At 65.8% G+C, this 111025-nt stretch carries 114 protein-coding genes and 1 tRNA gene (2 of these 115 cut by a window edge); 46 read left to right on the top strand and 69 right to left on the bottom strand.

Features of this window, described 5'->3' with window-relative positions; genetic code table 11:
- The 3 genes in view from BZF59_RS15865 to rsmD are tightly spaced (at most 39 nt apart) and all read left to right on the top strand, a layout consistent with a single transcriptional unit that may run on beyond the window.
- Positions 1 to 18, top strand: the 3' end of a protein-coding gene (locus BZF59_RS15865) for an aromatic ring-hydroxylating oxygenase subunit alpha (protein WP_245806184.1). The gene continues 1122 nt to the left of window position 1, outside the view; the window shows 18 of its 1140 coding nt (coding positions 1123–1140); its start codon lies beyond the left edge, outside the window; the stop codon is at positions 16 to 18.
- A 39-nt stretch (positions 19 to 57) separates the two neighbouring features.
- Entirely contained in the window at positions 58 to 1173 is a 1116-nt protein-coding gene (locus tag BZF59_RS15860; protein ID WP_245806183.1) for a pseudouridine synthase, read from the top strand.
- Positions 1170 to 1751, top strand: coding sequence for a 16S rRNA (guanine(966)-N(2))-methyltransferase RsmD (gene rsmD / locus BZF59_RS15855; protein WP_086609171.1), 582 nt, complete (start codon positions 1170 to 1172; stop codon positions 1749 to 1751). The genes BZF59_RS15860 and rsmD overlap by 4 nt, the downstream gene beginning before the upstream one ends.
- Here the strand turns inward: rsmD and BZF59_RS15850 are convergent.
- Positions 1748 to 2065, bottom strand: coding sequence for a hypothetical protein (locus tag BZF59_RS15850; RefSeq protein WP_143738200.1), 318 nt, complete (start codon positions 2063 to 2065; stop codon positions 1748 to 1750). The two genes, rsmD and BZF59_RS15850, sit on opposite strands and share 4 nt — an antisense overlap.
- Before the next feature lie 337 nt (positions 2066 to 2402).
- On the opposite strand from BZF59_RS15850, the gene BZF59_RS15845 reads away from it, so the two are divergent.
- Together BZF59_RS15845 and BZF59_RS15840 are read left to right on the top strand one after the other, a co-directional pair.
- Positions 2403 to 4706 carry an ATP-dependent helicase gene (locus BZF59_RS15845; RefSeq protein WP_086609169.1) on the top strand — a complete coding sequence of 768 codons (2304 nt, stop codon included), beginning with the start codon at positions 2403 to 2405 and terminating at the stop codon, positions 4704 to 4706.
- A 78-nt stretch (positions 4707 to 4784) separates the two neighbouring features.
- Complete coding sequence (locus tag BZF59_RS15840) at positions 4785 to 5696, top strand: hypothetical protein (RefSeq protein ID WP_086609168.1); 912 nt, start codon at positions 4785 to 4787, stop codon at positions 5694 to 5696.
- 3 nt (positions 5697 to 5699) lie between these two features.
- Here BZF59_RS15840 and BZF59_RS15835 read toward each other — a convergent pair whose 3' ends face one another.
- On the bottom strand, positions 5700 to 7142 hold the full coding sequence (locus tag BZF59_RS15835; protein WP_086609167.1) for a DEAD/DEAH box helicase: 1443 nt from the start codon (positions 7140 to 7142) through the stop codon (positions 5700 to 5702).
- Between the two features lie 162 nt (positions 7143 to 7304).
- Complete coding sequence (locus tag BZF59_RS15830; protein ID WP_086609166.1) at positions 7305 to 7883, bottom strand: hypothetical protein; 579 nt, start codon at positions 7881 to 7883, stop codon at positions 7305 to 7307.
- Between the two features lie 175 nt (positions 7884 to 8058).
- On the opposite strand from BZF59_RS15830, the gene BZF59_RS15825 reads away from it, so the two are divergent.
- Both BZF59_RS15825 and BZF59_RS15820 read left to right on the top strand, forming a co-directional pair.
- Positions 8059 to 9579 carry an FAD-binding oxidoreductase gene (locus tag BZF59_RS15825; RefSeq protein WP_086609266.1) on the top strand — a complete coding sequence of 507 codons (1521 nt, stop codon included), beginning with the start codon at positions 8059 to 8061 and terminating at the stop codon, positions 9577 to 9579.
- A gap of 72 nt (positions 9580 to 9651) precedes the next feature.
- Positions 9652 to 10446, top strand: a complete 795-nt coding sequence (locus BZF59_RS15820; protein WP_086609165.1) for a SapC family protein — start codon at positions 9652 to 9654, stop codon at positions 10444 to 10446.
- Between the two features lie 101 nt (positions 10447 to 10547).
- Here BZF59_RS15820 and BZF59_RS15815 read toward each other — a convergent pair whose 3' ends face one another.
- Positions 10548 to 11537, bottom strand: a complete 990-nt coding sequence (locus BZF59_RS15815) for an N-formylglutamate amidohydrolase (RefSeq protein WP_169712079.1) — start codon at positions 11535 to 11537, stop codon at positions 10548 to 10550.
- A 129-nt stretch (positions 11538 to 11666) separates the two neighbouring features.
- Between BZF59_RS15815 and cpdR the strand changes: the two genes are divergently transcribed.
- From cpdR to BZF59_RS15790, 5 genes are all read left to right on the top strand, one after another.
- Complete coding sequence (gene cpdR / locus BZF59_RS15810; RefSeq protein ID WP_086609164.1) at positions 11667 to 12056, top strand: cell cycle two-component system response regulator CpdR; 390 nt, start codon at positions 11667 to 11669, stop codon at positions 12054 to 12056.
- 81 nt (positions 12057 to 12137) lie between these two features.
- A tRNA-Val gene (locus tag BZF59_RS15805) sits at positions 12138 to 12212 on the top strand.
- Positions 12213 to 12426: 214 nt separating this feature from the next.
- The gene (locus BZF59_RS15800; protein ID WP_086609163.1) at positions 12427 to 13650 is read left to right on the top strand and encodes an NADP-dependent isocitrate dehydrogenase; all 1224 of its coding nucleotides are present in this window, start codon (positions 12427 to 12429) and stop codon (positions 13648 to 13650) included.
- Between the two features lie 143 nt (positions 13651 to 13793).
- Entirely contained in the window at positions 13794 to 15434 is a 1641-nt protein-coding gene (locus BZF59_RS15795) for a bifunctional GNAT family N-acetyltransferase/carbon-nitrogen hydrolase family protein (protein WP_086609162.1), read from the top strand.
- 31 nt (positions 15435 to 15465) lie between these two features.
- The gene (locus BZF59_RS15790; RefSeq protein WP_086609161.1) at positions 15466 to 17247 is read left to right on the top strand and encodes a cation:proton antiporter domain-containing protein; all 1782 of its coding nucleotides are present in this window, start codon (positions 15466 to 15468) and stop codon (positions 17245 to 17247) included.
- Here BZF59_RS15790 and BZF59_RS15785 read toward each other — a convergent pair whose 3' ends face one another.
- The 9 genes from BZF59_RS15785 to smpB form a co-directional block, all read right to left on the bottom strand.
- Positions 17248 to 17802: a hypothetical protein gene (locus BZF59_RS15785; RefSeq protein WP_143738199.1), complete on the bottom strand. Its 555-nt coding sequence runs from the start codon at positions 17800 to 17802 to the stop codon at positions 17248 to 17250.
- Positions 17777 to 18367, bottom strand: a complete 591-nt coding sequence (locus BZF59_RS15780; RefSeq protein ID WP_143738198.1) for a hypothetical protein — start codon at positions 18365 to 18367, stop codon at positions 17777 to 17779. Before BZF59_RS15780 ends, BZF59_RS15785 begins: the two co-directional genes overlap by 26 nt.
- 100 nt (positions 18368 to 18467) lie before the next feature.
- The gene (alaS, locus tag BZF59_RS15775; protein WP_086609158.1) at positions 18468 to 21119 is read right to left on the bottom strand and encodes an alanine--tRNA ligase; all 2652 of its coding nucleotides are present in this window, start codon (positions 21117 to 21119) and stop codon (positions 18468 to 18470) included.
- 287 nt (positions 21120 to 21406) lie between these two features.
- Entirely contained in the window at positions 21407 to 22474 is a 1068-nt protein-coding gene (recA, locus tag BZF59_RS15770; RefSeq protein ID WP_086609157.1) for a recombinase RecA, read from the bottom strand.
- A 131-nt stretch (positions 22475 to 22605) separates the two neighbouring features.
- Positions 22606 to 24240 (bottom strand): DUF4139 domain-containing protein, encoded by a 1635-nt coding sequence (locus tag BZF59_RS15765; RefSeq protein WP_086609156.1) that lies wholly within the window; start codon positions 24238 to 24240, stop codon positions 22606 to 22608.
- A gap of 11 nt (positions 24241 to 24251) precedes the next feature.
- Positions 24252 to 25757, bottom strand: coding sequence for a DUF4139 domain-containing protein (locus BZF59_RS15760; protein ID WP_245806182.1), 1506 nt, complete (start codon positions 25755 to 25757; stop codon positions 24252 to 24254).
- Positions 25758 to 25846: 89 nt separating this feature from the next.
- Positions 25847 to 28261, bottom strand: a complete 2415-nt coding sequence (locus tag BZF59_RS15755; protein ID WP_169712087.1) for a PAS domain-containing sensor histidine kinase — start codon at positions 28259 to 28261, stop codon at positions 25847 to 25849.
- A gap of 174 nt (positions 28262 to 28435) precedes the next feature.
- A complete protein-coding gene (locus BZF59_RS15750) occupies positions 28436 to 29044 on the bottom strand; it encodes a DUF2062 domain-containing protein (protein ID WP_342744129.1) in 609 nt (202 codons plus the stop codon).
- Positions 29045 to 29193: 149 nt separating this feature from the next.
- Positions 29194 to 29676, bottom strand: coding sequence for an SsrA-binding protein SmpB (gene smpB / locus BZF59_RS15745; protein WP_086609155.1), 483 nt, complete (start codon positions 29674 to 29676; stop codon positions 29194 to 29196).
- Between the two features lie 120 nt (positions 29677 to 29796).
- On the opposite strand from smpB, the gene BZF59_RS15740 reads away from it, so the two are divergent.
- Positions 29797 to 30861 (top strand): succinylglutamate desuccinylase/aspartoacylase family protein, encoded by a 1065-nt coding sequence (locus BZF59_RS15740; RefSeq protein ID WP_086609154.1) that lies wholly within the window; start codon positions 29797 to 29799, stop codon positions 30859 to 30861.
- Here the strand turns inward: BZF59_RS15740 and dapA are convergent.
- A complete protein-coding gene (gene dapA / locus BZF59_RS15735; protein ID WP_086609153.1) occupies positions 30858 to 31745 on the bottom strand; it encodes a 4-hydroxy-tetrahydrodipicolinate synthase in 888 nt (295 codons plus the stop codon). The genes BZF59_RS15740 and dapA overlap by 4 nt on opposite strands.
- 106 nt (positions 31746 to 31851) lie before the next feature.
- On the opposite strand from dapA, the gene BZF59_RS15730 reads away from it, so the two are divergent.
- Together BZF59_RS15730 and greB are read left to right on the top strand one after the other, a co-directional pair.
- Entirely contained in the window at positions 31852 to 33807 is a 1956-nt protein-coding gene (locus BZF59_RS15730; RefSeq protein ID WP_245806181.1) for a lytic transglycosylase domain-containing protein, read from the top strand.
- A 14-nt stretch (positions 33808 to 33821) separates the two neighbouring features.
- Positions 33822 to 34301: a transcription elongation factor GreB gene (gene greB, locus BZF59_RS15725; RefSeq protein ID WP_086609152.1), complete on the top strand. Its 480-nt coding sequence runs from the start codon at positions 33822 to 33824 to the stop codon at positions 34299 to 34301.
- Here the strand turns inward: greB and BZF59_RS15720 are convergent.
- Entirely contained in the window at positions 34292 to 34843 is a 552-nt protein-coding gene (locus BZF59_RS15720; protein ID WP_086609151.1) for an RNA 2'-phosphotransferase, read from the bottom strand. The two genes, greB and BZF59_RS15720, sit on opposite strands and share 10 nt — an antisense overlap.
- 48 nt (positions 34844 to 34891) lie before the next feature.
- Here BZF59_RS15720 and BZF59_RS15715 point away from each other — a divergent pair, with 48 nt between their 5' ends.
- The 10 genes from BZF59_RS15715 (at position 34892) to BZF59_RS15670 (ending at position 42422) form a co-directional block, all read left to right on the top strand.
- Positions 34892 to 35359, top strand: coding sequence for a hypothetical protein (locus tag BZF59_RS15715; protein ID WP_086609150.1), 468 nt, complete (start codon positions 34892 to 34894; stop codon positions 35357 to 35359).
- A gap of 126 nt (positions 35360 to 35485) precedes the next feature.
- Positions 35486 to 36733 (top strand): dual-specificity RNA methyltransferase RlmN, encoded by a 1248-nt coding sequence (gene rlmN, locus BZF59_RS15710; protein WP_086609149.1) that lies wholly within the window; start codon positions 35486 to 35488, stop codon positions 36731 to 36733.
- Between the two features lie 202 nt (positions 36734 to 36935).
- Positions 36936 to 37766 (top strand): acyl-CoA thioester hydrolase/BAAT C-terminal domain-containing protein, encoded by an 831-nt coding sequence (locus tag BZF59_RS15705; RefSeq protein WP_245806180.1) that lies wholly within the window; start codon positions 36936 to 36938, stop codon positions 37764 to 37766.
- Between the two features lie 14 nt (positions 37767 to 37780).
- Positions 37781 to 38371, top strand: a complete 591-nt coding sequence (locus BZF59_RS15700; protein ID WP_086609147.1) for a class I SAM-dependent methyltransferase — start codon at positions 37781 to 37783, stop codon at positions 38369 to 38371.
- The gene (locus BZF59_RS15695; protein WP_086609146.1) at positions 38368 to 39009 is read left to right on the top strand and encodes an MOSC domain-containing protein; all 642 of its coding nucleotides are present in this window, start codon (positions 38368 to 38370) and stop codon (positions 39007 to 39009) included. The genes BZF59_RS15700 and BZF59_RS15695 overlap by 4 nt, the downstream gene beginning before the upstream one ends.
- Before the next feature lie 142 nt (positions 39010 to 39151).
- Positions 39152 to 39607: a glycine zipper 2TM domain-containing protein gene (locus BZF59_RS15690; protein WP_143738197.1), complete on the top strand. Its 456-nt coding sequence runs from the start codon at positions 39152 to 39154 to the stop codon at positions 39605 to 39607.
- Between the two features lie 97 nt (positions 39608 to 39704).
- Positions 39705 to 40076 (top strand): glycine zipper 2TM domain-containing protein, encoded by a 372-nt coding sequence (locus BZF59_RS15685; protein WP_086609145.1) that lies wholly within the window; start codon positions 39705 to 39707, stop codon positions 40074 to 40076.
- Positions 40077 to 40151: 75 nt separating this feature from the next.
- Entirely contained in the window at positions 40152 to 40952 is an 801-nt protein-coding gene (locus BZF59_RS15680; protein WP_086609144.1) for an SDR family oxidoreductase, read from the top strand.
- The gene (locus BZF59_RS15675; RefSeq protein ID WP_086609143.1) at positions 40949 to 41680 is read left to right on the top strand and encodes a cytochrome b/b6 domain-containing protein; all 732 of its coding nucleotides are present in this window, start codon (positions 40949 to 40951) and stop codon (positions 41678 to 41680) included. The genes BZF59_RS15680 and BZF59_RS15675 overlap by 4 nt, the downstream gene beginning before the upstream one ends.
- Positions 41673 to 42422, top strand: coding sequence for a molybdopterin-dependent oxidoreductase (locus BZF59_RS15670; protein WP_086609142.1), 750 nt, complete (start codon positions 41673 to 41675; stop codon positions 42420 to 42422). Before BZF59_RS15675 ends, BZF59_RS15670 begins: the two co-directional genes overlap by 8 nt.
- Here the strand turns inward: BZF59_RS15670 and BZF59_RS15665 are convergent.
- A complete protein-coding gene (locus tag BZF59_RS15665) occupies positions 42419 to 42859 on the bottom strand; it encodes a DUF1801 domain-containing protein (RefSeq protein WP_086609141.1) in 441 nt (146 codons plus the stop codon). The genes BZF59_RS15670 and BZF59_RS15665 overlap by 4 nt on opposite strands.
- 91 nt (positions 42860 to 42950) lie before the next feature.
- Here BZF59_RS15665 and BZF59_RS15660 point away from each other — a divergent pair, with 91 nt between their 5' ends.
- A complete protein-coding gene (locus BZF59_RS15660) occupies positions 42951 to 44177 on the top strand; it encodes an SAM-dependent methyltransferase (protein WP_086609140.1) in 1227 nt (408 codons plus the stop codon).
- Here BZF59_RS15660 and BZF59_RS15655 read toward each other — a convergent pair.
- Positions 44174 to 45535, bottom strand: a complete 1362-nt coding sequence (locus BZF59_RS15655; RefSeq protein WP_158094342.1) for an acyltransferase family protein — start codon at positions 45533 to 45535, stop codon at positions 44174 to 44176. The two genes, BZF59_RS15660 and BZF59_RS15655, sit on opposite strands and share 4 nt — an antisense overlap.
- A 176-nt stretch (positions 45536 to 45711) precedes the next feature.
- Between BZF59_RS15655 and BZF59_RS15650 the strand changes: the two genes are divergently transcribed.
- A complete protein-coding gene (locus BZF59_RS15650) occupies positions 45712 to 46932 on the top strand; it encodes an argininosuccinate synthase (protein ID WP_086609138.1) in 1221 nt (406 codons plus the stop codon).
- Positions 46933 to 47943: 1011 nt separating this feature from the next.
- Positions 47944 to 48501, top strand: a complete 558-nt coding sequence (locus BZF59_RS15645) for a septal ring lytic transglycosylase RlpA family protein (RefSeq protein ID WP_245806179.1) — start codon at positions 47944 to 47946, stop codon at positions 48499 to 48501.
- 10 nt (positions 48502 to 48511) lie between these two features.
- Here the strand turns inward: BZF59_RS15645 and BZF59_RS15640 are convergent, their stop codons facing one another.
- The gene (locus tag BZF59_RS15640) at positions 48512 to 48892 is read right to left on the bottom strand and encodes a hypothetical protein (RefSeq protein WP_143738196.1); all 381 of its coding nucleotides are present in this window, start codon (positions 48890 to 48892) and stop codon (positions 48512 to 48514) included.
- A gap of 169 nt (positions 48893 to 49061) precedes the next feature.
- Between BZF59_RS15640 and BZF59_RS15635 the strand changes: the two genes are divergently transcribed.
- Complete coding sequence (locus BZF59_RS15635; RefSeq protein WP_086609135.1) at positions 49062 to 50444, top strand: sodium:solute symporter family transporter; 1383 nt, start codon at positions 49062 to 49064, stop codon at positions 50442 to 50444.
- Between the two features lie 73 nt (positions 50445 to 50517).
- Here BZF59_RS15635 and BZF59_RS16280 read toward each other — a convergent pair whose 3' ends face one another.
- The 6 genes from BZF59_RS16280 to BZF59_RS15615 form a co-directional block, all read right to left on the bottom strand.
- Positions 50518 to 50676, bottom strand: a complete 159-nt coding sequence (locus tag BZF59_RS16280) for a hypothetical protein (RefSeq protein WP_158094341.1) — start codon at positions 50674 to 50676, stop codon at positions 50518 to 50520.
- A 209-nt stretch (positions 50677 to 50885) separates the two neighbouring features.
- Positions 50886 to 52715 (bottom strand): RNA-directed DNA polymerase, encoded by a 1830-nt coding sequence (locus tag BZF59_RS16125; protein WP_143738195.1) that lies wholly within the window; start codon positions 52713 to 52715, stop codon positions 50886 to 50888.
- Positions 52716 to 52827: 112 nt separating this feature from the next.
- Positions 52828 to 55737, bottom strand: a complete 2910-nt coding sequence (uvrA, locus tag BZF59_RS15630; RefSeq protein ID WP_086609134.1) for an excinuclease ABC subunit UvrA — start codon at positions 55735 to 55737, stop codon at positions 52828 to 52830.
- Positions 55738 to 56206: 469 nt separating this feature from the next.
- Positions 56207 to 56971 (bottom strand): ABC transporter ATP-binding protein, encoded by a 765-nt coding sequence (locus BZF59_RS15625; protein ID WP_086609133.1) that lies wholly within the window; start codon positions 56969 to 56971, stop codon positions 56207 to 56209.
- Positions 56968 to 57966, bottom strand: coding sequence for a FecCD family ABC transporter permease (locus tag BZF59_RS15620; protein WP_086609132.1), 999 nt, complete (start codon positions 57964 to 57966; stop codon positions 56968 to 56970). Before BZF59_RS15620 ends, BZF59_RS15625 begins: the two co-directional genes overlap by 4 nt.
- Positions 57963 to 58817 carry an ABC transporter substrate-binding protein gene (locus BZF59_RS15615; RefSeq protein WP_086609131.1) on the bottom strand — a complete coding sequence of 285 codons (855 nt, stop codon included), beginning with the start codon at positions 58815 to 58817 and terminating at the stop codon, positions 57963 to 57965. Before BZF59_RS15615 ends, BZF59_RS15620 begins: the two co-directional genes overlap by 4 nt.
- A gap of 135 nt (positions 58818 to 58952) precedes the next feature.
- Here BZF59_RS15615 and BZF59_RS15610 point away from each other — a divergent pair, with 135 nt between their 5' ends.
- The 13 genes from BZF59_RS15610 (at position 58953) to BZF59_RS15550 (ending at position 74129) form a co-directional block, all read left to right on the top strand.
- Complete coding sequence (locus BZF59_RS15610; protein WP_245806178.1) at positions 58953 to 60158, top strand: cell wall hydrolase; 1206 nt, start codon at positions 58953 to 58955, stop codon at positions 60156 to 60158.
- A 133-nt stretch (positions 60159 to 60291) separates the two neighbouring features.
- Positions 60292 to 60633, top strand: coding sequence for a hypothetical protein (locus tag BZF59_RS15605; protein ID WP_086609130.1), 342 nt, complete (start codon positions 60292 to 60294; stop codon positions 60631 to 60633).
- 278 nt (positions 60634 to 60911) lie between these two features.
- Positions 60912 to 61874, top strand: coding sequence for a malate dehydrogenase (gene mdh, locus BZF59_RS15600; protein WP_086609129.1), 963 nt, complete (start codon positions 60912 to 60914; stop codon positions 61872 to 61874).
- An 83-nt stretch (positions 61875 to 61957) separates the two neighbouring features.
- A complete protein-coding gene (locus tag BZF59_RS15595; RefSeq protein WP_143738194.1) occupies positions 61958 to 62371 on the top strand; it encodes a hypothetical protein in 414 nt (137 codons plus the stop codon).
- Positions 62371 to 63261: a succinate--CoA ligase subunit alpha gene (gene sucD / locus BZF59_RS15590; RefSeq protein ID WP_086609127.1), complete on the top strand. Its 891-nt coding sequence runs from the start codon at positions 62371 to 62373 to the stop codon at positions 63259 to 63261. The genes BZF59_RS15595 and sucD overlap by 1 nt, the downstream gene beginning before the upstream one ends.
- Positions 63262 to 63333: 72 nt before the next feature.
- Positions 63334 to 66129, top strand: a complete 2796-nt coding sequence (locus BZF59_RS15585) for a 2-oxoglutarate dehydrogenase E1 component (RefSeq protein ID WP_086609126.1) — start codon at positions 63334 to 63336, stop codon at positions 66127 to 66129.
- A 53-nt stretch (positions 66130 to 66182) separates the two neighbouring features.
- Entirely contained in the window at positions 66183 to 67418 is a 1236-nt protein-coding gene (gene odhB, locus BZF59_RS15580; RefSeq protein WP_086609125.1) for a 2-oxoglutarate dehydrogenase complex dihydrolipoyllysine-residue succinyltransferase, read from the top strand.
- Positions 67419 to 67552: 134 nt separating this feature from the next.
- The gene (gene lpdA / locus BZF59_RS15575) at positions 67553 to 68953 is read left to right on the top strand and encodes a dihydrolipoyl dehydrogenase (RefSeq protein WP_086609124.1); all 1401 of its coding nucleotides are present in this window, start codon (positions 67553 to 67555) and stop codon (positions 68951 to 68953) included.
- A gap of 10 nt (positions 68954 to 68963) precedes the next feature.
- Positions 68964 to 69776 (top strand): hypothetical protein, encoded by an 813-nt coding sequence (locus tag BZF59_RS15570; protein ID WP_086609123.1) that lies wholly within the window; start codon positions 68964 to 68966, stop codon positions 69774 to 69776.
- A gap of 44 nt (positions 69777 to 69820) precedes the next feature.
- Positions 69821 to 71314 carry a DUF4403 family protein gene (locus tag BZF59_RS15565; protein ID WP_086609122.1) on the top strand — a complete coding sequence of 498 codons (1494 nt, stop codon included), beginning with the start codon at positions 69821 to 69823 and terminating at the stop codon, positions 71312 to 71314.
- Positions 71315 to 71394: 80 nt separating this feature from the next.
- Entirely contained in the window at positions 71395 to 72753 is a 1359-nt protein-coding gene (locus tag BZF59_RS15560) for an amidase family protein (protein WP_086609121.1), read from the top strand.
- 24 nt (positions 72754 to 72777) lie between these two features.
- Positions 72778 to 73488: a PepSY domain-containing protein gene (locus BZF59_RS15555; protein WP_169712078.1), complete on the top strand. Its 711-nt coding sequence runs from the start codon at positions 72778 to 72780 to the stop codon at positions 73486 to 73488.
- Entirely contained in the window at positions 73485 to 74129 is a 645-nt protein-coding gene (locus BZF59_RS15550) for a trimeric intracellular cation channel family protein (protein WP_086609119.1), read from the top strand. Before BZF59_RS15555 ends, BZF59_RS15550 begins: the two co-directional genes overlap by 4 nt.
- A 21-nt stretch (positions 74130 to 74150) precedes the next feature.
- Here the strand turns inward: BZF59_RS15550 and BZF59_RS15545 are convergent, their stop codons facing one another.
- From BZF59_RS15545 to BZF59_RS16275, 36 genes are all read right to left on the bottom strand, one after another.
- Positions 74151 to 75041 carry a hypothetical protein gene (locus tag BZF59_RS15545; RefSeq protein WP_143738193.1) on the bottom strand — a complete coding sequence of 297 codons (891 nt, stop codon included), beginning with the start codon at positions 75039 to 75041 and terminating at the stop codon, positions 74151 to 74153.
- Positions 75042 to 75240: 199 nt separating this feature from the next.
- Positions 75241 to 75792, bottom strand: a complete 552-nt coding sequence (locus tag BZF59_RS15540) for a hypothetical protein (protein ID WP_245806177.1) — start codon at positions 75790 to 75792, stop codon at positions 75241 to 75243.
- Between the two features lie 143 nt (positions 75793 to 75935).
- Entirely contained in the window at positions 75936 to 77378 is a 1443-nt protein-coding gene (locus BZF59_RS15535; RefSeq protein WP_086609117.1) for a serine hydrolase domain-containing protein, read from the bottom strand.
- A gap of 91 nt (positions 77379 to 77469) precedes the next feature.
- Positions 77470 to 77889: a 50S ribosomal protein L17 gene (rplQ, locus tag BZF59_RS15530; protein WP_086609116.1), complete on the bottom strand. Its 420-nt coding sequence runs from the start codon at positions 77887 to 77889 to the stop codon at positions 77470 to 77472.
- An 81-nt stretch (positions 77890 to 77970) separates the two neighbouring features.
- On the bottom strand, positions 77971 to 79026 hold the full coding sequence (locus tag BZF59_RS15525) for a DNA-directed RNA polymerase subunit alpha (RefSeq protein ID WP_017666384.1): 1056 nt from the start codon (positions 79024 to 79026) through the stop codon (positions 77971 to 77973).
- A 122-nt stretch (positions 79027 to 79148) separates the two neighbouring features.
- The gene (gene rpsK, locus BZF59_RS15520; protein WP_017666383.1) at positions 79149 to 79538 is read right to left on the bottom strand and encodes a 30S ribosomal protein S11; all 390 of its coding nucleotides are present in this window, start codon (positions 79536 to 79538) and stop codon (positions 79149 to 79151) included.
- Between the two features lie 61 nt (positions 79539 to 79599).
- Positions 79600 to 79968: a 30S ribosomal protein S13 gene (gene rpsM / locus BZF59_RS15515; RefSeq protein ID WP_086609115.1), complete on the bottom strand. Its 369-nt coding sequence runs from the start codon at positions 79966 to 79968 to the stop codon at positions 79600 to 79602.
- 307 nt (positions 79969 to 80275) lie between these two features.
- On the bottom strand, positions 80276 to 81085 hold the full coding sequence (locus tag BZF59_RS15510; RefSeq protein ID WP_211277412.1) for an SRPBCC family protein: 810 nt from the start codon (positions 81083 to 81085) through the stop codon (positions 80276 to 80278).
- A gap of 86 nt (positions 81086 to 81171) precedes the next feature.
- Positions 81172 to 81819: an adenylate kinase gene (locus tag BZF59_RS15505; protein ID WP_086609114.1), complete on the bottom strand. Its 648-nt coding sequence runs from the start codon at positions 81817 to 81819 to the stop codon at positions 81172 to 81174.
- A gap of 103 nt (positions 81820 to 81922) precedes the next feature.
- The gene (gene secY, locus BZF59_RS15500) at positions 81923 to 83290 is read right to left on the bottom strand and encodes a preprotein translocase subunit SecY (protein ID WP_086609113.1); all 1368 of its coding nucleotides are present in this window, start codon (positions 83288 to 83290) and stop codon (positions 81923 to 81925) included.
- 197 nt (positions 83291 to 83487) lie between these two features.
- Positions 83488 to 84012: a 50S ribosomal protein L15 gene (gene rplO / locus BZF59_RS15495; protein WP_086609112.1), complete on the bottom strand. Its 525-nt coding sequence runs from the start codon at positions 84010 to 84012 to the stop codon at positions 83488 to 83490.
- Between the two features lie 75 nt (positions 84013 to 84087).
- Positions 84088 to 84264, bottom strand: coding sequence for a 50S ribosomal protein L30 (gene rpmD, locus BZF59_RS15490; protein WP_086609111.1), 177 nt, complete (start codon positions 84262 to 84264; stop codon positions 84088 to 84090).
- A 6-nt stretch (positions 84265 to 84270) separates the two neighbouring features.
- Positions 84271 to 85002: a 30S ribosomal protein S5 gene (rpsE, locus tag BZF59_RS15485; protein WP_086609110.1), complete on the bottom strand. Its 732-nt coding sequence runs from the start codon at positions 85000 to 85002 to the stop codon at positions 84271 to 84273.
- A gap of 2 nt (positions 85003 to 85004) precedes the next feature.
- On the bottom strand, positions 85005 to 85349 hold the full coding sequence (gene rplR, locus BZF59_RS15480; RefSeq protein WP_086609109.1) for a 50S ribosomal protein L18: 345 nt from the start codon (positions 85347 to 85349) through the stop codon (positions 85005 to 85007).
- A 1-nt stretch (position 85350) separates the two neighbouring features.
- On the bottom strand, positions 85351 to 85884 hold the full coding sequence (gene rplF / locus BZF59_RS15475; protein ID WP_086609108.1) for a 50S ribosomal protein L6: 534 nt from the start codon (positions 85882 to 85884) through the stop codon (positions 85351 to 85353).
- On the bottom strand, positions 85884 to 86279 hold the full coding sequence (gene rpsH, locus BZF59_RS15470; RefSeq protein WP_086609107.1) for a 30S ribosomal protein S8: 396 nt from the start codon (positions 86277 to 86279) through the stop codon (positions 85884 to 85886). Before rpsH ends, rplF begins: the two co-directional genes overlap by 1 nt.
- Positions 86280 to 86289: 10 nt before the next feature.
- Positions 86290 to 86595, bottom strand: coding sequence for a 30S ribosomal protein S14 (rpsN, locus tag BZF59_RS15465; protein WP_086609106.1), 306 nt, complete (start codon positions 86593 to 86595; stop codon positions 86290 to 86292).
- A gap of 42 nt (positions 86596 to 86637) precedes the next feature.
- On the bottom strand, positions 86638 to 87219 hold the full coding sequence (gene rplE / locus BZF59_RS15460; RefSeq protein WP_086609105.1) for a 50S ribosomal protein L5: 582 nt from the start codon (positions 87217 to 87219) through the stop codon (positions 86638 to 86640).
- The gene (gene rplX / locus BZF59_RS15455; protein WP_086609104.1) at positions 87212 to 87532 is read right to left on the bottom strand and encodes a 50S ribosomal protein L24; all 321 of its coding nucleotides are present in this window, start codon (positions 87530 to 87532) and stop codon (positions 87212 to 87214) included. Before rplX ends, rplE begins: the two co-directional genes overlap by 8 nt.
- Entirely contained in the window at positions 87532 to 87900 is a 369-nt protein-coding gene (gene rplN, locus BZF59_RS15450) for a 50S ribosomal protein L14 (RefSeq protein WP_068352902.1), read from the bottom strand. The genes rplX and rplN overlap by 1 nt, the downstream gene beginning before the upstream one ends.
- Before the next feature lie 78 nt (positions 87901 to 87978).
- Positions 87979 to 88269: a 30S ribosomal protein S17 gene (rpsQ, locus tag BZF59_RS15445; RefSeq protein ID WP_086609103.1), complete on the bottom strand. Its 291-nt coding sequence runs from the start codon at positions 88267 to 88269 to the stop codon at positions 87979 to 87981.
- A gap of 11 nt (positions 88270 to 88280) precedes the next feature.
- Complete coding sequence (gene rpmC, locus BZF59_RS15440) at positions 88281 to 88493, bottom strand: 50S ribosomal protein L29 (RefSeq protein WP_086609102.1); 213 nt, start codon at positions 88491 to 88493, stop codon at positions 88281 to 88283.
- Positions 88493 to 88927 carry a 50S ribosomal protein L16 gene (rplP, locus tag BZF59_RS15435; protein WP_086609101.1) on the bottom strand — a complete coding sequence of 145 codons (435 nt, stop codon included), beginning with the start codon at positions 88925 to 88927 and terminating at the stop codon, positions 88493 to 88495. Before rplP ends, rpmC begins: the two co-directional genes overlap by 1 nt.
- Before the next feature lie 11 nt (positions 88928 to 88938).
- Positions 88939 to 89634 (bottom strand): 30S ribosomal protein S3, encoded by a 696-nt coding sequence (gene rpsC, locus BZF59_RS15430; protein WP_086609100.1) that lies wholly within the window; start codon positions 89632 to 89634, stop codon positions 88939 to 88941.
- A 1-nt stretch (position 89635) separates the two neighbouring features.
- Positions 89636 to 90013, bottom strand: coding sequence for a 50S ribosomal protein L22 (gene rplV / locus BZF59_RS15425; protein ID WP_072675056.1), 378 nt, complete (start codon positions 90011 to 90013; stop codon positions 89636 to 89638).
- Entirely contained in the window at positions 90013 to 90288 is a 276-nt protein-coding gene (gene rpsS / locus BZF59_RS15420) for a 30S ribosomal protein S19 (RefSeq protein WP_086609099.1), read from the bottom strand. The genes rplV and rpsS overlap by 1 nt, the downstream gene beginning before the upstream one ends.
- Positions 90289 to 90294: 6 nt before the next feature.
- On the bottom strand, positions 90295 to 91131 hold the full coding sequence (rplB, locus tag BZF59_RS15415; protein ID WP_086609098.1) for a 50S ribosomal protein L2: 837 nt from the start codon (positions 91129 to 91131) through the stop codon (positions 90295 to 90297).
- 23 nt (positions 91132 to 91154) lie between these two features.
- A complete protein-coding gene (locus BZF59_RS15410) occupies positions 91155 to 91463 on the bottom strand; it encodes a 50S ribosomal protein L23 (RefSeq protein ID WP_086609097.1) in 309 nt (102 codons plus the stop codon).
- The gene (gene rplD, locus BZF59_RS15405) at positions 91456 to 92082 is read right to left on the bottom strand and encodes a 50S ribosomal protein L4 (protein WP_086609096.1); all 627 of its coding nucleotides are present in this window, start codon (positions 92080 to 92082) and stop codon (positions 91456 to 91458) included. Before rplD ends, BZF59_RS15410 begins: the two co-directional genes overlap by 8 nt.
- Positions 92083 to 92085: 3 nt before the next feature.
- The gene (rplC, locus tag BZF59_RS15400; RefSeq protein WP_086609095.1) at positions 92086 to 92880 is read right to left on the bottom strand and encodes a 50S ribosomal protein L3; all 795 of its coding nucleotides are present in this window, start codon (positions 92878 to 92880) and stop codon (positions 92086 to 92088) included.
- Between the two features lie 273 nt (positions 92881 to 93153).
- Positions 93154 to 93465: a 30S ribosomal protein S10 gene (rpsJ, locus tag BZF59_RS15395; protein WP_017665146.1), complete on the bottom strand. Its 312-nt coding sequence runs from the start codon at positions 93463 to 93465 to the stop codon at positions 93154 to 93156.
- Positions 93466 to 93794: 329 nt separating this feature from the next.
- Positions 93795 to 94985, bottom strand: coding sequence for an elongation factor Tu (tuf, locus tag BZF59_RS15390; protein ID WP_086609094.1), 1191 nt, complete (start codon positions 94983 to 94985; stop codon positions 93795 to 93797).
- Between the two features lie 94 nt (positions 94986 to 95079).
- Entirely contained in the window at positions 95080 to 97212 is a 2133-nt protein-coding gene (fusA, locus tag BZF59_RS15385; protein WP_086609093.1) for an elongation factor G, read from the bottom strand.
- A 112-nt stretch (positions 97213 to 97324) separates the two neighbouring features.
- Positions 97325 to 97795 (bottom strand): 30S ribosomal protein S7, encoded by a 471-nt coding sequence (gene rpsG / locus BZF59_RS15380; protein ID WP_086609092.1) that lies wholly within the window; start codon positions 97793 to 97795, stop codon positions 97325 to 97327.
- Positions 97796 to 97906: 111 nt separating this feature from the next.
- Positions 97907 to 98278: a 30S ribosomal protein S12 gene (gene rpsL, locus BZF59_RS15375; RefSeq protein WP_006831873.1), complete on the bottom strand. Its 372-nt coding sequence runs from the start codon at positions 98276 to 98278 to the stop codon at positions 97907 to 97909.
- A gap of 402 nt (positions 98279 to 98680) precedes the next feature.
- On the bottom strand, positions 98681 to 99022 hold the full coding sequence (locus tag BZF59_RS16275; RefSeq protein WP_158094340.1) for a helix-turn-helix domain-containing protein: 342 nt from the start codon (positions 99020 to 99022) through the stop codon (positions 98681 to 98683).
- A 372-nt stretch (positions 99023 to 99394) separates the two neighbouring features.
- Here BZF59_RS16275 and BZF59_RS15365 point away from each other — a divergent pair, with 372 nt between their 5' ends.
- Together BZF59_RS15365 and BZF59_RS15360 are read left to right on the top strand one after the other, a co-directional pair.
- Positions 99395 to 100126, top strand: coding sequence for a helix-turn-helix transcriptional regulator (locus tag BZF59_RS15365; protein ID WP_086609090.1), 732 nt, complete (start codon positions 99395 to 99397; stop codon positions 100124 to 100126).
- Between the two features lie 686 nt (positions 100127 to 100812).
- Positions 100813 to 101271: a hypothetical protein gene (locus BZF59_RS15360; RefSeq protein ID WP_143738191.1), complete on the top strand. Its 459-nt coding sequence runs from the start codon at positions 100813 to 100815 to the stop codon at positions 101269 to 101271.
- Here the strand turns inward: BZF59_RS15360 and BZF59_RS15355 are convergent.
- The 5 genes from BZF59_RS15355 to apaG form a co-directional block, all read right to left on the bottom strand.
- Positions 101268 to 102023 (bottom strand): ankyrin repeat domain-containing protein, encoded by a 756-nt coding sequence (locus BZF59_RS15355; RefSeq protein ID WP_086609088.1) that lies wholly within the window; start codon positions 102021 to 102023, stop codon positions 101268 to 101270. The two genes, BZF59_RS15360 and BZF59_RS15355, sit on opposite strands and share 4 nt — an antisense overlap.
- Positions 102020 to 103309: a Tle-like phospholipase domain-containing protein gene (locus BZF59_RS15350; protein WP_086609087.1), complete on the bottom strand. Its 1290-nt coding sequence runs from the start codon at positions 103307 to 103309 to the stop codon at positions 102020 to 102022. Before BZF59_RS15350 ends, BZF59_RS15355 begins: the two co-directional genes overlap by 4 nt.
- Positions 103306 to 103632 carry a hypothetical protein gene (locus tag BZF59_RS15345; protein ID WP_086609086.1) on the bottom strand — a complete coding sequence of 109 codons (327 nt, stop codon included), beginning with the start codon at positions 103630 to 103632 and terminating at the stop codon, positions 103306 to 103308. Before BZF59_RS15345 ends, BZF59_RS15350 begins: the two co-directional genes overlap by 4 nt.
- A 113-nt stretch (positions 103633 to 103745) precedes the next feature.
- On the bottom strand, positions 103746 to 104540 hold the full coding sequence (locus BZF59_RS15340; RefSeq protein WP_086609085.1) for a LysR family transcriptional regulator: 795 nt from the start codon (positions 104538 to 104540) through the stop codon (positions 103746 to 103748).
- 68 nt (positions 104541 to 104608) lie between these two features.
- The gene (gene apaG / locus BZF59_RS15335; protein ID WP_086609084.1) at positions 104609 to 105022 is read right to left on the bottom strand and encodes a Co2+/Mg2+ efflux protein ApaG; all 414 of its coding nucleotides are present in this window, start codon (positions 105020 to 105022) and stop codon (positions 104609 to 104611) included.
- Between the two features lie 136 nt (positions 105023 to 105158).
- Between apaG and BZF59_RS15330 the strand changes: the two genes are divergently transcribed.
- Entirely contained in the window at positions 105159 to 105869 is a 711-nt protein-coding gene (locus tag BZF59_RS15330; protein WP_086609083.1) for a M15 family metallopeptidase, read from the top strand.
- 31 nt (positions 105870 to 105900) lie between these two features.
- Here BZF59_RS15330 and BZF59_RS15325 read toward each other — a convergent pair whose 3' ends face one another.
- On the bottom strand, positions 105901 to 107226 hold the full coding sequence (locus tag BZF59_RS15325) for a hypothetical protein (RefSeq protein WP_143738190.1): 1326 nt from the start codon (positions 107224 to 107226) through the stop codon (positions 105901 to 105903).
- 38 nt (positions 107227 to 107264) lie between these two features.
- Between BZF59_RS15325 and BZF59_RS15320 the strand changes: the two genes are divergently transcribed.
- The gene (locus BZF59_RS15320; protein ID WP_086609081.1) at positions 107265 to 107654 is read left to right on the top strand and encodes an Imm50 family immunity protein; all 390 of its coding nucleotides are present in this window, start codon (positions 107265 to 107267) and stop codon (positions 107652 to 107654) included.
- Between the two features lie 213 nt (positions 107655 to 107867).
- Here BZF59_RS15320 and BZF59_RS15315 read toward each other — a convergent pair whose 3' ends face one another.
- The 3 genes from BZF59_RS15315 to BZF59_RS15305 all read right to left on the bottom strand — a co-directional run.
- Positions 107868 to 109883 carry an alpha/beta hydrolase family protein gene (locus BZF59_RS15315; RefSeq protein ID WP_086609080.1) on the bottom strand — a complete coding sequence of 672 codons (2016 nt, stop codon included), beginning with the start codon at positions 109881 to 109883 and terminating at the stop codon, positions 107868 to 107870.
- Positions 109884 to 109972: 89 nt separating this feature from the next.
- Entirely contained in the window at positions 109973 to 110602 is a 630-nt protein-coding gene (locus tag BZF59_RS15310; RefSeq protein ID WP_086609079.1) for a 2-hydroxychromene-2-carboxylate isomerase, read from the bottom strand.
- Positions 110603 to 110614: 12 nt separating this feature from the next.
- On the bottom strand, positions 110615 to 111025 hold the final stretch of the coding sequence (locus BZF59_RS15305) for a trans-sulfuration enzyme family protein (protein ID WP_086609078.1). It continues 807 nt past the right edge of the window; the window shows 411 of its 1218 coding nt (coding positions 808–1218); its start codon lies beyond the right edge, outside the window — the gene reads right to left on this strand; its stop codon occupies positions 110615 to 110617.

Below are 111025 nucleotides of genomic sequence, written 5' to 3'. Positions count from 1 at the left end.
TTACGAGCGGCGAACTGAAGGTCGCATTCGGTCGCGAAATGCATTAGGCGCGCGCCCATGCCCACCCAGCCCCCCCGTTCCGAAAACCGCCCCGAAGGCGACCGCATCGCCAAATTGCTCGCCCGTGCCGGGATCGCCAGCCGCCGCGAGATCGAGCGCATGATCGCCGAAGGGCGCGTGGCGCTCGATGGCAAGGTGCTCGATACCCCGGCCACGATCCTCACCAGCCTCAAGGGCGTGACGGTCGACGGCAAGCCGGTCGGCGCGGCGGAGGCCACGCGGCTCTTCGCCTTTCACAAGCCCAGCGGCCTCATCACCGCCGAGCGGGATCCGGCGGGACGGCCGACGATCTACACCGCCCTGCGCAACGCCCTGCCCAAGGATGCGGGCCGGGTGATGCCGGTCGGGCGGCTCGATCTCAACACCGAGGGCCTGCTGCTGCTCACCAATGATGGCGGGTTGAAGCGCACGCTGGAACTGCCCGCGACCAACATCCCCCGCACTTACCGCGCGCGAGCGTTCGGCGCGGTCAGCCAGGAACAGCTCGAGGCGCTGATCGAAGGCGTCGAGATCGACGGGATACGCTACGGGCCGATCGACGCAAACCTCGAACGCTCCTCGGGCCGCAACCTGTGGATCGAGATGACCATCACCGAAGGCAAGAATCGCGAAGTGCGCAATGTCCTCGAACATCTGGGATTGCAGGTGAACCGGCTGATCCGGGTTGGCTACGGCCCGTTCCACATCGGCGATCTGCCGCGCGGGCAGGCGGTCGAACTGACGGGCAAGCCGGTCGCGCATTTCCTGTCGGAGATGACGGGTCAGCCGATCCCGCGCGGCGGTGTGAAGAAAGCGGACAGGATCGCGATTGCCGCCTCGGTCAAAACGCCGCCCCCTGCCCGTCACCCCGAACGCAAGGACGCCCCGGCGCGTGCGGCCCCGCGCAAGACCGCAGGCACCGCCCCCTTCGCGCGCAAGGATGACGATGGCGCGAGAGGTGCTCGCGGCAAGGGCAAGCCCGCTACGTCTGCTCCGCGCAAAGGCGCCGAGACCCTGACCAACGCACCGCGCCGAGGCCCGGCCGCTCCCGGCGCGCCGCGATCAGGCGCTGGTGCACGCAAGCGACCGGCACCCACCCGCGGCAACACGCCGCCGCGCGGGCCGCGAAAGTGAGAATCATTGCGGGGGAATGGCGCGGGCGCAAGCTGGCCGCACCCAAGGGCGAAGGCACCCGCCCCACCGCCGACCGTGCGCGCGAGACGCTGTTTGCGATGCTTACAAGCAGGCTCGGCGATTTCGAGGGATTGCAGGTCGCCGACCTGTTTGCGGGCTCGGGCGCGCTCGGGCTCGAGGCACTGTCACGCGGGGCAGCGCAGTGCTTGTTCGTCGAGCAGGACCGCGCGGCGGTGGACGTGATCCGCGCCAATATCGCCACGCTCGGCGCGCAGGCCTGCACTCGGGTCGAGGCCGGATCGGTGATGCAATTGCGCGCAGCGACCAAGCCGCTCGACCTGATCCTTGCCGATCCGCCCTATCAGTCGGGTGCGGGCGATGTGGCGCTCGACCGGCTGCTGCGGCTCGGCTGGATCGGGCCGGAGACCTGGATCGCGCTCGAGACGGGCTTCAGGGAAGATGTCGCGGTGAAAGGCCTGATGCTCGATGCGACACGCCGGGTCGGCAAGGGCAAGCTCAGCCTGTTGCGGCTGGCGCTGCCCGATGCCGACCCGGCGCCGGAGACCAGCGCGGCCTAGACCTGCGAGGGCGCCTTCATCGATTCGATCTGCGCCCAGGCCGAGGCCTGCTGCTCTTCGGGAAGTTCGCTAAGGCGCACCTTGTCCGGATCGGACAGCCTCCAGAACAGCTCCTTGCGCTCGTCCGAAAGCGACCAGAAATAGTCCTGCGTGGCAGGCGGCCAGGCCTTCACCGCTTCCTGCTTTTCCGCCGGCAGGCTGGCAAGCCGCGGGTCCTGATCCGCCGTTTCGGTGGGCTGAGCGTCAGCCGGCATTTCGGTCGCGGGGGCCTCGACCGGGGGCATGGATTCGGTCTCCTCTTGCGCAACGGCCATCGCAGGGGACAGCGCCAGGGCCAAGGCGCTGCCAGCGAGAGCGAAAGTATTCAGGGACTTGTGCATGGGTATCTCCGTTAGTGACTATACCAGACACGACGAACGCCAACGCAGTGTCCGGCCGCGCAATCCCCTGCTGACCGGATGCCCCCACTATGGCCCGCCGCCCGGCGTCGGCAAGCCTGCGCCCGACCGGACATCCCGCCACCGGCTCCACCGGGCGGCAAATGTGGCGGAAAGACGGCAGACCGATGGCGCGAAGTGTTGCCGTCCCCGCCCAAGCCCGCCGCACGGCTTGCCCTGCGGCCCATTGTTCCCTACCTGTTCGCATGAGATCATGAGCCAGAACTTGCCCTCCCCCGCCGCACCGCCGGCGATTCCCGCCTATGCCGCGCGGCTCAACCCGCCGCAGCGCGCTGCCGTGTTGGCCACGGAAGGCCCGGTGCTGATGCTCGCGGGCGCGGGCACGGGCAAGACCGCCGCGCTGACCTCGCGCCTTGCGCACCTCGTCGCCACCGGCCGCGCCTATCCCTCCCAGATCCTGTGCGTCACCTTCACCAATAAGGCCGCGCGCGAGATGCGCGAGCGGGTCGGCCATCACCTCGGCCCCGCTGCGGAGGGGCTGCCGTGGCTCGGCACCTTCCACTCGATCTGCGCCAAGATGCTGCGCCGCCATGCCGAGCTGGTCGGGCTGCAGCACAATTTCACGATCATCGACACCGACGATCAGCTGCGTGTCCTCAAGGCGCTGATCGCCGAGGCCGAGCTCGACGAGAAACGCTGGCCCGCGCGCCAGCTGGCGGGCCTGATCGACCGCTGGAAGAACCGCGGCCTCAACCCCGCCGATCTCGATGCGACCGAGAACGAGGCCTATGCCAACGGCAAGGGCACCGCGCTCTATGCCCGCTATCAGGAGCGGCTAAAGCAGTTGAACGCCTGCGATTTCGGCGACCTGATGCTGCACATGCTGAACATCCTGCGCGGCCATCCCGATATCCTCGCCGATTACCAGCGCCGCTTCCGCTACATCATGGTGGACGAATATCAGGACACCAACGCGGTGCAGTACCTGTGGCTGCGACTGCTGGCGCAGGGGCACAAGAACATCTGCGTGGTGGGGGACGACGACCAGTCGATTTATTCCTGGCGCGGGGCCGAGGTCGCCAACATCCTGCGGTTCGAGAAGGATTTTCCGGGCACCGAGGTGATCCGGCTGGAGCAGAACTACCGCTCCACTCCGCACATCCTTGGCGCAGCATCGGGCCTGATCCGCGCCAATTCGCAGCGCCACGACAAGACCTTGTGGACCGAGGTGAACGGCGGCGACAAGGTCAAGGTGATCGGCGTGTGGGACGCGCCGGAGGAAGCGCGCCGCGTGGGCGAGGCGATCGAGCGGCTGGAGCGCGAGGGCGCTTCGCTCGGCCAGGTCGCGATTCTGGTGCGCGCGCAGTATCAGACCCGCGAGTTCGAAGACCGCTTCATCCAGATCGGCATCAATTACCGCATCATCGGCGGCTTCCGCTTCTACGAGCGTGCGGAGATCCGCGATGCGCTCGCCTATCTGCGCCTGATCGCGCAGCCGCAGGATGATCTCGCCTTCGAGCGCATCCATAACCAGCCCAAGCGCGGGCTCGGTGCCAAGGCGCTGGAGGCGATGCACTCCCATGCGCGCCGTACCGGCCTGCCGCTGGCGGCGGCCGCGCTGCAGCTTGCCGACAGCGACGAATTGCCCAAGCGCGCGGCGACCACCATCGGCGGATTGCTGCGACAGTTCCTCCACTGGCGCGAACAGAGCGAAACGCTCACCCCCTCCGACCTGCTGCGGCTGGTGCTTGAGGAGAGCGGCTACAACGCGATGCTCGCTGCCGACCGCTCGCCCGAAAGCGCAGGCCGCGCGGAGAACCTCTCCGAACTCGCCCGCGCGATGGAGGAATACACCACGCTCGGCGATTTCCTCGAACACGTCAGCCTCGTGATGGACAACGACCGGTCCGACAGCGAGGAGACGGTCACGATCATGACGATCCACGCCGCCAAGGGGTTGGAATTCGACAATGTCTTCTGCGTCGGCTGGGAGGAAGGCGTCTTCCCCTCACAACGCGCGATCGACGAGGGCGGGCTCGCCAGCCTCGAGGAAGAACGCCGCCTCGCCTATGTCGCGATCACCCGCGCGCGGCGGCACTGCACCATCCTCCACGCCGCCAACCGGCGCATCTATGGCCAGTGGGTCAGCAGCATCCCCTCACGCTTCATCGAGGATCTGCCCGAGGAGCATATCGAGCAGGAAACCACGCTGACCGGCGGCGCCTCGCTGTGGCGGGCGAACTGGAGCGAGCAGGAAGACCCCTTCGCCCATGTCGCGCAAGCCCGTCCCGACCGCGCTCAGGCGCGCGGCCCGGGCTGGCAGCGCGCGCTGGCGTCCGGCTACGACACCACGCCCGCCCGCGTGCGCGAAAACACGCGCTCCGCCGCAAGCTTCGCTGCGCCCGCGCGCTCCGACATCGCGATCGGCGCAATGGTCACCCACGCCAAATTCGGCACGGGCTGCGTTATCGATCAGGAGGGCAACAAGCTCACCATCATGTTCGAGGACGCAGGCGAGAAGCGGGTGCTCGACAGCTTTGTGACCGTGGTTGGTTAGGTCGCTGAAATCCATTCATCTTCCATCCGGAACAGCTATGATAGCGCACCGCTGAGCATCACTGTTGGAGCAGATCGGATGAAGACCCTGATTGCCGCAGCGGCCGCGCTTCTCGCCGCCCCGCTTTCTGCCAATGAGCTAGTGCTCCCAGCCTTTTGCACCGCGCCGGACGGCTGGGCCGAGGTCGTAGATCGCGATCCCGACTACGTCGTCTTCGGCGAACTGCACGGCACCAACGAAGCGCCAGCGTTTGTCGAAAACCTGATCTGCGCCGAGGCTGAGCTTGGCCATCGTGTGCTCCTCGCGGTCGAGCACTCGTCATGGCAGAACGCGGCTTGGCAAGAAGCATGGGCGCTGCCCCATGACGCGTTCCGACGGGCGCTGCCCGATCTTGGATGGCGCAACCGCGAGGACGGAGTCGCAAGCGAAGCCATGTGGCGGCTGGTGCTCGCCGCACATGCGCTGAAAGACTCCGGCGCGAAGATTGATATCGTCGCATTCAACGGCGCGAGAGACGAAGCGCAACAGACACGTTTCCGCGAACTTCCAGGCCAGGGTCCGCACGAGGCGGCGCAAGCCGAGAACATTGCCGAAGCGGCGGGGCGCAAACCCTATGACCGCGTGATCGTGCTGGTCGGCAACCTTCACGCCGAGATCGCGCCGCTCAGCATGGGCGGGCCGGAGTTCGAACCCATGGCGGTTCGCCTGCGCCGTTATGGCTCGGTGGTCAGTCTCGGGATGCGACATGCCGGGGGCGAATCGTGGACCTGTCAGCTTCCGCCGGAGACGAAGCTCGCTCCTGGCCAGCGTGTCACCGACGACATGATCGAATGTGCGGCCCACCGGGGAGGCGCAGAAGGGGCAAGCGATAGAGGCCCCCACATTGCAGTCGGCAACCTGTCCGATCCGCAAGTGGCACGCCGTTTCGACGGCATCTTCTGGGTCGGTCCGATTACAGCCTCACCCCCGGCATTTCCATCCGGGGAGTGACGATCACCCGAAGCCCACATCCAGAAAGCTCGGGCGCGGGCCATTCCATTCGCCGGCGGGCACGGGTTCTTCGTCCTCGTTGTGGCGGCGGCGCGGATTGCGTTCGTCGCTGGCGGTGACACGGTCGGTGCGCGGGGCGGCCTTTTCGCGGCGGGGGCGTTCTTCACGTGAGGCACGCTCTTCGCGCGGAGCACGTTCTTCACGCGGCGCACGCTCTTCGCGGGCGCGGCGGGGCTTGCGCTCGGGGCGCTCTTCACGCTCTTCCTCTTGCGGGGCTTCGGCCTTGGATGCCTCGGCCTTGGCCAGCACTTCGGACAGATCGACGCGCACGTCTTCCTTGCCGAACACCTTGATCGCGCTGCCGGTGAGCTTTTCGACATTGCTGATGGCTTCGGCGTCTTCTTCGGACACGAAGGTGAAGGCCCGGCCCTTGGCCCCTGCGCGGCCGGTGCGACCGATGCGGTGGACGTAGTCATCCGGGTGCCAAGGCGTATCGTAGTTGAAGACGTGGCTGACGCCCTTGATGTCCAGCCCGCGCGCCGCGACGTCCGAAGCGACGAGGATGTTGACCTCACCCGCCTTGAAGCGTTCGAGCTCCTTGATCCGGCTCGACTGGTCCATGTCGCCGTGGATCTCGCTTGAGCGGAAGCCGAAGCGCGCCAGGCTCTGATTGAGTTCGCGCACCGTCGTCTTGCGGTTGGCGAAAATGATCGCGGTTTCCACCAGATCGTTCTCGAGGAACCAGCGCAGCGTGTCCTTCTTCGAACGCGACTTCACCGGCACCTTGAAGGCGGTGATGTCGGCATTGGTCGAGGCCGCGCGGCTGACTTCGATCCGCTTGGGATTGTTGAGGAACTTCTTCGCCAGCTTCTCGATCGGCGGGGGCATGGTGGCCGAGAACAGCATGGTCTGGCGGGTATCGGGGAGCTTGGAGCAGATGAATTCGATATCGGGGATAAACCCCATGTCGAGCATCCGGTCAGCCTCGTCGATCACCAGCAATTCGCAGCCGTTGAGCATGATCTTGCCGCGTTCGAACAGGTCCATGAGGCGGCCCGGTGTGGCGATCAGCACGTCGACCCCGTCGGACAGCGCCTTCAACTGGTCGCCCATCTGCACGCCGCCGATCAGCAGCGCCATCTTGAGATCGTGGTTCTTGCCGTATTTCTCGAAATTTTCGGCGACCTGTGCAGCGAGTTCGCGCGTCGGCTCAAGGATCAGCGAGCGCGGCATTAGCGCGCGGCGGCGGCCGGCAGCCATCACGTCGATCATCGGGAGCACGAAGCTCGCGGTCTTGCCCGTCCCGGTCTGCGCAATGCCGATGAGGTCCTTCATCATCAGCACGGTCGGGATCGCCTGCGCCTGAATGGCGGTCGGCGTGGTGTAGCCCGCGTCTTCGACGGCTTTGAGCAATTCGGGCGAAAGGCCGAGATCGGCGAAAGTCATGCGGTGTGTGGTTTCCGAGAATTGCGGGCAGGGTTGCTGCCGGGATTGCTGGCCTGCACCGCTGGTGGCGGACGCGCCCGGTGGGCACGTGTTCAGACTGGCGCGCCTTTCCCGCAAATGGCCGCAAAAGTCAAGGAATCGCGCGGGGTCGGCGCGCCCCCGTCAGTCGGTCACTTCGACCAGCTGGCGCATCACCTCGACCTCGCAGCGCGCACCGGTGCGTGACTGGAGCCTGTCACGATCGACGCACAGGCGCCCGTCTTTGTTCCGCTCGACATAGAAGCCCGAGTAGAAGTCGCGGGCGCGGCATGATTTTTCGAGATTGACCGAGATCATCCGGCGATCGCGCAGGAACAGCACGAGGCGATTGCCGCTGCCGGTCTGAACCCCAGCGATACTGTCGAGCGCGACGCATTTTTCCTTGCCGCGCTCTTCGAAGCGGGGGGAAACCGCACGCTGGGGGAGGCTGGCGAGAGGCGTGCCGCGCGAGGACGGCGCGGTGGGGGTGATGCGCACCACCACGCGCTGTTCGATCCGGACCTGCCGCGCGGTGGACGACTGATGCATGGCAGAGAGCGGGTTCACCAGCGGCGGGGCGTCATCCTCCGCAGCATGTGCGGCATCGCATTGCGGGGCCGAAGGAGCGGCCAGCGCGCCTGCTTCTCCCGGCACGTCCACGCCCTGGGCCATCCATGGCACCATCAGCGCCACGGGCGCGGCAAGGGCAAGCAGGCTGTTCATCGCGGGATCAGTCTCTCCTTGCGGCGTGCGAAGAAGGCGAAGGGGCATGACGGCACGAGCAAGCGCGTCATCCCCTGCCGGATTAGCACCGCGATTTGAACCCTGCCTTAATTCTCCGTCACATGACCAGAAAAGCATTGGCACATTCCCCGGCGACTGTGGCATGAAGGCCACAATGAATCGCCCCACCCCGCCCCCCGCTCTTCCTGCGTCGTCTGGTTCGCAGGCTTCCGAAGCCTTCCTTGCTGCGGCGGCAGCGCTGCTCGGTGAGCGCGGGCTGACGACCGATCCCGAGCGGATGGACACCTGGCTGACCGACTGGCGCGGACGCTACACCGGACGCGCGCTCGCGCTCGCCGCTCCGGCCTCCACCGCCGAGGTCGCCGCGCTGGTGCGCCTGTGCGCGGCGCATGGCGTGCCAATCGTGCCGCAGGGCGGCAACAGCGGCATGGCTGGGGGCGCGACCCCAGACGAAAGCGGCACCGCCATGATCTTGTCGCTAAGGCGCATGAATGCGATCCGCGCGGTCGATCCCGCCGCCGGGCAAGCGGTGTGCGAGGCAGGCGTGGTGCTCCAGACCCTGCACGACGCGGCCGAGGCAGCGCAGATGCGCTTTCCGCTGACATTGGGCGGCAAGGGCTCGGCGACCATCGGCGGGCTGATCGCCACCAATGCCGGCGGCACGCAGGTGCTGCGCCACGGGACGATGCGCGCGCAGGTGCTGGGGCTGGAGGCGGTGCTGGCTTCGGGGGAGGTGCTCGATCTGATGACCCCGCTCAAGAAGGACAATCGCGGCTTCGACCTGAAGCAGTTGCTGATCGGTTCGGAGGGCACGCTGGGCATCGTCACCGCCGCCTGCCTGCGGCTGCTCCCCGCTACCCGCGCCCGGGCGACGGCGTGGGTCGGACTGGGAGGGATAATCGAAGCGCGCACTCTGCTGCGGCAGATGGAACGCGCGATGGGCGATGCGCTGGAAGGCTTCGAGGTGGTGCCCGCGCATTGCCTCGAATCGGTGCTCGCGCATCAGCCCACCGCGCGCGCGCCGCTGGCCGAGGCGCATGCCTGGAACGCGCTGATCGAATGCGTCTCGCCCGCACATGACAGCCATGCGCTGCGCGAGAGCCTTGAGACGGCACTGGCCGCCGCGCTGGAAGACGGCCTCATCGCCGATGCCGCGATCGCCGCCAACGACACCCAGGCCGAGGCGTTCTGGGGGCTGCGCGACGGGATCTCCGCCGCCGAGCGCGCGCTTGGCCCAGCGATGCAGCACGATATCTCGGTGCCGGTGGGGGCCATGCCGGAATTCATCCTCGCCGCCACCCCGGCGATCGAAACCGCGCATCCCGGCACTAGCGTCGTCGCCTTCGGTCATCTCGGCGACGGCAACGTCCACTTCCACGTCCTCGCCCCCCAAGGTGCGGTGCGCGGGGTATGGGAAGAGGCTGAGGGCAAGGCGGTCAGCGCCGAGGTCTATGATCTGGTCACGCAGTGGGGCGGATCAATCAGCGCCGAACACGGGATCGGCCAGATGAAGGTGGATGAGCTCGCTCGGCTGCACGATCCGGTCGCGCTGGCGGTGATGCGCAGCGTCAAGCAGGCGCTCGACCCGGCAGGGCTGCTCAATCCGGGGAAACTCCTGCCCGCCGCGTCGCACCTTGCCCCCTCGCAGCTTGCGCGCGCAGACGCAAAAGCCTAAGGGGCGCGCTTTCGGCGGGGCGATGATCCGCTGAGGGGATCAACCACCGCTTTATTACCGGAGACCGATGTCATGGCCAGCGCGCCGCAACCGCAACTTCCGCTGTTCTACAAGGACCTTCTGCCGCTCAACAGCCGTGACCACGCCAAGTGGAAAGCCGCGACGCTGGAAAGCGCGGCCTACCTTGCCACCACCCACGCGATCCCGGTGACGTCGGACGAATTCGTCGATGCCCAGCGCCACTTCCCGATCGTGTTCACCGCCGGGGAAAGCCCGCTGCCGATCGCGCTGTTCGGCCTCAACGAAGGCGTGAACACCTATGTCGGCGATGACATGAAGATCAACGAGGCGATCTACCTGCCCGCCTACGCGCGGCGCTATCCCTTCATCCTCGCCAAGCTGCAGCAGGGCGTTGACGACATGTCGCTGTGCTTCGATCCGAGCGCGAACCTGCTGGGTGCCTTCGACGAGGGCCTCGCGCTGTTCGACGATGCCGGTCAGCCGACCGAATATGTGCAAGGCGTGCTCGATTTCTGCCGCCGCTTCGAGGAAGCCGGTCAGCGCACCAAGCTGTTCATGGACGAGCTGATCAAGCTCGACATCCTGATCGACGGCGAGATCGCGATCACCCGCAACGACATGCCCGACACGCCCTTCGTCTATCGCGGCTTCCGCATGGTTGACGAGAACAAGCTGCGCGAGCTTCCGGCCGACACGCTGGAAGGTCTCGTGAAGAACGGGATCCTCGCTCTGATCTATGCGCACCTCTATTCGCTCAACATGATGCGCAACCTGTTCGAGCGCCAGCTGGCGCAGGGCAAGGTGCCGACGCCGGGTCAGGCCGCGCCCGCTCCGGCGCTGAACTGATCGCTATGGCAGTAAGGGCCTGTGGGCTCTTACGGCGCAGTCTATTCGACGGGCAGGCAGGCCGCAGGGCCGCCTGCCCGTTTCGATTCGAAAGGTCGGGGCTATTCAGCAGCCTGCCGCTGGCTCTCCGCCCCGCCCAGCAGCGCGGTTTCCGCACCGAGCTCGCGCACGAGCGTCGCCAGCAGAGCGGCGATGGCAGGCAGGCCCGGCCCCGGCTGAGCGAACTGCCGGTCGAGATAGGCCGTGCGGCACACCTCGATCTGCATCGCATGGCGGCCCGCTTGCGGCGCGCCGTGGCGATCGAGTACATAGCCGCCCGAATAGGGCCGGTTATGCGCCGCCGCCGCGCCGCGCGCCTCGAGATGTGCGAGCGCCCGGCCCATCAGCCGGTTGTCGCACGCCGCCCCGAAGCGGTCGCCCAGCACGAAGACCGGCGCGCGCGCCTCACCCTCGGCGGCGCGCAGCGGGGGCATGGAATGCAGGTCGATCAGCAGCGCTGCGCCCCATTGCGCGCGAATCCGCTCCAGCGCCTCGGCCAGCACGGTGTGATAGGCGCGGTGAATGCCCTCGATCCGCGCGGCGAGTTCGTCTGCGGGCAAGCGCCCGCGCCAGATCTCGCCCGATCCCGGCAGGCGGCGCGGCACCAGCCCCAGCCCGCTGCGCGCGCGCGCATTGCTGCGCTGGCCGGGGGCGGGCGCTTCGATGTCGGCTGGCCGTCCGCCTTCGATCATGTCCCAGTCGATATCGTCTTCGGCGCGGTTGAGGTCGAGCAGCGCGCGCGGGGCATGGGCCACCAGCAGCGCCGCCCCTGTCTCGCGCGCGATCGCGACGCCCAGCCGGTCGACCAGGCGATCCTCCAGCCGCAATTGCGCCAGCGCCGCATCGCGCATCCGTGCGGTCACCTGCGGCGGGTAAGCGCGGCCTGCATGGGGCACCGCGATCAGCACCGGTAGCGCGAGCCGCGGCGGAGTGGTCAGCGTGAAGGCCGGCGCACCTTCCGCCCCCTCACCCAGCCCCGGCACCACCCCGCCGCTCACCGAAGCGCGCAAGCGCGGCGGAAGGTCGGACGGAGGGCGCGAGAGAGGAGCCATTCTGCCATCCTTGCTGAAGGCTTTGCGCGCGCGAGTCAAAGCCTCATCGCAGCCGCAATCCGCACCACGCCGGAGGCATTCGGGCGCAAGCACAAAGATTTCTTAAGCCGCGCCTGCTACAGCCGCGCGATGACCGTGACCCGTACCCCCCGCATTCTGCTTGCCGAAGATGAAGAGGCGATGCGCACCTATCTCGAACGCGCGCTGACCAACGCTGGCTATTTCGTCAGCGCGGTGGACCGCGGCACGGATGCGGTGCCGTTGCTTGAGACGGGCGACTACGATCTGCTGCTCTCGGACATCGTCATGCCTGAGATGGACGGGATCGAGCTGGCCCAGCGCTGCGCCGAAATTTCCCCGCGCACCAAGGTGATGTTCATCACCGGCTTTGCCGCCGTGTCCTTGCGCGCCAGCCGTGAACAGCCGGCCGCCAAGGTGCTGTCAAAGCCCTTCCACCTGCGCGATCTGGTGCTGGAGGTGGAGCGCGTATTCGAAGAGGCCGACGCGGTCCGGCGATAGATTTTTCCGAATCGCTTGCACCTTGCAGGGTGCTGCGATAAAGGGCCGCTCCGCCCCGCAATGGGGCCGGTCCGATGGTGCGGGCGTATAGCTCAGTGGTAGAGCACTATGTTGACATCGTAGGGGTCGCAAGTTCAATCCTTGCTACGCCCACCACCGGACAAAAACGAAACAGCCCGCCCCTTCCGGCGGGCTTTTTTGTGCCTCCGGCCAAGCGCATTCCTATGCAAGGGCTGATGCGTTTCATTCGCACCCCCTGCCCTTGCAAGCCCGCCCTCCTCTGCTAAAGCCCGCGCGGGATCTTACACAGCTTCCTGTCGATCACACCTAGCCCCGCACCAGACGGGGCAAGAAGGATAGGGCAACACACATGGACAAAATCAAAGTCACCAATCCCGTCGTCGAGCTCGACGGCGACGAGATGACCCGCATCATCTGGCAGTGGATCCGCGAAAGGCTGATCCTGCCCTACCTTGACATTGACCTGAAGTATTACGACCTCTCGATCGAGAACCGCGATGCGACCGACGATCAGGTGACGGTCGATTCCGCCAATGCGATCAAGCAGTATGGCGTGGGCGTGAAGTGCGCCACCATCACCCCCGACGAACAGCGCGTCGAGGAATTCAGCCTCAAGAAGATGTGGAAGAGCCCCAACGGCACGATCCGCAACATCCTTGGCGGTGTGGTGTTCCGCGAGCCGATCGTGATCGACAACGTGCCGCGGCTGGTGCCGGGCTGGACCGACCCCATTGTGGTCGGCCGCCATGCCTTCGGTGACCAGTATCGCGCCACCGACACCCTCATCCCCGGCCCCGGCAAGCTGCGGCTGGTGTTCGACGGTGAGGACGGCACCAAGATCGATCTCGACGTGTTCGACTTCCCCAGCCCCGGCGTCGCGATGGCGATGTACAACCTCGACGATTCGATCCGCGATTTCGCCCGCGCCAGTTTCAACTACGGTTTGAACCTCGGCTGGCCGGTGTACCTCTCCACCAAGAACACGATCATGAAGGCCTATGACGGGCGCTTCAAGGATCTGTTCCAGGAGGTCTTCGACACCGAAGGCTTCGCCGAGAAGTTCAAGGAAAAGGGCATGGTCTACGAACACCGCCTGATCGACGACATGGTCGCCTCCGCGCTCAAGTGGTCGGGCAAGTTCGTATGGGCATGCAAGAACTACGATGGCGACGTGCAGTCGGACACCGTGGCGCAGGGCTTCGGCTCGCTCGGCCTGATGACCTCGGTCCTGCTCTCGCCCGACGGCAAGACTGTCGAGGCCGAGGCCGCGCACGGCACCGTCACCCGCCACTACCGCCAGCACCAGCAGGGCAAGGCGACCTCGACCAACCCGATCGCCTCGATCTTCGCCTGGACCCGCGGCCTGATGTATCGCGGCAAGTTCGACAACACGCCCGATGTGGTGAAGTTCGCCGAAACGCTCGAGCGGGTCTGCGTGCAGACGGTCGAAAAGGGCTACATGACCAAGGATCTCGCGCTGCTGATCGGCCCGGGTCAGGCATGGCAGACCACCGAGCAGTTCTTCGAGACGATCGTCCAGAACCTCGAAACGGAAATGGCCAGCTGGGCCTGATGCCTCGCCTGCGGGCCTGAACGCATTACCGGAGGGCGGGCTGTCTTCGGGCAGCCCGCCCTCCTCGCTTTCGGGCACGGCTGCGGGAACAACTGACAGACCAATCCGCTTCGTCAACCAGAACAGCAAAGGGACACATCCGCATGGCCAGCAGACCGAAAGCGCGCCTCGAAATCCGTCAGGCGAAGCTCAAGGACGTGCGCGCCATCGGCGATCTGGTGCGCCGCGCCTATGACGATCTGCCCGCCTATACGCAGGGCGAAATCCGCGGCCAGATCAACAACTACCCCGAAGGCTGCTTCGTGGCGCTCTTCGATGGCGAGGTGGTCGGCTACTGCGCTTCGATGCGGCTCGACGAGCGCGTCGCGCTGTCGGACCACACCTGGGACGAGGTCACCGGCAACGGCTTCGGCAGCCGCCACGATCCGACCGGGGACTGGCTCTATGGCTACGAATTGTGCGTCGATCCGGCGGTGCGCGGCACCCGGCTGGGCCGCCGTCTCTATGAAGAACGCCGCGCGCTGGCCGAGCGGCTTGATCTCACTGGGATCGTCTTCGGCGGCCGGATGCCCGGCTACGCCCGCGCCAAGCGCCGCAAGTCCAATCGCGCCGAAACCCCGGAGCAATATCTCGAACTGGTGAGCGAGAACCGCATCCACGATCCCGTGCTGCGCTTCCAGCTTGCCAATGGTTTCGAGCCTGCCGGAATCCTCCCCAAATACCTGCCCGAGGACAAGGCCAGCCGCGGCAATGCCGTGCGGATGATCTGGCGCAACCCCTATGTCGACAGCGATGCGCCGCCCAAGCACCGCCTGCCGCGCGATGTCGAAAGCGTGCGGATCGCCACCTGCCAGCTGCAGGCGCGCGCGGTGAAGGACTTCGACGAGTTCATGAAGCAGGTCGAATATTTCGTCGACGTCGCCTCGGATTACGAGGCGGACTTCATCGTCTTCCCGGAAATGTTCACGGTGATGCTGCTCTCGGCCGAACCGAGCGAGCTGACCCCGCTGGAAGCCATCGAGCGACTGAGCGACTACACCCCGCGCATCCGCCAGCGCCTCTCGGAAATGGCGCTCGCCTACAACATCAACATCATCGGCGGATCGCACCCGACCCGGATGCCCGATGGCGACATCCACAATGTCGCCTATGTCTGCCTGCGCGACGGATCGATCCACGCGCAGGAGAAAATCCACCCGACCCCGAACGAGGCCTATTGGTGGAACATCAAGGGCGGCGATTCGATCGACGCGATCCCCACCGACTGCGGCCCGATTGGCGTGCTGATCTGCTACGACAGCGAATTCCCCGAACTCGCCCGCCGGCTTGTGGACGAAGGCGCGCGGATCATCTTCGTGCCGTTCTGCACCGACAGCCGCCAGGGCTATATGCGGGTGCGCTATTGCTCGCAGGCGCGCGCGATCGAGAACCAGTGCTTCGTCGTGATGAGCGGCAATGTCGGCAACCTGCCCAATGTCGCCAACATGGACATCCAATACGCGCAGTCCTGCATCCTCACCCCCTGCGACTTCCCCTTCGCGCGTGACGGGATCGCGGCCGAGGCTTCGGAGAATGTCGAGACGCTGACGATCAGCGACGTGAACCTCGCCGACCTGCAGTGGGCGCGCGCCGAGGGCACGGTGATGAACCTCGCCGACCGGCGTTTCGATCTTTACCGGATCGAGTGGGACAAGCGGGTCGGCAACATCAAGGACCCGCTCGGCGAGCAGCACGTCACCGGGCAGAAGCGCCCAATCGGCCCACACGGCGCAGGCGGCGGATGACAGCGCAGCCTGCGCGCGCTAGGCGGTTGGCGTGGCTGGCGAACTGACCCTCTCCCCGTTCCTGTCCGACGCGCTGGTGATCCTCGGCGCGGCGGGGATCGTGATTCCGGTCTTCGCGCGCTTCCGCATCACCCCGATCATCGGCTTCATCGTGATCGGCGTGCTGGTCGGCCCCTATGGGCTCGGGTCTCTGGTCGAACGAATACCCTGGCTCTTTTACGTCACCATCAGCAGGCCGGAATCGCTGACGCCTTTCGCCGATTTCGGCATCGTGCTGCTGCTGTTCGCGATCGGACTGGAGCTGAGCTTCAACCGCCTGTGGCAGATGCGCAAGCTGGTGTTCGGCCTCGGCGCGCTGGAACTGCTGATCATCGGCAGCTCGCTGGCCGCGCTGTTTGGCCTCACCGGAATGCTCGGCTGGACCGCGGCGCTGGCCCTGGGGTTCGCGCTCGCCTTCTCCTCGACTGCCATCGTCCTGCCAATCAGCGGCACCCGCACGCCGGTGGGCCGCGCGGCGCTGTCGATGCTGTTGTTCGAGGACATCATGATCGTCCCGATCATCTTCATCCTCGGTGCGCTTGCTCCGAATGTGCAGGGCGAAGGCTGGGAGGGGCTCATCACCACACTGTGGCAGGGCGGCTTGGTGATCGCGATCCTGCTGGTGGTGGGCCGGCTTGCCCTCCCCCGCCTCTTCGCGCAGGCCGCGCGCACCAAGAGCCCCGAGCTGTTCCTCGCCGCCTCGCTGCTGGTGGTGATCGGCGCGAGCCTTGCCACAGCACTGGTCGGCCTCTCACCCATCGTCGGCGCGCTGATCGCCGGGCTCCTGATTGCCGAGACCGAATATCACACCGAGGTCGAGCTGATCATGGAGCCGTTCAAGGGTCTCGCCCTCGGCGTGTTCCTGATCACCGTGGGCATGAGCATCGACCTGATGGCGATCGGCGCGGAAATCGGCGCCATCGCACTGGCGGTTGTTGGCGTGCTGGTGTTCAAGGCGCTGGTCACCGGCGTGCTGCTGCGCCTGATGGGCGCGCGGCGCGGCACCGCGGCCGAGACCGGCGTGCTGATGGCGAGTCCTTCCGAAACCACGCTGATCGTGCTCGCGGCGGCTACCAGCGCTCTGGTCATTGATCAGGAATCCGCGCGCTTCTGGCAGACCGTCACGGCCATCGGCCTTACCGTCACCCCGGTGCTGGCCAAGCTCGGCCAGGTGCTGGCGCGGCAAGTCGATGGCGTGGCCGAGAACACCGTGATCGGCAACAGCGACGAACCGCGCACCATCATCGTCGGCGGCGGCCGCGTCGGCCGGCTGATTGCCGACATGATGCAGGCCCACGGCAAGCCCTATGTCATGATCGACACCAACCCCGATCTGATCGCCAGCGCCCGGCGCCACGGCTACCGCGCGACCTTCGGCGATGCCGCGCGCGGCGATGCGCTGACCAAGCTGGGGGTCGAGACCGCGCCTGCGGTGGTGCTGACGATGGACGAGCCCGTGCTCGCCCAGCGCCTCGTTGCCAAGCTGCGTCAGACCTATCCTGATCTGCTGATCGTCGCCCGCGCGCGCGACACCGATCACGCCGCCGCGATGTACCGCGCAGGCGCCAGCCATGCGGTGCCCGAAACACTGGAAAGCTCGCTCCAGCTGTCTGAGGCGGTGCTGGTCGATATCGGCGTTGCGATGGGCCCTGTGATCGCCTCGATCCATGCCAAACGCGACGAATTCCGCGAACAGCTGGAGCGTGACGGGGGGCTCAGCGAGAAGCCGAAGCTCAAGACCGCCAGTCTGCAGGAACGCGGGGCCGAGGCCTGATCATTCGGGCCAAGGCCTCCGCGTCAATTGCACGCGCAGTCCGGAATCGCCTTCAAGGGTCCGGGTCTCTCCCTCCGCGATCTCTACGGGCACACTGAGCCAGGCAATCGCGCTGCGCACTTCGCCGCACTGCGGCAGGCGATGTTCCCAATAGGTCCGCAGCCAGAAGCTATAACTGTCGGTCGTGTCGAAGGACTTCAGCGTCAGCACCAGCGCGCTGTTGCGCGAAACCTTGCGGCGTTCCTCGTAACTGCAGGCCGGGTTGATGTCCTGCAAATCGGTCTCGAAGCGGGCGCCCTCATACTCCGAAAGGTAGAGGTCGCCCGCCCACAGCAGCCGATCCCCGCCCGTCACCTTCACTTCGAAGCGGAAGTTCTGCAACGGCGTGTCGCGGCGCGGTGTCTTGGTGAACCAGTGGGTGTTTTCCATCTCGCGCGGCTTGTCATGCTCGCGCGGCGGTGTCCCTTGTGCCAGCGCAGCCGCAGGTGCGAGCACCAGCAGGGCTGCGGCGATGATGCCAGGCCACCGCTCAAGGTAGGCGCACAAGTTCGACACGAAGCCCCCTTTCGCCCTCGATTACATAGGTCTGCTTCTCGGCCAGCTCGACTTCGACCCGCACCCCGGTCCCCCGCATACCATCGTCCGAGCAAGCCTCTGCCGGCGCAGTCCAGTTGGCCTCGACTTTATAGCGGTAGGGCCCTTCCCGGTTGCCCGGAGCAACCGACAGGTCGATCGTGTGGCGCCTGACTGCGAAGCGATCGTTCTTCAGCGGGCAATTGGCATCCATATCCTGCACATAAGTGCGCACGTTCGCCCGGCCATAGTGTGTCATCGCAAGATCGCCCGCCCACAGCTCGCGCTCACCTGCCAGCACCCGCGCACGCAGCCGATAGGGCGCGACCGGCTTCGGCGTGTCTTCGGCAGCGTCCACGCCATCAATCGTGGCGATCACCGTCGCGGGAGACGGCAATGCCTCATCACCTCGCAAACCTGTCCGGTGGGAAGTGGTCATGACGGGAACCGGAGCCGGCGGCATGTCTTGCGCGCAGCCCGGTTTCGCCAGAGCGACGCACGGCATGGCGCAGCACACAAACAGCCACGGCGGCACGAGCTTTGTCATCAACATCCATCCTGACGGCAGGAGCGCCTGTCTCCTGCGACCAGAATGGCGCAACTACGTTACGAAACGCTGAAGTTCAAAGGCTTGGCTCGGCAAGGCCTCAGCCCAGCACCGCCTTTGCCGCCGCCAGCGCTTCGGCCGCCTTGCTGCCGTCCGGCCCGCCGCCCTGCGCCATATCGGGCCGTCCGCCACCGCCCTTGCCGCCGAGCGCTTCCACGCCCGCGCGCACGAGGTCGACCGCGCTGAAGCGTGCGGTCAGATCATCGGTCACGGCGGCGGCGATGCTCGCCTTGCCGTCGTTGACCGCGATGATGGTCGCAACGCCCGAACCCATGCGCTGCTTGGCCGCGTCGAGCAGCGGGCGCAGTTCCTTGGGATCGAGCCCTTCGAGCACCTGACCGGAGAAGGTCACGCCCCCGATGGTCTCGTCAGCCGTGGCCGCCCCGCCGGAACCGCCGCCACCCAGCGCGAGAGCTTTCTTCGCCTCGGCGAGTTCCTTCTCGAGCCGCTTGCGCTCGTCGAGCAGCGCGGCGAGACGCGCGGGGACTTCCTCGGGTGTCGCGCGGATCACGATGGCAGCGGACTTCAATGCTTCCTCGCGCCCGACCAGCCATTGCCGCGCACCCTCACCCGTCATCGCCTCGATGCGGCGCACCCCCGATGAAACTGCGCTTTCCGAAACGATGCGGAAGATACCAATGTCGCCCGTGGCGCGCACATGGGTGCCGCCGCACAGTTCGACCGAGTAGTTGCGCCCTTCCCGCCCAGCGCGGCCCATCGCGAGCACGCGCACTTCGTCGCCATATTTCTCGCCGAACAGCGCCAAAGCGCCTGCCGCAACAGCGTCGTCGGGGGTCATCAGCCGGGTCGAGACGGTCTCATTGGCGCGGATTTCGGCGTTCACCTCGGCCTCGATCGCGGCAATGTCTTCGGGCGTGAGCGCCACCGGGTGCGAGAAATCGAAGCGCAGCCGGTCTTCCGCGACCAGCGAGCCCTTCTGCGTCACGTGCCCGCCAAGCCGGTTGCGCAGCGCAGCATGGACAAGGTGGGTCGCCGAGTGATTGGCGCGGATCGCGTCGCGGCGCGCGGCATCGACCTTGAGTTCGACCGTGTCGCCGACTGCCACCTCGCCCGCTTCGACCTGCACCTGATGCGCGTGAAGGCGGCCCAATGGCTTGGAGGTGTCGGTGACGTTCGCCTTGAAGCCGGCGGCATTCGTCATCGTCCCGGCATCGCCGCTCTGACCGCCGCTTTCGCCGTAGAAGGGCGTCTGGTTGGTCAGGATCACCACTGTTTCGCCAGCGGCTGCGCGCTGTACCTCGGCCCCGCCCTTGACGATTCCGACCACCCGGCCCTCACCACTGGTCGAGGCATAGCCGGTGAATTCGGTCGCGCCCTCGCGCTCGGCGATGTCGAACCAGACCTCGCCCGAAGCCGCCTCGCCCGAGCCCTTCCACGCGGCGCGCGCGGCGGCCTTCTGGCGGGCCATTGCGGCATCGAAGCCGCCCTTGTCGACCCCGATCCCCCGCGCGCGCAGCGCGTCTTCGGTGAGATCATAGGGAAAGCCGTAGGTGTCGTAGAGGCGGAAGGCGACCTCGCCGTCGAGCTCGCTGCCTTCGGCGAGATCGCCGGTGGCCTCGTCGAGCAGCTTCAACCCCTTGTCGAGCGTGCGGCGGAACTGGGTTTCCTCGCGCTCGAGCACTTCGGCAATCAGCGCCTGACCGCGCTGGAGCTCGGGATAGGCGGCGCCCATTTCGGTGACGAGCGCGGGGACGAGCCGGTGCATCAGCGGATCGGCTGCGCCCAGCAGGTGCGCGTGGCGCATCGCGCGGCGCATGATCCGGCGCAGCACGTAGCCACGGCCCTCGTTGGAGGGCAGCACGCCATCCGCCATCAGGAAGCTGGTCGAGCGCAGGTGATCGGCGATGACCCGGTGCGAGGCGGCGTGCTCGCCCTTGGCGGCGACGCCGGTGAGGCTCTCGCTCGCCGCGATCAGCGCCTTGAAGGTGTCGGTGTCGTAATTGTCGTGGACGCCCTGCAACACGGCGGCGATGCGCTCGATCCCCATGCCGGTGTCGATCGAGGGCTTCGGCAAGTCGCGGCGGGTGCCGTCGGCCTGCTGTTCATACTGCATGAACACCAGATTCCAGATCTCGACAAAACGGTCACCGTCCTCGTCGGGGCTGCCTGGAGGGCCGCCGAAGATGTGGTCGCCGTGATCGTAGAAGATTTCCGAACACGGGCCGCATGGGCCGGTGTCGCCCATCGACCAGAAGTTGTCGCTGGTGGGGATGCGGATGATGCGTTCATCCGGCAGGCCAGCGATCTTCTTCCAGAGGTCGAAGGCTTCATCGTCGGTGTGGTAGACGGTGACGGTGAGCTTGTCCTTCGGCAGGCCCCACTCCTTGGTCAGCAGGGTCCAGGCGTGGGTGATCGCCTCTTCCTTGAAATAGTCGCCGAAGGAGAAATTCCCCAGCATTTCAAAGAAGGTGTGATGCCGCGCGGTATAGCCGACGTTGTCGAGATCATTGTGCTTGCCCCCGGCGCGGACGCATTTCTGCGACGATGCGGCGCGCGGAGACGGCGGGGTCTCGAGCCCGGTGAAGACGTTCTTGAACGGGACCATCCCGGCGTTGACGAACATCAGCGTCGGATCGTTGTAGGGAACGAGCGGCGCACTCGGCGTCGCGGCGTGGCCGGCCTTGCTGAAATAGTCGAGGAAGGAGCGGCGGATTTCGTTGGTCGACGTCATGGCCGTGCAGTTAGGCAAAGCGTAGGCATTTCGCAATGGAGCGTGCGAATTCGGTGGCTGCGGGGCCGCAATCACCGACCGACGACATGCGAACGACCTGCCAACGACACGGCAACGGCACGCCAACGGCAGGCGCGATCATCGCCCCGCCCGGAAACGCGAAAGGCCGGCCTGCGCCTTGGGGAAGAGCGCAAGCCGGCGTTCCGGGTGTCCGGGCACTGTTGGGACCGGGCCAAGAGCGGGACACTCCGGCCGTGGTCATTGGGACATTGGTGCCCGCTTGAGGATCAGTCTTCCGAGTCCGCGTCCGGCCCGGTCATCATCTCCTCGGCGACCTTGTCGGTGCGGCTGCGGATCGCAGCCTCCAACCGGTCGCAAACTTCAGGGTTTTCCTTGAGGTAGGTCTTGGCGTTCTCGCGCCCCTGCCCGATGCGGATCGAATCGTAGGAGAACCAGCTCCCCGACTTTTCCACCAGCCCGGCCTTGACCCCGAGATCGATGATCTCGCCGATCTTGGAGATGCCTTCGCCATACATGATGTCGAATTCGACCTGCTTGAAGGGCGGCGCGACCTTGTTCTTGACCACCTTAACGCGGGTCGCGTTGCCGGTGATCTCGTCACGGTCCTTGATCTGGCCGGTGCGGCGGATGTCGAGACGTACCGAGGCATAGAACTTGAGCGCATTGCCGCCGGTGGTGGTTTCCGGGTTCCCGTACATCACGCCGATCTTCATGCGCAGCTGGTTGATAAAGATCACCATGCAGCGCGAACGGCTGATCGAGCCGGTCAGCTTGCGCAAGGATTGGCTCATCAAACGGGCCTGAAGGCCGACGTGCGAATCGCCCATCTCGCCTTCGATTTCCGCGCGCGGCACCAGCGCCGCGACCGAATCGACCACCAGCACATCGATCGCGTTGGAGCGCACCAGCGTATCGACGATTTCCAGCGCCTGCTCCCCGGTGTCGGGCTGCGAGACGATCAGCTCGTCGATATCCACGCCCAGCTTCTTGGCATAGACCGGATCAAGCGCGTGCTCCGCGTCGACGAAAGCGGCGGTGCCGCCCATCTTCTGCGCTTCGGCAATCACGTGCAGCGCCAGCGTGGTCTTGCCCGAGCTTTCCGGACCATAGACCTCAATCACCCGGCCACGCGGCAGGCCGCCGATACCGAGCGCGATGTCGAGCCCCAGCGACCCGGTTGAAATCGCTTCGACCTGCATCGCTTCCTTCGAGCCCAGCTTCATCGCCGAACCCTTGCCAAATGCACGATCAATCTGCGCGAGCGCGGCTTCGAGAGCCTTCTGACGGTCCACGGCTTTCTTGTCCTCTTCCACCAATTTCAATTGGGTAGCCATCGCACGCGCTCCTTCGATTGCCTAGGGGCATTACGGAGTTTTCCGCCGCCCATGACAGCCATGTATCGCGTTTGTTCTCATGGAACAAGTAGGGAACGAAAATTTTTTCCGAGCGGGCCCTGACCGGCTTCCTACTCGCTGTCCGCGTCGCGCGCCTTCCATTCGAAGTTGCTGGTGGTGTTGGCCGGAACCGTGACCTCGACCGTTTGCCAGCCGTTCTTCACGTCCACCTTCTGGCGCGGGAAGCGGATGTCGTATTCGCCTGCCCAGCCCAGTTGCAGGCGCACGCGCACCGGGTGCGGGTTGGCATTGGTCAGCACCGCGCGCATCGGCGCCCATTTGGAGAGGCTCGAGGCGCGTCCATCGCGGGTGTAATTGCCGCACATCGCGAAGACCTGCGCGCTTGTCCCCAGCGTCAGTTCGACATCCTGCCCGCGCGCGTAATCGCGCAAGGTGGTCTGCGCCGCGACCTGAGGCCCGCGCTGGGTCGGTTCGTAGACCGTCATCGCCCCTTGCGGGAGCGCGATGCCGAGGCCTTTCTTGTCGTCGTTATTCGTCACCAGCAGCAGGCCGGCGGGATCGGGCTCGTCGAGATCGGGCTCGATTAGATCTCCAGGATTGCATCGCGCCTGATAGAGATAGCGCGCCTTGACCGCCTGCTTGTTGAGAAAGGCGACCTGCTTCATCCCCTTCGCCGAAACGTCCACCCGGTCCGGCACGCGGAATAGCTTGAGATCGCCGAGATCTTCCTCTTCCGCGGTGATGACCGAAACCGCCGAAGGGGCATCCTGCAAGGAGCGCTCTACGCGCGACGCGGTGACGACAATATAGCGATCCTGTGACTCCATCATCGGGGCGGGCGCATAGGCCATCGGCGGGGGTGGTGGTGGCGGGGGCGGACCGGGCAGGTCAGACGTGGTGGTGCCCAGCGGGTAGCAGGTGAGATAGAGCCCCTCACCCACCGGCGGATCGGCGAGGTTCTCGTAATCGCTGTCGACATTCAGCCGCCCGGCGATGATCTGGAGGCGGGCATTATCGAAGCTCTGGCCATTGTCGTTGACCAGCGTGAGCCAGCTCAGCAGGCCCAGCTCGAATTCCTCGCCCGTGCCCTTCTCGGTCAGATTGGCGACGTAATTCGCCTGCCAGTCGAAGCCCCAGGCAAGATAGGTCAGCGTCACCTCGTAGGTGCCGCCTTGCGCCGAGCGGGTGTCGACCGAGAACACCGGCTGCGCGGAGAGGCCCGTGGGCACGCGGTTGAAGCCGAGCGTTTCGGGGAGCCCCGAACATTGCACCGCCTCGAACCCCTGCGCGGTCTGGAGCACCAGACCCCCATCGGCCCGCGTGCGCACCACCGCGCTTTCGCTCGCCTGCGCGCCGGTCGCGGGGTTCATCCGCGTGATCGTCACCCGGTTGCCGAGCGTCCCGTCGACCAGCGCGGCGGGCGAGAGCAATTGTGCGTTGCGGTTCTTCTCGATCGTTCCGCCGGGAAGACCCGTGACGATCGCCGAGATGCCGATCATGCCCTCGGCCACGCCTTCGAAGCGGATCGTCGATTCCCCCGGCGGCAAGGTCACGCGGCGGGTCTCGGAGATCATCGCGAGTCCTTGCGGATAGTCGCGCTCGAGCGCCTCGTCCGGGTCGCGGTCGGGGTTGCGATAGATCGTGACGGCGAGGTCAGTCGGTGCCGAAGCGTCCACCACCTCGCGCGCCAGAGCCGGAGCGGCCAACACCGCCGCGCCCGTCAGCCAGATTGCGGCCAGCCGCATCGCCGCCGCCCCTAGTAGCGGGTTTCGTAGGTGACGCGGATCACGCGCTCGCCCTCGGCCGGGATAGCGACCTTGTAGAGGCGTTGATCGTAGTTCAGCTGCTCACCCTTGATGTCTTCCGAGGTGATGCGGAAGTCGTCTGCCCACCAGCTGCGGTTGAGGCCGGTCTGGGTCAGCTGCACCTCCACCGGCTGCGCCTTGGCGTTGGTGAGGGTGTAGCGCATCACGGTGCGGTAATAGGTCTTGGGCCGCTCGATCGTGATGGTGCGCGACTGTTCGCCATCGGTGACGCGGTAGCGCGCGGTCTTCTCCCATTCCTCCGAGGTGATGGTCTCGCGCTTTTCGACCTCGGCCTTGACCGTGATGTCGAAGGCATCGCCCGTCACCAGCGACAGCTCGCTGCCCATCGGGGTGTGGCCGATCTGGTTTTCGCCGATGAATTGCGGGGTGCCCTGGCTGTCACGCTGGTAGAAGCGGACCGTGCCCGCCGGGAGCGCATCGCCGAGGCCCTGATTCTTCGAGGAGGAGAAAGCGATGCGGCTCTGCACATTCTGCGGCTGCTCGTCGTTCTGCTGCCAGTAGACGCTGCGCGAATAGATCTTGGTTGCGGGCACGGCCTGCACGTCGAGGAAGCTCACCTGCTTGGTCTGAGCGTTGGCGACCGTGGTGCGGCCGCTGATCGGGTAGAGGTAGAAATCGCCCAGCCGCTCACGCGCGGCAGCTTCGGTTCCGGCGCGGGTCATGCCGCGCTGGCCAAACCCGCGCGGGCCGCCGCCGGCATTGGGATTGCCCGCGACCAGCACCGTATCGGCATTGTGAAAGGTGGTGCCGGTGGAGTTAGTGAGCGTCACCCAGCCCTGCATGTCGATGGTGCCGCCCGCCTCGTTGTAGAGCGCGACATAGTCCGCGCTCCAGCCGAGGCCATTGGTGAGATAGCGCAGGTTGACCGGGCGGGTGCCCGCACGGGTGCTGTCGAGATTGACCGAGAGCGTCGGGCGCGCGCGCAGATTCGGCGGCACGCGGTCGAAGATCACCCGCACCGGCAGGCCATCGTCGCGCAGCACTTCGATCCGGTCGCCGATCTGGAGCACCGTGCCACCCACCACCGAAAGCACCTTGGCCCGCTCGCGCGTTTCGATCCCGGTGGCGGGGTTGGTGCGCAGCAGAGTGACGGTCTGGCCGACCGCCTTTTCCATCAGCTTGGTGGGGGTCAGCAGGTCGTAGTCGAAATTCTGCTCGATGATGGTGGTGTCGGCAGCGGCGAAGCTAAGGGTTTCGGCCTGAATCTGGGCCGAGACATCGGGGAATTCCACCCGGCTCTTGCCCTGCGCAATCGCCAGCTGGCGCGCGTCCTGCACCAGCGCGAGATTATTGTTGTAGATGGTGAGCGCGACATCGCCCTGCGCGGTAGCGTCGGGATCAGGCACGCTCTGGGCCAAGGCCCCGGCTGCGAGGCCCATCGCCGCCAATGCTGCCCCCGATACCGCACCCATGGCGGTGATTGCGCGACGCCCCATATGCCTGTCCTCTCCCATCCGGTTGGAGGCAAGATGAACGATAGCCAGCGTTTATCCAAGGTGAACGGAGCGGTTTTCCCGCCTCGCGATCAGCTGCCCGCCCCGGCCCCCTGTTCGCTGCGGGCCTCGCGCAGCACCGCGCCGACCTTGTCGCCGATCGAAGCGACGCTGAAGGGCTTGGCGATGAAGTGCATGTCGGGGATGTCGATGTCGCGGCGCAGCTGTTCCTCGGCATAGCCCGACATGAACAGCACCGGCATGGTCGGCAGGCGATTGCGGATTTCGCGCACCATCGCGGGGCCGTCCATCCCCGGCATCACCACATCGGACACGACGATGTCGAACTCCCCGCCCTCGACGATCGCGGCAAGGCCCTCCTCGCCATTGGCGCAGCCGGTGACGGTGTAGCCTGCCCGTGCCAGCGCACGTTCGGCGACGATGCGGACCATGTCCTCGTCCTCCACCAGCAGCACCTTGCCCCCCGCCGACCAGTCGGACGAGACCAGCTCCTGCACCGGGCGCTTTCTGGGCATCTCGCCGCGATGGACCGGGAAATAGACCGTGAACCGCGCGCCCGTGACCCGCCCGGCCTTGTCGGCGATATTGTCAGCAAAGATGAACCCGCCCGATTGCTTGACGATCCCGTAGGCGGTCGACAGGCCGAGGCCGGTGCCCTTGCCCTGTTCCTTGGTGGTGAAGAACGGCTCGAACAGCTTTGGCAGCACGTGCGGCGGAATACCGCCGCCGGTGTCCTGCACGATCAGCACGGTGTAGTCCGCTGGCGGAAGCACTTCCGAGCCGAGCTGGATCACCTGCTTGGCCTGAAGCGTGCGGGTGTAGAGCGAAATCCGCCCCTGCCCGTTCCCGCGCGAATTGATCGCGTCGCGGGCATTCACGGCGAGATTCATGATCACCTGTTCCAACTGCTGCGGATCGGCGCGCACCGGGCCGAGGTTGCGATCATGCTGGACGTAATAGGTGATCTTCTCACCCAGCAGCCGCTTGATCAGCGGGCTGACCTCGCTGACGACGTCGGGCAGCTGGATGATCTCGGGCCGCAGCGTCTGCTGGCGCGAGAAGGCGAGCAGCTGGCGCGTCAGGGCGGCGGCGCGGTTGGAATTGGCGCGGATCTGCTGGATGTCGTCATAGTCGCTGTCGCCCGGAATATGGCGCAGCAGCATCAGGTCGCAGGTGCCGATGATCGCGGTCAGCACGTTGTTGAAATCATGCGCGACCCCGCCGGCCAGCTGGCCCACCGCCTGCATCTTGGTCGCCTGCGCGACCTGACGGCGCAGCTGGTTTTCCTGACTGGTGTCGGCAAGGCTGAGCAGCACCGCCGCCTCGCCCAGCCCGCGCACGCCCGCAAGGCCGAGGCTGACCGGCTCTTCAGGGCTGTTGACGAGCCGCACCGCGACATCGCCACTGGTCGAAGGCCCGCGCCCGTGGCGTCGCACCGCGTCGGACAGCGCGGCCTTGTCCTCGCGCACCACCAGATCGGTCGGAAACTGCGGCAACCCGCGTCCCTCGCGCCCGACGGAGCGCAGGAAGGCCTCATTGCCGAACAGGAAGCGCCCGTCGCGGTCGGTCATGGCGAGGCCGAGCGGGAGCTGCGCGAGCAAGGCGTCGAGCTGCGCCACCCCCGCCTGCGCCGCACCGTCGAAACCGCTGCCGATGCCCACGCCCGAATCGATCAGCAGCATCAGCGAGGTCGCCTCGTCGGGCCGGGCGGCGGTGACGCGCTCCTCGGGATCGACCAGCGGGATGTCGACCAGCGTCTGCGGCGTGCCGCTGCGCCCCTCGCGGGCGAAGAAGATGCGATCCCGCTCGTCCGACCGCAGGAAACTGACGAAGTCCTGCCCCACCAGCGTCGCCGTGTCGTCGCCCGCAGCACGCTCGGCAAAGCCCGCGCTGACCATGCGGATCACGCCGTCGGCGGTGGTGATCGCGGTCTCGATCCCCGCGCGGCTCAGCATCTTGCCGAAGGGCCCGGCCAGATCGAGCGCGCCGAGATCGGCCCCGCGCGGCCGGGTGACGGGCCGCAGCCGCCAGATCAGATGATCCTCGCCGCGCCCGGCGCGGGTGGCGGTGATCTGCCAGCGGGTCTCGTCCGACGCTTCGACCTCCTCGAGCGCCGCCGTCCCGTCGCGCCAAGCGTTGCGCGCCAGCAGCGTCACCGCTTCGAGCTGTGCGCGTTCGAGCGGCAAAGCGGGCGGCGCGGCGCCGGTGCCGAAGGTGTCGAGGAAGAAGCGGTTGGCGCAGACCATGCGGTTGGCGCGGTCGGTGATGGCGATCGCCTCGCCCGCACGCTCGATCGCGGCGACCGTCACGCTCCAGTCGGGCGCAGCGGGCGCGTCGGCGGCGGGCGCGGCACGCACCCGGTCAAGCAGCACCACCCCGCCAAGCATCAACCCAGCCGCCAGCACGAAGGCGAGCGCCACCAGCCAGCTCCCGGTGGCGACATAGAGCACCCCGGCACTCGCCAGCACGGCAGCGCCCAGCCCCATCAGCACGGTGGCAGGGGGAATGGACACAGCAGTGCCATCGGCGACATCGGCACCGGAGGACGGGGCGGCAGGCAGCTTGGGACTGGGGCCGGAACGGCGGGACAAGCGGGGAGGCTCCTTCGGATCGGGTCAGGCGAAACCGGGGTCAGGCCCGCTCGCCTCAAGCGCGGCTGTCTAGCGCGCGCCGAGCCGCCGGTCGAGCCGCGCTTCCATCGCCTTCAACCGTTTGGCGCGTTTGCGGGACACCACAGCGCGCCACACCCAGCCCGATACCAGATAGCCGACTGCCGGGGTCACGATAGCCAGCACCACGAAGCCGAACGCTGTGGTGCCTGCCATCTGGAAGAAATCGACCAGCATCGCCCAGGCGCTCGATTGCGCCTTGCCGCTCGCCAGCGCGGGGCCGGCCGCATCGAGCCGCAGCGTGAAACTGCCGACCTTGTTCGCCACCACCAGCCAGAACGGCAGCGTAAAGGGATTGGTGATGAAGGTCGCCAGCGCCGCCAGCGGCACATTGGCGCGCGAGGGCAGCGCCATGAAGGCGGCAAGGAAGATCTGCCCGATCGGAATGATAAAGGCCGAAAACAGCCCCAGCGCGATCCCGCGCGGCACCGAGCGGCGGGTAAAACGCCACAATTCGGGCGACAGGAACCGATGCGCGATCGGCGCCAGATACTTGTTCGTCGCCATCTGCTCGCGCGTCGGCATGTGCTTGCGGATCATGTCCATCGCCCAGGTCTTGGACCGGGCGGTCACGGTGGGTCTGGGCGGCGGAATGCTCATGCCCGCGCGCCCGTATGGCGGCGGAGCGGGTGCTGCGGGGCGATGATCGCGTAAGGGGCAGGCCGGGGAAGCATGGGTGGTTCCCATATGGGTAGCATCGCCGTGGTGACCAGTAGGTGAATCGCAGCCTCGGTGCGAAATTTCGGCGCTCAGCCCTTGTCGCGCATCAGGCGGGCCTTGTCGCGCTTCCAGTCGCGCTCCTTGATGCTGGCGCGCTTGTCGTGAGTCTGCTTGCCCTTGGCGAGCGCGAGCTCCACCTTCGCCCGGCCCGTGCGATTGAAATAGACCGACAGCGGCACCAGCGTCATGCCCTTCCTCTCCACCGCACCGAACAGGCGCTCGATCTCGCGTTCATGGAGCAGCAGCTTCCTCGGGCGGCGCGGTTCGTGGTTGAGGCGGTTGCCGTGGCTGTATTCGGGGATGTTGGCGTTGATCAGCCACACTTGCCCGTCCTTCACCTCGGCATAGCTTTCGGCGATTGACGCCTCGCCCGCGCGCAGCGCCTTCACCTCGGTGCCCTGCAAGGCGAGGCCCGCCTCGTAGGTATCCTCGATCGAATAGTCGAACCGCGCGCGGCGGTTCTCGGCGACGATCTTGAGCTTGTCGAAGGTGACGGGTTTCGGGCGTACCATAAGGGGGCGCGATGTAGGGACTGGCGCGGCAAAAAGCGAGGGGGGAAAACGGGCGGCGCGCTTTGCGCTTTGAAGCTGCGCGGCGTAACGTCGCACCGGGGCAGCAGGGAAAGCACAGCGATGGATCAGGCCGAACCGTTCATCATCGCGGGCGAGACGCTGGCACCCGGCACGCTGCGCGACGTGGGCTTCCCGATCACCACCATGGCGACGGGCACCGCTTCCTCGCTCGCGGTGCGGGTGCTGCACGGGGCCAAGCCGGGCCCGGCGGTGTTCGTCAGCGCGGCAATCCACGGCGACGAGATCGTCGGCACGGCGGTGGTGCAGCGGCTGGCGCAGGAGATCGATCCGCAGGGTCTTGCGGGCACGGTGCTGCTGGTGCCGGTCGCCAACATCTTCGGCTTTCTCAACCGCTCGCGCTATCTGCCCGACCGGCGCGACCTCAATCGCAGCTTTCCGGGCAGCGCCAACGGCTCGCTGGCCGGACAGGTGGCGCATATCTTCTACCGCGAAGTGGTGGAACGGTGCAGCCTCGGCATCGATATCCACTCGGCCGCGGTCCACCGCTACAACCTCCCCCAGATCCGGATCGCGGCGGGCAACAACCGGCTGGTCGAACTCGCGATGGCCTTCGGCGCGCCGGTGATCATCGAAAGCCCGCTGCGCGACGGGAGCCTGCGCGATCTGGCGCAGAAGAGCGGGGTCGACATGCTGCTGCTGGAAACCGGCGAGGGGCTGCGCTTCGACCGCCTCTCGATCGAGACCGGGGTCGCAGGCGTGACGCGGGTGCTGGCGCATCTCGGCATGATCGAGGCCGATGACGGACTCAGCGCGGTCGGCATCCCGGCCCGCGCCAACCGGACGATGTGGGTCAGGGCCCCGCGTGGCGGCGTGATGCACCCGGCGCGGCAATCGGGCGATCCGGTGCGCGAGGGCGATGTGCTCGGCTGCGTCACCGGGCTGATGGACGAGGAGGCGCACAACATGATCAGCCCGATCGACGGCATCATCATCGGCCATGCGACCTTGCCGGTCGTCCATCAGGGCGACGCGTTGTTCCACATCGCCGCCATCGCCCACCCGGAGCGCGTCGGCGCACGGATCGATTCGATCACCGAAGCGATCCTCGCCAGCGAGCCCGAAGGCAGCGCACAGGGGATGCTCGACGAGGATGAGGTGGTTTAGGCCTCCAGCACCCCCGCCACTACCAGCGCCTCGTCCACTGCGCGCTTTGCTTCGTCCGAGCACTCCACCAGCGGCAGGCGCACTTCGGGCTCAATCCAGTCGTGGGCGCGGCTCAGGGCATATTTGACCGGCGCAGGCGAGGCGTCGGAGAACATCGCGTAGTGCAGCGGGAACAGGCGGTCGTTGAGCTCGCGCGCTTTCTTGAGCTCGTTGGCCGCGATCGCCGCGTGGAATTCGGCGCACAGCTTGGGCGCGACGTTGGCCGTCACCGAGATGCACCCGCGCCCGCCCGCCGCCGCGTGAGGCAGCCACAGCTCGTCATTGCCCGAAAGCTGGCAGAACTCGCGCCCGATGCCCATCCGATGATCGGCGACGCGCGACAGGTCGCCGCTCGCGTCCTTGATGGCGATGATCCGGTCGGGATATTTGTTGACCAGCGCCACCACCGTCTCGTCTTCCAGATCGGTCACGGTGCGGCCCGGAACGTTGTAAAGAACGATCGGCAGGTCGCTGTTTTCGGCGAGAAAGCTGAAATGGGCGATCAGCCCGCGCTGGCTCGGGCGGTTGTAATAGGGGGCCACACACAGCCCCGCCGCCGCGCCCGCCTTGCGCGAGAAGTTCATGTGCAAGAGCGCATTGCGCGTATCGTTCGACCCGCAGCCCGCGATCACCGGCACGCGGCCCGCCGCCTGCTCGATGCAAACCTCGATCACGCGGTGATGCTCGGCGTTCGACAGGGTCGAGGCCTCCCCCGTCGTCCCGCAAGGCACCAGCGCGGCGCTGCCGTTGTCGATCTGCCAGTCGACCAGCCGCCGGAAGGCCGCTTCGTCAAACGTCCCGCCGCGAAAAGGAGTCACCAGAGCGGGTATCGAACCGCTGAACATTGCCTTTGTCCTGCCTTCATCATTAGATAGTGAGACACAAGGGGCTCTCCCCCCACCTCTCATCCGTTAAGCGCCTGATAAGGAGCCGATTGGCACTATGTCCAGCATGGTCCGTAAACTTATGAATTCATCACGGATTTATGCTGCGATTCTCGGCGTCGGCGCGAGCGCGCTGGTGGCGATGCCCGCAGCCGCGCAGGATTGGGGATCGGGCAGCGATCTCGTCGCACGCCAGCCCGGCGCCGTCGATGCCGCGATTGCCCGCTGGGAAGTGCTGCAGGCTAGCCGTACCAACAGCTTCACCGACTATGCCGGTTTCGTGATGGCGTGGCCGGGCTTCCCGCGCGCCGAAATCCTGCGTCTCAGAGCCGAGGCTGCGCTGGAGAACGAAGCACCCTCGCAGGCCGATGTGATCGCCTTCTTCGATGCCAACCCCCCGCTCACCAATCCGGCCCGCGCGCGCTATGCGCTGGCGCTCGCCGCCGTGCAGCGGCCCGAGGCGCTGGCCGAGGCACGCAAGGCATGGCGCGGCGGCGAGATGGGCGATGCGGTCGAGCTCTATATCGCGCAGATCTGGGGCTCGCAGTTCACTGCGGAAGATCACGCGCTGCGCGCCGATGCGCTGCTGTGGCAGGGCAAGGCCGATGCCGCCTCGCGCCACGTGATCAACCTTTCCGAGCCCGACCGTCCGCTGGCCCTCGCCCGCCTGTCGCTGCTGCGCGGTGCCCGCCCCGAAACTGCGGGGATCGCCGTTCCCGCCGGGGCCGAGGCTGATCCCGGCTATGTCTTCAACCTCGTCAAGTTCCTGCGGTCGAGCGGCCAGAATTACGAGGCCGCGCGGGTCTTCACCAATCGCCCGGCCTTCACCCGCCCGGCGCTCGATCCCGAGGCTTTCGTCGGCCAGCTGCTCGGTCTCGCCGAGGATGTCGGGCCGAGCGACGCGGCCCGCATCGCTGCCCGCAGCGAGGATCTGTTCGCACCCGGCACCGACCTTTCGGCGACCAGCTTCACCTTGCGCGACCGGCTGACCGATCTGATGTGGCTGGGCGGCACCAAGGCACTGTGGAGCATGGGCGACGGCACCACCGCCGCGCCGCTCTTCGCGCGTTATGGCGATGCCGCCAAGACCCCGCTGACCAAGGCCAAGGGCTATTACTGGGCCGGCCGCGCCGCGCGCACGGCGGGCAACGAGGGGGCAGCGCGTAGCTATTTCGAAATGGCCGCGCAGTGGCCCGAATATTACTATTCGCAGCTGGCGCTCTCGGCGCTGGGCCGTCCGATGCCGGGCTTTGCCGGACTGCCGCAACCCGCGATGGACGCCAGCGTGCGCGCCGAGTTCGAAGCGCGCCCGGTGGTCAAGGCGATCCGCGCGCTCGCCCGCACCCGCCGCGACTGGCGCACCGAACGCCGCTTCTTCGAGGCGCTGGGCGACGAAGCCGACTCGCCGACCGAAATGCTGATGGCGGCGATGCTCGCGCGTGAAGTCGGGCTCGACGAAATGGCGGTGGTGCTGGGCATGAAGGCGGGCGAGAACGGCCTCAATGGTCTCGAGCGCATCGGCTTTCCCACGGTGCCAACGCCGTCCTTCGTCAATGACTGGACGATGGTTCACGCCATCGCGCGGCAGGAAAGCGAATTCGACCGCACCCGGCGCAGCCATGCGGGCGCGATCGGGTTGATGCAGCTGATGCCGGGCACCGCGCGCGAACAGGCGGGCAAATCGGGGGTGCAATACCTCGCCAGCAACCTGACCGAGGCGCCGCAGTACAATATCCAGCTGGGCGATGCCTATTTCGCGCGGATGATGAACTATTACGGCGGGGCCTACCCGCTGGCGGTTGGAGCCTACAACGCCGGGCCGGGCCGCGTGAACCAGTGGCTGCGCCTCAACGGCGACCCGCGCAAGGGCGAAATCGACTGGGTGACCTGGGTCGAGAAGATCCCCGCCAATTTCGAGACGCGCTATTACATCATGCGCGTGATCGGCAATGCGGTGACCTATTCGCACATGTATCCCGAACAGGCTGGCTTGCCCCGCCCCGTCGACTCCTTCCTGCGCTGAGCCTGCGTGCGGGCATGAAACCGCAGGGGGCACCGATCACGCCCGCCGGGATGGCGGCCCTGAAGGCGCGTTACGACCACCTGCTCGGCACCGAGCGTCCGGCGATCGTCGAGATCGTCAGCTGGGCGGCGGGCAATGGCGACCGCTCGGAGAACGGCGACTATCTCTACGGCCGCAAGAAGATGCGCGAGATCGACCGTGAACTCGCGCACCTCGCCCGTCGGATGAAGGTGCTGCGGGTGGTCGATCCGGCCGCGCAGATCGACCGATCCCGCGTGTTCTTCGGCGCGACGGTGACAATCGCGGACGAAGACGACAATCAGCAAACCGTCACGCTAGTCGGCGATGACGAACAGGACGCAGGCGCGGGCCAGATCGGCTGGAATTCCCCGCTGGCACGGGCCCTGCGCGGCGCGAGCGTGGGGGATTTGCGCGTGGTCAGCCTTCCATCGGGCAGCCGCGAGTGGGAAGTGCTGGCGATCGATTACGGCTGATCGGCGCGGCTCAGGTATCCGGGCGGCACCGCCTCGACCAGCCACACCCCGTTGCTCGACACGGCAAAGGCATGGCCCTCCGCCACCATCCGCGCGGCATCGATAACGAGGATCACCGGTTCCCCTCGACGTGCGCCGACCTGCCGGGCGGTCGCGAGATCGGGCGAAAGGTGGACGTGGTGGCGCTGCTGTCTTGTGAGCCCCTCGCGCAGGATCGCATCCATCAACCGCGCAACGGTGCCGTGATAGAGCACGGGAGGAGGCGTCGCAGGTTCCCAACTTCCCTCGACCGCGACCGAATGGCCCTGCCGCGCGCGGATGCGTCGACCATCTCCGGACAGTTCGAAACGGCGCTTGTCGCTTCCCTCGACGACGGCACGCAGAAGCGCTTCCGAGGTCGGCAGACCCTCGCGCGCCAACGCCGCCAGCACCGCCCCCGCCTCTGCCCACCCCTGCGGATCGATCGTGATCCCACCCGCCTCCGGCGCGTGCCGTAGCCAGTAGGACAGGGTGCGCGAGCGGGAGGCATGGTCCTTCGACATGGAGACACGCTGTTGCAAATTCACCGCCGCTGGGCAATCGCAGGCGCGATGCTGTTCAGACCGCTATTCCTTGCCGCCACCCTCATCGCCATCGCCGCGCCGCTGGCCGCGCGTGAGAGCCTTGGCGTTTACGAGAGCTGGGCGGCGTTCAAGGATCCGAGCCCCCTGCGCTGCTATGCCATCGCAAAGGCGCAGGGAAAGCCCGCTGCGCCAGCCTATGCCACGGTCTCGAACTGGCCTGACAAGGGCGTGCGCGGTGCAGTGCATATCGTCCTCTCGCGCGAGGTCGGGGCCAAGAGCGCGATTCGGCTGGTGGTGGGCGGCAAGCGGTTCGAGCTGGTCGCCAAGGGCCGCAATGCGTGGGCCGCCGATGTGCGGCAGGACGCGGCGATTGTCGCGGCGATGCGCTCGGCAAGCCGGATGAGCGTATCGGGCGGGGGGTTCACTGATCGCTACAGCCTTGCTGGTGCCGCCACCGCCATCGACGCGGCGACGGTGGGGTGTGCCAAGCGATAGGTTCCGCTTTCCCCCCCGGGCTTGACCCAAGGCCCAGCTCACTCTGCGGCAAGATGCGGGGTCCCGGGTCAAGCTCGGGACGGGGGATAGTCAAAACTCTCAAGTCGCACTATATGGCCGCCACCCATGGCCGATACTGCACTCATGACCATTCCGGGCCTCGTCGACCCGGTTCCCGCCACGCGCGACATCACGCCGCGTGCGGATGGCCGCGTTGACCTGATCGGCCTGCCTCGCCCGCGCATTCGCGAGTTGTTCGAGGAAGCCGGTCTGGACGCCAAGGCCGCCAAGCTGCGCGCCAAGCAGGTGTTCCACTGGCTCTACCACCGCGGCGTCACCGATTTCGAGGCGATGACCGACATCGCCAAGCCGATGCGCCCGTGGCTGGCGGAGCGGTTCGTGATCGGCCGCCCCGATGTGGTCGAGGCCCAGCACTCGGTCGACGGCACCCGCAAATGGCTGCTGCGCACCGCCGACGGGCACGATTTCGAGATGGTCTTCATCCCCGACGAGACGCGCGGCACTTTGTGCGTTTCCAGCCAAGTCGGCTGCACACTCACCTGTTCCTTCTGCCACACCGGCACGATGAAGCTCGTCCGCAACCTCACCCCCGGCGAGATCGTCGGCCAGGTGATGCTCGCCCGCGATGCGCTGGGCGAATGGCCGCGCGGGACGATGATCTCCGACGCCGACGTGATCGACGAGGATGACGAGGCGGGTCATTACACCGCCGATGGCCGCCTGCTCACCAACATCGTGATGATGGGCATGGGCGAACCGCTCTACAATTTCGATCACGTGCGCGATGCGCTGAAGCTGGTGATGGACGGCGACGGCCTTGCTCTTTCAAAGCGCCGCATCACGCTCTCCACCAGCGGCGTCATCCCGATGATGGAACGCTGCGGCGAGGAGATCGGGGTGAACCTCGCGGTGAGCCTGCACGGCGTGCGCAAAGAGGTTCGCGACGAGCTGGTGCCGCTCAACAAGAAATACGGGATCGAGCAGCTGTTGCAGGCCTGCGCCGATTATCCCGGTGCCTCCAACGCCCGGCGGATCACCTTCGAATATGTGATGATCAAGGACAAGAACGACAGTGACGACGATGCGCGCGAGCTTGTCCGCCTGTTGCACCAGTTCAACCTGCCCGCGAAGGTCAACCTGATCCCCTTCAACCCCTGGCCGGGTGCAGGCTACGAAACCTCGGCGGCCGAACGCATCCGGCGCTTTTCCGAGATCGTCTTCGAAGGCGGTTTCTCGGCCCCTGTCCGCACCCCGCGCGGGCGCGATATCGACGCGGCTTGCGGCCAACTGAAGACCGCAGCGGAGAAGAAATCCCGCGCCCAGCGCGACCGCGAGGCTGCGGCGCTGCAATAGGCGCATCCGCTGGCGGCTCTTGCGCGTAGCTTCGTCATGTAGCGACACGAGAGGAGACGAACTGATGAGCCTTCGCCCCATTCTGGCAGCCATCGCCCTATCGTTCGCTCCAGCTCTTGAGGTCGCCGTATGCGCGCAAGAGACGGCGGCGCCAGCAACGTCCGAAATTCTGGTTGGAGACGCGCTGCCCGGTGCGTTCCTGATGACCCCGCAAGGTGACGGTCCCTTCCCCGCCATCATTCTGTTCGGCGGAAGCGAAGGCGGCGATCGCGGCGTGCGGGGGCTCGCACCGCGCTTCCTGGCCGAAGGTTATGCCGTTCTCGGTGTGCCCTATTATTCGCCCGCGTGGGGGGACCGGCCACAGCAATTTCCCGCCTTGCCCCGCGCCTTTGCCGAAATCCCTGTGGAAGGCGCCGGAACCGCACGCGCATGGCTCGCTGCGAGGTCTGACATCCGCGCAGGCGACATCGGCATCTACGGCGTCTCCAAGGGTGCGGAATACGCGCTGCTCGCCGGCGCGTATCTCGATGGTTTTGCCGCCATCGCCGCGATCGTTCCTACCGATGTGGTTTGGGAAGGTTGGGGCGTAGGTGACGGCATCCGCCCCAGCTCCTTCAGCTGGCAAGGCAAGCCGCTGCCCTTTGTCCCCTATGAAGGAATGGGTGAGGAATTCGCCAATCCGACCGGCCCCGATGGGCGGCCGCGCCTGCGGCTTCCGCATGACAATGGCCGCAATGCCAATCCCGAACGCGCGGTGGCCGCGCGCATCCCGGTCGAGATTATCGACGAGCCCGTGTTGGTCGCGGGCGGCGATGCCGACCTCGTCTGGAATTCAGGCGAAATGGCCCAGAATATTGCCGAACGCCGCGCGGCTGCAGGCCTGCCGACGGTCAGTCTGGTCTTCACCGACGCGGGCCATTCCCTCTCAGGCGACGGCAGCCCCAGCAAATATGCCACTCCGGCAGAAGTCGCCGCCCAGAACGTGATCTGGCCGGAGACGCTCAAATTTTTTGCTGCGCATCTCAAGGATTGAACTAATCTGGAAGGATGATCGACCCGGCGACCATTGCCTTCTACCAGGCCCACGCGCCGCATTGGGTGTTCCATTCGGGCGAGGCACATAGCCACCAGCTCGACGCCTTTCTTGGCCGGCTCCCGGCAGGCGCGGCGGTGCTCGAACTCGGCTGCGGCGGCGGGCGCGATGCGGCCCATATGCGCGAGCGCGGTTTCGCCGTCGATGCGACCGACGCCACTCCTGCACTCGTGAAGCGCGCCAACGAGGCCTTCAATCTCGGCGCACGGGTGATGGCGTTCCACGAACTCGAAGCGGAGGCCGCCTATGCGGGCGTCTGGGCCCATGCGAGCCTGCTGCACTGCCCGCGCGCGGCGCTTCCCGATGTGCTCGCCCGCATCCACCGCGCGCTGCTGCCCGGCGGATGGTTCTTTTCGAGCTACAAGCTGGGCGACGGTGAAGGCCGCGACCTCTTGGGCCGGTTGCACAATTTTCCCCCTGCCGATTGGTTGATCGCGGCCTACGTAGCGGCCGGGTTCATCATCGAGTCGCAGGAGACCTACGCAGGCAAGGCCAGCGACGGCACGCAGCGCGACTGGATCGATCTTCTGGTGAGGACACCATGACCATCTGGACCATTGAGGCCGTCTGCACCGGTACCGCCCGCCCCTTCCATGGCGCGGAGACCAGCGCCATTGCCAAGCGTCCGCGCGAGGGCGTGGTGCAGGTGCTCGAAGAGGGCCTCGCCCCTGACGAGCAGGCTGATCGCACGGTGCATGGCGGGCCGGAGATGGCGCTGCATCTCTACCCGCTCGACCATCATGCGTGGTGGCGCGACCAGATCGGCGATCACCCCGCGCTGGACGAGGCCGGCGGCTTCGGCTCGAACCTCGCGGTGCGAGGCCTCACCGAAGAGATGGTGCATATCGGCGACCGCTTCCGGCTCGGAACCGCGCTGGTCGAGGTGAGCCAGCCGCGCCAGCCGTGCTGGAAGATCGAGCACCGCTTTGGCCACAAGGGCATGGTCGCGCAGATCGTCGCGACCGGGCGCTGCGGGTGGTATCTCCGGGTGATTGAGACCGGCGAGGTTCAGGCCGGAGACCTGCTCGAACGAGTCGCGATCGGAGCAGGCGAATGGAACGTCGCGCGGGCATTCCGGGCGCTGGTGGCGGGCAAGGCGAGCCCCGCCGAGTTCGCCGAACTGGCGGCGCTGGAGACGCTCACCCCGCGCCTGCGCGCCAAAGCCGCAGCCCGGCGCGGCTGAGCCACGGTTCATCCCGCAAGCCCGCTTTCTGAACAATTCTGCCGTTTTCCTGACATCGCCGTTCATCGTGGGTTCTCGCAACCTGAACGAAAACGGGGTCGCTCCAATCGGGGAGCCAATACGCCGATACAAGGAAACGACCATGAAGAACCTCATCCTGATCGCCGCCGCCGCCGGTTCGATGGCCGCCGCTACCGCACCCGCGCAGGCCGCCGAACTCCCCGCCGCGCCCGCGCCGATCTTCGCCAGCTTCAACAACAGCGCCGTGTCGTTCGACCAGGTCGCCGCCTATGACCGCGACGACTGGCGCGATCGCCGCGACCGTCGCGACTGGCGCGAAGACCGCCGCGACCGCCGCGACTGGCAGCGCGAGCGTCGTCTGAGCCGCCGTGACCGCGTGTGGCGCGGCAATGACGGGCGCTATTACTGCCGCCGTGACAATGGCACCACTGGCCTAGTGGTCGGTGCGGTCGGCGGCGCGCTGCTCGGTCGGACTATCGACACCCGCGGCGATCGCAGCCTCGGCACCCTGCTCGGTGCGATCGGCGGCGGCCTCCTCGGCCGTGAAATCGACCGCGGCGAAGCCCGCTGCCGCTGAGCCGTGGCGGCGGCGCGACGGGCTCCCCTTGTGATGGAACCCTCGCGCCGTCAGCCCGGTTAACCTTCCCAATGCAGACACACCGAAAGGACCTGTCATGAAGAAGATTGCTCTCATTCTCGCCGCCACTGCGATGACCCTGCCGATGGCGGCTCCGGCGCAGGCTGATCCGCCGCGCCACGCCAAGGCGTGGGGCAAGCGGGACAAGGACCGCATCTACGATTCGCGTGGCCGCTACTACGAACCGCGTCGCCTCTCGCGCGGCGACCGGATCTGGCGCGATGGTGACCGCTACTACTGCCGCCGCGACAACGGCACTACCGGTCTGGTGATCGGCGCGGGTGTCGGAGCGCTGCTGGGTCGCACCATCGACACCCGCGGCGATCGCAGCGTCGGCACCCTGCTTGGCGCGATCGGTGGCGGCCTGCTTGGCCGTGAAATCGACCGGGGCGAGCTGCGTTGTCGCTGATGCGCCGCTGATCGGGAGAGGGCCGCGCGGCGCTCCCCGATTGAAGCGCAGCCCCTGCCCTGTTAGCGCTGCGTCATGCCCGACATGACCGCAGCGCCCGAATTCCGCCCCGCCGTTCTCGTGACCGGCGGGGCGACCCGTATCGGCGCGGCAATCATCCGGCGCTTCGCTGCCGCCGGATGGCATTGCGTGATCCATTACCGCGCCAGCGCCGACGAAGCGGATTCGCTCGCCGCTAGCCTGCCTTCTGCCGAGACCATCGGCTTCGATCTTGCCAACGATGACGCCGCCGTTGCCGCCGTTACCACGCTCGCGGCGCGGCTGCCGGGCTGGCGCTGCCTCGTCAATTCGGCCTCGGTTTTCGATTATGACGGTGTAACCGCATTGGATCCGGCAACGAACCGGGCGGCGATGCAAGTGAATGCGCTCGCCCCGGCCCGGATCGCTCAGGCCTTCATCGCCCACACCACCAAAGGCGCGGGCGTGCGCAGCGTGATCAATGTCACCGACATGAAGATCGCCAACACCAACCCCGATTTCTTCAGCTACACCATGTCCAAGCACGCGCTGGCAGCCACCATCGGGATGCTGGCGAAGGGCGTTACCGATCCCGAAGTGCGCGCCTATGGCATTGCGCCCGGCGCGATCCTTGCCAGCCACGACCAGCGCGAGGAGGAGACCGAAATCTCCCACCGGCTGAATCTGCTGCGCCGCAAGACCGGGGCCGACGAAATTGCCGAGGCCGCGCTGTTCCTCGCCGGAGGCGCGCTCGAAACCGGACAAAGCCTGTTCATCGACAGCGGCCAGCACCTGATGGACCAGCCGCGCGACGTGATCTGGCTGGCACGCGAAGACGCCAGGGGGGCGATTGCATGAAAACGAGGAAGCAACACGCGCTATCGACAAGGCTGTGGCACTGGGTCAACGCCGTATCGATCATCGTGCTGTTCATGACCGGGCTGAACATTTCCAATGCCCACCGCTATCTCTACTGGGGCGATTATGGCTTCGATCCGCGCGATGCGTGGCTCAGCGTCATCAAGTTCCCGGCATGGTCGACGATCCCGCAATATTACAACCTCGCGATCGCGCGTGACTGGCACATCACCATGGCCTGGCCGTTCGGGCTGGGGCTGGCCTTCATCTGGATCGCGATGCTGGTGAACGGGCACTTCCGCCGCGATCTCACCACCACGCCGCGCGACTGGACGCCGAGTGCGGTGATCGCCTCGCTCAAGGCACACGGGCCCGGGGCGGCGGCGCATGGCTATAACCCGGTGCAGAAAATCCTCTACGGCATGGTGTTCGGGGTGCTGATGCCGCTGATGCTGTTCACCGGCCTTGCGATCAGTCCGGGCTTTCAGGCGGTGGCGCCCTGGCTGCTTGAGGTGCTGGGCGGCCGCCAGAGCGCGCGCTCGCTGCACTTTATCGCTGCCTGGGCAATCTTCGGCTTCTTCGTCATCCATCTCCTGCTCGCGCTGGCCGACTGGCGGCTGATCCTCGGCATGATCACCGGCGGCAAGCGCGTGGAAAGCGAAACCGAAGCGCCTCAACCCGCCCCCGCCACCGAACCCGTTCTCGAAGGAGAGCCCAGCCATGGTTGATCTGCCGCGCCGTTCGCTGCTTGCCGGGATGGCGGCCCTGTCCGCCTCGGCCTGCGCCAAGATCAACCAGAGCGAGAGCGCAAAGACGCTGTTCGACGCGGCGGAGGATGGCCACCGCACGCTCCACCGCGCGCTGGCGGGCAAGCAGGGGCTGGCCCCCGAATACACCCGCGCCGAACGCTCGCCCACCTTCCGCGGCAATGGCTCGGTCACGGTCGAGGATCCGTTCTACAAGGCGCAGCTGGCCGGGGGCTTCCCCGATTGGCGGCTCGAGGTGCGCGGGCTGGTGGAGAAGCCGCTGGCGCTGACGCTCGACGAGGTAAAGGCCCTGCCCCAGCGCACCCAGATCACCCGCCACGACTGTGTCGAGGGCTGGAGCGCGATCGGCGAATGGCAGGGGCCGCAGCTTGCCGCGCTGCTGGATGCCGCGAAGGTGAAGGAGAGCGCGAAGTTCATCGTCTTCCGCTGCGCCGACGTGCTCTACGGCCGCGACTATTACGAGAGCATCGACATGGTCGACGCCTATCACCCGCAAACGATCATCGCCCACAGCCTCAACGGCGAGCCGCTGCCTGAGAAGAACGGCGCACCGCTCAGGATGCGGATCGAGCGGCAGCTGGGCTACAAGCAGGCGAAATACGTCAAGGCGATCGAGGCGGTCGCCAGCTTCGCGGATATCGGCGACGGCAAGGGCGGGTTCTGGGAAGATACCGCCGGATACCAGTGGTATGCGGGGATCTAGCTGTCGGGGTAGATCTTCTGCATCGCCGCCCAGTCCTCCGCGATGATCTCCTCGAGCACGGCGAGGTCGATATCGGCGAGCTTGTTCACATAGAGGCAGCTCGCGCCGCGCGAATATTTCCCCAGCCGCGCCAGCTTCGCCTCGCGCGCCGTGCCTGTGTCCGCGTCGCAATAACCGCCCATGAAGTAGAGCGAATGCTTGGCCTTGCGCGGGGAAAAGCCACTGCGCATCCAGTGGACTTCGCGCCCACTGTCATAGGTGGTGCGGTATTCGCCGTAGCCGATGATGGTGGGGCCCCACATTCTGGGCACCTTGCCAGTGACCTTGCGGAACAGCGCGTCGAGCACCCTGCCCTCTTCCGCCTTGGCCGGCGGCACGACGCTGGCGAGAAAATCCTCGACCGCAACGTCGGTAATAGTGGTTTTTGCCTCTGCCATGCCACTCCCCCCCTCGTCTCGCCGACCCGCGTCTTGCGCAAGCCGCGCGCCTTGCCTTAGCTGGCATTTCAGCATCCTAGAAAGGAGCCCCATGAGCAAGCCTCTCCTCGACCGTTTCCTTTCCCGCGCCGTGAAGCAGGGCCGCCTCGGCATCGTCTTTTCTGACGGCAGCGTCAGCACCTATGGCACTTCTGCGGAGGGCTTCCCGGAAATCGTGCTGCGCTTCACCGACGCCAAGGTGCCGCGCGACATCCTGATGGACCCGCGGCTCGGCGCGGCGGAGGCCTTCATCGATGGCCGCCTGCTGATCGAGGAAGGCGACGTGATGGGCCTTGTCAGCCTGCTGCGGTCGAACAACCCGTGGGACAAGGGCGGCGATATCGGCCCGCCGAGCACGCTCAAGCGGCTGATCAACAAAGCCAGCTTCGCCGCCGAGCAGATCAACAACCACGTGGGTTCGAAGAAGAACGTCGCGCATCACTATGACATCGGCAACGATCTCTACGCGCTGATGCTCGACAATGAGCATTGGCAATATTCCTGCGCCTATTGGCCCGAGGGCGTGACCACGCTCGCCGGGGCACAGGAAGCGAAGCTCAAGCATATCGCGCGCAAGCTGCATCTGTCGGCGGGGCAGGAGGTGCTCGACATCGGCTGTGGCTGGGGCGGGATGGCAATCCATCTCGCCAAGCATCACGATGTCCATGTCACCGGCATCACCCTGTCCGAAGAACAGGCCGCGCTCGCCCGCCAGCGGGCGCGCGATGCGGGGGTCGCCGACAAGGTGACGATCCTGCTCGAGGACTACCGCGACACCGCCGCGTCAGGTCGCCGCTTCGACCGGATCGTCTCGGTCGGGATGTTCGAACACGTCGGGCGCGCGCAGTTCGAGACCTTCTTTCAGGCCTGCGCGCAGATCCTTGCCGATGACGGGGTTATGCTGCTCCACACGATTGGGCGCTTCGGCGGGCCGGGGACGACCGACGCCTTCACCCGCAAATATGTCTTCCCCGGCGGCTACATCCCCGCCCTGTCGGAAACCGTCGCCGCCTCGGAGAAATTCCGCCTGATCGCGACCGATGTCGAGACGCTGCGGCTGCACTACGCCAAGACGATCCGCCAGTGGTATGCCAACTGCATGGAGCACCGCGAAAAGATCGTCGCGCTCTATGACGAGAAGTTCTTCCGGATGTGGACCTTCTATCTCGCAGGCGCCGCCACCGTGTTCGAGCATGGCGGCATGGGCAATTACCAGATCCAGTATGTCCGCAACCGCAACGCCCTGCCGATCACGCGGGACTATCTGATCGGGAGCTAACCCGCCTCGGGCAGCCCGGGGCGGTTGCGGGGGCGGTAGACCGGGCCGAAGCCCATCAGCGCCGCGCCTACCAGCACGAGCGCGATCACCCACAGCCGCACGCCGGTAACGCCCTCGGGGCTGGCGATGGTGAGCCCCGCGGTCGCCCCCAAGCCTGCGCAGATCGCGACCACACCCAGCACCGCCCGCAGCCGCGGCACGGTGCGCCCGCCGCGGATCGGGCCGAAGCTGCGCTCATGCCGCGCGAAGATTGCGATCATCGGCAGCAGCGCGAGGATGTAGAGCCCCAGCCACAGCGGGCGCGAGGCCCACCACGCCGCGCTCCCCGGCACCGTATCAAGCCCCGCCCCGCCAAGCCCCAGCCAGGCGACCGTCATCACCAGCACAAAGGCGGTGAGGTGCCACAGGAAGACCGTCATGATCATCCCGTTCATCAGCACCGTAGCGGTCCACAGGCGGACATTGGCGAGCATCCGCCGCCCCAGCGGCTCGAGCGCCAGCACCAGCCCGACCTGCACCATCCCGAGCGCCAGCAGCGCCACCGTCGGCGGGAGCGAGTTGGAAAAGCCGCCCGGCGCGCTCACCATCGAGACGGGGTAGAAGCCGAAAGCCGTGATCCGCACCAGCACCGCAAGGCCGACCGCGAACCAAGCCCATGCGAGCCAGCGATTGTCGAACTTGCCCGCGCGCCATGCGAAGCCCAGCTGGTGCACCGCGAGGAAGACCCAAAGGAAGTTGGTGAAGTTGACCCACGGCACCCCAGCGGTGAAGGTCAGCCAGTCGGTCAGCACCGCCAGCGGGATGAACACCGCAAAGCTCGCCCAGCCGAAGCGATTCCACGCCCGGAACATCACCGGCGTGCAGGCGGTGACCAGCAGATAGACCGCGAGGAACCAGACCGGGATCAGCGCCGCCTCGGTCGCCATGCGAATCTGTTCGCGCGGCAGGCCCACCTGCGTCAGGATCAGCGCCAGCGCGGCCCATAGCAGCAGCACCGGAAAGGTCGGCGTGATCAGCCGCTGCACCCGGCTCGCCAGCCAATCACGATAGACGCCCGCCTGCTCCGGCGCCGCCTTGCGCGTCACCGCGCCCCAGCTCACGGAGTTGGAATAGCCGCCGACGAGGAAGAACACCGGCATCACCTGAAAGCCCCAGGTCAGCCAATGCGCCCATTGCGAGACCGAGAGCAGGTCGCCGCGCGTCAATTCCCCCGCCTCGTTGACGTAGAGCCCGGCCATCAGCCAGTGGCCGAACACCACCGCCAGAATCGAAACCGCGCGCAGAAAATCCACCCAGCGATTGCGCTCGGGCGGGGTCGCCTCCGCCAACTCGCGCGCCTTGCTCCACATTGCCAGCATACAGACCCCTGATAGACCGCGCATTAAAGCGCCATCGCGCAAGGCTTTATCAGGTAATCCTTGCCGGTCGATTGCCAAGATGCGGCTCCGGCCCTTCCACAAGCGAAACCGCGATTGCCCCGCCCCGCGCGCACTGTTAGGGGCGCGGCGCTCTTTTTGCCCAAGGAACCTCGCCCATGGCCCAGCCCCAGAAAGTCGTCCTCGCCTATTCCGGCGGTCTCGATACCAGCGTCATCGCCAAGTGGCTGAGCGTCGAACGCGGGCTGGAAGTCGTGACCTTCACCGCCGACCTTGGGCAAGGCGAGGAAATCGAACCCGCCCGCGCCAAGGCCAAGGCGATGGGGATCGCCGAGGATCACATCTTCATCGAGGACCTGCGCGAGGAATTCGTGCGCGATTTCGTCTTCCCGATGATGCGCGCGAATGCCCGCTATGAAGGCGACTACCTGCTCGGCACCTCGATCGCGCGGCCGCTGATTTCCAAGCGTCTGGTCGAGATCGCGCACCAGACCGGCGCCGACTTCATCGCCCACGGCGCCACCGGCAAGGGCAATGATCAGGTGCGCTTCGAACTCAGCGCCTATGCGCTCGATCCCGATATCAAGGTGATCGCTCCGTGGCGCGAATGGGATCTGACCTCCCGCACCGCGCTGATCGCATGGGCCGAGGCACACCAGATCCAGGTGCCACGCGACAAGCGCGGCGACAGCCCCTTCTCGACCGACGCGAACCTGCTGCACACCTCGTCCGAGGGCAAGGTGCTCGAAGACCCGTGGGAGGAGACCCCCGACTACGTCTATTCGCGCACGGTCAATCCGGAGGACGCGCCCGACCAGCCGGAATATATCACGGTCGATTTCGAGAAGGGTGACGGCGTGGCGCTGAACGGCGAGGCGATGAGCCCCGCTACGCTGCTCGCCGCGCTCAACGATCTCGGCCGCAAGCACGGCATCGGGCGGCTCGATCTGGTCGAGAACCGCTTCGTCGGCATGAAGAGCCGCGGGATGTACGAGACCCCCGGCGGCGAGATCTACGCCCGCGCGCATCGCGGGATCGAGCAGATCACGCTGGATCGCGGCGCAGCGCATCTGAAGGACGAGCTGATGCCGCGCTATGCCGAGCTGATCTACAACGGCTTCTGGTTCAGTCCCGAGCGCGAGATGCTGCAGGCGGCTATCGACCACAGCCAGGACAAGGTCACCGGCACGGTGCGGCTCAAGCTCTACAAGGGGCTAGCGAGCGTGGTGGGGCGCAAGTCGCCCTTCTCGCTCTATTCCGAGGCCCACGTGACCTTTGAGGATGACGCCGGGGCCTATGACCAAAAGGACGCCGAGGGCTTCATCAAGCTGAATGGCCTGCGCCTGCGGCTGCTGGCGCGCCGCAATCGGGACGCCTGACGGGCTCATCCTTGGTGGAAAACCGAGTCGCCCCGCTCGCTGCGGCGGCGCGGGGCCTATAACGTGACAATTCGGAGGCGGTTTCGTTCCCGCTTCTTGCGCGGATCGCGACAATTGCGACGAAGCGTTGACTTATCCACTCGTGTCCACAAGCCAATTGGCCCTTGGTGGAAAACTCGCATGCTCGGATGTTGTCAGATCGCCGATTCAGGCGCACTTTGAACCTGTCTTCGGGACACGAAGCAACCGGAACGGAAAGCCGCAAGGCCTTGAAGTTACCGGGGTTTTGATCCCAAGGATGGCGGTGGCATCTGTCCACGCGCCGGTCTGGAGACGGCATGCAGGAGGCTTCGGCCAAAGGCAAGTCGGCTCAATTCAAGGATCGGAGCGACGCGGTGACACCGGACAGGCCAAGAACCTGGCCGATCGGAAGCGCAGCGGAAACGGCGAAAGCCCCCAAGCCGCAGTTCTTTTGAACGGTAAAGGGACGACAGCCTCGGCCAAGCGAGCGCGCAAGGCAGCGAAAGGCGAAGACTTCGGGCTTCGGTGGACGCAGGTCAGCGCAGGAGCGAAAGCCGGATGCCGGCGCGAGCGCCGGTGACAAATCTCTGGCAAGGACGGTCGCAAGACAGGTCAGCGAGAGGCTAGACATCGGGCGCCAAGCATGGCTCCGAGCGGATGAAGCGGAAGGTTCGCCGGACGCATCACGAGCGAGGGTCATCCACACGCCGGTGAGAGTGGGGTCGGCAGCAATGCCGGCCCCATTTGCATTGCGGGTCAAGCTGTCGCCCACCCGCGACCTGAGCCCACATCACCATACACAGCCACGAAATCGCGGCACCGAATCCGAGTCGCGGATGGATGATCGGGCGTAAACAGCACAGCACCGGCATTGTTCCATCACGATTCGTCGGATTTTTCTTTCGACTCGTTCCCCACCGGATGGCCGGTGACGACGAAATCCGCCGCCGGTTTGCCTTGGGTAACCTCTGGCCGGTATCGGCGCCTCCCATGCGGAGGGAACATCGCATCCACGGCCTCGGAGCCCAAAGCCTCGCTCGGCGCAGCGTCCAGGCCATGGCGGTGGCCGCGCTGTTCGGCCTCGCCCCGCTGGCTGCCTCGACCGCCGCGACACCCGACGCCGGCCCCTCCGCGATCGACACCTTCGCCAGCAGCACCGCCGTGATCGAGCTGGTGCCGCTCGCGCCCGACGCAGACGTGAGCGTGTCTGTCGCCAACCTCGATCAGCCCGCGCCCTCGGCCCCGCAGGAAACCGTGCTCGGCCGCGGCAGCGCCTCCTATTACGCCGCGAAGTTCGATGGCCGCCGCACCGCCAGCGGCGAACGCTTCAGCAACGCGGGCATGACCGCCGCGCACCGGACATTGCCGTTCGGCACGCTGGTGCGCGTCACGAATGTCGCCAACGGCCAGAGCGTCGTGGTGCGCATCACCGATCGCGGCCCCTTCACTCGCGGCCGCCTGATCGACGTGAGCCGCGCCGCCGCCGAGGAACTTGGCCTCGTCCAGCGCGGCCACGGCACGGTCGAACTCGCGGTGATCAAGGACTGACCGCCGCGTTCTAGGGATTGGCGGAGTAGCCCATCCCCAGAGCGGCCGTATCGCCCGTAATCGTCAGCTTCAGCTTCGCAGTGCGCGCGGCCGACGTGTTGCGCAGCAGGGCCATCTCGCCAGGACCGAAGTCCGCCTTGAGCTTGCCGCCCGGCGCAACCGTAGCGCGCGGCGCCGCAGCCGCCTCGCCCGCCTTGCCCAGCACCTCCACCGCGACCGGCCCGGTGTTCGTGCCCGTGACGGTAAAGCCGCCCCGCTGCCCGCCGCCCAGTTCGAAGGTCTGACCCGGCTCAATCTGCAAGCCGGACTTGATCGAGCCCGCCTGCAAGCCCGGCACGGACGCAAGCAGCGCCGCTGCGGCAAGCAAGGTCAGGGATGTGAACCGCACCATGATGAACGCCTTCCTGTCTACCCCGTCCATTGCCAGTAACGCGGCCCGCAGTCAGCGGGATGCATTGCGCCGGGAATAGCGCGAACGCCCCTCTTGCACCTGCGGCCTGCCGGGTTACCACCGAGCGCGCCGCACAGCACAGGGGGACACCGCCATCACGCTCACGCTCATGCTGATCCTCGCCTATGTCGCAGCCCAGATCGCGCTGGCGGTGTGGGCCGGGCGCGGGGCCAAGTCCGATGCCGACTACCTCGTCGCGGGCCGCTCGCTCGGGCCGCTGGCGGTGGGCATGAGCCTCTTCGCCACGTGGTTCGCCTCCGAAAGCCTGATCGCAACGTCGGGCGAGGTCGCGCGCGATGGCCTGGCCGGAGCCCGGGCCGAGCCCTTTGCCTACGCGATCGGTATCCTCGCCATTGCGCTGTTCTTCGCGCACCGGCTCAGGAGCGGCGGGTTCATCACCCTTGCCGACTTCCTGCGCAGCCGCTTCGGGCCGGGCACCGAGAGCCTTGCCGCTTGCGTCATCGCGCTTTCCGCCACCACCTGGTCCGCCGCCCAGCTCTTCGCCTTCGCCACCATCATCGCCAGCGCATCGGGGCTCGACTTCACCCCCGCCCTAATCGGCGCGACGCTGCTGGTGATGACCTACACCCTGTTTGGCGGCCTTGCCGGGGACGTCGTCACCGACATCGTGCAGGGCATCATCATCGTCGTCGCGATCCTGATCCTCTTCGCCCTCATGACCAGCGCCTTCGGAGGCCCCGCCGCCATGTGGGCCGCCGCCCCGCCCGCCACCTTCAGCATCACCGCCCCGGGCGAGAGCTGGGTGGACCGCGCCGAGCTCTGGCTGATCCCCATCGCGGGCACCATGGTCAGCCAGGAGGCATTGTCCCGCACCCTCGCCGCGCGCTCGCCCGAGGTCGCCCGCACGGGCGCGCTGTGGGGTGCGGGGATCTACCTCACGGTCGGCCTCATCCCGGTGAGCTTCGGCCTGTTCGGCCCTGCCCTCGCCCCGCTGCTCGGCATCACGCTCGGCGCGGACGAGACCTATCTGCCGAGCCTCGCCGCCGCGCTGTTCCCCGAGTGGCTGCTGATCATCTTCACCGGAGCGCTGGTTTCGGCGATCCTGTCGTCGGTGGACTCCGCGCTGCTCGCGGTCTCGGCGGTGGTGACCGAGAGCGGGTATCGCCGCTTCAACCCCGAAGCCTCACCCCGCACCATGCTGCGCGCCGCCCGCAGCGCGACCGTCGGCGCGGCGGCCCTCGCGGCGTGGCTGGCGTTGCAGGGGGAGAGCTTGCGCAACCTCGTGCTCGACGCCGGAGCCATCGCGGCGGTGCTGGCGGTGCCGATCATCGCCGGGCTCGCCGGATCGCGCTCAGCCCCCGCCGCGCTCGGCGCCATCGTGGTGCAGGTCGCGGTGCTCGGCGTGCTCGACTGGGGCCTCGGCCAGCCCGGCGCCTTCCTGTGGATGATAGCGAGCGGCACCGCGACTTTCGCCGCTCTCGCGATGCTGTCACGCCGCGCCGTGTTGGAGACACATGAGACAGTGTCCTAGAGCAGAAAACCCGCCCCCGCGCCTCCGCGTTGACCGGCTGCGGATTGCCAATCCGCCCCGCCGCAACATGGCCTCAAGCAGCGCAGCGGCAGGCCAACACAAAACGCGCAAGCCACGCCCCGACGAACGCGCGCCCGCCCGGATCGCGCAGATCGGTCGGCCCGGCCAGCGGCCGCTCATTCGGGCCGGGGGCTTCGGGGACGGTGTATCCGACTTCATAGGTGGTGATCATGGCACAAGGCTCCTTGGCGGGTGCGTGAGCACGTGAGAGCGCCGAGGGAGTGCGCGCGTGCCCCTCACCGAAGGCCCGAGGCCCCTGCCCTGCCCCTCGCGCGCTGTGGGCAAGGGGGCGGCGGGGTCGGGATACGGTGGGGGCTGTGCGCAGGGCCGACGCCTGCGCGGGAGGGTATGCTGGGGGTGGGGGTGTAGGAAAGGACGGATTCACTTCATTGAGCTAAGGGCAGCAGAAAAAATTGGCTGATAGTAGGAGTCCGACATCATAACTGCATGCGACCCAACAAGCTGCGCCCTTTGCAGCTTATCAAGCTTGTCATTCTGGACAACGGACAGAACCATAAGAGCTTTGGCATGCGAAATCTCGGTTCCGGAAGATGGGTTACTCGCTTTAAGAAATGCTCGAACTGCCTTTACTGTGGTAGGATCGCTACGAAGACCCTCGTGAAACTCAAAGACAGACATTCCTTCGTCGCCTGACCACCTACGAACCAATGCGGCATATTTATCCCAGAGAGATGTATTGAAAAATAGTGGTGCGAAGCCGGCGACCTGACGCGACAAAAACTTGTGGCGAGACCAAATCGTATGAGTGTTAGAGATTTCGCTCCACAATAGCGAAAAACTATCAAACCTCGATACAAGCAGTAATCGGCTGTATAACATTGATGCTTCACCGCCCTTCAAAGAGAGACGAAGATTTGAGAAAAGTGAATTATTGAATCGTCTTCCAAAACGCGCATGAGTCATGGAGTTTATTGACAAAATGAAAACCATATCATCAATTGCCTCACCGCTTCGGAGAAATTCAATCAATCTATCAATTTGATTCTTCGTGATCCCTGATTTCGACCACGCAGAGAAAAGCTCCTTGCGCAAACCCGGGTGCTCTACCAACAACCATCGGAAGATATCATCAGGTATCGGCGTCCTTGTTCCCTTGATTATTGAGAGAAGACGCTTAATGATTTTGGAGCCGTTACCGGTCGAAAATCGCGCGCGAGCCCTGCTCGAACGTAGCAATTTTACAGCTAGCCGACCATAGAAGCCTACTCTTATGGGATTCGTCTTGTGAAGCTCGAGCCTTCCGATCAAACGATCAAGAAACAAATTTTCTTCAACTTTGAAGTGACTAACGGCTTGCTGGGCGGTCAATATTTGCGTCTTACCGGAATTTACCCGGAGATTTCGCGTTTGTAGCGCAAGGTCTAGGTCTCGCAATACGCTTTTGGCTTTGGCCAGCGTATCGACGCCAAAATCGATATCATCCATGTAGCGCGCGTAATCAGCGTCTGGGTCATTTGCGAAGAGAGCATCGATCTCAAACAAATGAGTGTGCGCCAACAACCGCGGCGCATCTAGATCCATTTGAGGCAGACCAATGCCAAAATTAGGCATGTAATCAGGTCGCCACAGCATCGCATCCAAAATAAACAACAATAAATCTAAAGAATGCTCTTTTTCAGTTGTATATTCACTAATTATTGACCTTAAATATTGATGGATGATAAAATCATAATAATTTGCAATATCAGTTACTACGATATATTTGCGGTTCTTTGAGAATTTAAGTATTTCTTTTTGGAAATCGAGCCAAGATTCAATTGGCCCGTAACCCCACTCATCTTCCTGATCTACAATGTTCTTCTTAGCAAACGGCTGATCCTGCGGAGCAAAGAAGGCAGTGTCCGTGGGCGCTTGTGGTGAGATGGCCGCCCAAAGCCGGTTAGATAAAATTTGCAAAATGAGCGCATCAGAAGGGTCGGGCAAAGAAATTTGCCGACACAGCCCCTTAGATTTTTCCATCGTGAGTCTTAAAATGGGGCTCGGAAGGTAGTTCCCTCCGCATACTAGCGCCTCGATTTGTGCAGTTCGTTTCTTAATATCAAAATGGAAGTCGAGGAATTCGACTGCATCCGGCACGATCTGTTTTCGCATTTTGTCACGAATTTGAGACTTCCACAAATCGGAAAGCCGTTTGGGTGCCACCAATCGTCGCAACTGGCTAGATTTTTGAGAGAATTTTGGCGACTGCATGATGCAGTGGATGCAAAGATTTTCGAGAAAGTAAAGACCAGAGTATCAAGATCGGGCAAATCAGTTACTGCAGCATCTCCAACCGCCCTCACGCAAGCGGGACAGGGGTGGATCACTTCGCCAACAACGGCGCCAAATACCGCCCCGTAAAGCTCCGCAGCTCCTTCACTACCTTCTCCGGCGTGCCCTCCGCCACAATCTCCCCGCCGCGCACACCGCCCTCCGGCCCCAGATCGATGATCCAGTCGGCGGTCTTGATCACGTCGAGGTTGTGTTCGATCACCACCACCGAGTTGCCCTGCTCCACCAGCCGGTGCAGCACTTCGAGGAGCTTGCGGACGTCCTCGAAATGCAGGCCGGTGGTCGGCTCGTCGAGGATGTAGAGCGTCTGCCCGGTCGAGCGGCGGGCGAGTTCCTTCGCCAGCTTCACCCGCTGGGCCTCGCCGCCCGACAGGGTCGTCGCCTGCTGGCCGACCTTGACGTAGCCGAGGCCGACCTCGTTCAGCATCCGCATCTTCTCGCGGATCGGGGGGACGGCCTTGAAGAATTCCTCGGCATCCTCGATCGTCATGTCGAGCACGTCGGCGATCGAGTGGCCCTTGAACTTCACCTCGAGCGTTTCGCGGTTGTAGCGCTTGCCGTGGCATTCCTCGCAGGTGACGTAGACGTCGGGGAGGAAGTGCATCTCGATCTTGATCAGGCCGTCGCCCTGGCACTTCTCGCAGCGGCCGCCCTTGACGTTAAAGGAGAAGCGCCCGGGCTTGTAACCGCGCGCGAGGCTCTCCGGGAGGCCCGCGAACCAGTCGCGGATCTGGGTGAAGGCGCCGGTGTAGGTGGCGGGGTTGGAGCGCGGGGTGCGGCCGATGGGCGACTGGTCGATCTCGATCACCTTGTCGCAGTGCTGCAGCCCGGTGATCTCGTCATGCGCCCCGGCGATCACCCGCGCGCCGTTGAGCACCCGCGCGGCACCCGCCTGCAGGGTGTCGATGGTGAGCGAGGACTTGCCGCTCCCGCTGACGCCGGTGATGCAGCAGAAGGTGCCGAGCGGGATCTTGGCGGTCACGCCCTTCAAGTTGTTGGCGCGCGCGTTCTTGACCGTGATGTGCTTGCCGTTGCCCTTGCGGCGCTTGGCGGGCACCTCGATCTTGCGCTTGCCGGTGAGGTAGTCCGCGGTGAGCGAGCCCTTGGCCTTGAGGATCTGCTTCAGCGTCCCCTGCGCCACCACCTCGCCGCCATGCACCCCGGCGCCGGGGCCGAGGTCGACGATATGGTCGGCGGTGCGGATCGCGTCCTCATCGTGCTCGACGACGATCACGGTGTTGCCGAGATCGCGCAGGCGCTTCAAGGTTTCGAGCAGCCGGTCGTTGTCGCGTTGGTGGAGGCCGATGGAGGGCTCGTCGAGCACGTAGAGCACGCCCGAAAGCCCGCTGCCGATCTGCGAGGCCAGCCGGATACGCTGGCTCTCGCCCCCCGACAGGGTGCCGGAGGTGCGGTCGAGGTTGAGGTAGTCGAGCCCGACATTGTCGAGGAAGCCCAGCCGCTCGTTGATCTCCTTCAGGATCGCCTTGGCAATCTGGCTTTGCTGCGGGCTGAGGTGTTCGTCGAGGCCGAGGAACCACGCCTTGGCATCGGCGACGCTCATCTGCACCGGGGTGGCGATGTCGGTCGGCCCGGCGGCGCTCGGCACCTTCACGCTCAGCGCCTTCTCGTTCAGCCGCTTGCCGCCGCAGGTCTCGCAAGCCTGCGCAGTCTGGTACTTGGAGAGCTCCTCCTGCATCCACGCGCTTTCGGTCTGCATCATGCGGCGGTTGAGGTTGCCGATCACGCCTTCGAACGCCTTGTTGACGGTGTATTCGCGGCGGCCGTCCTTGAAGGTCAGCGGCACCGGCATCCCGCCCGTGCCGTGGAGGATGATGAGCTTCTGTTCGGGCGCGAGGTCTTTCCACGGGGTCGTGAGGTCGAAGCCGTAGGCCTTGGCGAGGCTTGCGAGCACCTGCATGTAATAGGGTGACGGCGGGTTGGACTTGGCCCAGGGCACGACCGCGCCCTGCTTCAGCGTCAGCGCCTCGTTGGGGACGACCAACTGCGGATCGAACAGCATCTTCTCGCCGATCCCGTCACAGGCCGGACACGCGCCTTGCGGGGCGTTGAAGGAGAACAGCCGCGGCTCGATCTCCTCGATGGTGAAGCCGCTGACCGGGCAGGCGAATTTCTCGGAGAAGACGATGCGGTTGGCGGGCAGCCCTGCCCCCTTCATCGCGCCCGCTCCTTGCGCCTCGCCTTCGCGCCCCGGCACCACGCCGTCCGCCAGATCGACATAGGTCAGCCCCTCGGCCAGCTTCAGCGCCTGTTCGAAGCTTTCGGCGAGGCGGGTCTCGATGCCCTCCTTCACCGCGATGCGATCGACCACAACCTCGATGTCATGCTTGAACTTCTTGTCGAGCGCGGGGGCTTCCTCGATCGGGTAGATCTCCCCGTCGATCCGCACACGGGTGAAGCCCTGCCGCTGCCATTCGGCCAGCTCCTTGCGGTATTCGCCCTTGCGCCCGCGCACCACGGGGGCGAGCAGATAGAGCCGCGTGCCTTCGGGCAAGGCCATCACCCGGTCGACCATCTGGCTGACGGTCTGTGCAGAGATCGGCTCTCCAGTGGCGGGCGAATAGGGCACGCCCACCCGCGCCCACAGCAGGCGCATGTAGTCGTAGATCTCGGTCACCGTCGCCACGGTCGAGCGCGGGTTGCGGCTCGTGGTTTTCTGCTCGATCGAGATCGCCGGAGAGAGCCCGTCGATATGCTCGACATCGGGCTTCTGCATCATCTCCAGGAACTGGCGCGCATAGGCCGAGAGGCTCTCGACATAGCGGCGCTGCCCCTCGGCATAGATCGTGTCGAACGCTAGGCTCGACTTGCCGCTGCCGCTGAGGCCGGTGACCACGATCAGCGCATCGCGCGGCAGATCGATGTCGATGCCCTTGAGGTTGTGTTCGCGCGCACCGCGCACGGAAATGGTGGTGAGACTCATGGGGCGGGTGTGTTCCGGAAATGTTCGCGTTGGTCAAGAGAGGGGCGTCAGGGGCGGCGTGCGGGAATGGCCACAGGACTGAGGCCACCGCGCGCACTCGCCATAACGCATCAGGTGCAGGATCGCTCCAGAAGTGGGTGTCGGGATGCCCGGATCAAGGCCCGAATGGCACCGGGAAAGGCAGGCAATCGGGCGCGATCACCAGACAACTCCGATAATTTTCATTTATTTTCAGCTAAGTGATCCACCCTACAGAAAATCTGAAGTCGCCAAAAATGGCGGGGCCGCGCATCACCATCCCATCACTGCCGGTCTCCACCCGGGGCCTTCAGGGTCGCAACCTGGCGTGCCTGCCAAAGGCCGGCTCGGGGCCGGAAGAGCGTGACAAGGGCACCCAAACGCCTTGTTCATGCAGTTTCCGGCCCCTGTTTTTTGCCGCTGATGGTTGAGCGTCTGACCGACCGGTGTCTCAGTGTCCGCCAGCCGGGAAGGTGAGAGCCTGCGCGCCGGGCTCGCCGATCCAGGTGACGTCGGTGTCCCATCCTTGCGCAATCACTGCGGGAGCGAGCGCGATTTCGGGCGGGCCGTCTGCCAGTAGCGCGCCGTCCTTCAGCACCAGCACGCGGTCGGCGTGGTTCATGGCCAAAGCCAGATCGTGGAGCACGATCACCACCCCCTGCCCGGCGGCTGCACAGGCCTTGAGATGAGCGATCAGCCGGAACTGATGCGCCAGATCGATCGCGGCGAGCGGCTCGTCGGCGAGGATCCAGTGCGGGGTTCCGGCCAGCACCCTTGCCAGCAGCACCCGCGCGCGCTCGCCGCCCGAAAGCCGGCTGACGGGGCGCTTGCGCAGCGCTTCGAGGTCGAGCGCGGCCAGCGCCGCGGCAACCTCCGCCGTGCCCCGGTCGCGCCACGGCAGGCGGCCGAGCGCGACGAGATTTTCCACCGCCACATCCCAGGCGATGTCGGGGCTCTGCGGCAGATAACCGAGGGCGCGCGCGCGATCGGCCGGGGCCAGTGCGGCGAGCGCCCGGCCCTCAAGCGTGACCTGCCCGTCCGCTGGCGACAGCAGCCCCGCAAGGCCAAGCAGCAGCGAGGATTTGCCCGCACCATTGGGCCCGGTGATCGCGGTGATCTGCCCCGGCACCAGCTCCGCCGAGACCGCGCGCACCACCTCACGCCCACCGCGGGTCAGGGTGAGGTTTTCCGCCACAAGGCCCGCGTCAGCCGTCACAGGCGCCCCCGTCGCATCCGCAGCAGCAGCCAGCCGAAGAACGGCGCACCGATCAGCGAGAGCGCAATGCCCAGCCGCAGCTCGGTCACCAGCGGCAGCACCCGCACCACGCTGTCGGCGAACAGCACGAGACAGGCCCCCGCCAGCGCACTCGGCACGATCAGGCTGGAGGGCAGGCGGTCGGTCAGCGGGCGCACCAGATGGGGCACGATCAGTCCGACGAAGCCGATGATCCCCGCCACCGCCACCCCGGCACCTACCGTCAGGCCGATCCCCACCACCAGCAGCGCCAGCAGCCGTCCGGGCTCGACCCCGAGCGAGCGCGCCGCCTCCTCTCCCAGCGTCAGCGCATCGAGGCTGCGCGCCGCCAGCGCCAGCACGCCGATCCCCGCAAGCGTCAGCGGCGCGGCAATCGCCACCTCGCGCCACGACCGGTCGGTGAGCGCGCCGTTGAGCCACATGACGATTTCAGAGAGCGCAAAGGGATTGGGCGCGAGCGTGATGGCGAGTGCGGTGAGTGCGCCCGCAAGGCTCGCCAACATCAGGCCTGCCAGCGTGAACAGCGCGATTCCGCCGCCCGCGCCGCCCGTAGCATCGCTCGTCGTGCGCCCGGCGATCAGCGCGAGGGCCGCCATGCCGAGCCCCGCTCCGATCAGTGCCATCAGCGGCAGGCTCCAGGCGGCCCATGCGGGCGGGATCGCGCTCCCCAACCAGAAGCTCGCCACCGCGCCCAGCGCGGCCATCGGCGCGATGCCGAACAGGCCGGGATCGGCGAGCGGATTGCGCAGGTAGCCCTGCATCGCCGCCCCCGCCGCACCCAGCCCCGCGCCGATGGTCACCGCCAGCACCGCCCGCGGGGCGCGCAGCTCGGCGAGGATCAACCAAGTGTTGCCGGGGCCGAAATCGCCCGGTGCGATCCACACCCGTCCGGCGAGCAGCGACAGCGGCACCAGCACCGCCAGCAGAGCTGCGAAGACGAGGTTGGCGCGGGTCATGGTCGCCGCTCCACCTCGGCCCGGATCGCGCGCAGGCGGGCGCGGGCCTTGGGGATGGTCGGCCCGCCGCAATAGATCAGCGCAGGATCGAAGGGTGCGATGTGGGTCGCCTTGAGCTGGCCCTCCAGCACTGGATGGCGCTGCCCCGCCGCCCCGCCTGCGACCAGCAGCACCTGCGGCGGATCGGCGAGCACGACCTCGAGGCTCACCCGGTCGGCCTGCCGCAATCCGCGCGCGGCGGCGTTGCTGGCGAAGCCCTCCTGCCGGAGCAATTCTGCGATCAGGGTCTGCTCGCCTGCGACGATTTCGCCCTCCTGCCACAGCAAGGCATCGATTGCCGGCCCCGGCGCGCCCGGAATGGCGGAGATATCCTGGGCCAGCGCCTCGCCCTCCCCTGCCCGCCCCGCCAGCGCGGCGACCTCGCGCACCTGCGCGGCGCTTTCGGCGATGGTGGCGGGGCTGCCGAAGGTCGCCACCCGAAGCCCTGCCCGTTCGAGCGCGGTGCGGGTCGGCTGAGGCAGGAAAGTCGAGGCCAGCACAATGTCGGGCCGAAGCGCAATCACCTCCTCCGCTGTCCCGCCGGTGACGCCGTAGCGCGCGGCGACCGGCGCCGGGATCGAGCTTGCCCCGGCATCGCGGCTGTAATGCGACAGCGCCAGCACCTGCGCGGGCGGGGCAACCTCCACCAAGATCGCGTCGAGGCACGGGTTGAGGCTGACGATGGTGGGGTTCGCCGGATCGCTGTGCGCACCCGGGGCGGCAGGCGCACAGGCGGCGAGCAGCACCGCGCCCACCAGCAGCGTCAGCCTGCGCGCCGCCTTCGTCCCCGTTGTGATGCGATCCCGCGCCATGTTCGGCCCCGGCGATAGGGGGCAGAGAGCCTGCGCGCAACGGGTTACGCTTGCCGTGCGCGCCGTCCCGAAAAGGGACGCTGCCCGGTGCCGCCCTCGCCGCGCCAACCGCACGCGCGTAAGCGAGGTTCGATCATGGCCCGCCAGCGTACTTTCTTTGTCGACACCTCGGGCACTGCCGCCCCGCGCGCACGGCGGGGCTGGACGCTGCCGCTCGGCCCATGGCTCACCAGGACTTTCGCAAAGACGTTCGCCAGCACGGGGCGCAAGCGCCTCGCCGTGCTCGCCGCCGCGATTGCAGTGCCCGCGATGGCGGCGCCGGGGCTTACCAATGGCGGCCTTACCACGCTCCCCGGCGACGCAGTCGAGAGCACCGCTGCACTCGCCACCCGGCAGGCGGCTGCAGCGGCGCTGCCGTTCGAGCGACCGGGGATGAGCTTCCCCGGCTCGGCCTATTTCTACATGGCCGATCCCGCCGGCTCGGCGCTGGTCGCCCTGCCCACCGATGATCCGTTGGCGCTGGGCGCGGAAAGCGGGCGCGAGCTCGGCGCGCTGATCGATGTCGGCGCGGCGGCCAGGCCCTTCTACGGCGCGGGCACCGGCATCACCCAGCTGCGCGCCGCCGAGTGCCTCGCGCAGGCCGTGTGGTACGAAGCCGCGAGCGAGAGCGAGGCCGGACAGCGCGCGGTCGCGCAGGTGGTGCTCAACCGCGTGGCGCACCCGGCGTGGCCCTCGAGCGTGTGCGGCGTCGTCTATCAGGGGTCGGAACGCTCGACCGGGTGCCAGTTCACCTTCACCTGCGACGGCAGCCTTGCGCGGCGTCCGGGCGGGGCGAGCTGGGCCCGCGCGCAGCAGATCGCCGCCGAGGCGCTTAACGGCAGCGTCTATGCGCCCGTGGGCCTCGCGACACATTACCACACGCTCTGGGTCAACCCCTATTGGGCGAGCACACTCGACCATATCGGCACGATCGGCGCGCACCGCTTTTACCGCAATCGCGGCGCGGGCGGATTGGCGGCGGCCTTCAACGGCGGCTATGCCGGGGTCGAGCCGACGGTGAGCGGGCGCACCAGCGCGCCCACACCGCTTGAGGCCGCCGCCGCAGCCGCAGCGCCCAGCGCCAGCGCCGCCGCAGATCGCCCAGTGATCGCTTATGATCTTGCCCCCGTCCCGGTCGGCAAGCAGGGCGCGGCGGTCACGCAGGGCAAGGCCCCCGTGATCGCGCCTTCCGCTCCGACCGAGGCCTATGCTGGCACCGGTTCGGTCAAATCGGAATATGCCCGCGCCGGCCAATGGAAAGCCCGGCCGGACGCAGTCCCCATCCCCGCTCCCGAGCAATAAACCGGTCGCGGCGGACAGGGTTAAGACCCGCGAAACCCTAATGCCACACCAAGCCTTAGCGGCGCCCCGCTAGAGGTGTGGCCGCGCCCCGACCCGTCCCCGGCACGGCGCGTTGAACGGGAATGCTCCACCAATGTCTGTCCGCTTTGCCTCGACCAACCACCCCGGCCGTCGTCTCGGCTGGCGGGCCGCGGGACGCGGGCTGATCGCCCCGGCGCTGGCGCGGGCGGCGAACGACAATGGCACGCCGCGGGCCGACGGCAGCGAAGTACCCGGCCCCTTCGAACCCCTGCTGATCGACGCGCTGCACCATTTTGCCGTCCACGGCCTCGCCGCGGCCTCGGCGGCGCTGGAGCAAGCAGGCGATGCCGCCGCGCATGGCGATGCCGACGCGCGCGATCACTGGCTGGCGGTCACCCGAATGTTCGACCGCCGCCTCGCCCCGCGCGCGCCGTCCGATCTTGCCCCTTCCTGAACGCCCCCGTTCCGCTACGGCAGCTGCGGCGTGTCGTGGCGGGGACGCGATGGACAGGCGCATTAATGCAACTGCGAACTGTTTGCAAAGATAGTTGCCAAATCCGACCTTTTGACGGTTGCAATCCACTTTTGAGCGGCCTACCGCCCGTTTCGTAACGGGTGCCTTGCCGCTTGGGACGGGAGGCTGGCACCAGCGCCGGGCTTGTCTGCGGGCTTTGCCGCCAGGCGCGCGACCATCAACTCCGTCCCGATGGATCAGGGAAGGAAGTCCGAAACATGGCCCGCAAGAAGATCGCCCTCGTCGGCGCAGGCAATATCGGCGGCACGCTCGCTCACCTCGCCGCGCTGAAGGGCCTTGGCGACATCGTGTTGTTCGACGTGGCCGAGGGCATTCCGCAGGGCAAGGCGCTCGATCTCAGCCAGTGTGGCCCGGTCGAAGGCTTCGACGCTTCGATCACCGGCTCGAACGACTATGCCGACATCGCGGGCGCTGACGTGGTGATCGTCACCGCGGGCGTGGCGCGCAAGCCCGGCATGAGCCGCGACGACCTGCTCGGCATCAACCTGAAGGTGATGAAGGCGGTCGGCGAAGGCATTGCCGCCAACTGCCCCGATGCCTTCGTGATCTGCATCACCAACCCGCTCGACGCGATGGTGTGGGCGCTGCGCGAGTTTTCGGGCCTTCCCGCCAACAAGGTCGTCGGCATGGCCGGCGTGCTGGACTCGGCGCGCTTCGCCACCTTCCTCGCATGGGAATTCGGCGTCAGCGTCAAGGACGTGAACGCCTTTGTGCTCGGCGGCCACGGCGACACGATGGTGCCGGTGCTGAGCTACTCGACGATCAACGGCATTCCGGTCGCGGACATGGCCAAGATCAAGGGCATTTCCGAAGACCGCCTCGGCGAAATCGTCCAGCGCACCCGCTCGGGCGGCGGCGAGATCGTCGGCCTGCTCAAGACCGGCTCGGCCTTCTACGCCCCCGCCACCAGCGCCATTTCGATGGCTGAAGCCTATCTCTACGACCAGAAGCGCATCCTGCCCTGCGCGGTGCACGTTGACGGCAAGTATGGCGTCGACGGGCTGTATGTCGGCGTGCCGGTGGTGATCGGCGCGGGCGGCGCGGAGGAAGTGATCGAGATCAACCTCACCGACGAGGAAAAGGCCAACCTCGGCGTCAGCGTCGATGCGGTCAAGGAACTGCTCGAGGCCTGCAAGGCGCTGGATCCGAGCCTCGCGTAATGCGGCTACTCGCAGCCATCGCCGTTGGCCTTCTCGTCGCCTCGCCAGTCGCCGCGCAGGAGCAGCCCGCTGGACCACCCCCTGTGAACCCGGAACTGCTGATCGAGGCTATCAAGGATTGCACCGCAGCAACTTCGCCGACAGCCGTTAGCGAAGAAGTGCTCTTATCGCGTGGCTGGGAACGAGCGAAAAACCTCGACGCGCCGGACGACTCAGAAGCCTATAAAGATTTGCCCTTGAGGGCTTTCGGAAAGACCGGAGGTTTTCCGTTTCTTTATTTCCTCACTGAGCCCGAGAAGGCCAATCAATGCCAGCTAATGGGCAAACTCGCGCCGGAAGACGAGGCGACAGTTTCCACCGTGCTGGAACTCGCTTTCGCTCCTGTCAGCGCAGACGAGGAAGCCACCGCGTATCGCTATGGCTCGCACGCAATCGCATTTGGGCGAAAGGGCAATGGCCTGTTCGCCGTAGTCATAATTGATTCTGGAGAAAAATAGTGTCCATCCTCGTAAACAAAGACACCAAGGTCATCACCCAGGGGATGACCGGCAACACCGGCACCTTCCACACCCAAGCCGCGCTCGATTACGGGACGCAGATGGTCGCGGGCGTGACGCCGGGCAAGGGCGGCACCACGCATATCGGCCTGCCGCAGTTCGATACCGTGCGCGAAGCCAAGGCCGCGACCGGTGCGACTGCCTCGTGCATCTACGTCCCGCCGCCGTTCGCTGCCGACGCGATCTGCGAGGCGATTGATGCCGAGATCGAGCTGATCATCTGCATCACCGAAGGCATTCCGGTGCTCGACATGGTCCGCGCCAAGCGCGCGCTCGCGGGCTCCAAGTCGCGCCTCATCGGCCCCAACTGCCCCGGCGTGCTGACCCCGAACGAGTGCAAGATCGGCATCATGCCGGCCAATATCTTCAAGAAGGGCTCGGTCGGCATCGTCTCGCGCTCGGGCACGCTCACCTATGAAGCCGTGCATCAGACCACCATGGCGGGCCTCGGCCAGACCACCGCGGTCGGCATCGGCGGCGACCCGGTCAACGGCACCAACTTCATCGACGTGCTCGACCTGTTCCTCGACGATCCCGAGACCGAGAGCATCATCATGATCGGCGAAATCGGCGGTTCGGCCGAAGAAGAGGCTGCCGCCTTCATCAAGGCCGAGCGCGCCAAGGGCCGGAGCAAGCCGATGGTCGGCTTCATCGCCGGGCGCACCGCCCCTCCGGGCCGCCGCATGGGCCACGCGGGCGCCATCGTCAGCGGCGGCCAGGGCGGCGCGGAAGACAAGATCGCGGCGATGGAAGATGCGGGCATCCGCGTCTCGCCCTCGCCCTCGCTGCTGGGGGAAACCCTCGCCGCGATGCTCAAAGAAATGGCGTAACCGCCGTTTAGAATACCGGCCCCTCGTGATTGACACGGGGGGCCATCCTTCCTCCTCCCCGGGAGTCCCATCATGGGCAACGAACCGCAGAACTTCATCCCCGCCTTCACCGATCAGGAAGGCCCGCAGCCCGGCCCTTCGTGGGCAAAGCGCGGCTGGCTCGACACGCTGGCCGACAGCGCCTCCGATCTCGTCGCTGCGATGGACCCGACCGAGATGAAGCTCGCGGTCAAGCAGGCGGCGAAGGATGCGGGCAAGCCGTCCGACCCCAAAGCGATTGAAAAGGCCGCGGCGCTCTCGATCGCGGCTATGACGCTCGTGCGGCTCTACCGTGTGCGCGGGCACATGGCGGCCGATCTCGACCCGCTCGGCCTCAGCAACCGCGAGGGACCGGCTGATCTCACGCTCGAATGGCACGGCCTTGCGGGCAAGGAGAACGAAGAGGTCTATGTCGGCGGCGTGCTGGGCATGGAGTGGACCACGGTGGGCAAGCTCCACCAGCGGTTGCGCGAAGTCTATTGCGGCAAGGTCGGCCTCGAATACATGCACATCGCCGACACCGAGGAACGCCGCTTCCTGCAGGACAAGTTCGAAAGCCCCGGCGAGACGATCCAATTCACCCCCGAAGGCAAGAAGGCGATCCTCGCCGCCGTGCTGCGCGGCGAAGGCTACGAGGAATTCCTCGCCAAGAAATATGTCGGCACGAAGCGTTTCGGCCTCGATGGTGGTGAAGCGATGATCCCGGCGCTGGAAGCCGTGATCAAGCACGGCGGCAGCGCGGGCGTGCGCGAGATCATCTACGGCATGGCCCACCGCGGCCGCCTGAACGTCCTCGCCAACGTGATGGCCAAGCCGTATCGCGTGATCTTCCACGAATTCTCGGGCGGCTCGGCCAATCCCGACGATGTCGGCGGTTCGGGCGATGTGAAGTATCACCTCGGCACCTCCACCGACCGCGAGTTCGACGGGATTTCGGTGCACATGAGCCTTGTGCCCAACCCCTCGCACCTTGAGGCGGTGAACCCGGTGGTGCTGGGCAAGGCGCGCGCGCAGCAGGCGATCCGCGACGATCTGAAGAAGAAGGATCAGGTGCTCCCCGTGCTGATCCACGGCGATGCTGCCTTTGCGGGTCAGGGCGTGGTGTGGGAAAGCCTCTCGCTCTCGGGCGTGCCGGGCTACGACACCGGTGGGTGCATCCACTTCATCATCAACAACCAGATCGGCTTCACCACCAGCCCCAAGTTTGCGCGTTCCTCGCCCTACCCCAGCGATGTGGCCAAGGGCGTGATGGCGCCGATCCTCCACGTCAACGGTGACGATCCCGAAGCCGTGACCTTCGCCTGCAAGCTCGCGGTCGAATATCGTCAGACCTTCCACCGCGACGTTGTGATCGACATGTGGTGCTATCGCCGCTTCGGCCACAACGAAGGGGACGAGCCCAAGTTCACTCAGCCGCTGATGTATGACAAGATCCGCGCTCACCCCAAGGTCAGCGTTGCCTATGAAACGCGGCTGGTGCGCGAGGGCGTGGTGGAACCGGGCACCCGCGAGCGGATGGCTGGCGAATTCACCGCGCTGCTCGAAGAGGAATTCGAAGCGGGCAAGAGCTACAAGGCCAATGAGGCCGACTGGTTCGGCGGACGCTGGGCCGGACTCAACAAGCCCGCCGACCCGGAAACCGCGCGCCGATCGGTCGAAACCGCGATCGAGCCCAAGACCTTCGATGCGCTGGGCCGCGTGCTGACCGAAGTCCCTGCCGATCTCGACGTTCACAAGACATTGGACCGCGTGCTCGCCGCCAAGCGCGAGATGTTCAGCTCGGGCGAAGGCTTCGACTGGGCGACGGCCGAGGCGCTCGCTTTCGGCAGCCTCGTGATGGAAGGCTACGGCGTGCGCCTGTCGGGGCAGGACTCCGGGCGCGGCACCTTCTCGCAGCGCCATGCCGTTTGGGTCGACCAGAAGTCGGAACGCAAATACGTGCCGCTCAACACCCTGCCCCACGGCAAGTTCGAAGTGCACGACTCCACGCTGTCGGAATATGGCGTGCTCGGCTTCGAGTATGGCTTCGCGATGGCCGATCCCAAGTGCCTGGTGCTGTGGGAAGGCCAGTTCGGCGACTTTGCCAATGGCGCGCAGATCATGATCGACCAGTTCGTCGCCAGCGGCGAGAGCAAGTGGCTGCGCGCCAACGGCCTCGTGATGCTGCTGCCGCACGGCTATGAAGGTCAGGGGCCGGAGCACTCTTCGGCCCGTCTGGAGCGCTTCCTTCAGCTGTGCGCCGACGACAACATGTGCGTCTGCAACATCACCAGCCCGGCCAACTACTTCCACGTGCTGCGCCGCCAGATGCTGCGGAGCTTCCGCAAGCCGCTGATCATCATGAGCCCCAAGTCGCTGCTGCGCCACCCCATGGCGAAGTCCAGCCGCGAGGAGTTCCTCGGCGATCGCCAGTTCCGGCGCATCCAGTCGGACACCAAGACCATTGCCGACGACAAGGTGAAGCGTCTGGTGCTGTGCTCGGGCAAGGTCGCATATGACCTGATCGAAGCGCGCGATGCGGCGGGTATCGAGGACGTTTCGATCGTGCGGATCGAGCAGCTCTTCCCCTTCCCCGGCGACCCGCTCAGCGTTCGTCTGAAGCGCATGACCAACCTCAAAGAGGTGGTCTGGTGCCAGGAAGAGCCACGCAACAACGGCGCATGGTTCTTCGTCAACGAGCGGATCGAGGATGCGCTGACCGCGGCCGGGCACACGGGCATGCGTCCGACCTATGCCGGCCGCGATGCTGCCGCCTCGCCTGCGACCGGTCTCGCCAGCCGCCACAAGGCCCAGCAGGAGGCGCTCGTCGCCGCCGCGCTGGGGCTGTGAGCGCCGCCATCTTCTTCACACGAGATTAAAGCAAGTTTCAGGAACCCATTGCAATGGCCACCGAAATCAAAGTCCCCGTCCTTGGCGAATCCGTTACCGAAGGCACCATCGCCGAATGGCTGAAGCAGCCGGGCGAAGCGGTTGCGGCTGACGAACCGATCGCCAGCCTCGAGACCGACAAGGTCGCGGTCGACGTGCCCTCGCCGGTCGCGGGCGTGATGAGCCAGCACGTCGTCGCGGTCGGCGACACGGTCGAGGTCGGCGCGGTGATCGCGATCATCGAGGAAGGCGCGACTGCCGGTGCGGCGGCCCCCGCTCCGGCCCCCGCCGCAGCCAAGGCCGACACTCCCGCGCCTGCCGCTTCGGAAGAGCTGCTCACTCCCGCCCAGACCATGTCGCCCGCCGTGCGCCGCGCGGTGCTGGAACACGGGGTTGACCCCTCGACCATCAAGGGCACCGGCAAGGATGGCCGTCTGACCAAGGAAGACGTCCTCGCCGCCGCCGAGGCCAAGGCCAAGGGCCCCGCGCCTGCCCCCGCTCCGGCTCCGGCTCCCGCCTCCGCTGCCCCGGCCACGACCAGCTCCGGCGCGCGCGGTGAAGAGCGGGTCAAGATGACCCGGATGCGCCAGACCATCGCCAAGCGGTTGAAGAGCGCGCAGGACAATGCCGCGCTGCTCACCACCTTCAACGATTGCGACATGAGCGCGGTCATGGAAGCGCGCGACAAGTACAAGGACCTCTTCGCCAAGAAGCATGACATTCGCCTCGGCTTCATGGGCTTCTTCGCCAAGGCCGCCTGCCTTGCGCTGAAGGACGTGCCGAGCGTCAACGCCTATATCGACGGTGACGAGATCATCTATCACGACTATGTCGATATCTCGGTGGCCGTGTCGGCGCCGAACGGCCTCGTCGTCCCCGTGATCCGCGATGCCGACAAGAAGGGCTTTGCCCGTATCGAGCAGGACATCGCCGATTTCGGCAAGCGCGCCAAGGAAGGCACGCTGAAGATGGAAGACATGACCGGCGGCACCTTCACCATCTCCAACGGCGGCGTGTTCGGCTCGCTGATGTCGACCCCGATCATCAACCCGCCGCAGAGTGCAGTGCTGGGCCTCCACCGCATCGAAGACCGCCCGGTTGTCCGCAACGGCGAGATCGTGATCCGCCCGATGATGTATCTGGCGCTGTCGTATGACCACCGCCTGATCGACGGGCGCGAGGCGGTGACCGCGCTCAAGATCATCAAGGAAGCGATCGAGGATCCGACCCGGATGCTGATTGATTTGTGATCCAATAGCCGTCTGGGCTTCGCCGGTGTTGCTGCGCAACAGCTACGCTTCCGAAGCCCTGCTCTTACTTTTGGAGCGACGGTCCCCAAGTGAAGTGCAGCCCTTCGACAAGCTCAGGGCGAACGGAGTTGGAAATGGCTGAATACGATTACGACGTCCTCATCATCGGTGCCGGCCCCGGCGGCTATGTCGCGGCGATCCGCGCGGCGCAGCTGGGGCTGAAGACCGCCTGTGTGGAATCGCGCGAAACGCTCGGCGGCACCTGCCTCAATGTCGGGTGCATTCCCTCCAAGGCGCTGCTGCACGGCTCGGAGCTGTTCGACGAGGCGAAGAACGGCCACTTCGCCACTTGGGGCATAACCGCCAAGCCGACGCTCGATCTGGGCAAGATGATGGCCGAAAAGACCAAAGCCGTAGGCGAGTTGACCGGCGGGATCGAGTTTCTGTTCAAGAAGAACAAGGTCACCTGGCTCAAGGGCCATGCCGCCTTCGAGGACGCGCACACCGTCAAGGTCGGCAACGACACCGTCACCGCCAAGGACATCGTCATCGCCACCGGCTCTTCGGTCACCCCGCTCCCCGGCGTGACGGTCGACAATGCGGGCAAGCGCATCGTCGACAGCACCGGTGCGCTCGATCTGGAAGAAGTGCCCGAACATCTCGTGGTGATCGGCGGCGGCGTGATTGGCCTCGAACTCGGCTCGGTGTGGCGGCGTCTGGGCGCGAAGGTCACCGTGGTCGAATTCCTCGACCAGCTGCTCCCCGGCATGGACGGCGAAGTGCGCAAGGAAGCGCAGAAGATCTTCAAGAAGCAGGGCATGGAAATGATGCTCGGCCACAAGGTCACCGGTGCCACCGCCAAGGGCAAGAGCGTGACCTTGACCATCGAACCGGCCGCAGGCGGCGAAGCCAAGACCATCGAGGCCAGCCATGTGCTCGTGTCGATCGGGCGGCGGCCGAACACCGAAGGCCTCGCGCTCGACAAGGCGGGTCTGAGCGTCAACAACCGCGGCCAGATCGAGATCGACCACGAATTCCGCACCGCCGTCCCCAACATCTGGGGCATTGGCGATGTCGTCCCCGGCCCGATGCTGGCCCACAAGGCCGAGGATGAAGGCATTGCGGTCGCCGAGAACATCGCGGGCCTTACCGGCATCGTGAACCACGATGTGATCCCCAACGTGGTTTACACCGCGCCCGAAATCGCGGGCGTCGGCATCACCGAGGAACAGGCCAAGGAACAGGGCCTTGCGGTCAAGATCGGCAAGTTCCCGATGATGGCCAACAGCCGCGCCAAGGCCAACCGCGACACCGACGGCTTCGTCAAGGTGATCGCGGACGCGCAAACCGACCGCGTAGTCGGCGTGTGGATGATCAACTCCCTCGCGGGCACGATGATCGCGCAGGCCGCGCAAGCGATGGAATTCGGCGCAACGTCCGAAGACATCGCCTACACCTGCCACGCGCACCCGACCCATGCCGAGGCCTTCAAGGAAGCGGCGATGGCGGTAACGGGCAAGCCTATCCACATGTAAGCTGCCGGGGGTGAGCGCGCAGGCCATCGATCGCTGGCGGCTCACCCTCGCGCTAGCCCTGCCGTCGCTGAGCGGGCTGGCTTACCTCTACACATTCGGTGCCCCCGCGCAGCTTATCGCGGTCAATACCGGCGCTCTCGCCGCTGCGCTGGCGTGGATTATGTTCGGGCGGCTCCCGGCTTCGGAGCGGGCGAGGCTGGCCATCGCCGGAGCCGCTGCGCTGATGCTGTTCCTGCCACTGCTGCTCGGGCCGGAGGCAGGCGGCGTGCGGCGCTGGATCGCGGCGGGGCCGGTGCTGCTCCATTCGGGGGCATTGCTGCTGCCGCTGATCGTCGTGATCGCCGCGAGCGCGCCGCGCTATGGCCCGGTTCCGATGGCTCTGGCCGGAGCGGCGCTGGCACTCCAGCCCGATGCCGCCGCGCTCGCGGGGCTCGCTGCCACTGGAGCTGTTCTCGCGGCGATCCAACGCAGCTTGGCCTTCGCGGGAATTGCAGCAGCGGGCGCGGTGCTGGCGCTGGTCACCTTCGACACCGGAACGCTCGAACGGCAAGTCTTCACCGAGGGCGTGCTGACCCACGCCGCAGCGCACTCGGGGATCGCCGCCGCGATGCTGATTGCTGCGCTGTTTCTTGTCCCGATTGCCATCCTGCCGACGCGCACCGAGACTCGTGCGCTTGCCGCCCTGCTCGTCGCATTCGGCGGGATGGCGGTGATCGCGCCCTTCCCCTTCCCTCTGATCGGCTATGGCGCGGCGCCGATCCTCGGCTTCGGCTTCGCGCTCGGAACATTGCGCAATCTGCGCTATTCCTCTCCGCAAGCCTGATCGGCTGGCGCACGCTGTTGCGGCGCAGACAGGGGGAGGATTTCATGCGAGGGCTGAGGCAAATCCTCGTTCCTTGGGCGGCCATAGCCGCCGCATTGCTGCTGGCCGGTTGCGAGGATTCCGCAGAACCGCTCGCCAACGCCCCGCCGCGCGCAACCGACCCGATCGTCTTCCCGAAGGAGCCCTCGCAGGTCGCGGTTGATCTCAGGGTCGATCTCGCCGATCTCGAACGCGCGCTCGAACGCGAGGTGCCGCGCCAGCTGTGGACGATCAACCGGCCGGGCACCGAGTGCGTCGCACCCAAGGAAATCGATCTCGAACTGATCAAGGTCAAGTCGCCCAAGATCAAGTGCGACATCACCGGCAAGGCCACCCGCGGCCGCCTGCGACTGAGCGGATCGGGCGAGGTGCTGCGGGTCACGCTGCCCGTCACCGGCACCATCGCGGCGCGCGATGTCGCGGGGATTTTCAAGGGCGAGACCGCGACCGGCACCGCCGATGTCACGCTGTCGCTGCGGCTCGATCTCAACCGCGACTGGCGGCTCGCCAGCAGCACCCGCCTCGATTACCGCTGGACGCGCGAGCCGGGGGTCGACTTCCTCGGCCAGCGCATCACCTTCACCTCCGAAGCCGATCGCGAACTGCGGCCGGTCAAGCGCGATGTTGAGCGGATCGTCGCGCGCGAGCTGGCGAAGCTGCCTGTGCGCCAGACCGTCGCGGAAGGCTGGGAGCGCGGGCACAGGGTCTTCATTCTCAACGAACGCAATCCAGAGGTCTGGGGCCGGATCACCCCGCAACAATTCCGCTACGGCGGCTACCAGGTGGCCGGGCGCGAGCTGGTGCTGAGCCTCGGGCTCGATGCGCTGATGGAAAGCTTCGTCGGCATGAAGCCTGAGCCCGCAGAGCCGACGCCCCTCCCCCCGCTCGCCGCGCGCGACAAGGCGGCGAAGGTGTCGCGGTTCCACGTGCCGGTGATCGCCGATTACGCCGTGCTCGAGCCCGAAATCGCGCAGGCGCTGGCCAAGCGGTCGCGGCGGCCCTTTGCGATCAACGAATATGGATCGGTCACGGCGGGCTTTTCCGCCATCACTGTCTACGGCACCGGCGACGGGCGGATCGCGGTCGGCGCAGACTTCAGCGCCGCTTCCGACCTGCCGGTGATCGACAAGGCCAAGGGCAGGATCTGGCTCACCGCCCTGCCAGTCACCGAGCCCAATTCGCGCATGGTGCGCTTTGCCGATGTGCGCGTCAGTGGATCGACAGATCTGGTGGGCGAGAGCTTTCTCTTCGCGCTCGCCAACTCACCCGAATTTCAGAGCACCATCACCGATGCGCTGGCGCAGAGTTTCGAAAAGGATTTCCGCGAATTGCGCGAAAAAATCGACCGGGCGCTGGCGGCGCGTGAGAGCCGGCACACCCAGTATTCGATCACCATCGACGCGGTCGAGACCGGCACGATCGCGGCCCATGGTGGGGGGCTCACCATGCCGGTCGACATGACCGCGCGGATCAAGGCGCGGCTGCGGCGGCTGAATTGAACAGGTAACTGCGGTCGCAGGCTTTCGCTGCGCCGCGCAGGCCTCTAGACCCTAGGGGGCAGACCTTGGGGGGAGTTCGCGTGGCCTATCCGCAGTTGACCGACAAAGCCGGGGCACTGGCAACCGCGCTGGCGGTCCGCACGCGCAAGATCAGCGTGGCCGAAGCGGTCGATGCGGCGATCACCCGCGCCGGGCGGCTCGATGGCGAGATCGATGCGCTGGCGGTCACCGATTTCGAGCGCGCGTGCCAGACCGCGAAGGCGATGGATGCGGCCCCCCGGCGGCTCGATCAGCCGCTGTTCGGCGTGCCGATGACGATCAAGGAAAGCTTCGACGTGGCAGGCCTGCCCACCACCTTCGGCCACCCGCAGTTCAAGGACCAGACCGCCCCCAAAGATGCCGCGCTGGTGCGGCGGCTGAAGGCGGCGGGTGCCATCATCATCGGCAAGACCAATGTGCCCGTCGACCTCACCGATTGGCAGAGCTTCAACCCGGTCTATGGCCGCACCCGCAATCCCCACGATCCCGAACGCTCGCCCGGCGGCTCCTCGGGCGGCAGCGCGGCGGCAGTGGCGGCTGGGATCGTGTCCTGCGACTACGGCACCGATATCGGCGGATCGGTGCGGGTGCCCGCGCATTTCTGCGGCGTGTGGGGGCACAAGACCACTTGGGGCCTCGTCCCGAAGCACGGCCATGATTATCCCGGCATGTCGCGGCAGGAGGGCTTCGTCGCCGCAGCCGACAGCCCGCTCAGCATCGCCGGGCCGCTGGCGCGCAATGCCCCCGATCTTGCAGTGCTCGTAGAGGTCGGGGCCGAAGTGCCGCTGCGCCGCCGCCCCAAGCCGCTCGCGGAATGTCGTCTGCTGGCGATCACCGATCTGCCGGGCGCGCCGGTCGATGCGAGCGTGCTCGAGCCCACTGAGGCCGCGCTGGAAACCCTCGCCCGCGCAGGCGTCCGGATCGACCGCACGAGCCCGCTGCTGCCCGATCAGGCGCGGCATTATCGCAGCTATGTCAGGATGATGAACATCACCATGGCGCGCGGCGCCCCCGCGCCCGACGGCAAGCGCGCCTCGGCGACCGACTGGTTCGATCTGATGGACGCGCAGGCCGCCTGCATGGCCGAGTGGGAGGCGCTGTTTGCCGAATATGACTTCGTGCTCGCCCCGCCTGCGCCGGTGCTCGCCGTGCCGCACAGCGATGCCGCGGTCTTCCGCGGGACGCTGTCAATCAACGGCGCGGACGCGCCGGGCGGCAGCGGGCTGGTATGGTCGGGCATGGCGACCTTCCCGGGCCTGCCCTCGACGGTGCTGCCAATCGGCTCGGGCACCTATCTGGGCGCGGAGCTGCCCTGCGGGATGCAGGTGATCGGGCCGCGCTTGCGCGATCTCGATTGCATCGCCGCGGCCGAAGCGATCGGGAAGCTCTTGCACGGCTGAGCCCGCTTCGTCATGGCCGCGGGCATGGCTCGACGAAACACGCGCACTCCCCTGATGCACAGGCTCGCCAAATGGCACATCTGGCTCGGCTGGCTGGTCGGGGTGCCGATTGCCATGTGGCTCGCGACCGGGCTGCTGATGGTCTCGCGCCCGATCGAGGAAGTGCGCGGCGATCACCTGCGCCGCAAGGTTCCGCCGCAGGCACTCGCCATTCCCGGCAGCGCGCTCGCGGGGCCCGAGGCCGATCTGGCCGAGATGCACGTCACGATGCAGGATGGCCGCGCGGTTGCAGTGCTGACGACGCTGGACGGCGCGGTGCGGCGGGTGGACTTCGCGACCGGCGCGCCGCTGCCCGCACTCGACGCCGCTGCCGCGCGCGCACTGGTCGCCGCACGCATCGTCGGAGGCGACATGGCGGAGCGCGTGACGTTCTTCCCCGCCGACCGGACTCCCTTCGATTTCCGCCGCCCGCTCGCCGTGTGGCAGGTGGCGCTGGCGGACGGCACCAATGTCTATGTCGGCCGCGACACCGGCAATATCGAGGCGGTGCGCACCCGCTGGTGGCGCGCCTTCGACCTTGCCTGGGGCCTGCACATCATGGACCTCTCCGAGCGCGAGGATACCAGCCACCCGATCCTGATCCTGTTCGCGGCGCTGTCGCTGACGGGCGCGCTGATCGGCTGCGTTCTGATGTTCCGCCGCCGCAGGGCGCGGGTGGCGGGGCCTGCCTCATGACCCCGACCGTTCTCACCCCGATCCTCGACTGGCTCGATATCGCCGGCATCGCGCTGTTCGCGCTGTCGGGTGCGGTGCTGGCGGCGCGGCTCAGGCAGACCTTCGTGACGATGGGTTTCTTCGCGCTGGTGACGGGCGTCGGCGGCGGCACGGTGCGCGACCTGCTGATCGGCGCGCCGGTGTTCTGGATCACCGATGCGTGGGTGGCCGCCGTGTGCCTCGGCACCGCGCTGATCGCGTGGTTTACCCCGGTGCAGTGGTGGGAAGGCAAGGGCTTTGCCTATGCCGATGGCGCGGGGCTGGCGGCCTATGCCGTGCTGGGGAGCGCCAAGGCGGTCGCCTATGGCATTCCCCCGATGCCCGCTGCGCTGATGGGTGTAATCACCGGCTGCGTGGGCGGGATCATCCGCGACGTCGTGGCGGGCCGCCCCTCGATCATCATGAGCCCCGAACTCTACGTCACCCCCGCGGCGCTGGCTTCGTCCCTGACGGTCGGCGGAGTTCTGGCGGCGCGCATGGCGGGGCTGCCCGATGGCCTCGCCTGGAGCATCGCCTTCGCCTGCGGCTTCGCGCTGCGCAGCGCCGCGATCCGCTGGGAATGGGGCTTGCCGAGCTATGGCGAGGGCCGGGAGGAGGCCTGACGCCCCCTCCCGGCCATTGCCTCAAAGGTTGCTGTCGTCGGTCTCGGGAATGGTCTCGCCCGGGATCGGGCCGCCGGGATAGGCGGGCAGAGCGGTGGTCGGGGCGGTGCTTGCCGCCGTTCGCGGAATGTCGACAGGAGCATTCATGTCAGCCTCGCTGACTGCAATATCGGGCCGCACCGAGCCGCCCACCGCCGCACGGGCAGAGGCATAGCGGCTATCGTCCCACTGGCCCGCGGCCGGCGCCGTTGCGCCATAGGCAGGTGCATCCGAGAAGCCGATGTCGCGGAAGCCCTCGCCATAATCGATCGCATCGATCTGCCCGCCATTGCCGATCCGGCATTGGAACGGCGCGCCGTTGAACAGCACCCCGCTCACCTGCCAGCCCGTGCCGGCGCGGGTGACGTTCTCGACGGTGTCGACGCGCACATCGCGCTCGATCCGGTCGAGGCAGATATTGACCGCATTATCGAGGCCCGAGGCCCCCGTGCCGCGCGGAGCGGCGCGGCGGTCGTCGCGATAGCGCGGGGCATCATCGCGCTGCCAGTCACGGTCGCGGATGTCGCGGTCACGCTCGACGATGACCACGTCGCGGTCACGGCGACGGCGGTTGTCGGAGCTGAGGATCGCAGCCACACCGCCAATGATCGCCGCGCCGATCAGCACGTCGCCCGCATCGACGCGGTTGCGTCGCCAGCCGCGCCGCCCGCCCCAGCCGCAACCCCAGCGGCAGCGGCGCCAATCGGCGATCTCGCCAGCAGCGTCGTAGCGGCTGAAATCGAAGCTCGAGGCCCCCTGCACAGGGGCGATGGTGGTGGCGGTGGTCGGGGTGGCAGCCGCCGCTGGGGCAGCCAGCGCGGTGGTGAGGCCGAATGCGCCCGCCATCGCGGCCGCACGAATTGTCAGAGCCATGGATGGTCTCTCCTGTTGCGTGTCACGAGCGCCCACCACACGCTCAACGGTGGGCAGGGCTTAACCGTGCAAGGCTTGCGCTGGGCTGAACGCCGCAACGAAGCCGCCCCGCGAGCCCGATAAGGGCCAGCGGGGCGACAGGAATGCGCGCGCCAGAGGGTAGAGCGGGAGAGCCGGCGCGCGGCAGAAGTGGCGCGGCTCAACGCAGGCCGCGGATGCCGTCGAAGTCGATCAGCGGTGCGCCGCGTCCGTCGAGACGGCAGGTGAAGCGACCGCGATCACTGCGGTTCCAACCCCCGCCAACATCGATCCGGCCGCGGACACGATAGCCATTGCGGGTGCGGTCGATATCGCGGACGTCGATCACGTCGGCATAGCGATAGCCGCCGAAGCGCCGGGCCTGATTTTCGGCGGCGCGCACGCAGCGATCCACCGCCGCGCGGGGGTTGATGCCATAGCCATAGCGCCCACCGCGATCCCAGCGGCCGCCGCGATCCCAGCGATCACCCCGATAATCGCGGTCATCCCAACGGTCGCGGCCGCGGTCGCCATCAAAGGCTCCGGCGAGCGCGGCAATCCCACCGATTACCACAGCGCCCGCAATGATCTCGCCCGCGCTGATTCCGTCGCGGTCGCGATCGCGCGCCATCGCCGGAGTGACAGAGGCGGCAGTCAGCGCAGTGGCAGCGACCGCGCCGAGGACAAGCCGGGCCGATTTGCCGGAGGCCAGCCGGTTGGTCATGGTGGTCATCGAAACATTCCTCGCTTGGCACCGCTGGCGGGATTGCCGGGGTGTCGAGGACGTTTTGCGCGATTCGGGGTGAGGCTTGCCTGAATCGGGATGACAGGAAGCGTTCAGCTTTTAACCCCTCTGGATGAACAGATCGCCTCATCTCACTCCGGTGGAAGCGCCGCCAGCACATCGCGGGTGAAGGCGGCAATATCGAACCGCGCGCCCACCGGATCCTCGCCCCGCCGCACGATCACCACCTGACGGCTCGGGACGATCACGACATATTGCCCGCGATTGCCGAAAGCGGCGAAGGTATCGGAGGGCACGCCTTCGGAGCGGTTCATCAACCAGAACCCCGCGCCGTAGTCGAAGGGGCCATCGGGCTGCGGGCCGCTGGGGGTGGAGACATATTGCACCCAGCCCTCGGGCAGCACGCGCTCGCCCGAGGGGAGCTTGCCGTCGTTCAAGTAAAGCTCGCCGAAACGCGCCAGATCCTGCGCCGTGCTCCAGACCTGCGACGACAGCACATATTCGCCGCGAATGTCGGTCTCGGCGACGGTGTGCTTCATCCCGAGCTTCGCGAAAAATTCCTGCGGCGGGTAGAACGTCAACCACTGGCCGATCGCCTTGATCGCCAGCAGCGTATCATTGTTGGCATAGCGGAACACCGTGCCCGGCGGGTGCAGCACCGGCCAGTTCACTGCGGTTTCGTCCACGGTCGATCCGCCGAAATAGAGCGCATCGGTGCGGTTGCCCGGCGTGTCGGAAAAGCGCCCCGTCGCCATCCGCAGCGCATGATCGAGCGTGATGGCACCGCGCGGATCGCTTGCCCCGCCGGCGCGCCAGTAATTGAGGCCGATGGGGTCCGCGACATTCGCCTCGCCCGCCTGCACCGCCGCGCCGACAAGCGTTGCGGCAAGGCTCTTGGCGACCGACCAGGTCCGCTGCGGGGTCTTGTCATCAAAGCCGGGCGCATAGAAGGCTGAACTGCGCCGCCCGCCTGAAGGTGACGGACGACTGACCAGCACCGCGGTGGTGCGGCTGCCCTCCCCGTAACTTCCCGCCAGGGCGGCCTTCTGCACCCGTTCGACCGCCGGGATTTGCGGCGCGCTTCGCTTTCGGGTCGAGCGCCCCTCGCCCGCCTCCACGATCACTTTGCCGCGCACCGGTGCCGGAGGCTGCGCGGCGAGCGGCACCGGCTGATCGGGGTTGCTGGCATCCTCCGGCGCGCCGATCGGAAGCACGGAACAGCCGGTGTCCGCACCATAATAAGCGGCAAGGCGTGCTGGCATGTCCTCAGCCCAATCCACGGCGACATGGGCGATCTGGCCGGTCGGACGGCGGACGATGGTATACGGCAGATCGGCGATGACTGCTGCCTGCGGTGCCTGAATGCCGGTGAGCTCCCAGGCTTCTACGCTCTCGGGCGTACGGGTGGTGCCGTTCGCCTCGGCATGGGCGATGGCGCTGCACAGCATCAGCGCCTTGTAACCCGCCGCCAGCGCGCGGTAGTAGCGGGCGTCGAGCGCCTCCTGCTGGCTCTGAGCGAAGGCGGGCGAGGCGGCGAGAAGCAGCGCGGTCGCTGCGAGCGTGGTGCGGATCATGCGCGCAACTCTAGGCCGCGCGAGGCAAAAGAAAAGGGCCGGAAAGGCATCGCTGCCCCCGGCCCTTTCGTGTCTCGCGACATGAATCGCTTTACGCGTCTTCGTAATCTTCTTCCGACTGCACCGGGCCCGAATCCTGGCCCTTGGCATCTTCGTCGCGGTCGACGAATTCGATGATCGCCATCTGCACCGCGTCCCCCGCGCGCACACCGGCGCGCAGCACGCGGGTGTAGCCGCCGTCACGATCGGCATAGCGCTCGGCAAGGACTTCGAAGAGCTTCTTGAGCTGCGCTTCGTCACCCAGACGGCTCATGGCGAGACGACGGTTCGACAAGCCGCCACGCTTGGCCAGCGTGATCAGCTTCTCGACATAGGGGCGCAGTTCCTTGGCCTTGGGCAGCGTGGTGGTGATCTGCTCGTGCTTGATCAGCGCGGCGGCCATATTGCGGAACAGGGCGTTGCGGTGCCCCGTCTTGCGGCCCAGCTTGCGGCCCGAAATACCATGACGCATATTCTTTACTCCGTTCGAAAAGGGCCCGTGTCAGGTAGCCCAGTGCTGGCGGCGCTTACGGGTGCGCCGCCATGACCCTGATTACCCGAGAAGTTCTTGTTCCAACTTCTTGGCCATCTCTTCGATGTTCTCGGGCGGCCAGCCCGGGATGTCCATGCCCAGACGCAGGCCCATGCTCGAGAGCACTTCCTTGATCTCGTTGAGCGACTTGCGGCCGAAGTTCGGCGTGCGCAGCATCTCGGCTTCGGTCTTCTGGACCAGATCGCCGATGTAGATGATGTTGTCGTTCTTGAGGCAGTTGGCCGAACGCACCGACAGCTCCAGCTCGTCCACCTTCTTGAGGAGGTAGCGGTTGAGCTGGTTGGCGTCGCTTTCTTCCGGCTGCACGGCGTGGCCGATCATCTGGCCCACCGGCTGCGGGATGCCGTCTTCGAAGTGGACGAACAGCGTCAGCTGGTCCTGAAGGATGCGCGCTGCATAGGCCACGGCGTCTTCCGGGGTGACAGTGCCATCGGTCTCGACGGTCAGCGAGAGCTTGTCGTAATCGAGCTCCTGCCCGACGCGGGCGTTCTCGACCTTGTAGCTCACCTGACGGACAGGCGAATAGAGCGAGTCGACCGGGATCAGACCGATCGGCGCATCGGCCGGCCGGTTCTGGACGGCAGGCGAGTAGCCCTTGCCCGTGTCGGCGGTCAGCTCCATGTTGAGCGTCGCGCCTTCATCGAGCTGGCAGATCACCAGATCCTTGTTCATCACTTCGATGTCGCCGGTGACGGCAATGTCGCCCGCCTTGACCGCGCCGGGGCCGGTGGCCGAAAGCTGGAGCCGCTTGGGGCCTTCGCCTTCCATCTTGAGCGCGATCTGCTTGACGTTCAGAACGATGTCGGTGACATCTTCACGCACGCCGGCAAGCGACGAGAATTCGTGCAGCACGTTCTCGATCTTGATCGAGGTGATGGCCGCGCCCTGAAGGCTCGACAGCAGCACCCGGCGCAGCGCGTTGCCGAGCGTCAGGCCGAAGCCCCGCTCGAGCGGTTCGGCCACGAAGGTCGCCTTGCGCTGACGATCGCCGCCATCCTTGATTTCGAGGGAGTTGGGTTTCTTGAGTTCCTGCCAGTTCTTGGTGTTGACGGACATGGATTTCCCCTAATTCGCCTTGTGGGCGGTTCAAATTTGGGCGGGCCGGATGCGCATGAGCGACGCGGCATCAGACCCGATCGGGTGGCGGAGGCGACACGCACCTCCGCCTTCCCGGCGGATCAGACGCGGCGACGCTTGGAGGGACGGACGCCGTTGTGCGGGATCGGCGTAACGTCGCGGATCGAGGTAATGTTGAAACCGACAGCTGCAAGACCCCGCAGCGCGCTTTCACGGCCCGAACCCGGGCCCTTCACTTCGACTTCCAGCGTGCGCACGCCGTGTTCGGCAGCCTTCTTGCCGGCATCGTCGGCTGCGACCTGCGCGGCATACGGCGTCGACTTGCGGCTGCCCTTGAAGCCCATCATCCCCGCGGACGACCACGAAATGGCGTTGCCCTGCGCGTCGGTGATGGTGATCATGGTGTTGTTGAAGCTGGCGTTGATGTGCGCAACGCCGCTGGTGATGTTCTTCTTGTCACGGCGCCGAATACGGCCTGGTTCGCGTGCCATTGTGTGAATTCCTCTAGCTCGTCAGAAGGAAAAAGCGTGCAAAGGGGGTTGCCCCGCCCGCTTACTTCTTCTTGCCCGCGATGGGCTTGGCCTTGCCCTTGCGGGTGCGGGCGTTGGTGTGGGTACGCTGGCCGCGAACGGGCAGGCCGCTACGGTGACGCAGGCCGCGATAGGCGCGCAGGTCCATCAAACGCTTGATGTTCATCGCGGTCTGACGACGCAGGTCGCCTTCCACGGTGAATTCGGCGTCGATGGCTTCACGGACGCGCAGGATTTCCTCGTCGGAAAGATCCTGGACGCGGGCGCTGTGCGCAATGCCAAGCTTGTCAGCGATCTGGACGGCGGTGGTACGACCAATACCGTGAATATAGGTCAGCGCGATGATCACGCGCTTGTTGGTGGGGATATTGACCCCGGCAATACGAGCCACTTATTTCTCCATGCTCCACAGGGACTTGAGGCCTTGTGAGGGGCCGCCCCTATCTCAACGCTTCATTCCATCCCATGCCCGTTTGCCGCTGTTGCCCTGCCTTGGCAGGCGCATAAACGGCAAAAAGTCCGGTCGGCACGCGCTAGGCGATGCCTGCCGAACTCTGTTCGAACATGTCGAATGAGCCGCGCGCATAGGCTGATTCGGTCGGGCCGTCAACCGCCTGTGGCGCGGCCTTCCTGATCAGGCCCACCCTGACGTCGCACCCTCGTCCCGGCCTTCTGCCCACTTGGCGCTGGCCGCCGCATCAGCGCTTGGGCGGTTCAGCCACATCGCCGAAAGTTTCGGCGACCGAGGGGATGTTGCGTGCGGGCTTGGCGTCCGGCTTGATCTCGATCTTGGGCGCGGGTTTGGCGGCAGGTGTCGGCAGCGGTGCCCTACCCACTGCGGGAGCCGGAGCAGCAGGGGGCTTCGTCGCAGCCGCTCCCGGCGCGCTGGTTACAGGCGCAGGCGTCGCAGCGGCAGGCGCTGGCGCAGGAGCAGGCGCTGCGGGCGGCTTCGGCATCGGCACGACCTTGAGCGGCTTGGCCAGCGCCTCAAGCTGCGCCCCCATCACGCCGTCCACTGCCTTGGAGATCACAGGGATCTCATAGCGCATCGGCCCGCCGACATTGTACTCCCACACGATCTTTGTGCCCTTGGGCGTCTTGCTGATCGCGATGGTCAGCACCCCGGTCACCGGCTCACTTTGGAGCGGACCGAGCGCGCCGACCATCCGTAGCGCGCTTTCGGGATAGGCCTGCACCACCCGCATATGCTCGACGCTGCCTTCGAGCGTGAAGCGCCCCGGCTCATCGACCTCGGGGATGGTCTCGCAGAAACACCCGCCCGCTGAGGGCATCAGGCTGAGGTTCTTCGAATCCCCCGACCAGGTGTGCTCCGAACGCCACCACGCCGCCGGAGAGATCAGCGCCAGCCACACCTCCTTGGGGGTGGCCTCGACCACGACTTCATGGCGCGAGACGAAGCTGTCATCGGTGGTGCGGGTGATCTCGGCAGGCGCAGGCGCGGCAGCAAGCAGCGCGGCGAGCGCGGCGGCGGGGATGGCGGGCTTCATGACACGGTCTCTCCTGCGGGTCGGCACGCGCCACGCTGCGATAAAAGCACGACGCGCACAAGGCCGCGCCCTGCCCTCGTGCGCGATCAGCTGGCGAGAATGGCGTCGATCTGGCCCGCGACCGTATCGATCGGCGCCATGCCATCGACGCGGGTCACGATCCCGCGCGCTTCGTAGCCCGGCAGGATCGGAGCGGTCTTGGCGCGGTATTCCTGCATCCGCATCCGCACGGTTTCCTCGTTATCGTCCGGGCGGCGCTTGAATTCGGTGCTGCCGCACACGTCGCACACGCCGGGCGTGGCGGGCGGATTGGCGGTGTCGTGGTAGAGCGCGCCGCAATTGCCGCAGGAAAAGCGCCCGGTGATCCGCTCGACCAGCGCGTCCTCGTTGACTTCGAGCTCGATCACATGGTCGAGCACGCGGCCGTTCTTGGCGAGGATCGCGTCGAGCGATTCCGCCTGCGCTGCGGTGCGCGGATAGCCATCGAAGATCGCGCCGGTCTCGGGTCCCATCGCCGCGAGTTCGGCATCGATCAGGTCGGACACGATGTCATCCGAGACCAGCTCGCCGCGCTCCATCACCGCCTTGGCCTTGAGCCCCACCGGGGTCCCCGCCTTGACGGCGGCGCGCAGCATGTCGCCGGTGGAGAGCTGTCGCATCCCGTGCCGCTCCACCAGCCCCGCACTCTGCGTGCCTTTGCCGGCACCGGGAGGGCCAAGAAGAATGATGTTCACGAACCGTCCCCCAATATCGCCGCCGGTCAGCGCCGCGCGTGTTCTTACAGACTTACGGGTTCAACCAAGCGGGCTGACGCGTCAAGCCGACTATCGTCGAATATCAGCGCATCCGCCCCTTGAGCTTGGCCTTCTTGATGAGATCGCCATACTGCAGCGCCAGCAGGTGCGACTGGATCTGGCTGATCGTGTCGACCGTGACGTTCACCACGATCAGCAGGCTCGTGCCGCCGAGCACCAGCGGAAGCCCCGTCTGCGCGATCATGTATTCGGGCAGCACGCAGACCAGCGTAAGGTAAAGCGCGCCGACCACGGTGATGCGGGTGAGGACATATTCGAGATAATCCGCAGTGCGCTTGCCCGGACGGATGCCGGGGATCGATCCGCCGTTCTTCTTCAGATTGTCCGCCGTCTCTTCCGGGTTGAAGACAACCGCGGTGTAGAAGAAGCAGAAGAAGATGATCCCGATCGCATAGAGCGCCATGTAGATCGGCTGACCATGCGCAAGATACTGGTTGAGCGTCTGGAGCACGGTGAAGGCACTGCTATCCGTGTCGATCGAAGACCCGGCGAACTGGGTGATCGTTAGCGGCAGCAGCAGCAGCGAGCTGGCGAAGATCGGGGGGATAACGCCCGCGGTGTTGATCTTGAGCGGCAGGTAGGAACGTTCCGCCTGCATCATCCCGCGCTGCGTCGCGCGCTTGGGATACTGGATCGTCAGGCGGCGCTGGGCACGCTCCATGAAGGAGATCAGCAGGATCAGCGCGACCATCATCACCAGGAAGCCGATGATGATGAAGCTGGAGATGTCGCCCGTGCGGCCACCCTCGAACAGGTTGGTGAAGAAGCCGGGGAAGGCCGCAACGATGCCCGCCATGATGATCAGCGACACGCCGTTGCCGATCCCGCGACTGGTGATCTGTTCGCCCAGCCACAGCAGGAACATGGTGCCGCCGACAAGGTTGATGACCGCGACGACCCGGAACATGTAGCCCGGATTGACCACGGCCTGCAGACCGCTCTGGCCCGATAGCGCCTCAAGGCCGACCGCAATCGCGTAGCCCTGAATGATGCACAGCAGTACCGTGCCGTAGCGGGTGTACTGGTTGAGCTTCTGGCGCCCGCTGGCGCCTTCCTTCTTCAGTGCGGCCAGCGCGGGGTGCAGCGCCGAGGCCATCTGCACCACGATCGAAGCGGTGATATAGGGCATCACGCCGAGCGCGATCAGGCTCATGCGCTCAAGACTGCCGCCCGAGAAGGCGTTGAACATGTCGAGCACGCCGCCGCTTGCGGTGCGATCATACAGCTCGGCCAGCACCTGCGGGTTGACCCCGGGCAGCGGCACGAAGCTGAGGAAGCGGAACACGATCAGCGCACCGATGGTGAACCAGATACGCTGCTTGAGCTCGGTCGCCTTGGCAAAATTGCCAAAGCTGAGGTTGCTCGCGATATTGTCGGCGCGTGATGCCATGTCGTTCTGTCGATCCTAGCTCCTGGCCTGCCCATAATGGCTGCCTATCGGCTGCCCGGCAAACCAACCTTTGCGCGCTTGTCCCTCGGAGGGACCGCCCTGCCCCGGCCTGACGCCAAAGGGCCATGCGGCGCGCGAGAGCGTAAATAGGGAGCGCGGGGGCTCTTGTCGAACCCCCGCGCATCACCTTTTGTCGATTACTTCGCCTTTGCGGCCTTGTTGGCGTCGCGGCGGGCGAGCTTCTTTTCATGTTCGGGGGTCGGAGCCGGGGCCACGTCCACCTTGCCGCCGGCCTTTTCGACCGCGGCGATCGCACCCTTGGTGGCGCCGGTTACGGCGAAGGTCGCCTTGGCGGTGATCTCACCCTTGCCGAGCAGACGCACGCCGTCCTTGCCGCCGCGCACCAGACCCGCTTCACGCAGGGCTTCCTCGGTGATGGTGGCCTTGGCGTCGAGCTTGCCCGCGTCGATGAACTTCTGGATCATGCCCACGTTCACCTCGGCATAGTCCTTGCCGAACGGGTTGTTGAAGCCGCGCTTCGGGAGACGCATGTGCAGCGGCATCTGGCCGCCTTCGAAGCCCTTGATGGCCACACCCGAACGGGCCTTCTGGCCCTTCTGGCCGCGTGCCGAGGTCTTGCCCTTGCCCGAGCCGATACCACGGCCCACGCGGACGCGGCCCTTGCGGGCACCGGCATTGTCGCGGATGTCATTCAGTTTCATAGTCGTGCACTCGCTTTCGCTTTTGTCGCGCTGATAGAAAGGAAGGCCCCGACTTAGCGGGGCCTCACCTGATGTTTAGTCGATCACCTGCACCAGATGCGGGACCTTGGCGATCGCGCCGCGCACCTCAGGGGTGTCCTGACGCTCGACGATCTTGTGCATCTTGTTCAGCCCCAGACCGATGAGGATCTGGCGCTGGCTGGCGGGGCGACGGATCGGCGAGCCGATCTGCTTGATCTTGATGGTAGCCATTATCGGTTACTCCGCGATCGCGGCAGCATCGGCTTCCGCCTCGGCTGCACTGGCTCCGCCCCGACCGAGCAGGTCGGCAACCTTCTTGCCGCGACGCTGAGCCACCGACTTCGGCGAAGTCTGCTCAGTCAGCGCGTCGAAGGTGGCGCGGATCATGTTGTAGGGGTTCGAGGTGCCGACCGACTTGGTCACCACGTCGGCAACGCCGAGGCTCTCGAACACGGCGCGCATCGGACCACCGGCGATGATGCCGGTCCCCGGAGGCGCGGTGCGCAGGGTCACCTTGCCCGCGCCGAAACGGCCGTTGCCGTCGTGGTGCAGGGTGCGGCCTTCCTTGAGCGGAACGCGGATCATCTTCTTGCGCGCCGCAGCGGTCGCCTTGGTGATCGCTTCGGGCACTTCGCGAGCCTTGCCGTGGCCAAAGCCAACGCGGCCCTGGCCGTCACCGACAACCACGAGCGCGGCAAAGCCGAAGCGCTTGCCGCCCTTCACGGTCTTGGAGACGCGGTTGATGTGCACCAGCTTTTCGATGATGCCGTCATCTTCTTCCTGCTTGCCGCCGCGACGATCGTCACGACCGCCGCGACCACGACCGCGATCGCCGCCTTCGCGGTTGCCGCCACGGCCACGGCCACGACGGGCATTGCCGTCATCGGCCTGCGCCGGCGACTGGTTTTCTGCCGCTTCCGACGGGGTCTGTGCCACTGCCGGCACTTCGTTGGTGTTCTCGTCAGCCATAATCAGAACTCCAGCCCGCCTTCGCGGGCGGCATCGGCCAGCGCCTTGACGCGGCCATGGAACAGGAACCCGCCGCGGTCGAACACGACAGTCGTCACGCCCGCCTTCTTCGCGGCTTCGGCGATCTGCTTGCCGACCTCGGCAGCGGCATCGACATTCGCGCCGCTCGCCTTGGCACCCAGGGTCGAGGCCGCTGCGACGGTCTTGCCGGCGGTGTCATCAATGATCTGGGCGTAGATGTGGCGACCGGTGCGGTGCACCGACAGACGGGGCTTGCCACCGGCACGCGCGCGCAGCGCGGTGCGAACGCGGCGACGGCGCCGTTCGAACAGGGATAGCTTTGCCATGTTACCTCTTCTTCCCTTCCTTGCGGAAGATATACTCGCCGCGATAGGCAATGCCCTTGCCCTTGTAGGGCTCGGGCTTGCGCCAGCGGCGGATTTCGGCGGCAAACTGGCCCACGGCCTGCTTGTCGGAGCCCGAGATCTCGATCGTGGTCTGGTCCGGGGTCTTGACTTCAAGCCCTTCGGGAACCGGCAGGTCGACATCGTGGCTGTAGCCCAGCTGCAGCTTCAGATTGCGGCCCTGCGCGTTGGCACGGTAGCCGACGCCCTTGATGTCGAGGATCTTGGTGAAGCCGGCGCTGACGCCTTCCACCAGGTTCGACACGAGGGTGCGCTGCATGCCCCAGAAGGCACGCGCCTGCTTGCTGTCATTGGCCGGCTTGACCACGATCTCGCCCTCTTCGACCTTGTAGTCGATGAGGTCGGACAGGCCGAGGGTCAGGGTGCCCTTGGGGCCCTTCACCGTGAGGGTGCCGTTGTCGATCGAGGCGGTCACACCGCCCGGGATCGCAACCGGCTTTTTACCGATGCGGCTCATCAGAACACCTCCGCCAGCACTTCGCCACCGACGTTATGCGTGCGTGCTTCGGCATCCGAGAGCACGCCACGCGGCGTCGAGACGATGGTGATGCCGAGACCATTGCGGACCGTCGGAAGTTCCTTGGAACCCGAGTAGATCCGGCGACCCGGCTTGGAGACGCGAGCCACGTGCTTGATCGCGGGCTCGCCTTCGAAATACTTCAATTCGATCCGCAGCGCCTTGTGCTTGCCCGAATTGTCTTCGCTGAAGCCACGGATGTAGCCTTCACGCTGAAGCACTTCGAGCACGCTTGCACGCAGGTTGCTCGCCGGGGTCAGGACGGAGTCCTTCTTGGCGCGCTGGCCGTTGCGGATGCGGGTGAGCATGTCACCCAGAGGATCGGTCATAGCCATCTGTCAGTCCTCACCAGCTCGACTTGGTCAGACCGGGAATCATCCCGCTGTTGCCGAGTTGACGCAGTTCGATACGGTTGATGCCGAACTTGCGGTAATAGCCGCGCGGGCGGCCGGTGGTGGCGCAACGGTTGCGCACCCGGGTCGGGTTCGCGTTGCGCGGAAGCTCCGCCATCTTGAGACGGGCGACCAGGCGCTCCGTTTCGTCGAGGGATTCGTCGTTAGCGATCGCCTTCAGCTTCTCGTACTTCGCAGCGTACTGCTTGACGAGCTTCTTGCGACGCTCATTCTTGTTGATGGAACTCAGTTTCGCCATGGACTTAAGCTCTCTTGCCTAGTGTCTTTTGGGGGAAGCGGCTCACGCCGCCTCCTTCTGTTCGGTCTTGGCTTCGCCCGCGAAGGGGAAGCCGAACAGGCGCAGCAGCTCGCGCGCCTCTTCGTCGGTCTTGGCGGTGGTGGTGACGATGATGTCCATCCCACGCACCTTCTCGATCCGGTCGTAGCTGATTTCGGGGAACACGATCTGTTCCTTCAGCCCCATCGCGTAGTTGCCGCGGCCGTCGAACGACTTGGGGTTCAGCCCGCGAAAGTCACGGATGCGCGGCATGGCCACGGTCACGAGACGGTCGAGAAATTCGTACATGCGCTCGCGGCGCAGGGTCACCTTGCAACCGATCGGCATGCCTTCACGCAGCTTGAACTGCGCGATCGACTTCTTGGCGATGGTGATGACCGGCTTCTGGCCAGCGATCAGCGCCATTTCCTCGGCGGCGGTCTGGACCTTCTTCTTGTCCTGGCTCGCCTCGCCCACGCCCATGTTGAGCGTGATCTTTTCGAGCTTGGGGACTTCCATCCGGTTCTTGTAACCGAACTTTTCGGTCATGGCCTTGACGATTTCTGCATCGTACTTGGCCTTCATACGGGCGGTATAATCAGCCATCGATGGTCTCCCCACTCTTGACAGCGACGCGCACCTTCTTGCCGTCCTTCACTTCGAAGCGGACGCGGGTGGCCTTGCCGGTCTTGGGATCAGCGAGCGCAACCTTGGAGATGTGCATCGGCGCGGCGACGCGATCGATGCCACCCTGGGGGTTGGTCTGGCTGGGCTTGCGGTGACGGGCGACGACATTGACGCCCTCGACGACGACTTTGCCGTCCTTGGGCATGACCTGAGCGACCGTACCGGTGCGGCCCTTGTCCTTGCCCGACAGCACGACGACGCTGTCACCCTTCTTGATCTTGGCGGCAGCCATCACAGTACCTCCGGCGCGAGCGAGATGATCTTCATGAAGCCCTTGCCGCGCAGTTCGCGCACCACGGGGCCAAAGATACGGGTGCCGATCGGCTCCTCGTTCTTGTTCACGAGCACCGCTGCATTGCTGTCGAAGCGGATGACAGTGCCATCCGGACGACGCACGTCCTTGCGGGTGCGCACGATCACCGCGCGGTGAACGTCGCCCTTTTTGACCTTGGTGCGCGGCTGCGCCTCCTTGATGGAGACGACGATCACGTCACCGACGCCCGCGGTACGACGCTTCGACCCGCCCAGCACCTTGATGCACTGGACGCGCTTAGCGCCGCTGTTGTCCGCGACGTCGAGATTGGATTGCATCTGGATCATTGATCCGTCTTCCTTCTCACTGGCTTACCGGGACGCCCAATCCGACTGGGGCCCGGCAGTTCCGTTTACGTCTGTTGCTCAGTTACCCGCTTCGGCCACGTCGAGGTCGGCTTCCACCGCCTGCACGCCGCCTGCCACGACCCGGTCCTTGACGATCCAGGTCTTGGTCTTGGACATCGGGCGGGTCTCTTCGATCCGCACCACGTCACCCACGGTGTATTCGTTCGTCTCGTCGTGCGCGTGATACTTCTTCGAACGACGGATGATCTTCCCGTAAAGCGGGTGCTTCACCTTGCGTTCGACCAGCACGGTCACGGTCTTGTCGGTCTTGTCGGAGGTCACAGTCCCGACGAGGATACGCTTGGGCATTGTGTTACTCCTTACGCCTTGGCGGCGGCGGCTTTCGCCGCGCGCTCGGTTTGCAGCGTCTTGATCTGCGCGATGGCCCGGCGCACCTGACGGATGCGCGAAGGGGCTTCGAGCTGGTTGGTCGCAGCCTGGAACCGCAGATTGTACTGCTCGCGCTTGAGCTCGGTAAGCTCGGCGGTCAGCTGATCATCGGTCTTGGTGCGAAGGTCCGCGATATCGGCCATTATTCGCCTCCCAGGTGGCTGGTGTCACCCAGGCGGGCGACAACCTTGGTCTTGATCGGCAGCTTCATCGCTGCACGCTCGAACGCTTCGGCAGCCAGCGGGCCGGCCACGCCGTCGAGCTCGAACAGGATGCGGCCCGGCTTCACCTTGGCTGCCCAGTATTCGACCGAACCCTTGCCCTTACCCTGACGGACTTCGGCAGGCTTCTTCGACACGGGCACATCGGGGAACACGCGGATCCAGAGACGACCCTGACGCTTGATGTGACGGGTGATCGCACGACGCGCCGCTTCGATCTGGCGGGCGGTAACGCGCTCGGGTTCCAGAGCCTTCAGGCCGTAGGAGCCGAAGTTGAGGGTGGTGCCACCCTTGGCTTCGCCCTTGATCCGGCCCTTGAACTGCTTGCGGAACTTGGTTTTTTTCGGTTGCAACATGGTCTGTTACCTCAACGAGCCGGACGGACGCCGGAAGTCTGGGCTTCCATCATCAGGCGGTCCTGCGCGGTCGGATCGTGAGCGAGGATCTCGCCCTTGAATATCCACACCTTGATCCCGATGATCCCGTAGGCGGTGAGCGCCTCGGTCTCGGCGTAATCGATGTTCGCACGCAGGGTGTGAAGCGGCACGCGGCCTTCGCGGTACCATTCGACGCGGGCGATTTCAGCCCCGCCGAGACGGCCACCGCACACGATCTTGATGCCTTCGGCACCCAGACGCAGCGCCGACTGCACCGCACGCTTCATCGCCCGGCGGAACGCCACGCGGCGCACCAGCTGATCGGCAATGCCCTGCGCGACGAGCTTGGCGTCGATTTCCGGCTTGCGGATCTCGACGATGTTCAGCTTCACGTCGCTCGCGGTCATGGTCGCCAGCTTCGAGCGCAGCTTTTCGATGTCCGCGCCCTTCTTGCCGATGATGACACCGGGACGCGCCGCATAGATCGACACGCGGCACAGCTTGGCCGGACGCTCGATCACCACCTTCGAAACCGCCGCCTGGGGCAGGTTCTTCATGATGTACTTGCGGATCATCACGTCTTCTTTGAGAAGCTGCGCATAGTCACGCCCTTCGGCGTACCAGCGGCTGTCCCAGGTACGGTTGATCTGCAGGCGCAGACCGATCGGATTGCTCTTCTGGCCCATCTTACGCCTCCTCTGCTTCGCGAACGACGATCCGCAGACGCGAGAACGGCTTCAGGATCCGGGTCGACTTGCCGCGACCGCGAGTGTGGAACCGCTTCATCGTCACCGACTTGCCGACCGAGGCTTCCGCCACGACGAGCGCATCGACGTCGAGATTGTGGTTGTTCTCAGCGTTGGCGATCGCCGAGGCGAGCACCTTGCTCGCATCGCGCGCCATCGCCCGCTTCGAGAAGGCGAGGATGTTCAGAGCTTCCTCGGCCTTCTTGCCGCGGATCAGGGCGGCAACGAGGTTCAGCTTCTGCGCCGAACCACGGATCGTGGTGCCGACGGCCAGCGCCTCGTTGTCGCCCACGCGGCGGGGTGCTTTTGCCTTGCCCATTAGCGCTTGCCCTTCTTGTCGGCAGCGTGACCGGGGAAGGTGCGCGTGGGCGCAAATTCACCGAGCTTGTGGCCGACCATTTCTTCCGAAACCGAAACGGGAATGAACTTGTGCCCGTTATAGACATTGAAGGTGAGCCCGACGAACTGCGGCAGAATCGTCGAACGCCGCGACCAGGTCTTGATCGGCTTGGTGTTGCTCGCTTCCTGCGCGCTTTCAGCCTTCTTCAGAAGGCTCAGCTCGACAAACGGACCTTTCCAGACGGAACGTGCCATCGTCTCTTACCTCTTCTTCTTCGCGTGACGCGAACGGATGATCATCTTGTCCGTCTGCTTGTTGTGGCGCGTACGGGCACCCTTGGTCGGCTTGCCCCACGGGGTCACCGGATGGCGACCACCGGAGGTCCGGCCTTCACCACCACCGTGCGGGTGGTCGACCGGGTTCTTCGCAACGCCGCGGGTCAGCGGGCGGACACCCATCCAACGCTTGCGGCCAGCCTTGGCGAAATTCTGGTTGGCGTTGTCGGGGTTCGACACCGCACCCACCGTGCCCATGCAATCGCCGCGCAGGTAACGCTGCTCGCCCGAATTGAGGCGAACGATGACCATCGCGCGGTCACGACCGACGACCTGCACATAGGTGCCGGCCGAACGGGCGATCTGGCCGCCCTTGCCCGGCTTCATCTCGACATTGTGGCAGATCGTGCCGACCGGCATCTGACCGAGCAGCATCGCGTTGCCCGGCTTGGTGTCGGTCTTCTCACCCGCCACCACCGTGTCGCCGACAGCGAGACGCTGCGGAGCAATGATGTAGGCCTGCTCACCGTCCTCGTACTTGACGAGAGCGATGAAGGCGGTGCGGTTGGGGTCATATTCCAGACGCTCGACGGTAGCCGGCATGTCCCACTTGCGACGCTTAAAGTCGATGTAGCGGTACTTCTGCTTGTGACCACCGGCGATGCCACGCGAGGTGACATGGCCCTTGTTGTTACGGCCACCGGTCTTACGCTTGCCTTCGGTCAGCGCCTTCACCGGCTTGCCCTTGTAGAGCGCCGACTTGTCGACCAGGATCAGACCGCGGCGTGCGGGACTGGTCGGCTTATAGTTCTTGAGTGCCATTGTTCGTTTCCTGTCCCTTGGCCTCAGATACCGCTGGTGATATCGATCATCTCACCCTCAGCGAGGGTGACGATGGCCTTCTTCACGTCGGAGCGCTGATAGGCCTTGCCCTTCCAGCGCTTGGTCTTGCCCTTCTGGACCAAGGTGTTCACGGCGACGACCTTCTTGTCGTAGATCGCCTCGATCGCTTCCTTGATCTGCGGCTTGGTCGCGGAACCCGCAACCTTGAAGACCACGGCGTTGTGTTCCGACGCGAGGGTCGACTTTTCCGTGATGTGCGGCGCGATGATCACGTCGTAGTGACGCGCATCGACAGTCTGCTTCTTAGCCATTGAAGCGCGCCTCCAGCTTTTCGACAGCGGCCTTGGTCAGCACCAGCGTGTCGTGGTTGAGGATGTCGTAGACATTGGCACCGATTGCGGGGAGCACGTTGATGCCCGGCAGGTTGCCGGCGGCCTTCTTGAAGCCCGCATCGACCTGCTCGCCGTCGATCACCAGGATCTTGCCGGCAAAACCAGCCTTGGCGAGGTGGCCCTTCAGAGCCTTGGTCTTGGCTTCGGCGAGTTCGAGGCTGTCGACCACGACCAGACCGTCCTTGGCCTTGCTCGAAAGCGCCATCTTGAGGCCCAGCGCACGGATCTTCTTGTTGAGCGACTGCTCGAAGTCACGCTTGCGCGCGCCGTGGGCCTTGCCGCCGCCAATGAAGATCGGAGCCGCACGGTCGCCGTGACGGGCGGTACCGCCGCCCTTCTGCTTGCCGAACTTCTTGCCGGTGCGGGCCACGTCCGAACGCTCACGCGTCGGGCGGGCGGTGCCGCGGCGGTTTTCAAGCTGCCAGGTCACCACGCGGTGGAGGATGTCGGCGCGCGGCTCGATGCCGAACACGTCGTCCGACAGCTCGATATCGCCCGAGGCCTTGCCGCCGTCGATTTTCTGAACCTTGATCTTCATGGCTCAGCCTTCCTTGTTTTCTTCGGTGGCCGCAGCGTCGATTTCGACAGCTTCGGTCACAGTAGCTTCTTCGGCCGCGGCGTCGACCACCGAGGGGGTCTCGTCAGCCTGCGGGGCCTTCTTCTCGAGCACCGCGCCGGGGAACGGCACGCCTTCGGGAAGCGGCAGCTTCACCGCGTCGCGCACAAGCAGCCAGCCATTCTTCGCGCCCGGGACCGAGCCCTTGACGAAGAGAAGACCGCGCTCGGCGTCGGTGCGGACGATTTCGAGGTTCTGCTGGGTGCGCTGACGGTCGCCCATGTGGCCGGCCATCTTCTTGCCCTTGAACACGCGGCCCGGATCCTGACGGTTACCCGTCGAACCGTGGGCACGGTGCGAGATCGAAACACCGTGGGTGGCGCGCATGCCGCCGAAGCCCCAGCGCTTCATGGCGCCGGCAAAGCCCTTGCCCTGCGTGTGGCCGGTGATGTCGACCATCTGACCGGCGATAAAATGTTCTGCGCTGATCGTGGCGCCGACCGGCACGAGGCCGTCTTCGCTCTCAACGCGGAATTCTGCGACGCGCTTCTTCAGGCCGACATCGGCCTTGGCGAAATGTTCACGCTGCGGCTTGGCAACGTTCTTCTGCTTGGCTTCGCCCGCGCCGAGCTGGACGGCGAAGTAGCCATCACGGTCAGCAGTGCGGTGCGAAACCACCTGGCAATCTTCCAGCGCGAGAACGGTCACAGGCACGTGCCGTCCGTCCTCCTGGAAGAGGCGGGTCATCCCGACTTTCTTTGCGATAACGCCGGTGCGCATCGTCAGTTACTCCTCAACAGAGGCACCCTGCAGACCATCCGCAAGGTGCATGGCGAGGCCGCGTTGCAAGCAACACAGCCCCAGTTCAGCCCGAATTTTCATGCATCGCCCCGTCCGGGCTGAGTGCCTCCGCTGGCCGGTTGGCCGCTGGAGGCGAGACGGGGGACGCAGCCCGGAATGGTTCCGGCGGTATCCACCCTATCGTCAGGCGGGGCGTATCAGCCCCTACGATAGAGGCCCCTTGCCGAAGCGAGGGGCATTTCGGCTAGCCTTTTAGGCCAGCTTGATTTCGACGTTCACGCCGGCAGCCAGATCGAGCTTCATCAGCGCGTCCACGGTCTGGGCGTTGGGCTGCACGATATCGAGCAGCCGCTTGTAGGTACGGACCTCGAACTGCTCGCGCGACTTCTTGTCGACGTGCGGACCGCGGTTCACGGTGAACTTCTCGATACGCGTCGGCAGGGGAATGGGGCCGCGAATAAGCGCGCCGGTGCGGCGGGCCGTATCAGCGATCTCACCAGTGGCCTGGTCGAGAACGCGGTGGTCAAACGCCTTGAGGCGAATACGGATATTCTGAGCTTCCATGTCCTACTACCGATGCGAAAGAGCCAAGGAGCAGCCGGTTGCCCGGCATTTCCCAAAAACAAAGACCGCCCCGCGTCCTTCCGGTTTCCCGAGAGCGGGCGGCCTTCCTCAAAACTCGTGCCCTTGGAGACGAATCTCGTCCGGGGATGCGCGCCTATACGGGGCGTGTTGGATTCTGGCAAGGGGCAAGCTTAAGGAAATTGCGTGACCGTGAAACGACCGCGCCGATCCCGGGCCGGAGCCCCCTACCCTAACGCAAAAAGGCCCGGCGGCTCGTAGGAGCGCCGGGCCTCAAAGCGTTCAGTTACGCTCCGAAAGGGAGCAGAACCTTACTTGGTGATCTTGGCAACGACGCCCGAACCCACGGTGCGTCCGCCTTCGCGGATCGCGAAGCGCAGACCTTCGTCCATGGCGATCGGTGCGATCAGCTTGACGCCGATGGTCACGTTGTCGCCCGGCATCACCATTTCGGTGCCTTCGGGAAGGATCACTTCGCCGGTCACGTCGGTGGTGCGGAAGTAGAACTGCGGGCGGTAGTTGGCGAAGAACGGCGTGTGACGGCCACCTTCGTCCTTCGACAGCACGTAGACTTCGGCGCTGAACTCGGTGTGCGGGCTGACCGAACCGGGCTTGCAGAGAACCTGGCCACGCTCGACCTCTTCACGGGCGACGCCGCGGATCAGGGCGCCGACGTTGTCGCCAGCTTCACCGCGATCGAGCAGCTTGCGGAACATTTCCACGCCGGTGACGGTGGTCTTGCGGGTGTCCTTGATGCCGACGATTTCGACTTCGTCACCAACGTTGACGATGCCGGTTTCGATACGGCCGGTCACCACGGTGCCGCGACCCGAGATCGAGAACACGTCTTCGATCGGCATCAGGAACGGCTTGTCGACCGGACGGTCGGGCTGCGGGATGAAGCTGTCGACGGCTTCGATCAGGGCAATCACCGATTCCTTGCCGATGGCGTCATCGCGGCCTTCGAGAGCGGCCAGAGCCGAACCCTTGATGATCGGAATGTTGTCACCGTCGAAGTCGTACGAGCTGAGCAGCTCGCGCACTTCCAGTTCGACGAGCTCGAGGATTTCCTCGTCGTCAACCTGGTCGACCTTGTTCATGTACACGACCAGAGCCGGCACGCCGACCTGACGGGCGAGCAGGATGTGCTCACGGGTCTGGGGCATCGGGCCGTCAGCAGCGTTCACGACCAGGATCGCGCCGTCCATCTGGGCGGCACCGGTGATCATGTTCTTCACGTAGTCGGCGTGACCCGGGCAATCGACGTGCGCGTAGTGACGGGCAGCCGATTCGTACTCGACGTGCGCGGTCGAGATGGTGATGCCGCGCTCACGCTCTTCCGGAGCCTTGTCGATGTTGGCGAAGTCCACGGCGGCGCCGCCGTAGGTTTCAGCCATCACCTTGGTGATCGCCGCGGTCAGCGTGGTCTTGCCATGGTCAACGTGACCGATGGTGCCGATGTTGCAGTGCGGCTTATTCCGCTGGAACTTTTCCTTAGCCATTTCTCTGGTGTACCTTCTTGGATGAATTGATGTGTTCGCGGGAGAACGGCAGCGCCCGCTGAATCAGGCGCCGCCCCTAGACCGATCAATCGGCTTAGGCAAGTTTCTCCTTGACCTCGGCTGCGACGTTGGCCGGAACCTCGTCATAGTGCGAGAACTGCATGGAGTAGTTCGCGCGCCCTTGCGTGAACGAGCGCAGTTCATTGACGTAGCCGAACATGTTGGCGAGCGGCACGAAGGCCTCGACCGCCTGGGCATTGCCGCGCGTGTCGGTGCCCTGGATCTGACCGCGCCGCGAGTTGAGGTCGCCAATGACGTCGCCGAGGTAATCATCGGGAGTCACGACTTCAACCTTCATGATCGGCTCGAGCAGCTTGATACCGGCCTTCTGCGCCACTTCGCGCATGGCACCGCGGGCGGCGATTTCGAACGCGATCGCGCTCGAGTCGACGTCGTGGTAGGCACCATCGGTCAGCTTGATCGAGAAGTCGATGATCGGGAAGCCCACGAGATGGCCGCTTTCGGCCTGCTCGCGGAAGCCCTTTTCGATCGCCGGGATGTATTCGCGCGGAATGTTCCCGCCCTTGATCGCGTCCTCGAAGGTCACGCCCTGGCCGCGCTCACCCGGGGTGACCGTAACCTTCACGCGGCCGAACTGGCCCGAGCCACCCGACTGCTTCTTGTGGGTGTAATCGACTTCGACTTCGCGGCCGAGATATTCGCGGTAAGCCACCTGCGGCGCGCCGACATTGGCCTCGACCTTGAACTCGCGACGCATGCGATCGACGATGATGTCGAGGTGCAGTTCGCCCATGCCCTTGATGATCGTCTGACCGCTTTCGTGGTCGGTCGACACGCGGAACGAGGGGTCTTCCTGCGCCAGGCGATTGAGCGCAATGCCCATCTTTTCCTGGTCGGCCTTGGTCTTGGGTTCCACCGAAAGCTCGATCACGGGCTCGGGGAATTCCATGCGCTCGAGAATGATCGGCTTGGCGGCATCACACAGGGTATCCCCGGTGGTGGTGTCCTTCATGCCGGCCAGCGCGACGATGTCGCCCGCAAATGCCTCATCGATGTCCTCGCGGTTGTTCGAGTGCATCAGCAGCATGCGGCCGATCTTTTCCTTCTTGTCCTTCACCGAGTTCAGGACCTGGCCCTTGGTGAGCTTGCCCGAATAGATGCGGGTGAAGGTCAGCGAGCCGACGAAGGGGTCGTTCATGATCTTGAACGCCAGCGCCGAGAACGGGGCATCGTCGCTCGAGGGGCGCTCGGCCTCCTCCTCGCTGTCGGGCAGCACGCCCTTGATCGCCGGAACGTCGAGCGGCGAAGGCATGTAATCCACCACCGCATCGAGCAGGGGCTGGACGCCCTTGTTCTTGAACGCGGAGCCACAGGTCACCGGCACGAAGGCGCGCGCCATGGTGCCCTGACGGATCAACTTCTTGATCGTCGGGACGTCAGGCTCGTTGCCTTCGAGATAGGCTTCCATGATCTCGTCGTCCTGTTCGACGACGAGCTCGATCAGGCGCTCGCGATATTCGGCAGCCTTGTCGGCGAGATCTTCCGGAACGGGGATGAACTCGTACTTCGCGCCGAGGCTGTCGTCCCGCCACACGATGCCGCGGTTGTTGACGAGGTCGACCACGCCCTCAAGCTGGCTCTCGGCCCCGATCGGGAGATAGAGGACAAGTGGCTTGGCGCCGAGGCGGTCGATGATCGACTGCACGCAGTAATAGAAGTCAGCGCCGGTGCGGTCGAGCTTGTTGATGAAGCACATCCGGGGGACGCCGTATTTGTCAGCCTGGCGCCACACAGTTTCCGACTGCGGCTCCACGCCGGCCACGCCGTCGAACACCGCCACGGCGCCATCCAACACGCGCAAGCTGCGTTCGACTTCGATGGTGAAGTCGACGTGGCCGGGGGTGTCGATGATGTTGATGCGGTGCTTCGGCATGTTTTCGCGCAGCGCGTCGGGGTCGCTCATCGGATCCATGGTCGGATCTTCGGCGGTCCAGAAGGTCGTGGTCGCGGCCGAGGTGATCGTGATCCCGCGCTCCTGCTCCTGCTCCATCCAGTCCATCGTCGCGGCACCATCGTGCACTTCGCCGATCTTGTAGGACTTGCCGGTGTAGTAGAGGATACGCTCGGTCGTGGTGGTCTTGCCGGCATCGATGTGCGCCATGATGCCGATATTGCGATAGCGCTCCAGCGGATACTCGCGGGCCATATCAGGTTCCTTGATCGTGAGGGGGGCCGCCGGGTCGCGGACTAGGCCCCATATAGGGAAGATTGTGACAGCCGGAAGACCCTGCCCCCCGGCTGCCCACAATCCGAGCGTTTTACCAGCGGTAGTGCGAGAAGGCGCGGTTCGCATCCGCCATGCGGTGCGTGTCTTCGCGCTTCTTCACCGCATTGCCGCGGTTGTTGGCCGCATCGAGCAGCTCACCCGACAGCCGCGCGGCCATCGTGGTTTCGGGACGACCGCGCGCGGCGGTGATCAGCCAGCGGATCGCGAGCGCCTGGGCACGCTCGGGGCGAACCTCGACCGGCACCTGATAGGTCGCACCACCGACACGGCGGCTGCGCACTTCGACCTGCGGCTTCACATTGTTGAGCGCATCATGGAACAGCTGGATCGGATCGGCCTTGGCCTTCGCTTCCACCGTTTCGAGCGCGCCATAGACGATCTTCTCGGCAACAGCCTTCTTACCGTCGAGCATGAGGTTGTTCATGAACTTCGACAGGATCTGATCCCCGTACTGGGGATCGGGCAGGATGACCCGCTTTTCGGGACGACGACGACGTGACATTGCACTTCTTCCTTCTCTGAAGCGCGTCCCCGCGAAGGCGGGGACCTCGGGCCGCTGGCGTGTCGCCTGCGGCGGGAGGCTCCCGCCTTCGCGGGAGCGCACAAAAACCGATTATTTGGGCCGCTTGGCGCCGTACTTCGAGCGCGACTGCTTGCGATCCTTCACGCCCTGCGTGTCGAGCACGCCGCGAAGGACGTGGTAGCGCACGCCGGGAAGGTCGCGCACACGCCCGCCGCGGATCAGGACAACCGAGTGCTCCTGCAGGTTGTGGCCTTCGCCGGGGATGTAGGAGATGACCTCGCGCTGGTTGGTCAGGCGAACCTTGGCCACCTTGCGCAGCGCCGAGTTCGGCTTCTTCGGGGTCGTCGTGTAAACGCGGGTGCAGACACCGCGCTTCTGCGGGTTCTGTTCCATCGCAGGGACCTTAGACTTGGCCTTCTGCGGAACGCGGCCCTTGCGGACCAGCTGGTTGATCGTCGGCATGTAAGACTTTCTCTCTTCACCGTATGAGGGGTGACACGGGTGCCGGACGATGGGGGGAGAGAGAGTTGCCTCGCCGAAACCTTTGTGATCCCCCGCGCAGGCGGGGGCCTCAAGCCTCAGGCGATACCGCTTTCGGCACGAGATCCCCGCCTGCGCGGGGATTCGCAAAGTCGACAAGCCGAAACGCTCCACCCACATGGTCAGGCCCTTCGGCCACCGGGTTACTTTGACGGCTGCCCCTCTGCTGGAGAGAGACGGGGCCGCCAATGTTCAGCTCGCTTTCGCAGGGGTTGCCTACGAAGGATGCGCGCCCTTAGGCGGGTTTGGGTTGGGGGTCAAGGGTGACACGTCAGGGGCAGCAAGATCTCGAGCGGGCACAAGGCACCGCAATCCGATCCGGGGTCAGAATGTTTGAGCCGACAGCGCAGCATGAGTCGATCTGAAATAGTCCGCCATCTCCATAAACTTTTGCGGGCTGAGCCTCACATGAATGCGACGCCGGTCGTTCTTGTCGGGGAAACGCTCGACATAACCACGCTCCTCGAGGATACGCAGATACCGCAGAGCTGTGGTGTCAGGCACTCCGCTGCCAATCATGACTGCCGTCACCGATAGCGATTTACCAAGCAATGCTGCGCGGTAGAGATCAATCAGCATCGACCAAGCCGGATCGAACAGAAGATCTTGGTCAAGCAGCGTGCGGCGGCGCGCCCTCGCCACCAAAATCGCCTCGACGAACGCCACGCCAGATGACCCGGCTGTGCGATCCGCAGGCTCGTGCACCGCGGCGACACATGAGATTCGCTGCGGTGTCTCATCGATGGTCCGACTTTCATCATTCGCCGGCGGCAAAGTGAACGCAGGCGTGCACCCGCATAACCGGGCTGTCCCAGCGGACTGGAGCGAGGTTGCGATCATTTGAAGTCGGTCGCAAAGAGATGTGATGTCGGTTGCCATGATCACGGCGCTACCGCGTTAACCGAAATTTAGCCTGTCCCCTAGATGAATGACAAACTTCTGTTAAGGTATTTCCAACGGCTTGTTCGTCCGAGAGTTTGAGCAGCGGAGGAAACTGAAGAGCTCTCATAAGCCCCCGATCGCAGCGGGAGACTGAGAATGAATAGCGGTGCCAGCTTTGATGTCGACACTCTCAACCGGTTGTTCGACGCCGAAAGCGTCGCGAGCGTGCTTGATGCCATGTGCCACTGCTGCTTCGCAAAGGGCGGCGACAAGTTCAGCTATCATCCCGAAATCATGTTTCGCGGAGTCTCGACCGCCGGAGCCGATGTCTATTCCGTCGGCTATCCGGAGGAATGGGTAAAGCTGTATCTGAAGAACGGCCGTATGCAGGTCGACCCCGGCCCCGACATCATCATGCGCACAGGCAAGCCGATGACATGGCACGACGCGCTCAGCAGCCGCAAACTGACCAAAGCCGAAATCGAATATGTTAAAGAAACGCGAGATTTCGGTCTGACTTCAGGATATGGCTTTCCGCTATGGGGACCGAACGGCAACAATGCCTTCGTCGCAGTCGGCTTTCCGTTAAATCAGCCGCTGCCCGATTCCGCGACCGTTCTTGCGCTACACATCATGTTGATGACAGGCCATCAGCGAATATGTGAACTGACCAAAGCCCCTGCCGAAATCCTCACGCTGTCTGATCGAGAACGCGAAGTGTTGACGTGGGTTGGACGCGGCAAGAGCAACACCGATGTCGCCACGATCCTTGCCATATCCACCGACACCGTCGCCACCTATATGCGCCGCATCTATACAAAGCTGAGCTGCCACGACCGGATTGGCGCCGTGATAAAGGCCCTGCGACTGGGCTTGATCAGAATTTGAGAGCCTGCCGAGGACTAACCCGACCTGCTCGGCACTCTCTTCCACGCGATCAAGGTCGCTCTGCGGGGCGGCGGGGGTGCCACCGGCAGGGCGGGGTTGGACGCGGGGGTTGAGGCCCCTCACCATGACGCGGTGGAGGTGGCGGCGGGCACCGCGCCCTCTGCGCCTCTCCTTTCCTCTGCGGTCTCTGCGTGAACCCCCTTCTTGTGCCGCGCGCCGCCCTCTTCGTGTCTTCGTGTGAACCTGAAGACAGTGGGGGCCCGGGACTAGCCCGGGGAGGCGGACAGGGGGATGGACGCAGGGGTTGTGGCTCCGGGAGTTTTTTGTTGGCGCGCTGACGCTTCGCGCCTTCTCCGCCTTCGGCTACGAATCCAGGCGCCGGGCGCAGCGCATCCGCGCTGGTTGTCCTCGCTTCGCTCGTTCAGCTTCGCTTCGGCTTTCGCGCCATAAGGCGCGGCGCGCGGTCGCGCTTGCGGCGCTACGCGCCGGTTCATCGCCACACGCAGCGTTGGGGGCTTTCGAATTTTCCTACTCCGCCGAAACCTGCCACCCCTCGCCCCATGCCGCGCAAGCCCTCCCCTTCCTTCGAGCGCTCGGCCAATCCGCGGCCCGAGCCGGCCAGGCCGCTGCTCGTCAACACACGCAAGCATCCGCGGCAGGCGACTTCGCGCGTTGCCTTTACCGAGATGCTCATTCCCGATGACGATCCGGTGCTCGACTTCCTCCCCTTTTGCCACCCGCACCCGCGCGGGAACTCGATTCTGCCCGATGTGCAGCGCGCCTTCATCTACCAGCTGGCGATGACCGGGATCGTCAAGCAGGCGGCGACCAAGGTCGGCAAGAGTATCGAGGCGCTCTACAAGCTGCGCGAGCGGCCCGGCGCGGAGGACTTTGCGCGGGCGTGGGACGAGGCGCTCGAGTGGGGGCGATTGAGGCTCGAGGATTGCGCGCTGGAGCGGGCGCTGCATCAGGGCGCGCATGATCCGCAGGCCAATGCGATGCTGTGCTGGGTGCTCCAGCACAGGAACGCGCACATGGTCGATTCGCGGATGGTGCGCCGGGGGCACTGGCTGTGGGACCGCATCCACCACGAGATCACCGGGCGCTGGCCCGACGAGGATGAGGACGGGGCGGAGGACGTTTAGGGCGAGGTCTCGCCGCGCGGCTCGCCGTAGCCCGCGGGCGGGACCGGATCGAGCCCGAGCCCGCGCAGATGCTCGTAGACGCGCACCTTGTCCTCCCACAGCGGGCTGTCGGGCAGGGTCGCGCCGGGGACCTTGAACGCCTCGACCAGCCCGTCGCGCGCCTGCTGGCCGGAGAGGTCGGCGCCCAGCGTGATCAGGTACCACACCACGTCCCAGTCCGCGCCATAGGCCGCGAACACCACCAGCGGCTGGTTGTTGGCGATCGCATCGAGATTGGCCCCGCGCGCGTGCATCAGCGTGATCGCCTCGAGATTGGCGCCGTTGAGGAACCGCACGATCACCGGATCGCCGTCAGGCCGCATGGCGTTGGGATTGCCGCCCGCATCGAGCACCAGTTCGAGCAGCGCGGGATCGGTCGCATAGCGGTTCACCGCCAGCGTCATCGCCGTGTCGCCGTCCGTGTCCGGGATATTGGGATCGGCCCGCGCCGCGACCAGCGCCGCCGCCGCTTGGCCCTTGCCAGTGCCGACCGCGAAAGCGAGCGGGGTGACGCCGAGCGTGCCTTGCGCGTTGACATCGGCCCCGGCGGCAAGCGCGGCGGCGACCGCCTGCGGATCATCCGCGATGATCGCCTGCTCAAGCACGGCATTCTGGCCTTCGAACTGCATTGTCACTTCCTCGTCCCGATATTGTGCAAACCACGCCGCGCCGCCGATGAGGGCCAGCCCGGCAGCGATCAATGCCAGCTTCATGATCCGCACGTTCTGACAAACTGCTGCAAGGCTGCCCGGTCGGCCTCCAGCTGGTTCTCCATCGGCCCCAGCACGTTCGACATCTGGTGCTGCACCAGCTTGCCGAACCGCGCCTCATCCTCCCTCGCCCCCGTGGTGCGGCCGAGGAAGGACATCGAGTTGGGTACGGTCTCGTGACGGGACGACCTCACCGGGGGAAACAGCCGGTCGAAACCGGGCGTTTCGGCGGCCCCTGCGATCATCTGATCGACCGATTCGAGGAACCGCCCCCGGTCGGCCTGAAAGGCGCGGTCAGCGGCGGCCTTGCGCGCGGCGAGATCGGCATTGCCGCGCCCGCCGATCGCGCGCAGCGCGGCATGGGCGGGGTTCTGATACTCGATCGTCATCGGATTGAGCGATCCGGGTGCTTCCCCGGCGAGGTGATTGCGCAGGAATTGCGCATTGCGCACCTCGCGCGCGGGATCCGTCGTGTTGTTCATGAAGGTCAGGAAATCGCCCTCGGCGCTGAACGAGGAGGTGCGGCTCTGCAAGGAGGCGAAGTTCGCCTGCCCGGTGCGGCGCAGCGAGGCGTCGTGCAGGCCCGAACTGTTGAACACATAGACCCGCGAATTGGGCGAGAGCAGCCCGGCCTCCTGCGCCAGCCCGCCCCCTTTGGAATAGCCGCCGATATCGAACCGCTGGCCCGAGGCATTGAGCTTGGTCGACAGGCGCCGCGCAGCGGCATACTGATCGGTGTCCTGCCCCTGACCGTTGAAAATATTGGTCTTCCAGTCGACCAGCGATTTCGGCTGCGTATCGCGCGAGACCATGATCAACCGCCCGTCGGTGCGCGAGCGGTAGATCGCCGCGCGATAGCCGGTCTGGTCGTTGCGCAGATCATTAGGGGTGATCGCGTTGGGGCTGCCGGGCGGAATGCCGAGCTCGCGGTTAAGCGCATCTGCATCGAGCGGCAGACGCTCAAGACATGGGCCGGTAACCGGCGCATTGGCCCTGTCGCCCAGCTGGTTGAGATCATTGGCCGCGCGCGCGCTGGGGATCGCATTGCCATAGCGTTCGAACCGGTTGGCGACCTGCTGCATCTCCGGCGCGGCGGCGGCGCAGTTCATCCCGCCGCGCGCCCGGCGCCCTGGGCGCTGGTTGGCAAGCGATCCGTTCTGATAGGCGCTCGCCAGATCCCGCGCGCCGCGGGTCAGGGTCTGATCGTCGGCCCGTGCATCGGCGCAAGGGTCCGGGCAGCATTGCACCGGCCCGGCCCGCCGCCGCCCCCTGCCGCCCTGCCCGCTCACAACTCGTCCTCATCGAAGGCGGAAAAGGCGAAAAAGCCCCAATTGTCGAGATCGGTCTTCATGCGAGAGGTGTCCTCGCCCGGCGGCGGCCCGGTCTCGCCCCGGAGGGCGGCGCCAAGCGCGTGGGCGTGGCGCAACGCCAGTTCCATCTGATCGGCTTGGGGATCGTACATGCCCTCCCACAATCGCCGGCATCGCGCGCGATCATCGAGCGCGGCACGGTAATCGGGATGGCGTGCCTTTTCCTCGAGCAGGCGGAACACGAAGGCATAGAAGTCCGCCACGTCGAAGGAGGTGTAGAGATCCTCCGAGACCTTGAGCATTCTCTCCCCTCCCCGACCAATCGGCCCCACACCGCGCCGGAAGGTAGTTGAAGCCCCGTGAGACGCAAGGCTTATGCGCTGGCGGCCCAGTGCCGGTGCCTTGCACTACGATGTCAGCGACCGGCGCCAAGGAAGGCGACCAGAGCCCTCACCTTCTTGCTGCGCCATTGCGGCGGCGGGGCGAGCAGCCAATAGGCGCGCGTTGCCGGTTCGGGCTGGTCGAGCGCGGTGAGGCTGCCGCGCGCGATCGCGGCCTCGGCCAGTGCGAGGGGGAGCACGGTGCGCCCCATCCCGGCCAGCGCCGAGGCCAGCGCCTGCCCCGGCGATCCGGCGCGGATGCAGGGGTTCACGCCCTCGGGCAGCGGCATCCCCGGCCAGTCGATCCACGCATCCCGATACTCGGGCGCGGCGACGGTGACGCGCATCGCGGGGGCAAGCTGCACCCCTTGCAGATCGCCCGGCCCGTCGACCAGCCGGATCGCGAGATCGAGATTGGCCTCGGTGAAATCGGCATTCTCGTCGGGCGCTAGGATGTATTGCACCCCCGGTGTGCCCGCCTGAAACACGGCAAGGCGCGGGGCGAGCCACTCGGCGTAGAATTCGCGCGGGACAGCAATGGTATAGCGGTCGGAGGACTGCCCCGCCTGCATCGCGGCGACGCTTTCCTCGAAACGCAGGAACCCTTCGCGCAAGGGATCGAGCCCGGCCTCGCCCTCGGGCGTCAGCTCCAGCCCCTTGGGCGTGCGGCGGAACAGCACGATGCCGAGCACGTCCTCGAGCGCACGGATCTGCTGGCCGACAGCGGCGGGCGTCACCGCCAGCTCGTCCGCAGCGCGGGTGAAGGAGAGGTGCCGCGCGGCGGCATCGAACACGCGCAGGGCGTTAAGGGGCAGATGGGTGCGCTTCACGCCGCGGGATTAGGCCCGCCCGCGCCGCGTCGCAAGTATCAACGCAGGCCCTCAGGGCGCAAGCCCGTCTACCGGGGGGAACGCCCCTCGGCCGTTTCGGGCGCGGCGAGCGGGAAGAAGGGGATGCGCACTTCGGCGGGCGAACCATCGGCACGCTCGAAGGTGTAGAAGCCTTCCATCGAGCCGAACGGCGTCGTCAGCGGGCAGCCCGAGACATAGTCGTGGCTCTGCCCGGGGCCGAGCAACGGCTGTTCGCCAACCACGCCTTCACCATCGACATGGTTCACCATCCCGCGCCCGTCGGTGATGCGCCAGTGCCGGGTGCGCAGGCGCAAGGCTTCGTGCGAGGCGTTCTCGATGCGGATGTGATAGACCCAGAACCACTTGCCCGCCTCCGGATGCGATTGCTCCGGCAGGTAATTGACGGCGACCCTCACGGTGACCCCGTCGGTGGTGGCGGCGTGCTGGAAAAACTCTTTCATGTCGCCCCGCAAGTTAGCGATTCTTCGCCGGGTCACAAGAGGCTCAACGCGCTTAACCACGGGTGTATCCCGGTGGCCGAGGGTTTTTCCCAAGCCGCCCGTTGCGAGCGGGCCACTGTGGGGATAGCGTCATGCCATGCCCGCCCCGCCCCGTCCGCCGCTGATCACACGCCGCGCCGCCCTGCACACGGCGGCGACGGCGCTGGCGGCAGGGGCGCTGGCGGGCTGCGGCGCGCGCGGCGGGGTGCAGCCGGCTGTCACTCTACCGATCGATCCCGCCGCCGACCTCGCGCCCGACCTCGTCGACCTCGCACGGCTGGATCCGCGCCTGAGGTTCGATATCCGCTATGCCACGCCTGCCAATTTCATGGGCCGGGTGCTCTATCCGGTTGCGCGCGCCGTGGCGCAGCGTCCCGTGGCCGAGGCGCTTGCGAAAGTGCAGACCCGCGCCGAGGCGGCGGGCTATGGCCTGCTGATCTTCGACGCCTATCGCCCCTGGCGCATCACGCGGGAGATGTGGGAGGCAACCGCGCCCGACAAGCGCGAGTTCGTCGCCGACCCCGCCACCGGATCGCGCCACAATCGCGGCTGCTCGATCGACCTGTCACTGCACCGCGATGGCGTGGAGGCGACCATGCCCAGCCCCTACGACGATTTCACCCCCGCCGCCTATCGCAGCAACGTGGCCGCGCCCGCAGAGGCCCTGCGCCTCAGCCGGCTGCTGGAAAGCTGGATGGTGGCCGAAGGCTTCGTCCCCCTCGCCAATGAATGGTGGCACTACGACTGGGCCGAATGGCGGCGCTATCCTTTGATGGATGTGCCGCTGGAGGATGTGACGGCGGGGTGAGATGGGGAAGAACGGAGCTTGGCTCTGCTTCTCATCCCAGCACAGGCTCGATCACCGGCCGCAGGCGTTCCAGCGAAGCCATATCTTCAAGCGGCGGGGTGCCAGCCATGAAGGATCGCTGGATGATCACAGCACACATCCGGCCCGAGGCCAATCCGAGCACAGTGCGCTTTGCATCGCTTGCCCCCTGTGCGGCGAACGCCACATCCCGCGCATCGCTCTCGCTCGCGGCCTCCGCAATGAAGACGAGCAGCGACTGGCCCGAGCTTTCGGGCTGCGGATCGGCGGCCGGCACGCCATGGATGCTGGCGCACCCCGAAAATCCGCTGACCATTTGCGCGAGGCGCGATCCCTCGTCGGCGTTCAGCCAGACCAGAGGAAGGTCGGTGGCGAGTTCGATGTCGCTGATCGCGTAGCCCTCCGCTTCCAGCGCAAGCGCCGCTGCAAAGGCCATCGCGGGGATATCGGCGCTCGGCGAAAAGCGCTGGTAGCCGGTCCTGAAGAGCGCCACACCCTCAGAGGTGACGACTTCGCGGTAACCGCAGGCTTCGGCGAGGTTTACCGGCTTGTTCCGGTCCGGCAGCAAGGCCTTGGCCGTCTCGGGTTCAGCCAGCTTGGCCGCGCGGGCAGCAATGCCGGCGACCGGCGCGCTCAGCCGCTGGCCGGCATAGCGCGCCAGCCAGATCGCAACCACCAGGTCGCGCCAATCGACGCGGGCTTGCGCGACCATGGCGATCGCGGTGAATGCCAAAGGGATCCGGTCGGCCTCGCCGTTCCTCAGCGCCACCAGCACGCAGCGCTGCACGAAGGTGAAGAGCGTGTAGAAATCCTCGAGCGTCAGGCTGTCGCGCATGGCCTCGTGTTCCGACGGGGCAAGCCGGGCAAACTCCGCCACGACCTTTGCAATCGCGCTGTCGAGAGCAGAGTCGGTCCAGCGCCACAGGCGGCATTCCGCATCGGTGTAACGCAGGCCAGCCAGCGGCGAGCGGCTGCTGGCCCGCTGACGATCGTGCTGCCGCTGGGCCTCTATTGCCTGCGCCAGGGGAATCCCGAGCACAAAAGTGTCTGTCGGCACGTCATCGGGGCCGCCGCGATGCGGCTTTGTCGGAAACGGGCGCAGCGCGCGAAACCAGTCGATGAGACCCATGCCCCAACCTATCAGACGGCTGAGGGCTTGCCCACAGCATGGTGGCGCTACGACTGGGCCGAATGGCGGCGCTATCCTTTGATGGATGTGCCGCTGGAGGATGTGACGGCGGGGTGAGGGGCTGCGGGCTGGCGCCGGGTGCATGAAAGTCTGCTTGCTCTGCTCGCAGGTCAAAAGCTGACAGTCAGGGATCGACCCCTGTGTGGACATTCCTTGCTGAAGAACTTGTGCTTAGATAGTAGCGGGGAATGAGTGATGCGAAAGCCATTCCGGGTTGGGCAAGCGTAGTCAATTGGTTCGGCTACTCACCAAACTTTCATGATGCCGAAGTCGTCAGTATTGATCTGAGACGCGATCCTGAACCATCAGTCGTTCGCGTTCATGGATGGAGGGTCAATGAAGACCTAACCGACAGCGGGCACTTCAGAATAGACCGAGATGCATTAATCACCTTCACGATCAAAGGCATCCGATCCGTGAACCTAATCGGTTGGAATCACCAGAATGTGCTTTCGGAGCTTTGGGTCGATCAGACCGAGAAAGGTTTCGTCCTGCACCTGCCGGAGATATATGGCGTAGACGGTTCAATCGCTGCTGACGAGATATCGGTGTCAATAGAGCCATTCGTTTCAGAATGATGAGAGGCGGGAATCCACCCACAAGCGGCCACAAGCGAGGCCGGTGCGCCAACCTGAAACCTGCCGCGCAGCATCAGTCGGTCACGCGCCGGAAGCCGTCCTTCTCTTTTTGCCCCGGCAGCACTCCGGGCATCTTCGACGCGCGATGAAATCGCCAAACCCCGCATCAAACACGGGACGACGGCTCGGGTTATGCCGGGCTGGGCCGCCCCCTCACTCCCCCGCCGCCGCGACCGCGACCGGCGCGGGATCGGGCGGGTTGTGCTTGGCCAGAAAGCGTTCGAGCGCATCGTACCATTGCTGCTCGTTCTCGGGGCTGGAGAAGCCGTGGCCCTCGCCCTTGATCACCAGTGTTTCTGGCTTCATCGGCGCGGTGCGGGTGGCCTTTTCGAACAGGTTGTACTGGCTGAAGGGCACCACCACGTCCTTGGTGCCGTGGGCCAGTAGCAGCGGGCGCGAAAGGCTGTCGGCGCGTGAGACGGGGGAGACCGACTTGACCTCGGACACCCCGGACCCCCGCACCCGGTCTTTCCAGCGCTTGAACCCGCCGCGGCTGAACGACTGGCCGTCGTAGCGCAGCTGCTTTTCGAGATCGGTGACTCCTGCCCAGCTGGCCGCGCAGCGGTAGCGTTCGGGATTGCGGATCACCGCCCACATCGCCGCATAGCCGCCGTAGGAGCCGCCGACGACGCAGACCCGCGCGGGATCGGCCAGCCCCTCCTTCACCGCCCAGTCCATCGCATCGTCGAGATCGTCCTGCATCTTGCGGCCGATCTGCCCGGTGCCGAGCTCGAAAAAGGCATCGCCATAGCCGCCCGAGCCGCGGAAATTGGGTTGCAGCACGGCATAGCCGCGATTGGCGAGGAGCTGCACCTCGTCGTTATATTCGAGCTTGTCGCGCACGCCGTAAGGCCCGCCGTGGGGCATGATGATCAGCGGCAGCCCCTTCGCTTCGCGCCCGCGCGGGAGGGTGAGATAGCCGCGGATCACCGTGCCGTCGCGCGCGGTATATTGCATCGGCCGGGGCTGCGCGAGCAGCCGGAAATCGAGCGCCGGGCGCAGCTGCGAGACTTCGTCCATGCGCTTGGCGCCGGGCTCGTACATGTAGAGCACGCCCGGATCGGCCTCGTTCCCGGCATAGACCAGCATCCGCGATCCGTCCTTGGCGCGGCTGGGCACCCACACCTCGACATCGCCGAGGGCCTTTTTCATCCGGGTGTATTGCTTGCGCGTTTCCTCGTCGAAGTAATGCACCTCGTCACGGTCGGCGGTGTAATAGGCGGCGAAGGGCTTGCCGTCCTTCAGCGTCACCCGGTCGATATCCCATTCGGGGTGTTCGTAGACGGTCTCCACCGTCTCGCGCGTGGCGAAGTTGAAGCGCCTGAGGCCGACCCGCCCGGTCTCGCCCTCGGACAGGACATAGCCTTCGTCCGAGCCGTTGAGGATCTGGAGCGCGTCCCAATACCCATCGGCGCGCTCGCCCTCCTTGAGCCTCGCGATCAGCTCCAGCTTTCCGCCGACCTGCGAGCGGTAGAAGATCTTGAGCCGCCCGTCCTTCCAGCCCGAGCCCATGCGGACATTGCCCTGATCGTCGGCGACCCAGTTCCAGACCCCGTCGCGCGGGGGTTCCACGGTGATCGCCCTGCCATCGGCGCTCAATTCATGCCGCATCACCGAGGGGTAGTCGTAGATCGTCTTCTGGATCGCGACGAGCATGTAGGAGCCATCCTCGGCGACGTGGATGACGTTGTCGCCCTGCACCACGTCCGAACGGCTGAACATCGGGGTCATGGTGCCGCTGGCGACCTCGATCAGGATCAGCCGGGTGTAGCGCACGTCCCCCCCGAAGAAGGTGCCCGCGCGCGACAGCGAGAGCAGGATCTTGTCGTCGGTGACCCAGCGATACCATTCGAACTGGTCGTCGGGATCGGTGCCGAAGGCGCGAATGACCTGCTTGCTGTCGACGCCGGTGACGAGGAACTGCGCCAGCCCGTCCTTGCGGCGCATGAAGGACATCATCGTCCCGTTTGGCGAAAGCTGCGCATCCCAAAAGGCCGAGCGCCCGGCGAACTGCTCTGTGGGAATCGGCGGAGGCGGGGTTTCCGAAGCGGCGGCGGGCGCGGACGGGAGTTGGGGCGCGGGCGCGTCCTGCGCAGCCGCTGGCAGGGCCGCGAGCGCAAGGCCCATGCCCCATCCCAGACCGGCGATGGTCCGGACAATCGCGCTCATGCAAACCCCCTCGTGCGTCCCTGATTCGCCAAGCCTATGTTTTGGCGCGCCAATGGCAAGAGGAATGCGATGGATTGTCAGGCGCGGCCTCAGCGCCCGGCAAGCAGATCCTCAATCTGGCCGAGGCGTTCCTTGCCGAAGAACATTTCGTAGCTGTCTGCCGGTGCGCCGGTCGTGCCGACGAACATCGTCGGGATGCCGAAGGCCCCGCGCGCGACCACCGCATCGGTGTTGGCGGCAAGTGCTTGCTTCACCTCGTCGCTCTGCGCGCGGGCGAAGAGATCGGCGGCGTCGAACCCGGCCCCGGTCAGCACCGCGCCGATCGCTTCGGGCGAGGCAATGTCGAGCCCCTCCTCCCAGATCGGGCGCAGCAGCGCCTCGACGAACTGCACCCCCCGCCCATCCTGATCGGCGGCGGTGAGCATTCGCTGGAGCAGGATCGAATTGAACGGGAATTGCGGGTGAAGGCGGTACTTGGTCAGCCCGTGCTTCGCGATGAAGCGCTGCATTTCGAGCATCGCATAGTCGTTCTTGCCCTTCACCTCGGCATCGCGGTGCATCGGCGGAGCATTGCCGGTCAGCTTGTGCATCCCGGCGAGGAACGCGGGGATCACGTCGAGCTCGGCCTCGTGGCGGTTCACCAACTCGCGCAACGGCCACCAGACGAGGTAGGCGTTGGGGCTGACGAAATCGAAGACGAGTTCAACGCGGTTTGCCATAGAAGCAGCTCCCTAGATCCCCGCCGCGGCGAGCGCCTGGTCCATGTCTTCGGTGAGGTCGTCGATGTCCTCGAGCCCCACGTTGATGCGCAGCAGGCCCTCGGTGACGCCCATCGCCGCGCGCGCCTCGTCGGTCAGCCCGGCGTGGGTGGTGGAGGCGGGGTGGCACATCAGGCTGCGGGCGTCGCCGATATTGTTCGAGATATCGACCAGATTCAGCGCATCGAGCAGCGCAAAGGCGCGCGCCCGCGTGCCGACATCGAGCGCGAAGATCGGGCCGGTCGCGCCCATCTGTGACATCGCGAGATTGTGCTGCGGGTGGCTCGGCAGGCCGGGGTGGAGCAGGTGGCCGCCCGCCGCCTGCACGCGCGGTTCGAGGAATTGGCCCAAGGCGACAGCCTGTTCGGACTGCTTGAAGGCGCG

This window comes from Erythrobacter donghaensis (assembly GCF_002155425.1).
Taxonomy (GTDB): domain Bacteria; phylum Pseudomonadota; class Alphaproteobacteria; order Sphingomonadales; family Sphingomonadaceae; genus Erythrobacter; species Erythrobacter donghaensis.
Note: the sequence above shows the minus strand (reverse complement) of the source record. Positions and strands in the feature narration are given on the sequence as shown.

What these genes read in the sequence shown, in the direction of transcription:
- BZF59_RS15860 (WP_245806183.1), top strand. Translation starts at nt 58, where the DNA reads ATGCCCACCCAGCCCCCCCGTTCCGAAAACCGCCCCGAAGGCGACCGC.
- BZF59_RS15850 (WP_143738200.1), bottom strand. Translation starts at nt 2,065, where the DNA reads ATGGCCGTTGCGCAAGAGGAGACCGAATCCATGCCCCCGGTCGAGGCC.
- BZF59_RS15845 (WP_086609169.1), top strand. Translation starts at nt 2,403, where the DNA reads ATGAGCCAGAACTTGCCCTCCCCCGCCGCACCGCCGGCGATTCCCGCC.
- BZF59_RS15840 (WP_086609168.1), top strand. Translation starts at nt 4,785, where the DNA reads ATGAAGACCCTGATTGCCGCAGCGGCCGCGCTTCTCGCCGCCCCGCTT.
- BZF59_RS15835 (WP_086609167.1), bottom strand. Translation starts at nt 7,142, where the DNA reads ATGACTTTCGCCGATCTCGGCCTTTCGCCCGAATTGCTCAAAGCCGTC.
- BZF59_RS15830 (WP_086609166.1), bottom strand. Translation starts at nt 7,883, where the DNA reads ATGAACAGCCTGCTTGCCCTTGCCGCGCCCGTGGCGCTGATGGTGCCA.
- BZF59_RS15825 (WP_086609266.1), top strand. Translation starts at nt 8,059, where the DNA reads ATGAATCGCCCCACCCCGCCCCCCGCTCTTCCTGCGTCGTCTGGTTCG.
- BZF59_RS15820 (WP_086609165.1), top strand. Translation starts at nt 9,652, where the DNA reads ATGGCCAGCGCGCCGCAACCGCAACTTCCGCTGTTCTACAAGGACCTT.
- BZF59_RS15815 (WP_169712079.1), bottom strand. Translation starts at nt 11,537, where the DNA reads ATGGCTCCTCTCTCGCGCCCTCCGTCCGACCTTCCGCCGCGCTTGCGC.
- cpdR (WP_086609164.1), top strand. Translation starts at nt 11,667, where the DNA reads ATGACCGTGACCCGTACCCCCCGCATTCTGCTTGCCGAAGATGAAGAG.
- BZF59_RS15800 (WP_086609163.1), top strand. Translation starts at nt 12,427, where the DNA reads ATGGACAAAATCAAAGTCACCAATCCCGTCGTCGAGCTCGACGGCGAC.
- BZF59_RS15795 (WP_086609162.1), top strand. Translation starts at nt 13,794, where the DNA reads ATGGCCAGCAGACCGAAAGCGCGCCTCGAAATCCGTCAGGCGAAGCTC.
- BZF59_RS15780 (WP_143738198.1), bottom strand. Translation starts at nt 18,367, where the DNA reads ATGACAAAGCTCGTGCCGCCGTGGCTGTTTGTGTGCTGCGCCATGCCG.
- alaS (WP_086609158.1), bottom strand. Translation starts at nt 21,119, where the DNA reads ATGACGTCGACCAACGAAATCCGCCGCTCCTTCCTCGACTATTTCAGC.
- recA (WP_086609157.1), bottom strand. Translation starts at nt 22,474, where the DNA reads ATGGCTACCCAATTGAAATTGGTGGAAGAGGACAAGAAAGCCGTGGAC.
- BZF59_RS15765 (WP_086609156.1), bottom strand. Translation starts at nt 24,240, where the DNA reads ATGCGGCTGGCCGCAATCTGGCTGACGGGCGCGGCGGTGTTGGCCGCT.
- BZF59_RS15760 (WP_245806182.1), bottom strand. Translation starts at nt 25,757, where the DNA reads ATGGGGCGTCGCGCAATCACCGCCATGGGTGCGGTATCGGGGGCAGCA.
- BZF59_RS15755 (WP_169712087.1), bottom strand. Translation starts at nt 28,261, where the DNA reads ATGGGGCTGGGCGCTGCCGTGCTGGCGAGTGCCGGGGTGCTCTATGTC.
- BZF59_RS15750 (WP_342744129.1), bottom strand. Translation starts at nt 29,044, where the DNA reads ATGAGCATTCCGCCGCCCAGACCCACCGTGACCGCCCGGTCCAAGACC.
- smpB (WP_086609155.1), bottom strand. Translation starts at nt 29,676, where the DNA reads ATGGTACGCCCGAAACCCGTCACCTTCGACAAGCTCAAGATCGTCGCC.
- BZF59_RS15740 (WP_086609154.1), top strand. Translation starts at nt 29,797, where the DNA reads ATGGATCAGGCCGAACCGTTCATCATCGCGGGCGAGACGCTGGCACCC.
- dapA (WP_086609153.1), bottom strand. Translation starts at nt 31,745, where the DNA reads ATGTTCAGCGGTTCGATACCCGCTCTGGTGACTCCTTTTCGCGGCGGG.
- BZF59_RS15730 (WP_245806181.1), top strand. Translation starts at nt 31,852, where the DNA reads ATGGTCCGTAAACTTATGAATTCATCACGGATTTATGCTGCGATTCTC.
- greB (WP_086609152.1), top strand. Translation starts at nt 33,822, where the DNA reads ATGAAACCGCAGGGGGCACCGATCACGCCCGCCGGGATGGCGGCCCTG.
- BZF59_RS15720 (WP_086609151.1), bottom strand. Translation starts at nt 34,843, where the DNA reads ATGTCGAAGGACCATGCCTCCCGCTCGCGCACCCTGTCCTACTGGCTA.
- BZF59_RS15715 (WP_086609150.1), top strand. Translation starts at nt 34,892, where the DNA reads ATGCTGTTCAGACCGCTATTCCTTGCCGCCACCCTCATCGCCATCGCC.
- rlmN (WP_086609149.1), top strand. Translation starts at nt 35,486, where the DNA reads ATGGCCGATACTGCACTCATGACCATTCCGGGCCTCGTCGACCCGGTT.
- BZF59_RS15705 (WP_245806180.1), top strand. Translation starts at nt 36,936, where the DNA reads ATGACCCCGCAAGGTGACGGTCCCTTCCCCGCCATCATTCTGTTCGGC.
- BZF59_RS15700 (WP_086609147.1), top strand. Translation starts at nt 37,781, where the DNA reads ATGATCGACCCGGCGACCATTGCCTTCTACCAGGCCCACGCGCCGCAT.
- BZF59_RS15695 (WP_086609146.1), top strand. Translation starts at nt 38,368, where the DNA reads ATGACCATCTGGACCATTGAGGCCGTCTGCACCGGTACCGCCCGCCCC.
- BZF59_RS15690 (WP_143738197.1), top strand. Translation starts at nt 39,152, where the DNA reads ATGAAGAACCTCATCCTGATCGCCGCCGCCGCCGGTTCGATGGCCGCC.
- BZF59_RS15685 (WP_086609145.1), top strand. Translation starts at nt 39,705, where the DNA reads ATGAAGAAGATTGCTCTCATTCTCGCCGCCACTGCGATGACCCTGCCG.
- BZF59_RS15680 (WP_086609144.1), top strand. Translation starts at nt 40,152, where the DNA reads ATGCCCGACATGACCGCAGCGCCCGAATTCCGCCCCGCCGTTCTCGTG.
- BZF59_RS15675 (WP_086609143.1), top strand. Translation starts at nt 40,949, where the DNA reads ATGAAAACGAGGAAGCAACACGCGCTATCGACAAGGCTGTGGCACTGG.
- BZF59_RS15670 (WP_086609142.1), top strand. Translation starts at nt 41,673, where the DNA reads ATGGTTGATCTGCCGCGCCGTTCGCTGCTTGCCGGGATGGCGGCCCTG.
- BZF59_RS15665 (WP_086609141.1), bottom strand. Translation starts at nt 42,859, where the DNA reads ATGGCAGAGGCAAAAACCACTATTACCGACGTTGCGGTCGAGGATTTT.
- BZF59_RS15660 (WP_086609140.1), top strand. Translation starts at nt 42,951, where the DNA reads ATGAGCAAGCCTCTCCTCGACCGTTTCCTTTCCCGCGCCGTGAAGCAG.
- BZF59_RS15655 (WP_158094342.1), bottom strand. Translation starts at nt 45,535, where the DNA reads ATGCTGGCAATGTGGAGCAAGGCGCGCGAGTTGGCGGAGGCGACCCCG.
- BZF59_RS15650 (WP_086609138.1), top strand. Translation starts at nt 45,712, where the DNA reads ATGGCCCAGCCCCAGAAAGTCGTCCTCGCCTATTCCGGCGGTCTCGAT.
- BZF59_RS15645 (WP_245806179.1), top strand. Translation starts at nt 47,944, where the DNA reads ATGCGGAGGGAACATCGCATCCACGGCCTCGGAGCCCAAAGCCTCGCT.
- BZF59_RS15640 (WP_143738196.1), bottom strand. Translation starts at nt 48,892, where the DNA reads ATGGTGCGGTTCACATCCCTGACCTTGCTTGCCGCAGCGGCGCTGCTT.
- BZF59_RS15635 (WP_086609135.1), top strand. Translation starts at nt 49,062, where the DNA reads ATGCTGATCCTCGCCTATGTCGCAGCCCAGATCGCGCTGGCGGTGTGG.
- BZF59_RS16280 (WP_158094341.1), bottom strand. Translation starts at nt 50,676, where the DNA reads ATGATCACCACCTATGAAGTCGGATACACCGTCCCCGAAGCCCCCGGC.
- BZF59_RS16125 (WP_143738195.1), bottom strand. Translation starts at nt 52,715, where the DNA reads ATGCAGTCGCCAAAATTCTCTCAAAAATCTAGCCAGTTGCGACGATTG.
- uvrA (WP_086609134.1), bottom strand. Translation starts at nt 55,737, where the DNA reads ATGAGTCTCACCACCATTTCCGTGCGCGGTGCGCGCGAACACAACCTC.
- BZF59_RS15620 (WP_086609132.1), bottom strand. Translation starts at nt 57,966, where the DNA reads ATGACCCGCGCCAACCTCGTCTTCGCAGCTCTGCTGGCGGTGCTGGTG.
- BZF59_RS15615 (WP_086609131.1), bottom strand. Translation starts at nt 58,817, where the DNA reads ATGGCGCGGGATCGCATCACAACGGGGACGAAGGCGGCGCGCAGGCTG.
- BZF59_RS15610 (WP_245806178.1), top strand. Translation starts at nt 58,953, where the DNA reads ATGGCCCGCCAGCGTACTTTCTTTGTCGACACCTCGGGCACTGCCGCC.
- BZF59_RS15605 (WP_086609130.1), top strand. Translation starts at nt 60,292, where the DNA reads ATGTCTGTCCGCTTTGCCTCGACCAACCACCCCGGCCGTCGTCTCGGC.
- mdh (WP_086609129.1), top strand. Translation starts at nt 60,912, where the DNA reads ATGGCCCGCAAGAAGATCGCCCTCGTCGGCGCAGGCAATATCGGCGGC.
- BZF59_RS15585 (WP_086609126.1), top strand. Translation starts at nt 63,334, where the DNA reads ATGGGCAACGAACCGCAGAACTTCATCCCCGCCTTCACCGATCAGGAA.
- odhB (WP_086609125.1), top strand. Translation starts at nt 66,183, where the DNA reads ATGGCCACCGAAATCAAAGTCCCCGTCCTTGGCGAATCCGTTACCGAA.
- lpdA (WP_086609124.1), top strand. Translation starts at nt 67,553, where the DNA reads ATGGCTGAATACGATTACGACGTCCTCATCATCGGTGCCGGCCCCGGC.
- BZF59_RS15565 (WP_086609122.1), top strand. Translation starts at nt 69,821, where the DNA reads ATGCGAGGGCTGAGGCAAATCCTCGTTCCTTGGGCGGCCATAGCCGCC.
- BZF59_RS15555 (WP_169712078.1), top strand. Translation starts at nt 72,778, where the DNA reads ATGGCTCGACGAAACACGCGCACTCCCCTGATGCACAGGCTCGCCAAA.
- BZF59_RS15550 (WP_086609119.1), top strand. Translation starts at nt 73,485, where the DNA reads ATGACCCCGACCGTTCTCACCCCGATCCTCGACTGGCTCGATATCGCC.
- BZF59_RS15545 (WP_143738193.1), bottom strand. Translation starts at nt 75,041, where the DNA reads ATGGCTCTGACAATTCGTGCGGCCGCGATGGCGGGCGCATTCGGCCTC.
- BZF59_RS15540 (WP_245806177.1), bottom strand. Translation starts at nt 75,792, where the DNA reads ATGACCACCATGACCAACCGGCTGGCCTCCGGCAAATCGGCCCGGCTT.
- BZF59_RS15535 (WP_086609117.1), bottom strand. Translation starts at nt 77,378, where the DNA reads ATGATCCGCACCACGCTCGCAGCGACCGCGCTGCTTCTCGCCGCCTCG.
- rplQ (WP_086609116.1), bottom strand. Translation starts at nt 77,889, where the DNA reads ATGCGTCATGGTATTTCGGGCCGCAAGCTGGGCCGCAAGACGGGGCAC.
- BZF59_RS15525 (WP_017666384.1), bottom strand. Translation starts at nt 79,026, where the DNA reads ATGTCCGTCAACACCAAGAACTGGCAGGAACTCAAGAAACCCAACTCC.
- rpsK (WP_017666383.1), bottom strand. Translation starts at nt 79,538, where the DNA reads ATGGCACGCGAACCAGGCCGTATTCGGCGCCGTGACAAGAAGAACATC.
- BZF59_RS15510 (WP_211277412.1), bottom strand. Translation starts at nt 81,085, where the DNA reads ATGAAGCCCGCCATCCCCGCCGCCGCGCTCGCCGCGCTGCTTGCTGCC.
- secY (WP_086609113.1), bottom strand. Translation starts at nt 83,290, where the DNA reads ATGGCATCACGCGCCGACAATATCGCGAGCAACCTCAGCTTTGGCAAT.
- rplO (WP_086609112.1), bottom strand. Translation starts at nt 84,012, where the DNA reads ATGAAACTGAATGACATCCGCGACAATGCCGGTGCCCGCAAGGGCCGC.
- rpmD (WP_086609111.1), bottom strand. Translation starts at nt 84,264, where the DNA reads ATGGCTACCATCAAGATCAAGCAGATCGGCTCGCCGATCCGTCGCCCC.
- rpsE (WP_086609110.1), bottom strand. Translation starts at nt 85,002, where the DNA reads ATGGCTGACGAGAACACCAACGAAGTGCCGGCAGTGGCACAGACCCCG.
- rplR (WP_086609109.1), bottom strand. Translation starts at nt 85,349, where the DNA reads ATGGCAAAGCTATCCCTGTTCGAACGGCGCCGTCGCCGCGTTCGCACC.
- rplF (WP_086609108.1), bottom strand. Translation starts at nt 85,884, where the DNA reads ATGAGCCGCATCGGTAAAAAGCCGGTTGCGATCCCGGGCGGTGTGACC.
- rpsH (WP_086609107.1), bottom strand. Translation starts at nt 86,279, where the DNA reads ATGGCTATGACCGATCCTCTGGGTGACATGCTCACCCGCATCCGCAAC.
- rpsN (WP_086609106.1), bottom strand. Translation starts at nt 86,595, where the DNA reads ATGGCGAAACTGAGTTCCATCAACAAGAATGAGCGTCGCAAGAAGCTC.
- rplE (WP_086609105.1), bottom strand. Translation starts at nt 87,219, where the DNA reads ATGGCTGATTATACCGCCCGTATGAAGGCCAAGTACGATGCAGAAATC.
- rplX (WP_086609104.1), bottom strand. Translation starts at nt 87,532, where the DNA reads ATGGCTGCCGCCAAGATCAAGAAGGGTGACAGCGTCGTCGTGCTGTCG.
- rplN (WP_068352902.1), bottom strand. Translation starts at nt 87,900, where the DNA reads ATGATCCAGATGCAATCCAATCTCGACGTCGCGGACAACAGCGGCGCT.
- rpsQ (WP_086609103.1), bottom strand. Translation starts at nt 88,269, where the DNA reads ATGCCCAAGCGTATCCTCGTCGGGACTGTGACCTCCGACAAGACCGAC.
- rpmC (WP_086609102.1), bottom strand. Translation starts at nt 88,493, where the DNA reads ATGGCCGATATCGCGGACCTTCGCACCAAGACCGATGATCAGCTGACC.
- rplP (WP_086609101.1), bottom strand. Translation starts at nt 88,927, where the DNA reads ATGTTGCAACCGAAAAAAACCAAGTTCCGCAAGCAGTTCAAGGGCCGG.
- rpsC (WP_086609100.1), bottom strand. Translation starts at nt 89,634, where the DNA reads ATGGGCCAGAAGAGCAATCCGATCGGTCTGCGCCTGCAGATCAACCGT.
- rplV (WP_072675056.1), bottom strand. Translation starts at nt 90,013, where the DNA reads ATGGGCAAGGCAAAAGCACCCCGCCGCGTGGGCGACAACGAGGCGCTG.
- rpsS (WP_086609099.1), bottom strand. Translation starts at nt 90,288, where the DNA reads ATGGCACGTTCCGTCTGGAAAGGTCCGTTTGTCGAGCTGAGCCTTCTG.
- rplB (WP_086609098.1), bottom strand. Translation starts at nt 91,131, where the DNA reads ATGGCACTCAAGAACTATAAGCCGACCAGTCCCGCACGCCGCGGTCTG.
- BZF59_RS15410 (WP_086609097.1), bottom strand. Translation starts at nt 91,463, where the DNA reads ATGGCTAAGAAGCAGACTGTCGATGCGCGTCACTACGACGTGATCATC.
- rplD (WP_086609096.1), bottom strand. Translation starts at nt 92,082, where the DNA reads ATGAAGATCAAGGTTCAGAAAATCGACGGCGGCAAGGCCTCGGGCGAT.
- rplC (WP_086609095.1), bottom strand. Translation starts at nt 92,880, where the DNA reads ATGCGCACCGGCGTTATCGCAAAGAAAGTCGGGATGACCCGCCTCTTC.
- rpsJ (WP_017665146.1), bottom strand. Translation starts at nt 93,465, where the DNA reads ATGGAAGCTCAGAATATCCGTATTCGCCTCAAGGCGTTTGACCACCGC.
- tuf (WP_086609094.1), bottom strand. Translation starts at nt 94,985, where the DNA reads ATGGCTAAGGAAAAGTTCCAGCGGAATAAGCCGCACTGCAACATCGGC.
- fusA (WP_086609093.1), bottom strand. Translation starts at nt 97,212, where the DNA reads ATGGCCCGCGAGTATCCGCTGGAGCGCTATCGCAATATCGGCATCATG.
- rpsG (WP_086609092.1), bottom strand. Translation starts at nt 97,795, where the DNA reads ATGTCACGTCGTCGTCGTCCCGAAAAGCGGGTCATCCTGCCCGATCCC.
- rpsL (WP_006831873.1), bottom strand. Translation starts at nt 98,278, where the DNA reads ATGCCGACGATCAACCAGCTGGTCCGCAAGGGCCGCGTTCCGCAGAAG.
- BZF59_RS15365 (WP_086609090.1), top strand. Translation starts at nt 99,395, where the DNA reads ATGAATAGCGGTGCCAGCTTTGATGTCGACACTCTCAACCGGTTGTTC.
- BZF59_RS15360 (WP_143738191.1), top strand. Translation starts at nt 100,813, where the DNA reads ATGCTCATTCCCGATGACGATCCGGTGCTCGACTTCCTCCCCTTTTGC.
- BZF59_RS15355 (WP_086609088.1), bottom strand. Translation starts at nt 102,023, where the DNA reads ATGAAGCTGGCATTGATCGCTGCCGGGCTGGCCCTCATCGGCGGCGCG.
- BZF59_RS15345 (WP_086609086.1), bottom strand. Translation starts at nt 103,632, where the DNA reads ATGCTCAAGGTCTCGGAGGATCTCTACACCTCCTTCGACGTGGCGGAC.
- apaG (WP_086609084.1), bottom strand. Translation starts at nt 105,022, where the DNA reads ATGAAAGAGTTTTTCCAGCACGCCGCCACCACCGACGGGGTCACCGTG.
- BZF59_RS15330 (WP_086609083.1), top strand. Translation starts at nt 105,159, where the DNA reads ATGCCCGCCCCGCCCCGTCCGCCGCTGATCACACGCCGCGCCGCCCTG.
- BZF59_RS15325 (WP_143738190.1), bottom strand. Translation starts at nt 107,226, where the DNA reads ATGTCCACACAGGGGTCGATCCCTGACTGTCAGCTTTTGACCTGCGAG.
- BZF59_RS15320 (WP_086609081.1), top strand. Translation starts at nt 107,265, where the DNA reads ATGAGTGATGCGAAAGCCATTCCGGGTTGGGCAAGCGTAGTCAATTGG.
- BZF59_RS15315 (WP_086609080.1), bottom strand. Translation starts at nt 109,883, where the DNA reads ATGAGCGCGATTGTCCGGACCATCGCCGGTCTGGGATGGGGCATGGGC.
- BZF59_RS15310 (WP_086609079.1), bottom strand. Translation starts at nt 110,602, where the DNA reads ATGGCAAACCGCGTTGAACTCGTCTTCGATTTCGTCAGCCCCAACGCC.